We start from the raw sequence: 113,314 nt of genomic DNA, 5'->3' as shown, positions 1-113,314 counted from the left end.
CACCCCGCCGACATCACCCGGCTGCCCCATCTGCCGCTCCCGCGCGTCCAGTTCGCGCAGCAGCGACTCCTGCCCGGCGTCCTGAAGCCCCTGCCGCAGCGCGGCCAGCGGTCGCGGCGCCCCGTCCAGCAGCTGCCGGAGCTCCGGTACGGACGGAAAACGCCCGTGCACGGCACGGAACGGACCGAGCAGCTGGGCGAGCACGGTCGTGGAACGCCGACTGTCACTGCCCGGGTGCGGATCGGCGAGATCCCCCACCAGCGCCTCGGCGAGCACGGCCGCGGCCTCGTCCGGGTCGTCCGTCCCGCCGTACAGATCCAGGTCGTACTCCGACTCCTGGTTCCCGATCCGCACGACGACGTCATAGGCGTCGGCCGGCCCGAGCCCGGCCCCCGCCGCCCCGACCACGACCACGGCGGCCCGCCCGGCGAGAGCGTGCAGACACAGCGACTCGGCGAGCGGCCGCACGACGGCCCCGGTCTTTCCGGAGCCGGCGGGGCCGACGGCCACGAGCGAGGTGCCGAGCAGGTCGGGCCCGAGGCCCAGTCCCGCCCCGCGGTAGGTGTACGGGTTGCGGGAGTCCTCCACGGTCGTCCCCAGCCGTACCTGGCCGGTCATCAGGTCGTGCCGCGCGAGGCGGGCCGGCAGGTCGCGCTCCCCGGAGGGGTGGAGGCAGGCGGCGGCGCCGTCCCGCAGGACGGTGGAGCTGAAGGTGGCGAGGCTGTGCCGTCCGGTGCGCACGCCCTGCCAGGCACGGAGGATCCGGGCATGGTCGACGTCCCCCATGAGCCCGGAGCGGGCCTCGGCGGCGAGCCGCTCGGCGGCGTCGACGGCTCCGGCGGCGCGGAGCTCGTTCCACTGGGCCGGATCGTCCTGGGCGCTCGGCTGGGCTTCCTGGGACTCCGGTCGGCGCAGGCGCGGGGCGACGAAGCGGCGCCACACCTCGCCCCAGCGGCCGAGCCGGCTCACCCCGACCATGATCGCCAGGGCGACGAGCAGCTCGTACCCCCGGTACACGACGAAGGTGCCGGTCTCGCCGATGCCGCTGTCGGCGCCGCGCCAGGCGTCGGGAACGATCAGGTCGAACGGCACCCACCACCAGTTGCCGAGATAGCCGTTCTGGAGCAGCGACCAGATCAGCCATCCCACCAGGAAGGCGATCAACGCCCCGCTCAGCAGCTGCCTGGTGGGGATCTCCTCGGGCTGCTCCGCCGGCCGCGGCCGGTGCCCGAACCGCCACACGCCCGGCGGCGCCTCGGGCCGTGGCGTGCGCAGCCAGGTCAGGAAGGAGGAGCCGTCCGGCATCGGGGGCACCCCGGGCGCCCGGGCCGGCCGGGGTGGCACAGCGGACACGCCCGGCGCGGCGCCATGGCCGTTCGGCGGCGTGCCGTGGCCGTTCGGCGGCACCGCGGGCACCTCCGGCGGCCCCGCCGGACGCGGCACCGGGTTCGCATGCGTACCCCGCGCCTCCTGCGTCCCGTCGCTGTCCATCGCCCTTGCCCCCTGACCAGCTGCTCCGTCGACCGTCCGCGAGCCAATCTAACGCCCTCCCCTGGGGAGTTCACCGCTTACACGGCCGGGGCGTGGGCACCAGCCCACGAGACCGCCATGTCCACCCCGGACAAGCCGCCCCTCCGACAACGCCCACATGGAGCATGCCCACCCCCCTCCCCCCGCCCTAGCCTGCGAGAAAGGAAGCGAAGTGTCCGTACACCCCCGTCCGTATCCCCCCCGTCCGCACCACCCCAGGAGCCCCGCATGACCGCACTTCCGCAGGAGCGCCGCGTCGTCACCGCCATTCCCGGACCGAAGTCGCAGGAGTTGCAGGCCCGCCGTACCGCCGCGGTCGCGCAGGGTGTGGGGTCCGTGCTGCCCGTGTTCACGGCGCGGGCCGGTGGCGGAATCATCGAGGACGTCGACGGCAACCGGCTGATCGACTTCGGGTCGGGCATCGCCGTGACCTCCGTCGGCGCCTCCGCCGAGGCCGTCGTGCGCCGGGCCTCCGCGCAGCTCGCCGACTTCACCCACACCTGTTTCATGGTCACGCCGTACGAGGGGTACGTCGAGGTCGCCGAGGCCCTCGCCGAGCTGACGCCGGGTGACCACGCCAAGAAGAGCGCGCTGTTCAACTCCGGCGCCGAGGCCGTCGAGAACGCCGTGAAGATCGCGCGGTCGTACACGAAGCGGCAGGCCGTCGTGGTGTTCGACCACGGCTACCACGGGCGCACCAACCTGACCATGGCCCTGACGTCCAAGAACATGCCGTACAAGCACGGCTTCGGACCGTTCGCGCCCGAGGTGTACCGCGTGCCCGTGGCGTACGGCTACCGCTGGCCGACCGGTCCCGAGAACGCCGGTCCCGAGGCCGCCGCGCAGGCCATCGACCAGATCAGCAAGCAGGTCGGCGCGGAGAACGTCGCCGCGGTCATCATCGAGCCGGTGCTCGGCGAGGGCGGTTTCATCGAGCCGGCCAAGGGCTTCCTGCCGGCGATCCGCAAGTTCGCCTCCGACCACGGCATCGTCTTCGTCGCCGACGAGATCCAGTCCGGCTTCTGCCGTACGGGCCAGTGGTTCGCGTGCGAGGACGAGGGCGTCGTCCCGGATCTGATCACCACCGCCAAGGGCATCGCCGGTGGTCTGCCGCTCGCCGCCGTGACCGGGCGCGCGGAGATCATGGACGCCGCGCACGCCGGCGGTCTGGGCGGCACCTACGGCGGCAACCCGGTCGCCTGCGCGGGCGCCCTGGGCGCGATCGAGACCATGAAGGAGCTCGACCTCAACGCCAGGGCGAAGAGCATCGAGGCCGTGATGAAGGCGCGCCTGTCCGCCATGCAGGACAAGTTCGACGTCATCGGCGACGTCCGTGGCCGTGGCGCGATGATCGCCATCGAGCTGGTCAAGGACCGTACGACGAAGGAGCCCCACCCCGAGGCGACCGCCGCGCTCGCCAAGGCCTGCCACGCCGAGGGCCTGCTGGTCCTGACCTGTGGCACCTACGGCAACGTGCTCCGCTTCCTGCCCCCGCTGGTGATCGGCGAGGACCTGCTGAACGAGGGCCTCGACATCATCGAGCAGGCCTTCGCACGTATCTGACGTCGGCTTCTCGTCCGCCCCGGCGCCGGATCGCGCGCATCTGAGCCGGCCTCGGGGCAGGTGAGCCGCTCCGGTTCCGCTACCGGGGCGGCGAGCGGCAGAGCGTGTGAAGAAGGTGTGCGAGGTGGATGACAGGGGGCCCTACGGCCTGTCCTCCGCCCAGCCCCTGTCGTAGGTTCTACCCAGATGAGAGATACACCCCCGCCCACAGGGGACTGTGGGTGACATCAGGCCGGGGCCTCCCCAGCTTCGACCTGGTCGTGCCCTCGCGCACACAACCGGAGCCTGAGGCTCTGGATCTCCTCACCGATCGGACAGTCGCCCGCCCCAAACCCCCCGGGGCGCGCGACGTTCCGGTCCGGACGGCCGCCCCGGAACCACCCCCCCCTGTTCCGGGGCGGCCGACCTCCCTCTATGCCCCGCTGTGCGGCGACTTCCTGAGTACCTCGGTCAGCGCCGAGACGCTGTGCTCACCGTGGCCCGCCTCAGCCGCCCGGCGCACCAGATCGTGCAGGGGAGCCAGCCAGGCGGTGTCCACGTTCGTCTCCTCGCCCAGGTCGTCGTCATGGGCCGCGGCCGCGAGGAAGAGGTTCACCGAACTGGCGGCATCGCTGTAGTCACCGCTGTCGATCTCCGCGGCGTACACCGGCAGCAGCGCTTTGATCATGTCCAGCCACTTGCCGGCGAACCGCACCATCGAGTCCACTCGCAGTCCGCGTGCCTGGACGGCGGCAGCCCCCTGGAAGAAGCCTACGAGCGCGGGCAGCAGCATCGCGCCCACCGCCATCTCGTACAGCGCGGCGAGATCGGGTTCCTCCCCGAGATGGACGGTGTCGCCTCCCAGCACCCTCAGGGTCTCCCCGTACTCCTCGAAGACGGCCCGGTCGCCGCTGTAGTAGAGCAGCGTGTCCGGTGCACCCACCGCCGCCGGTACGTTCTTGACCGCGCCGGTGAGCAGACGGGCGCCGTGCGCGCCGGCCCACGCGGCCGTCTCACGGGCGCCTGCCGGGGAGCCGCTGTTCAGGGTGACGAGGGTTCGTCCCCGTAAGGCACGCGCGGCGGGCTCCAGCGCCGCGCGGGTGTCCTCGAAGGTGGTCAGACAGGTGACGACCAGTCCACTGGCCGCGACCGCGTCCGCGATGGACGCGGCGTGCAGCGCCCCCTGGTCCACCAGCGGCCCGGCCCGGCCCGGGGTGCGGTTCCAGACGGTCGTCGGATGTCCCGCCGCCACGAACGCCTCGGCCAGTGCCCGGCCCATCGAACCCAGTCCGACGACGGTGACCGATGTGCGGTTGTCCCCAGCCATGTTTTCTCTCCCTTGTTCTCCGTACGGGAGCGTTCTCCGTACGGGAATCCATGCTGGGTGGTCGCGTACATTCCCTCAAGTACCTACATTTTCCTCGGGTACTGACATTCTTGTTCGTGGGAGGGCCGAATGACGAAACGCACGTATACCTGTGGACTGGACGCCGCCATCGCCGTCATGGGCGGAAAGTGGAAGGGTCTGATTCTGTTTTCGCTCGGCGAAGGACCCTTACGCTTCGGGGAGTTGAGGCGGACCGTGGCCGGCATCAGCGAAAGGATGCTGATTCTTCAGCTCCGCGAGATGGAGCACAGCGGTCTCGTCCACCGCGAAGTGCATCATCAGGTGCCGCCGAAGGTGGAGTACTCGCTGACCGATTTCGGCCATTCCCTCAACGCGGCGATGGCGCCCCTCGGTGAATGGGGCGAGGAAAACCTGGAGCGGATCGAAGCCATTCCGTGAGCGGAATCATGCCGTTCCTTCGGCCGGCCGGGCCGGTTCCGGGCGGTGTATCCCTCGGGGGCGGTATCCCAGGGCGTCCGCGAGGCCGACGAGATCCGCGAGCAGCCAGACGATGGCGAGCCACATCTCCGTGCCCTGGAGCCCGGGTTCACGGCCCGGGCCGGTGCCGTCGGGGGTCGGGCCGAAGGGGAAGCCCCGGCCCGGGTGCCAGCGGCCCAGGGCGGCGGTGAGCTGGTTCGCCGCCCAGGAGCGGGCCTCCTCGGCGCGGTGGCCGGTCTGCCGGGCGCAGAGCCACAAGGGGTGGATCACGTCCAGGACGTTGCAGGCGTTCTCCCGGCCGGGCGCGAAGTGGCGGGGGTCGCGAGCGTGGTCGAGGACGGTGTCGATCACGCGCTCCGCGTACGGTACGGGCAGGCCGAACTGGGCGAAGGAGCCCCGGGTGAGCCGGTAGTAGCCGTTGACCATCTGGAGGCGCCCGGACTCGGGGGTGGGCGAGCCCCACATGCCCGTCCAGGGGTCGGCGTGAGTGTGCAGCCAGCCGAACAGCGCCTCCAGCGCCCCGGGGGCGGCCGCCCCCGTGCCGAGGCGCAGGTTCCAGTGCGCGGCGGTGGACCAGGAGTCGACCCACGCCCCGGCGTGCCAGGCACGGTCGCGCCAGGGCAGGTCGGCCAGGTGCCGGACCAGTCGGTCCGCCGTGGTGGTGCGCACCGTGTGGACCGGGTGCGCGAAGGAACTGCCGAGCAGGTCCAGCGCGTAGCCCACGCACAGCACGTGATAGGCCGAGGCCCCGTCCTCCGGCAGCCCGGCCGGACCGGGGACCGGCGGGGACGCGCCGTACTCGGGGACCAGTCCGGTGACGGGGTCCTGGAGCGCCCGCAGCCGTGCCGCGTGCTCGGCGGCGGGCAGATCGGGCGGCGCTTCCCCGAGCAGCAGCCCGGCGATCTCGACGGCGTCGCAGTGCGCCCGCACGGTCGGCTCGGCACCGGGCCGGTCGACGTACCGGCCGGTGCCGGGCTGCCGGCAGCGGTCGAGCAGGTCGGCGGCCTGCGCGCGGGCGGCGGCGGCGAACGCGGACAGGTCACCGGCGAGCGCCGACGGCTCCTGGACGGGGTGCTGTGCCTCACTGCCCGATGCCGCGACACCCGATGCCGCAACAGGCGCCACTCCGCCCGGCACCCCCGCGCGTTGCGCCGCCCCACGCGGCTCCCTGCGGTCGCGGATCGGTCGGGCCGGGTTGCCGGCCGCCACCGTCCACGCGGGCAGGTCCTTCGTGACGACCGCGCCGGCGCCGACGACGCAGTGGTCGCCGATCGTGACGCCGTCCACGACGACCACGTGGGAACCGATCCACACGTCGTCGCCGACCGTGATCCCCCGGCTCGTGACGGGCTGCTGATGGACCGGCAGGTCGGGCGAGGTCCCGTGGTTGAAGGCGAGCAGCGAGCTGTGGGCGCCGATGCGCACCCCGTCCCCGAGGGTGACGGTGCCGCGCACCACGGTGAAGGGGTTGATCGTGCAGTCGGCGCCGGTGCGTATGTCACCGGTGACGTAGGCGTGGGCCGCGATGTACGAGCGGTCGCCCAGGTGCAGGACGTCCGGGTACACCGCGGCCGTCTCCGCGACGAAGCAGTCCTCACCGAGCCGTACCGACCCCGCTGTCCCGAGCAGCCGCTTCCGCCGCCGCTCCTGTGCCGCCCGCTGCCGCTGGGATGCCTGCTCCGCGTAGAGCCACGGACAGTGGTCGAAGAGGCCGTCGTCGCTCTCCTGCTGGTTCACGTGATCCTCCACCGGGTCGCGCGGGCGGACAGGGGAATCTGTGCCCGTGCCAAGCTGGGTCCCATGCCGATCTCCGGGAACCAGGATCTCGACGAGCCCACCACCGCGCGGCACCCGCGCTTCCCGGCCCTCCTGCTCGGCCTCCCGGTGCTCCTCTTCGCCCTGATCACCTGGCAGGTGGTCGCGGACGGCCCGCTCGTCCGGCTCGACGAGCGCGTCAGCCGCGGCCTCGTTCACCCGGACGGTCTCTCCGAGTTCCTCTCCGACCTCGGCAACGTCCAGGTCGCGGTCCCGGTCCTCGCCGCCGTGCTCGGATACGTCGCCCTGCGAACCCGCCGTACGGACCGCTGGTGGCTGCCCGTCACCGCCGCGGCCCTCCTCATGGCCCTGGTCCCGGCACTGATCATCCCGCTCAAGGAACTCACGGACCGCCCGGGCACCCCGGCCGTCCCGCCCGCCACCGGCTACTACCCCTCGGGCCACACCGCCACGGCCGCCGTCGCCTACGGCTGCGCGACCCTGCTCCTGCTCCCCCGGCTCCGCACGCTCTACGCCCGCCGCACCCTGGTCACCGCCTGCCTCGTCCTCGTACTCGGCGCGAGCTACGGACTGGTCCGCCGCGGCTACCACTGGCCGCTGGACGTGGTGGCGAGCTGGTGTCTGTGCGCGGTGCTGCTGTCGTCGCTGTGGCTGCTCCTCAGGCGGCCGGCGCCGCCCGAGTGGCCCCGGTAGGGCCTAACCGTCGTTGTGCGTGGCCAGTCCCGCCGCCGCCTCGTGCATCGCCAGTTCCAGCAGGGCCGGGTCCGTGAGGGTGCCCGAGCCGTCCGGGGGGACCAGCCAGCGGACTCCACCCGGTGAGGAACGGCCCGGGTACGGCACGACGATCCAGGTGCCTGCGCCCGCCGTGCGGATGCCCGTGCCGAGCCAGCGGGCGGCGGTGCCCGGCGGCACGAAGAACCCCATGCGCGCGTCGCCGAAGTCGACGAGGACGGGGCCCGGCTGGTCGAGCACCCGGCTGAGCACGTCGAGCGTGGCGTAGCCGAGTTCGCCGGGCAGGATGAGCACGTCCCACGCGCTGCCGGCCGGCAGCAGCGCGACCCCGAGCGGGCTGTGCTCCCACTCCCAGCGGCAGGCCCCGGGATCGGGTGCGACGGATGAGAGCCACTCGGCCGCCGTCTTCGCACCGGTCATCAGGAAGACCTCCATCTCACTCGTGAATCTCGCGAACGCGCAGGGCGTTCCGAGGACGTCACGAGGGAGAGGGAGGTCTCCTTACGGTCGTTACGCGGCTTTCGGCCCCTCGTTGGAGTGAACCGTCTCACACCTCGCAGGGTCAGCTGTCGAAGCCCAGCCCCAGCCGGTCCATCGTGCGCAGCCACAGGTTGCGGCGCCCGCCCTGGGCGTCCGCACGGGCCAGGGACCACTTGGTGAGGGCGATGCCCGTCCAGGCGAAGGGTTCCGGCGGGAAGGGCAGGGGCTTCTTGCGGACCATGTGCAGTTCCGTGCGTTCCGTGCGCTCGCCGGACAGCAGGTCCAGCATCACCTCGGCGCCGAAGCGCGTCGCGCCGACGCCCAGGCCCGTGTAGCCGGCGGCGTAGGCGACCTTCTGCTGGTGGGCGGTGCCGAAGAACGCCGAGAAGCGGGAGCAGGTGTCGATGGCGCCGCCCCAGGCGTGGGTGAAGCGGACGCCCTCCAGTTGCGGGAAGCAGGTGAAGAAGTGCCCGGCGAGCTTGGCGTAGGTCTCCGGGCGGTCGTCGTACTCGGCGCGGACGCGGCCGCCGTAGGGGTAGACCGCGTCGTAGCCGCCCCAGAGGATCCGGTTGTCGGCCGACAGGCGGAAGTAGTGGAACTGGTTGGCGCTGTCGCCGAGGCCCTGGCGGTTCTTCCAGCCGATCGACACGAGTTGCCCGGGGGTGAGCGGCTCGGTCATCAGGGCGTAGTCGTAGACCGGGACGGTGTACGAGCGGACGCGTCTGACCAGGTTCGGGAAGACGTTGGTGCCGAGGGCCACCTGGCGGGCGCGGATCCGGCCGTAGGGGGTGCGTACGGCCATGCCGGCCCCGTACGGCTTCAGCGTCAGCGCGGGGGTGTGCTCGTAGACGCGGACTCCCAGCTCCACGCACGCCCGCTTCAGACCCCAGGCCAGTTTCGCCGGGTGCAGCATCGCCACGCCCCTGCGGTCCCACAGGCCCGCCTGGAAGGTCGGTGAGTTCACCTGCTCCCGGACCGCCTCGGTGTCCAGGAACTCGACGTCCTCGGCGAGGCCCCGGCGGGCCGTCTCCTCGTGCCAGTCACGCAGTTCCGCCGCCTGGTACGGCTCGGTGGCGACGTCGATCTCGCCGGTGCGTTCGAAGTCGCAGTCGATGGAGTGCCGGGCGACCGCCGCCTCGATGTCATCGAGGTTGCGGGCACCCAGCTCCTGGAGCTTGTGGATCTCCTCCGGCCAGCGGGCGAGGCCGTTGGGCAGGCCGTGGGTGAGGGAGGCGGCGCAGAATCCGCCGTTGCGGCCCGAGGCGGCCCAGCCCACCTCGCGTCCCTCCACCAGCACCACGTCCCGCAGCGGGTCGCGTTCCTTGGCGATCAGCGCCGTCCACAGTCCGCTGTAGCCACCGCCCACGACCAGCAGATCGCAGGTCTCGGAGGTGGTGAGGGCGGGTTCGGGGCGGGGCCGGCCGGGGTCGTCCAGCCAGTACGGGACCGGCTGGGCGTCGGAAAGCGAACGAATCCACTGGTACGGCTGATTCATGGCGCTCGGGGCCATGATTTCAACTCCCTACGGTTATGCCTTTTGTCTGTTGCGGCGATTACCGACGGCCATGGAGGCCAGGACGAACAGCACGGCGACGATGAACATGACCGTTCCGATCACATTGATCTGAACGGGCGTTCCGCGCTGCGCCGAGCCCCAGACGAACATGGGGAAGGTGACCGTCGAGCCGGCGTTGAAATTGGTGATGATGAAGTCGTCGAAGGAGAGGGCGAAGGCGAGCATGGCGCCCGCCGCGATGCCCGGCGCCGCTATCGGCAGGGTGACCCGGACGAAGGTCTGGAACGGGCCCGCGTACAGGTCCCGCGCCGCCTCCTCCAGTTTGGGATCCATCGACATCACGCGCGCCTTGACGGCCGTGACCACGAAACTCAGGCAGAACATGATGTGCGCGATGAGGATCGTCCAGAAGCCCAGCTGGGCGCCCATGTTGAGGAACAGGGTGAGCAGCGAGGCGGCCATGACGACCTCGGGCATCGCCATCGGCAGGAAGATCAGCGAGTTCACGGCGCCGCGTGCGCGGAAGCGGTAGCGGACCAGCGCGAAGGCGATCAGCGTGCCGAGGAGCGTGGCGCCGAGGGTCGCCCAGAACGCGATCTGGAGGCTGACCGACAGCGAGCCGCACAGATCGGAGACCCCGCACGGGTCCTTCCAGGCGTCCAGGGAGAACTGCTGCCACTCGTAGTTGAAGCGCCCCTTCGGTTTGTTGAAGGAGAACACCGTGACGATGACGTTCGGCAGCAGGAGATAGGCGAGCGTCAGCAGTCCCGCGATGACGACGAGATTTCTTTTCAGCCAGTTGACGAAGGGCATTTAGACCAGATCCTCCGTCCCGGACCTGCGGATGTAGAGGGTGACCATGAGGAGAATGGCCGCCATGAGGATGAAGGAGAGCGCCGCGGCGGTCGGATAGTCGAGCACTCTCAGGAACTGCGTCTGGATGACGTTTCCGACCATGCGGGTGTCCGTGGAGCCGAGCAGATCGGCGTTGACGTAGTCGCCGGTGGCCGGGATGAAGGTCAGCAGCGTGCCGGAGACGACACCCGGCATCGACAGCGGGAAGGTGACCTTGCGGAAGGTCGTCCAGGGGCGGGCGTACAGGTCACCGGCGGCCTCGTGGAGCCGGCCGTCGATGCGCTCCAGCGAGGTGTAGAGCGGCAGGATCATGAACGGCAGGAAGTTGTACGTCAGGCCGCAGACCACCGCGAGCGGCGTGGCGAGGACCCGGTCGCCGGCGGTCCAGCCGAGCCAGCTGGTCACGTCCAGGACGTGCAGCGTGTCGAGGGCGCCGACGAGCGGGCCGCCGTCCGCGAGGATCGTCTTCCAGGCCAGGGTGCGGATCAGGAAGCTGGTGAAGAACGGCGCGATCACCAGGATCATGATCAGGTTCCGCCAGCGGCCCGCGCGGAAGGCGATCAGGTACGCGAGCGGGTAGCCGAGCAGCAGGCACAGGATGGTCGCGGTGCCCGCGTAGAGCACGGACCGGACGAACTGCGGCCAGTACGCGGACAGCGCGTCCCAGTACGTGGCGAAGTGCCAGGTGACCTTGTAGCCCTCCTCCAGGGAGCCCGTCTGCACGGACGTGGAGGCCTGGTAGATCATCGGCAGCGCGAAGAAGACCAGCAGCCAGAGGATGCCGGGCAGCAGCAGCCAGTACGGGGTCCAGCGGCCCCTGCGCTTCGGGGCTTTCGGCTCGGGGGCTTGTGGTGCGAGCGGCGGTGGCGCCTCGGTGAGTGTCGACATCAGGCCGCCTCTTCCACTCCGGCGTCCGCGTCCTGGTCCGCGTCCAGGCCGAAGGTGTGGGCCGGGTTCCAGTGCAGGACGACCTCGGCGCCCGGCACGAGCCGCGGGTCGCGGTCGATGTTCTGGGCGTAGACCTCGAAGTCGGAGCAGACCGGGCTGTCGACGACGTACTGCGTCGAGACGCCGATGAAGCTGGAGTCGGCTATCCGGCCGGTGATGCGGTTGCGGCCGTCGGGTATCTCGCCGGCGTCGTCCGCGTGGGTGAGGGAGATCTTCTCCGGGCGGACGCCGACCAGCACCTTGCCGCCGGTGGCCGCAGGGGCCGAACATCGCGCCTCGGGCAGGACGAGCTTGCCGCCGCCCGCCTTCAGCACGATCTCCTCGCCGCTCTTGGAGTCGACCTCGGCCTCGATGAAGTTGGAGGTGCCGAGGAAGTTGGCGACGAAGGTGGTGCGCGGGTTCTCGTAGAGGTCGGCCGGTGAGCCGAGTTGCTCGACGCGGCCCGCGTTCATCACGGCGACCGTGTCGGCCATGGTCATGGCCTCCTCCTGGTCGTGCGTGACATGGATGAAGGTGATGCCGACCTCGGTCTGGATGCGCTTGAGCTCCAGCTGCATCTGGCGGCGCAGCTTCAGGTCGAGGGCGCCGAGCGGCTCGTCGAGCAGGAGCACCTTGGGGTGATTGATCAGCGCGCGGGCCACGGCGACGCGCTGCTGCTGGCCGCCGGAGAGCTGGTGCGGCTTCTTGCGGGCCTGCTCGCCGAGCTGGACCAGATCGAGCATCTCCCCGACCTGCTTCTTCACGGACTTGATGCCGCGCCGGCGCAGGCCGAAGGCGACGTTCTCGAAGATGTCGAGGTGCGGGAAGAGTGCGTAGGACTGGAAGACCGTGTTCACGGGCCGCTTGTACGGCGGGAGCGCGGTCACGTCCTGGCCGCCCAGCGAGACCGTGCCGGCGGAAGGTTCCTCCAGGCCGGCGATCATACGCAGGGTGGTGGTCTTGCCGCAGCCGGAGGCGCCGAGCAGGGCGAAGAAGGAGCCCTGCGGCACGGTCAGGTCGAGCGGATGGACGGCGGTGAAGGCGCCGTAGGTCTTGGATATGCCCGTCAGGCGGACGTCGCCGGTGGGGTCTGTCTTGTTCGTCATCTTGGGTCACGCCCCCGTCAGCTTCGCGAACTTCTCTTCGAACTCGGTCTCTTCCTTCGAGCTCAGCGAGCGGAAGGCGTGCGACTTGGCGGCCATGGCCTTGTCGGGGATGATCAGCGGGTTGTTCGCCGCGTCCTCGTCGATCTTCGCGAGCTCGGCCTTCACACCGTCGACGGGGCACACGTAGTTGATGTACGCGGCGAGTTCGGCGGCCGGCTTCGGCTCGTAGTAGAAGTCGATGAGCCGCTCGGCGTTCGTCTTGTGCCGGGCCTTGTTGGGGATGAGCAGGTTGTCGGTCGACGTCATGTATCCGCTGTCCGGGATGAGGAAGTCGATGTCGGGGCTGTCCGCCTTGAGCTGGACGACGTCACCGGCCCAGGCGACACAGGCCGCGAAGTCGCCGCTGGTCAGGTCCGAGGTGTAGTCGTTGCCGGTGAAGCGGCGGATCTGGCCCTTGTCGACGGCCTTCTGGAGCCGGGCGATGGCCGCGTCGTAGTCGTCGGCGGTGAAGTCCGCGGGGTCCTTGCCCATGTCGAGCAGCGTCATGCCGACGCTGTCGCGCATCTCCGACAGGAAGCCGACCCGCCCCTTGAGCTTGGGGTTGTCGAGCAGGTCCGATATCGACTTCACCTCGACGCCGTCGAGGGCCTTCTTGTTGTACGCGATGACGGTCGAGATGCCCTGCCAGACGTACGAGTAGGCGCGGCCCGGGTCCCAGTCGGGGCTGCGGAACTGGGCCGAAAGGTTGGCGTAGGCGTGCGGCAGGTTGGCGGGGTCGAGCTTCTGCACCCAGCCGAGGCGGATGAGGCGGCCGGCCAGCCAGTCGGTGAGGACGATGATGTCGCGGCCGGTGTCCTGGCCCGCGGCGAGCTGCGGCTTGATCTTGCCGAAGAACTCGTTGTTGTCGTTGATGTCCTCGGTGTACTTGACCTTGATGCCCGTGCGTTTCGTGAACTGCTCCAGCGTCGGGTGGTGCTTGCCGCTGTCGTCGACGTCCATGTACTCGGTCCAGTTGGAGAAGTTCACGGTCTTCTCCTTGGCCGAGCGGTCCTCCGCCGGGACGCCGCCCTGCGACTGGCCCGCCGCCGGGATGCCGCAGGCGCTCAGCGACCCGAGTCCGCCGGCCGCGAGCGCCCCGCCCGCGGAGGCGCGCAGCAGCGACCGCCGGGTGAGGGCGGCCCTGCCGTTCCTGAAACTGCGCCGCATGGCGGCCACTTGGGCCGGGGACAGGCGGTCGGGCTCGTACTGCTCCATGCGCGTGGTGCCCTTTCGAAAGGGTGGGCGGCCGTTGGTCAGGCGGCCTGCAGACGACTATCGGTCCCCGAAGACGGTGCGGTGCCAGTCCTTCGCGGCCACCGCGGTGTTGTCGAACATGACGTGCTTGATCTGGGTGTACTCCTCGAACGAGTACGCGGACATGTCCTTGCCGCAGCCGGAGGACTTGTAGCCGCCGTGCGGCATCTCGCTGATGATCGGGATGTGGTCGTTGACCCACACACAGCCCGCCTTGATCTCGCGCGTGGCCCGGTTCGCCCGGTACACGTCCCGGCTCCAGGCGGAGGCGGCGAGCCCGTACGGGGTGTCGTTGGCGAGTGCGATGCCCTCGTCGTCGCTGTCGAAGGGCAGCACGACCAGGACCGGGCCGAAGATCTCGGACTGGACGACCTCGCTGTCCTGGGCGGCGCCGGCGATGAGGGTGGGCCGGTAGTAGGCGCCCTTGGCGAGCTCGCCCTCGGGTGCTTCGCCTCCGGTCACCACGCGCGCGTAGGCCCGTGCCCGGTCCACGAACCCGGCCACCCGGTCCCGCTGCGCGTGCGAGATCAGCGGTCCGAGGTCGGTGCCGGCTGCGAAGGGGTCGCCGAGCCGGACGGTCTCCATGAGCGCCGCGGTCCGTTCCACGAAGGCGTCGTACAGCGGTCGCTGCACGTACGCGCGCGTGGCGGCCGTGCAGTCCTGCCCGGTGTTGATGAGCGCGCCGGCGACCGCGCCGTGGGCGGCGGCCTCCAGGTCGGCGTCGTCGAAGACCACGAAGGGCGCCTTGCCGCCGAGCTCCAGGTGGAGGCGTTTGACGGTGGCGGTGGCGATCTCCGCGACGCGCTTGCCGACGGCGGTGGAGCCGGTGAAGGAGGTCATGGCCACGTCGGGGTGGCCGACGAGGTGCTCACCGGCCTCCCTGCCGGTGCCGGTGACGATGTTGATCACACCGTCCGGGATCCCGGCGTCCGTGGCCGCCTGGGCGAAGAGCAGTGAGGTCAGCGGGGTGAGCTCGGCGGGCTTCAGGACGATCGTGTTGCCTGCCGCGATCGCCGGCAGGACCTTCCAGGCGGCCATCTGGAGGGGGTAGTTCCAGGGTGCGATGGAACCGACTACACCGATGGGCTCGCGCCGGATGTACGACGTGTGGTCCCCGGAGTACTCGCCGGCGGACTGGCCCTGGAGAAGCCGTGCGGCACCGGCGAAGAAGGCGGTGTTGTCGATCGTCCCCGGGACGTCGAACTCGCGGCTCAGCTTCAGCGGCTTGCCGCACTGGAGCGACTCGGCGCGGGCGAAGTCCTCGGCGCGGTCGGCCAGGACCGCGGCGAACCGGTGCAGGGCGTCGCAACGCTCGCCCGGCGTGGCCCCCGCCCAGCCCGGGAAGGCCTCGCGCGCGGCTGCGACGGCCCGGTCGACGTCGGCCGTGCCCGCCAGCTCGTAACGGAGCACCTCCTCGCCCGACGCCGGGTCGACGACCGCGTGCGTGCGGCCGGAGGTGCCCCTGGTCAGGCGGCCGGCGATGTACTGCGCGCCCTCCGCGAAGCGCTCCTCGGCCGGGAATCGGTCCGGGGTTGCGTTGCCCGGGTTGTGCATGTCGCTCTCCTCCGTGTCCCCGTGGTGGGGCCGGCGTGGCTCAGGCTCGATTTGAGTGCCGATCCTGACAGAGGGATGTCACTCCAACAAGGGATTCCGTTGTTGATTTTTGGTTACGCGACGGAATCTGTCGACCAGGTGTCGAGTCCGCCAGGAAAAGGCAGGACGCTGTGTCAGTGGTGCGTGCCAGACTCGCGTGCATGGAGGAGATCACGGGGGCGGTCGGCTCCCGGGACGCCCTGATCAGGGCCGTCCGCGCCGGCGCGAGGGTCAAGTATCTGCACTTCTGGGGGCACCGGCCGCGGCCGGACGGCCGCATCGGGGCGAGCTGCCTGAGCCAGTGGTGGCCGGCGCCGTTCACGGTGGACGGCGTGGAGTACGCGACGGCCGAGCACTGGATGATGGCGGGCAAGGCCCGGCTCTTCGAGGACGCGGCGGCGGAGCGTGCCGTGCTCGCCGCCGGGCATCCCGCCGAGGCGAAGAAGGCCGGGCGGCTGGTGCGCGGGTTCGACGAAGCGATATGGCGGCGGGAGCGGTTCCGGATCGTCGTGGAGGGCAGCGTCCACAAGTTCGGCGCGCATCCGGAGCTGCGGGGGTTTCTGCTGGGCACGGGCGGGAGAGTGCTGGTCGAGGCCAGTCCCGTGGACCGGGTGTGGGGCATCGGGCTGGCCGCGGACGACGAGGCGGCGATGGATCCGGAGCGGTGGCGGGGGCCGAACCTGCTGGGCTTCGCGCTGATGGAGGCGCGGGAGCGGCTGCGCGAGACGTAGGTGGCATGCGTCGGGGGCCGGCCCATGGGACCGGCCCCCGTGCGGCAGCAGCTTCAGGCAGCCGCGCCGAGCCCGCCCATGATGCTGGCGAAGAGCAGGAAGCCCAGCAGCGGCAGGATCACGGTGGCGATGATGCCGCAGACCAGTCCGGCGGTCGCCGCGCCCTTGTTGGTGGCCTCGCCCCGGGTGGCCTTGCCCCGGCCGATGGCTCCGAAGATGATCGCCAGGATGCCGAGGATCACGCCGAAGAACCACAGGATGAAGGTCACGCTGCACACCACGCCGATGATGCCCAGCACCAGCCCCGTGGTTCCCATGCCGTTGCTCGGCTGCGCGGGCATCGCGTAGCCGGGCGCCTGGGGGTAGCCCACCGGCGGTGCGGCCGGGTAGCCGGGGCCGCCCTGGGGGTAGCCGTAGCCGGGGCCGCCCTGCTGCGGATAGCCGTAGCCGGGGGCCGGCTGCTGCGGGGGCTGGGACGGCGGACCGAACCCACCGGGCGTGGGATTGGTGTTGGACATGACGATCTCCCCTCCGTTGTCAGACCAGGGAATCGTAGTGGCCAAGTCCGCCGCGCAGTACGGCTGTTTCAGTGGTGGGACGGGACGGTGGCGACCGGGGCGCGCGCGCCGTAGTACGGGTCGTCGTACGGCTCGTCGCTGTTGATCGCGGCCGTGATGCCGACGGCTATCAGGACGATCACCGCGATGCCGAGGATGATCCCGATGATGCCCATGATCAGGCCCGCCTGGGCCTGACCGTGGTTGGTGGCCACTCCGGCCTCGGCGCGCTTGCGGCCCTTGATGCCGAAGACGACGGCGAGGATGCCGGTGACCAGGGAGACCACGCCGTACAGACAGAAGAGGGTGCAGGAGATGATGCCCAGCACCATGGCGGCGACGCCCATGCCGTTCTGGGGGGCCGGCGGCATGCCGGGCCAGCCGTAGCCCGTCTGGGGATAGCCGGGGTAGCCGTAGCCGCCGGTTGCCGCCGGGCCGGTGGGGGCGGCGGGCGGGGGCGGGACGGCGCCGGTGCCCGAGGTGTCGAACTGCGGCGTGCCGGTGGGTGGCGTGAAACCCGCGCTCGGCATCGAGGTGACCGTGGCCTGGTCGTGCACGGAGGGCGGTCCTGCGGTGGGGGGCTGGTCCTTGTCGAGTGACGGCCGGTTCTCCGGGGGCGCCCACGGGTCGTGGCCGCCGCCTCCGCCGGGCTGCGTCGGGTCCGTCATGGTGCATCCCCCCTGGGTCGATCGTGCCGCCATGCTACGGGGCCGTTCGGTGCGGGCCACAGTGCGGGTTGCGTTGGGGCTGGTCGCGCCCCCGCGGCGGAGCCGCATACCGGTACTGCCCCGCGCCCCTGAGGGCGCTGCTCCAGCGCCTACGATGAGACCCGAGTCATCGATCAGCCGATCACCCGCGCCCCGCCCGCCACGCGCCGGCAGGGGCGCCGTTCCGGGGAGGAACCCTTGACCGAGCATCTCGTCGACCCCCGCGCCCCACGCGACCTGAAGGCCTTCGTCGCCGGTCTGCCCAAGGCCGAACTGCACGTGCACCACGTGGGCTCCGCCTCCCCCCGGATCGTGTCCGAACTGGCCGCCCGCCACCCCGACTCGAAGGTCCCGACCGATCCCGCTGCCCTGGTCGACTACTTCTCCTTCACCGACTTCGCCCACTTCATCGAGGTGTACCTGTCGGTCGTCGACCTCATCCGCACCCCGGAGGACGTCCGGCTGCTGACCTACGAGGTGGCCCGTGACCTGGCCCGCCAGCAGGTGCGGTACGCCGAGCTGACCATCACCCCGTTCTCCTCCACCCGCCGCGGCATCGACGAGCGCGCCTTCATGGACGCGATCGAGGACGCCCGCAAGTCCGCCGAGGCCGATTTCGGCACCGTGCTGCGCTGGTGCTTCGACATCCCCGGCGAGGCCGGGCTCGAAGCCGCCGAGGAGACGACCCGGCTCGCCACCGACGACCGGCTCCGCCCGGAGGGCCTGGTCTCCTTCGGTCTGGGCGGGCCCGAGGTCGGCGTGCCGCGTCCGCAGTTCAAGCCGTACTTCGACCGGGCGATCGCGGCCGGGCTGCACTCCGTACCGCACGCCGGTGAGACCACCGGCCCGGAGACGGTGTGGGACGCCCTCACGCATCTGCGGGCCGAGCGCATCGGCCACGGCACCAGCTCCGCGCAGGACCCGAAGCTCCTCGCGCACCTCGCCGAGCACCGGATCCCGCTGGAGGTGTGCCCGACCTCCAACATCGCCACGCGCGCGGTCCGCACGCTCGACGAGCACCCGATCAAGGAGTTCGCCGAGGCCGGGGTCGTCGTCACGATCAACTCCGACGACCCGCCGATGTTCGGCACCGACCTCGACAACGAGTACGCGGTGGCCGCCCGGCTGCTCGACCTCGACGAGCGGGGCCTGGCCGAGCTGGCGAAGAACGCCGTCGAGGCGTCCTTCCTGGACGCCGCGGGCAAGGCCCGGATCAACGAGGAGATCGACACGTACACCGCGGGGTGGCTCGACCGGTGACGCCCTCACCCGAGCGCCCCGGACGGCTCGTGACCGCCGTGGCCCACCGGGGCGACCCGTACCGCCACCGCGAGAACACCGTCGCCTCGCTGCGTTCCGCGCTCGAACGGGGCGCGGACGCGGTGGAGATCGACGTACGGCTGACCCGGGACGGCGTGCCGGTGCTGCTGCACGACGGGACGCTGAAGCGGCTCTGGGAGCAGGAGCGGCCGGTGCTCGCGCTGTCCTGGGAGGAGGTGCGCGGACTGACCGGCGGCGGGGTTCCGGCCCTGACGGAGGCGCTGGCCGCGACCGACGGCAACCGGGTGATGATCGACCTGCCCGGCTCACCGGACGTGCGGGCGGTGCGGCGGGTGATGGACGCCGTACGGGAGGCCGGGGCGGCGGACCGCGTCTACTACTGCGCGGGCGCCGACGCCATGCTCGCCGTGCGCGCGGCGGACCCGGCCGCGGAGATCGCCCTCACCTGGACGACACTGGCCCCGCCCCGGCCCGTCCTGCTGGAGGCGATCCGCCCGCGCTGGCTCAACTACCGCTTCTCGCTGGTGGACCGCCTCCTCGCCGACCGCGTCCACCGCGACGGCTACCTGCTGTCCGTCTGGACCCCCGACACGAGCCGCGCCATGCGACGGCTGCTGAAGGCGGGGGTGGACTCGATCACGACCAACCGCATCGACGTGCTGTGCGCTACACGCGCGAGCGCTGCGGGACGGTCGCCGGATCGTCCGGGGTCGAGCGCGTGACGTACTGCGGCACCGGCGCGCTGTCCGTGCCGGTGTCGCGGACGAGGCCGTAGCGGATCGCGCCCTGGGCGGGGCCCGTGTTGACGTCCTTGTCAACGGCCTCCCAGTCGGAGGGGAAGACGGCGATGCCGTAGTCGCAGCCGCGTTCGTTCTGGGTGAGGGTGACGGTGCCGTCGACGTAGAAGTACTCGTTCTGCCACATCTGCTGGGTGCCGGGCGGCAGCACCGCGTATCCGATGTCCGGGCCGCCCATGCCGGTGACGTAGCCGTTCGGGGCGCCGGGCAGTGGGTCGTCCATGCGGCGCGAGCCGCCGGAGGCCACGTGGAACAGCTTGCCCTTCAGGCCGGTCCAGGTCGGCATGACCACAGCGCCGGGCCGGGCGTGCGGCGAGATCTGCCAGCGGACCAGGACATAGCCCCGGCCGCTCAGCGTCACGCTGTCGCCGCGGTGCTGCATGACGGCCTTCGGGCCGCCGGTGCTGGTGATGCCGGACTCGGGGCGGCGGGGCAGGGTGGCGGGCCGGGCGTCCGGGTCGGGGGCGCGGTCGCCGGCGTCGACGACCGTGCCGTACAGGTCGGCCTTCCTCTTCGCCGACGGGGAGGGCGTGGGGCTGGGGCTGGGCGTGGCGGAGGGCGGCGGTTCGGACGTGGCCGTCGCCGTGGGGGTGACCGCGGCCCGGGGAGGCGGGGCGTCCGGCGGCTGCGTGACGACGTAGGCGCCGCCCGCGACCATCGTCGCGCCGGCGGTCATCACGACGGCCGGCTTGGTGAGCGCGCCCAGCAGCTTGGCGGACCACCCGGCGGAGGTGGCGGCCACCGCCGTCTTGCCGCCGAAGGCGAGCGACAGGGTGAACCCGACGGGCAGCGGGACGAGCGCGATACCGACCAGGAGGCGTTCCGCCGGTACGACCGTCTCGTGGGTGCCGCCGCAGTAGCCGCAGCCCCGGATGTGCCGGGCCAGCCGCTTGCGCCACACCGAGTCGGGCCGGCCGTTCCAGCGGCCGGTCAGCTCGCGCAGGTCGGGGCAGGCGCCGTCCAGGGCGCGGACGATGCCGCGCGAGGTCTCCAGGCGCTCCTTCATCCGCTGCACGCGCACGGCGGCGTGCTGCCGGGTGATGCCGACGGCGGCGGCCAGCTCGCGCCGGGTCAGTTCGCCCGCGACTTCCAGCCACCACAGCGACATCAGCTGCCGGTCCTCGTCGTCGAGCCACCGCGCGGCCTCGGCGACCTCGCGCCGCTGCCCCTCGAGCTGGAGCCGCAGCACGGTCAGTTCGGCGAAGTCGGCGGCCGGTGCCTCCTCCAGCCGGTCCGCCGTCCGGCGCCGGGCCCGGTCGCGTATCTGGCGCATGGCGATCGCCACCAGCCAGGACCGGAAGCTGTCCGGGTCGCGCAGCGAGCCGAGGTTGCCGACCGCGCGCAGCATGGTCTCCTGGACGACGTCGTCGACGTCGGCGTGCCCGTTCAGGGCCCGGCCCACGATGTTGTAGACCAGCGGCAGCCAGCCCGCGACCAGCTCGTCCAGCGCCTGCCGGTCGCCGGACTGCGCCGCCGTGATGGTGGCGCGCCAGTGCTGACTGTCCACGGTGGCCTCTCGCCGGCTGGGATCAGTACTTTTCCGCACGCACCCTCTCAGGCAGGACGGGGGTCTTGGCTATGTGGGGGATCACATGCGGGGAGACGGCGTGAAGGTTCTCGGGATAACACTTTTTCTCAGCCGCCGAGCGCCGGGGTGGCGGCCGCCGGCACGGTCAGGGCCTCCAGCCGCTTGATCCGCTGCCGTACGACGTACAGCGGGATCACCCCGAGCACTCCGAAGGCCATGTCGATCACCGACCACCAGAAGGGGATGTGGCGGATCGGTCCGCAGATGAGGGCAAGCGGGATGATCCCCGCGCAGGCGATCATCCCGAACTCGACGACCCAGATGTTGCGGACCGGGTCGCGGTAGGGCCCGTAGAAGGCGACCGCGATCACCAGGTGCGCGAAGGCCAGCCAGTCCGTGCCGTAGAGGAGGAAGGGGTACTCGGCGTCGGCCTCGTCGAGCCCGGCCCGGACCCGCTCGATCCAGTCGGTCAGACCCGGCAGGTACTCGCCCGCGGACAGCGCGTGCAGCAGATCCTCGGTCCAGCGCAATTCGTGGACCAGGGGAAAGGCCGTGGCGCCGCTGAGCACCAGGCAGACGACGAAGAAGACCAGCCACGCACGGATGCCCTTCACCAGGGCGGCTCTGTCGCTCATGGCGGCACTCTACGCCCGTATTGAACATGTTCAAAAATAGGTCTGCGCACACGCGAACGGCCCCGGGCGAGGTACACCCCGCCCGGGGCCGCGCAACGAGATCCGGCGCCTACGCGTCCAGCGACGTCATCACGTGCTTGATGCGCGTGTAGTCGTCGAAGCCGTACCCCGACAGGTCCTTGCCGTAGCCGGACTTCTTGAAGCCGCCGTGCGGCATCTCGGCGACCAGCGGGATGTGCGTGTTGATCCAGACGCAGCCGAAGTCGAGCTTCTTGGACATCCGCATGGCGCGGCCGTGGTCCTTGGTCCACACGGAGGAGGCGAGCGCGTACTCGACGCCGTTGGCCCACTCCACCGCCTGGTCCTCGTCGCGGAAGGACTGGACGGTGATGACCGGGCCGAAGACCTCCTTCTGGATGATCTCGTCGTCCTGCTTGAGGCCCGAGACGACGGTCGGCGCATAGAAGTAGCCCTTGTCGCCGACCCGCTTGCCGCCGGCCTCCACGCGCGCGTGCGCGGGCAGCCGCTCGATGAAGCCCTCGACCTGCTTGAGCTGGTTGGGGTTGTTGAGCGGACCGAACAGCACGTCCTCGTCGTCCGGCTGCCCGGTCTTCGTCTCGGCGGCGGCCTTCGACAGCGCGGAGACGAAATCGTCGTGGATGGACTCGTGGACCAGGACGCGCGTGGCGGCCGTGCAGTCCTGGCCGGCGTTGAAGTAGCCCGCGACCGAGATGTCCTCGACGGCCTTGGCGATGTCGGTGTCCTCGAAGACCACGACCGGCGCCTTGCCGCCCAGCTCCAGGTGGACGCGCTTGACGTCCTTGGCCGCGGACTCGGCGACCTGCATGCCGGCCCGTACGGAACCGGTGATGGAGGCCATCGCCGGGATCTCGTGCTCGACCATCATGCGGCCCGTCTCGCGGTCGCCGCAGATGACGTTGAAGACGCCCTTCGGCAGGATCCCGCCGAGGATCTCCGCGATCAGCACCGTGGACGCCGGGGTGGTGTCGGACGGCTTCAGCACGACCGTGTTGCCCGCCGCGATCGCCGGGGCGAACTTCCACACGGCCATCATCATCGGGTAGTTCCACGGCGCGACCTGCGCGCAGACCCCGACCGGCTCGCGGCGCACGATGGAGGTCAGGCCCTCCATGTACTCACCGGCCGAGCGGCCCTCGAGCATCCGCGCCGCGCCCGCGAAGAAGCGGATCTGGTCGACCATCGGCGGGATCTCCTCGGAGCGGGTCAGCCCGACCGGCTTGCCCGTGTTCTCCACCTCGGCCGCGATCAGCTCCTCGGCGCGCTCCTCGAAGGCGTCCGCGATCTTCAGCAGGGCCTTCTGGCGCTCGGCGGGCGTGGTGTCGCGCCAGCCGGGGAAGGCCTCGGCGGCCGCCGCCATCGCGGCGTCCACGTCCGCCTGCCCGGACAGCGGAGCGGTCGCGTACGCCTCGCCCGTCGCGGGATTGACCACCTCGGTGGTCCGTCCGTCGGCGGCGTCCCGGAACTCACCGCCGATGTAGTTGCGCAGACGACGCAGCTCGGTGCTCACTGCCGGCCCTCCAGTTCGGATGTCCAGTACTTGAGACACCCACCCTAGTCGGCCGACCCACGTTTTCAACACCCCCGCTCCCTTCGATCGTGCGGAATCCGCAGGAGTCGGCTACTGAAACAACGGATTTCATCGATCGAGGCTTGCGGAAGTGTCGAGACCTCGTGCACAGTGACCTCGTGGCCAGTCGAAGCGCAGACCAGAAGGGCTCGCGGGAGCACCGCGAGCCCTCCCGCGAGTCCAGGAACGGCAGCTCGCCGCAGCTGGACGCCGTCTCCCTCGCCATCATCGAGCAGCTCCAGGAGGACGGCCGCCGGCCGTACGCCGCCATCGGCAAGGCCGTCGGCCTGTCCGAGGCGGCCGTGCGCCAGCGCGTCCAGAAGCTGCTCGACCAGGGCGTGATGCAGATCGTCGCCGTCACGGACCCGCTCACCGTGGGCTACCGCAGACAGGCGATGGTCGGCGTAAACGTCGAGGGCGACGTGGAGTCGGTCGCGGACGCGCTGACGGCCATGTCCGAGTGCGAGTACGTGGTGATGACCGCGGGCTCCTTCGACCTGATGGTGGAGATCGTCTGCGAGGACGACGACCACCTCCTGGAGGTCATCAACAAACGCATCCGGGCCGTCCCCGGAGTGCGCTCCACCGAGAGCTTCGTCTACCTCAAGCTCAAGAAGCAGACCTACATGTGGGGAACCCGATAACCGTGAGGACCCGATAGCCGTGAGCAAGGACCTCTCCCAGACCGCGTACGACCACCTGTGGATGCACTTCACGCGCATGTCGTCGTACGAGAAGTCCCCCGTCCCCACCATCGTCCGGGGCGAGGGCACGTACATCTACGACGACCAGGGCAAGCGCTACCTCGACGGTCTCGCCGGCCTGTTCGTGGTGCAGGCCGGGCACGGCCGGGTCGAACTCGCCGAGACCGCCTCCAAGCAGGCGCAGGAGCTGGCGTTCTTCCCCATCTGGTCCTACGCCCACCCCAAGGCCGTCGAGCTGGCCGAGCGCCTCGCGCACCACGCCCCGGGCGACCTGAACAAGGTCTTCTTCACCACCGGCGGCGGTGAGGCGGTCGAGACCGCCTGGAAGCTCGCCAAGCAGTACTTCAAGCTGGTCGGCAAGCCCACCAAGCACAAGGTCATCTCCCGCGCGGTCGCCTACCACGGCACGCCGCAGGGTGCCCTGTCCATCACCGGTCTGCCCGCTCTGAAGGCGCCGTTCGAGCCCCTGGTGCCGGGCGCCCACAAGGTCCCGAACACCAACATCTACCGGGCGCCGATCCACGGTGACGACCCCGAGGCCTTCGGCCGCTGGGCCGCCGACCAGATCGAGCAGCAGATCCTCTTCGAGGGCCCGGACACGGTCGCCGCGGTCTTCCTCGAGCCGGTGCAGAACGCGGGCGGCTGCTTCCCGCCCCCGCCCGGCTACTTCCGGCGCGTGCGCGAGATCTGCGACCAGTACGACGTGCTGCTCGTGTCCGACGAGGTCATCTGCGCCTTCGGCCGCCTGGGCACGTACTTCGCCTGCGACAAGTTCGACTACGTCCCGGACATGATCACCTGCGCCAAGGGCATGACCTCCGGCTACTCCCCCATAGGCGCGTGCATCGTCTCCGACCGCCTCGCCGAGCCGTTCTACAAGGGCGACAACACCTTCCTGCACGGCTACACCTTCGGCGGCCACCCGGTCTCCGCGGCCGTGGGCCTGGCCAACCTCGACCTGTTCGAGCGCGAGAACCTCAACCAGCACGTCCTGGACAACGAGGGCAACTTCCGCGCCACCCTGGAGAAGCTCCACGACCTGCCGATCGTCGGCGACGTCCGCGGCAACGGCTTCTTCTACGGCATCGAGCTGGTCAAGGACAAGGCGACCAAGGAGTCCTTCGACGCGGACGAGACCGAGCGCGTCCTGTACGGCTTCCTCTCCAAGAAGCTGTACGACAACGGCCTGTACTGCCGCGCCGACGACCGCGGCGACCCGGTCGTCCAGCTCGCCCCGCCGCTGATCTCCGACCAGTCGACGTTCGACGAGATCGAGCAGATCCTGCGCGCCACCCTCTCGGAGGCGTGGACCAAGCTCTGACCGACCGTCGCTCCGATCGTCTGTTTGGATGATCAACACCGGCCCCGGTGCCCCCCGTTCGAGTGAGAAACGGCGCCCCGGGGCCGCGTGCTGTCCGGCGTCCCGCCGCGCTCTGCCTAGCGTGCCCAGTGACCGATCGGCCCTGCCTTCGTTCCCCCGCACGGGGGATGGCACGGGAACTACGGATCTGAACCGAGGTGTACGCCCATGGAGGCCCCGCCGGACAACGACGTGCTCTGGGCACGCGCCCTGCACTTCCAGCACGACGACGGCTCCCCCGCGCTCAGCGGTGTCTCGCTCGGCGTCCGGGAGAGCGAGATCCTCGCCGTCAGCGGCCCGCGCGGCAGCGGCAAGACGACCCTGCTGCGGTGCCTGTCCGGCCTGGTGCCCGTCCGGCGCGGCGAGGTCTGGTTCAACAGCATGCCCGTGCACACCATGGGCCACCTCACTCGCGAGCGGCTGCGCCGCGACCGCTTCGGCTGGATCGACCCGGCCCCCTCGCTGGTCCCGGAGCTCAACGCCTGGGAGAACGCCGCCCTGCCGCTGATGCTGCGCGGCACCAGCAGGCGCCGCGCCAAGAAGGCGGCCCTGGAGTGGCTGGAGCGCCTGGACATCGGCGACAGCGCCCGCAAACGTCCGCACCAGCTGGTGCAGGCCGAGCGACAGCGGGTGTGCATCGCCCGTGCCCTCGCCCCCGCGCCGTCGGTGCTGTTCGCCGACGAGCCCACGGCGCCCCTGCACCGCGCCGACCGCGCCCATGCGCTGCGCACCCTCACCACGGCGGCCCGCTCCCACGGCATCACGGTCGTCCTGGCCACGCACGACGCGGAGACGGCGGCGCTCGCCGACCGCACGGTGTCCCTGCTCGACGGGCGGCGCGTGCAGACGGTGCACCTGCCGCCGGTCGCCGGGCCCACCGAGACGGAAGGCCGGGCCGCGTGCTCGCTCTCCGTCTGACCCGCGGCTCCCACCCCGCCGTCCAGCTGCGCCGCCTCCTGGTCGCGGCGGCCTCGGCCGGGACGGGTTTCCTGTTGCTCTGCGCCCTGGGATACGCGCTGGGCCACCCCGGCGCCACCGGCGCCGCCCTGCTGCGCCTGGCCTGGTGCGTGGCTCCGCTGACGGCCACGGTGTACTTCGCGATCGCGGTGGCCCGCACCGACCCCGGTACGAAGCCCCGCCCCGGCCTCTCCGCGATCGGCCTCGGCCCGCTGCGCCTGATGGCCGTCTCGGCGACGACGACGGCCCTGTCCTGCACCCTGGGCTCGATGCTGGCCCTGCTGTTCTTCCTGCACCTGCGCGGCGACCTGACGGGCATGCCCTTCGACGGCGCGGCCGCCGAGTCCCTCGCGGCGGACCGGCCGCTGCCGCTGCCGGGAGCCCTGATGTTGCTCTCGATCGTGCCCGCAGCCGCGTCGGTGGCGGTGGCGCTGGCGCTGCGGCCGAGGGAGGCGGGGCCGGCCCCGTCCCGGGCGGCCGGGGCGTACGGCCGTTTCGGCGCGTACCGGAGCACGAGCACACACGAGACCTTCGGGGCGTACGGCCGATTCGGCCGCCAGATCGTCCGCCCCACGGACAGTCGTGCCACCGGGCCCGCCGAACCCAGCGAGCCGGCCGGGCACAACGGCGGGCCGCCGTCCGGGCGTACGGGCACGTCCGTCCCGGCGGCGGCCACGGGCTCGGCCGCCCGGGGCGCCGCGGGAACGGTGAGCACGGTCGAGGACCCCGCCGAGCCGTCCAACCCTCGGACGGCGGCACCGGACGCCATGAGCGTCGTGATCCCGGCCGGGAGCGCCGCGCACGCGGCCGGGGACACCGCGACACCCGACACCGCGGTGTCCGAAGCGGCCCTGCCGGACACCGCTCTGTCCGGCAACTCCCCCACCGCCGCCCCCTCCGGTCTCCCCTGGGGCATCACCGTCCTGGCCGCGGGCCTCGCCGTGGAGACCTACACGAGCCGCACCGCCCCCACGCCCCCCGACCTCACCTTCTCCGGCGCCTCCCCCGGCGTCCTGGCGGGCTGGGCGCTGGCCGCCGTCGGCCTGGCCATGGCCGGTCCGGGCCTGACCCATCTGTGCGGACGGCTGCTCCAGTCGGCCCGCCCCGGCGCCCTCCGGCTCCTGGCCGGCCGGATCCTCATGGCGGAGGCCGCCCGGATCGGCCACCCCCTGGGCGTGCTCTGCGCCGTGCTGGCGGCCGCGTACGCCATGGCGCTGCTGCACGCCCCGGACGGGCTGTCGCTCGGTCCGCTCACCACGCTCGGCGTGCTGCTGGTGACCGGCTGCACCGTGGGGACGCTCCTCATGGCCGCCGTCGAGGCCCGCCAGGCCCGCGCCGACACCACCGCCGCGCTGCTGCGCCTCGGCGCCCCCGCGACGATGCTGCGAAGCGCCGCCGCCCTCCGCGCGGGCGCGCTGCTCGCCCTGTTCGGCCCGCTCACCCTGACGGTCGCCGAGCTGGCGGCGCTGCCGCTGGCCCGCTGAAGCCCGCTGAAAAACTCGTACGAAAAAATCTCCGTACGGCGATGAGTTCCGCACAGGCCCCCGGTCTATCCCCACGTAACGGCACGGACTTGATGGGAGAGACCCCGCATGTACCAGCAGATGATCTTCGTGAACCTGTGTGTCAGCGACCTCGACGCCTCGAAGAAGTTCTTCACGGAGCTCGGCTACTCGATCAACGAGCAGTTCAGCGACGACAGCACCGCCTCGGTCGTGATCAGCGAGACCATCGTGGTCATGGTGCACACCAAGGAGAAGTACGCCCAGTTCACCAAGAAGGAGATCGCGGACGCGAAGAAGACCAGCGAGGTGCTGATCGCGCTGAGCTCCGAGAGCCGCGAGAAGGTCGACGAGCTGGTCGAGAAGGCGGTCGCGGCGGGCGGTTCCGTCTCCGGTGAGACCCAGGACCACGGGTTCATGTACGGCCGCGCCTTCGACGACCCGGACGGCCACACCTTCGAGGTCGTGTGGATGGACCCGTCGGCAGTCGAGGGCTGAGACATGGCTGTGCCAGCATGGGCGGGTGCAGACGATGCCCGCCCATGCGGCCCACCACGACGACCGTGAGATCGAGACGCTCGAGGAGTTCGACGCGACCGTCTCGGCGCGCGGCACGCTCGCCGGTCACCGCGTCCAGGCCGTCGACCTGACGGACCGTACGCGCGAACTGCTCACCACGGACACCGCGGGCGCGGTCTTCCTCGGCTGCGCGATGCGCGAGGAGGCCGCCGCGAAGGTCCGCGCGGACGGCGCCCTGGTCTTCCCGCCGGTCCCCGACCTGCCCTTCGACCCGTACCGCGGCCACGTCTACTCCCCGGACGAGCTCTTCGAGTCGCTGGCGGACGGCTACGAGGCCACACCCGACGCCCAGGCGTACGCCTGGTTCCAGCGCACGAAGGCGGACCGGGACATCTACGCCTCCATGCTGCGCGCGGTCCACGACGACTCGGTCTCGGACGCACTCGACGAACTCCTGTCCGGCGCCCGGGTCGTGGGCGTGATGGGCGGCCACGCGATGGCCCGTGGCACTCAGGAGTACGCGGGGGCGGCACGGCTCGGCCGGGAGCTGGCCCGCGCCGGTTTCACGGTCGCCACGGGCGGCGGCCCGGGCGCGATGGAGGCCGCGAACCTCGGCGCGTACGCCGCCCCGTTCGGCGAGGAGATGCTCACCGAGTCGCTCGAACTGCTCGCCAAGGCACCGCGCTTCACGCCGTCGATCACCCAATGGGCGACGGCCGCCTTCGAGATACGCACGCGCTGGCCGCAGGGCGGGCGTTCCGTCGGCATCCCGACCTGGTTCTACGGCCACGAGCCGCCGAACGCCTTCGCGTCGCACATCGCCAAGTACTTCGCCAACGCCACCCGCGAGGACGGCCTGCTGGCCCGGTCCGACGCGGGCGTGGTGTTCCTGCCCGGCGCCGCCGGCACCGTACAGGAGATCTTCGACAACGCGACGCCCAACTACTACGAGTCGCGGGGCGAGCCGACGCCCATGGTGCTCGTGAACCGGGCGCACTGGACCGAGAAGCTGCCGACGTGGCCGCTGCTCCGGTCGCTGGCCAGCGGCCGTTCGATGGAGGCGCGGATCGCCCTGGTGGAGCGGATCGAGGAGGCACCGGAGGCGTTGAAACGTCTCGGCGGTTAATAAGCTGGCAAAGCAAGTGCTTGCAACCTGCATATGCGTTGACACTACTTATGCGGCGCTTATAGACCTGTGAGCCTCACGGTAGTGCTGATGTCCAGTCAACACTGCCTCCACCCCCCGCATTTGCGCATCCTGTAAAGGACAAACGTGGCAGTTCTGTCCGTATCACGCCGTACGGCATCCCGCCGTACCGTCGCACGTTCCCTGCGGATCCTCGGTGTCGCCTCCGCATCGGCCGCGCTCGCGCTCGGTACCGCCGGCAACGCGCTCGCCTGCAACATCAACGAGTTCTCGGCCGAGGCGAAGTGCGATGGTGACAAGGGCGTCATCACCGTCACCGACGTGGACCCCGCCGGCATCCCGGCGACCGTCACCGTGTACCTCGAGAACAACGGCGCCGACCAGAAGAAGGTCGGCGAGCAGGTGGTCAAGGGCTCGCGCGAGGGCACCACCATCACCTTCACTGAGGACTGGAAGCCGAACGCGGAGTACCGCATCCACGTCAAGGCCACTCCGTACGTCGACGAGGACATCAAGCCGAACCTCGTCACCCCGGCCACGGCCTGCAAGAAGGAAGAGGAGAAGCCGCCGGCGACCGAGCCGGCCACGCCGACCCCGTCGGCCTCCCCGTCGAAGCCGGCCGAGGAGACCGACACCCCGGCCGACACCCCGGCTCCGGCGCCGTCGGAGAGCGAGAGCACGACGCCGGCGGGCAACGCGCCCGCGCCGGCGGCCGGTGACTCCAACCTCGCCGAGACCGGTGCCGACTCCAACACCGGCATCATCGCCGGCATCGCGGCGGCCCTGGTCGTCGTCGGTGGGGGCGCGGTGTTCTTCGGCATGCGCCGTCGTGGGGCGAGCAACAGCGACAGCTGACGCCCGCGCATCAACGCCCGGTGGTGGCCCCTCCCCTTCGCGGGGGCGGGCCATCGCCTGTTCCCGCCCTAGCCGAAGGTCGCCCGCTCCAGCCAGAACTCCAGCAGTTCCCGCTCGCCCAGCACCTCCACCTCAGGGGCGTCCAGCGGCAGCCGACGGTAGAAGGCGAGCAGGACGGGGGTGAGCGGACCGCGCAGGGCGACGGTGGCCTTCTCGTGGCCGCGGCGCCAGGCGACACCGTCCTCGGTGAGCTCGATGAGCCACTCGGCGTTCAGATGCGGCCCGGTGTCGGTGGCGTGCAGGTGGATGCTGCGGCCCGGACCACGCAGTTCCCGCGCCGCGTCGTGCGGTGCCGTCCGCTGGACGAACTCGACGATCTGGAGCCATTCGTCGATCGCGTCGGCTGCCACGTCGGGCGCGACCTCGTAGGGCAGTCCGGCGGCGAGCGTGGCGTCCGCGCGGTGCACGGTGATCTCGTGCGTCATCCGGCGGGCCCAGAACCCGGAGTTGAGGATCCCCGCCCAGCTCCACACCTTGGTGTCCGGCCCGGCCTCCCGCAGCGCTGCGACGACCTGCTCGCCGCTCTCCGCCAGCCATGCGTCCAGTACGGCGGCGTCACCCCGGCGCCCGGGTCCGGCGAGGCCCGGCACCCGCTCCTCGGGCACCTCCTCCTCGGCCCGGGTCCGCACGATGAACTCCACCCAGCGCAGGGCGCCGCCCGTGTGCCTGACCAGGTCCTCCAGCGACCAGTCCGGGCACGTCGGCACGGTGCCGGACAGATCGGCGCCGGACATCACCACGGACCTCAACAGAGCGACCTGGTGGGCGATTTCGTCGCAGTAGCGTTCGTGTGCGAGTAACGTCATGCCCCGCACCCTAGGCGGCAGCCGATCAGTCGAGCACCACGATTTCTCCCGCGTCGAACTCCACCCCGACCTCGTCCCCGGTCTCCGGTGCCGCCCGCAGCGCGCACGCCGCCTCCAGGCGCGGGGCGTCCTCCGGCTGGAGGTGGACGGCGACATGGGTGCCCTTGAAGGTGCGCGCGGTCACCGTGCAGCGCAGGCCCGTGCCGGCGGGCACCAGGCGCACACCGGCGGGCCGCACGAGCAGGGTCCGCGTGCCCTGCGGGGCGTCCTCCGGCACCGGCACCTTGCCCCACGGCGTGTCCGCGGCCTCCGCGCCGACCGTCGCCTCGACGACGTTCTCGAAGCCGAGGAAGCGGGCCACGAACGCGTCGGCCGGCCGCTGCCACACCTCAAGAGGCGTACCGGACTGGGCGATCCGCCCGTCCCGCATCACCACGACCCGGTCGGCCAGCGCGAAGGCCTCCCCCTGGTCGTGCGTCACGGCGAGCACGGTCGTGCCCAACCGGCCGAAGAGTTCCTTAAGTTCGACGACCAGGCGCTCCCTGAGCGACCGGTCGAGCTGCCCCAGAGGCTCGTCCAGCATCAGCAGCCGGGGGCTCGGCGCCAGGGCCCGGGCCAGCGCCACCCGCTGCTGCTCCCCGCCGGACAGCGCCGCGACGGCCCGGCGGGACGCGCCCGGCAGGCCGACCAGGTCCAGCAACTCCTGTACGCGCTCGGCCTGTTGCCGCTTCGACGCCCCGTGCATACGCAGTCCGAAGGCGACGTTGCCGCCCACGTCCCGCTGCGGGAACAGCTGATGGTCCTGGAACATCAGCCCGACTCCGCGTCGGTGCGCGGGCACGCCCGCCTGGTCGCGCCCGTCGAGCGACACCCGCCCGGAGTCGAGCGGTTGCAGCCCCGCCACCGCCCGCAGCAGCGTCGACTTGCCGCTGCCACTGGGCCCGAGCACGCACACGACCTCGTGCTCGGCGACCTCCAGATCGACGGCGTCCAGCACGGCACGCCCGCCGAAACGGACCGTCGCGCCTTCCAGAGCCAGCAGCATCAGAACTCCCCGGTCCGGTCGGTGCGAAGCCTCTCCAGCACCAGCAGGGCCACGGCGCACACCACCATCAGAATCGTCGAAAGGGCCATCGCCTGACCGTAGTTGAGCTCCCCGGGCCGCCCCAGCAGCCGCGCCACGGCCACCGGCAGCGTCGGGTTGTCGGGCCGCGCGATGAACACCGTCGCCCCGAACTCCCCGAGCGACACCGCGAAGGCGAACCCGGCCGCGATCAGCAGCGCCCGCCGCACCATCGGCAGGTCCACCTCACGCCACACCCGCCAGGGCGAGGCCCCCAGCACCGAGGCCGCCTCGCGCAGCCGCACGTCCACCGCCCGCAGCACGGGCAGCATCGTCCGCACGACGAACGGCACACCGACCAGCGCCTGCGCGAGCGGCACCAGGATCCATGACGACCTCAGATCCAGCGGCGGCTCGTCCAGAGCGATCAGGAAACCGAAGCCCACGGTCACCGCGGACACCCCGAGCGGCAGCATCAGCAGCGCGTCGAAGCCGCGCACGAACCGCCCGGCGTCCCGGCGGGTGAGCGCGACGGAGGCGAGGCCGCCGATCACCACGGCGATGAGGGTGGCGGCGACGGCGTACGACAGGGAGTTGCCGATCGCCTCGATCGGCGCCACCAGGAACACGCCGCCGTCGTCCCTGGTCAGGGCCCGGTAGTAGCCGAAGCCGGGCGCGTCCAGGGACCGCTCCACCAGCACCGCGAGCGGCAGCAGGAGCAGCACGACGACGGTGACGAGCACCCCGCCCAGCAGCGCCCACTGCCCGGTGCCGCGCGGCCGGCGCGCGGTCACGGACGGGTCCACCAGCCGCAGCGCGGTCTCCCGCCGCCGTACGGTCCAGGCGTGCAGGGCGAGGATCGCGCCCACCGCGACGAACTGGATCAACGTCAGCACGGCCGCCGTGGACAGGTCGAAGATCTCCGACGTCTGCCGGTAGATCTCCACCTCCAGGGTCGAGAAGGTGGGCCCGCCGAGGATCTGGACGACACCGAAGGAGGTGAAGGTGAACAGGAAGACCATGAGCGCGGCGGCGGCCACGGCGGGCGCGAGCGCGGGCAGTGTGACCTTCCGCCAGGCCCTCAGCGGCGACGCCCCGAGCATCCGCGCGGCCTCCTCCTGCCGCGGGTCGAGCTGCGCCCAGAGCCCGCCGACGGTCCGTACGACGACCGCGTAGTTGAAGAAGACGTGCGCGAGCAGGATCGCCCACACGGTGGTGTCCAGCCGCAGCCCCCACAGCTCGTCCAGCAGCCCGCCCCGCCCGACCAGCGCCAGGAACGCCGTACCGACGACGACCGTCGGCAGCACGAACGGCACGGTCACGACCGCCCGCAGGACCTGCTTGCCGCGGAAGTCGAAGCGCGCGAAGACATACGCGCCGGGCAGCGCGATCAGCAGGGTGAGCACCGTCGAGACGATCGCCTGCCAGGTGGTGAACCACAGGACGTGCCGGACGTCGGACTGCGCCAGCACCTCCCCGATCCGCCCGAACTGCCAGACCCCGTCGACCTCCAGACCGCGCGCGACGATCGCGGCGACGGGGTAGGCGAAGAAGACCGCGAAGAACGCGACGGGCACGGCCATGAGCCCGAGCCGCGCCGCGCTCCCGCGCCGGTCCCTGCGGACGGCTGCTCCGGTTGGTCCCGTTACTTCAGTACGAGCGAAGTCCACGACTTGACCCACTGGTCACGGCGGTCGGCGATCTTCGCCGGGTCCATGGTCTCCGGGTCCTTCGCCTGCGGCCCGTACTTCACGAACTCCGGCGGCACCTGGGCGCCCTCGCGCACCGGGTACACGTACATGTTGAGCGGCATGTCCTCCTGGAACCGCTCGCTGATCAGGAAGTCGAGGAACGCCTTGCCGCCCTTGGTGTTCTTCGCGTTGCTCAGCAGCCCGGCGTACTCGACCTGCCGGAAGCAGGTGCCCTGCGCGACCCCGGTCGGCGCCGCGGCGGGCTTCGGGTCGGTGTAGACGACCTCGACGGGCGGCGAGGAGGCGTACGACACGACGAGCGGCCGGTCCCCCTTGGCCTTCTTCCCGCCGGCCGAGCCGGAGAACTCCTCGTTGTAGGCCTGCTCCCAGCCGTCGACGACCTTCACGCCGTTGGCCTTGAGCTTCTTCCAGTACCCCTCCCAGCCCCCGTCGCCGTACTTAGCGGCGGTGCCGAGCAGGAAGCCCAGGCCGGGCGAGGAGGTGGAGGCGTTCTCGGTGACGAGGAGGTTCTTGTACTGGGGCTTGACCAGGTCGTCGAAGCTGCGCGGCGGGTCGATCTTGTGGTCGGCGAAGTACTTCTTGTCGTAGTTGACGCAGATGTCGCCGGTGTCGACGGGCGTGACCCGGTGCTTGTCCTGGTCGGCCCGGTACTCCGGCGCGATCCGGTCCGAGCCCTTCGCCTCGTACGGCTGGAACAGGCCGTTGTCGAGGGCGCGGGACAGCAGCGTGTTGTCGACGCCGAAGAAGACGTCGCCCTGCGGGTTGTCCTTGGTCAGGATGGCCTTGTTCACGGCCTGCCCGGCGTCGCCGTCCTCGAGGACGTTCACCTTGTAGCCGGACTGCTTCTCGAACGCCGCGATGACGCCCTTCGAGGCGGCCCACGAGTTGTGGCTGACGAGGGTCACGGTCTTGGAGTCGCCGGACCCCTGGCCGCCGTCGGACGACCCGCACGCGGCGAGCGTGCCGGCCATGCCGAACCCGACGGCCACCGCCGTCAGCCGCTTGATGTTGTTGCTCACTGGATTCCTCCTGGAGGACCAGGAGAAGACGCGGCCCTGCCCGGGATCCCTGGGATTCCCGGGCAGGGCGCAACAGCTCGAGTGATGACCGATCTCCCTACCCAGAATGACCTGGGCCAGGTTCGGAGGGTCTGCGGCCGTGTGCCGCACTCTCAGCGCTGTGGCGCTCCCCTGTCGGAATATGAAGGTGTCGGAAAATACGGTTGTGCCTACGCCGGTCAGACTACCGTTCGGTCGCCGCGAGCTGACCACACGCCCCGTCGATCTCCTGACCACGGGTGTCCCGGATCGTCACCGGCACACCGTGCGCGGCGATGGCCTCCACGAACGCCTTCTCGTCCTCCGGCCGGGAAGCCGTCCACTTCGACCCGGGCGTCGGATTGAGCGGGATCAGGTTCACGTGCACGGGCCTGCCCTTGAGCATCCGCCCGAGCCGGTCACCGCGCCAGGCCTGATCGTTGATGTCCCGGATCAGCGCGTACTCGATGGACAGCCGGCGTCCGGACTTGGCGCTGTACTCGAAGCCGGCGTCCAGCACCTCCCGGACCTTCCACCGCGTGTTCACGGGCACGAGGGTGTCGCGCAGCTCGTCGTCGGGGGCGTGCAGCGAGATCGCGAGGCGGCACTTGAGGCCCTCGTCGGCGAACCGGTGGATGGCCGGGACGAGACCGACCGTCGAGACGGTGATCCCGCGCTGCGACAGCCCCAGCCCGTCGGGCTCGGGGTCGGTGAGCCGCCGGATGGAGCCGAGGACCCGGTTGTAGTTGGCGAGCGGCTCGCCCATGCCCATGAACACGATGTTGCTGAGCCGCGCCGGCCCGCCCGGCACGTCACCGTCCCTGAGCGCCCGCATACCGTCCACGATCTGGTGCACGATCTCGGCGGTGGACAGATTCCGGTCGAGCCCCGCCTGCCCGGTCGCACAGAACGGGCAGTTCATCCCGCACCCGGCCTGCGAGCTGATGCACATGGTCACCCGGTCCGGGTAGCGCATCAGCACGGACTCGACGAGCGTCCCGTCGAACAGCCGCCACAGCGTCTTGCGCGTGGTGCCCTGGTCGGTCGACAGGTGCCGCACGACGGTCATCAGCTCGGGGAGCAACGCCTCCTGGAGCCGGCCGCGCGAGCCGGCCGGAATATCGGTCCACTGCTCCGGATCGTGCGCGTACCGCGCGAAGTAGTGCTGCGAGAGCTGCTTGGCACGAAACGGCTTCTCCCCGACAGCGACCACGGCCTCCTTGCGCTCGGCAGGAGTGAGGTCGGCGAGATGCCGCGGCGGCTTCTTGGCTCCGCGGGGGGCGACGAAAGTGAGTTCTCCGGGTGCAGGCATAACCCATCCAGTGTGGCAGATCAACTGCGGGAGCCCAGGCCGGAGCGGGGTGGGGGTGGTCACCCGTGAGTGCTCTCTGTCATCGTTGATCGGCCTTGCACGGCCCAGGGACGGCCCGAGGGCGCGTGCTCAGGAGATCGAGTGAGGGGCACCCCTTCTGCATGGGGTCTGTCTCACCTTGATCCGGCTGTGTCGCGTTGTTGATCAGTGCGTGTGGACCAGCTGTGGACCAGCTCTGGCCTGTGGGACAGCCCTGCTTGCAGGTAGTCCGCTCCTGACGCGGAACCATCACGTTGACGATTCAGACGGGGGCCATGCTCCATAGTTCTCTTGAGCAACCTGACGCCTGGCTGGTTATGCCGCGGTCTCGGTGATGAGGACGGCGGCGGTGACCGGGCCCGGCGTGTCAGTGGTGGCTGCGTCGGCTACGGCGACCCGGACGGCGCGAGCGACTTCCAGTGGATGGTGTCCGGGGGCGACCGCGAGCTGGACCTCGATGTGGCGGCTGGGCGGATCAACATCGTGCTTCACCCTGATCGGGCGGCTTCCCAGCACGTCTGTGAGGCGGGCGACTCCCGGAACGGCCGCCGCGACGTCGGCCAGTTTCCCGGTGAGGCCTGGCGTGGGTCCTGTTCCGGTCGCCGGAGGCGAGTTTCGCCCGGCTGCGGCTTCCGGCTGGGGCTTCATGGTCCTCCTTGCGGTCGGCGACCTGATGGCTGTCTCCGGGCCTTCATGGAGATCCGTGACACGCAAGTCGGTCGTCCCGACGGCCAGGCCGAGCCTTTCAGTGGCCGCGTTGAGCAGTGCGTTCCTCAGCTGTTCGGCGGTGTGAGGCAGTGGCTGCCTGAGGGAGGCCGTGAAGGCTGCCTCCATCCTGAGCGGGCCGGGCGGTAGCGCGCTGGCCGGCGGACGGACGGCCGGCTCGGACACGGGCTCGAACGGTGCCGACCCAATGCGCAAGGTCTCCACCCGGACACCGGGAATCTCAGCGGCCGCCCGCCCGAGGGCCCGGACGGCTGCTTGCTCGGTGATCCATGTCCCGTCGTCGGGCCCGCCGAGCGGGAGCAGTCGGCCCAGGTCGAGCTGGTGCCGTACTGGCGGCGTCCACGCCTCGATCACCGGCTTCTCACCCTCTCTCTTCCATGGCCGCGGTTCTCTTCCTGCCGCACTGCACCCGGAGTGTCCGCGAGGTCCCCGGGTGGGGACGCTCGGGCCACGTGTTGGGCCATCCGTCACGATCTACACTTAGGGCAAAAGGTACTAATGAAATATAATCAGAACAAACGGTGCCTGAGGGTTTCTTGAGGGAGGGATATCCCGATGACTGAGAACGCCGGCGTAAGGCACGGTGGTGCGCCCGGTTCCCGCGGCCGGACGGTCATCGCCGATGTGGTGGTGGAGAAGATCGCAGGAATGGCGGCACGGGACGTACGCGGCGTCTATGCCCTGGGCAGCGGATTCGCGCGCTCGATGGGCTCCGTGCGGGAGAGGATGCCCGGCGCCGGTAGTGGCAAGTCCGTCACACGCGGGGTCAGCGTCGAGGTCGGCGAGCTGCAGGCGGCCATCGATCTGGAGATCGTCGTCGACTACGGCGTCTCGATCACGGACGTGGCCGGTGCGGTGCGGGAGAACGTGATCTCTGCAGTGGAACGGCTGGCGGGCCGGGAAGTCGTGGAAGTCAACATCATGGTCAGCGACGTGAAGCTCCCCGACGAGGAGGACGAAGGGGAAGAGCGGCAGCGGATCCAGTAGCCGGGGCGGAGCAGCCCGCTTGAGTTAAGGAGCGCGTGATGAGCAGGGCAGTGGTGGGCTTGATTGCGGGAATGGCGCTGGGTTTCGCCGCCTATTTCGGTAACTTCTGGGCTTTCCTGCTGGTGCTCGGTCTGGGCGTCGTCGGTCTCGTGGTCGGGCGGTTGGTGGAAGGTGATCTCGAACCGGGCGACTTCGTCCGCCGCCGAGACCGGCAGGAACGGATCCGCGATGACCGGCGACGGGCTCGGGGAGACTGGCGGCAGTGACCGGTGAAGCCGACCGGCGCCCGGGTATCCCGCGCGGGGAGCGCGGTGCGATCGTCGTCGCCGACCGGGTCGTGGCGAAGATCGCTTCCCAGGTGGCGGGCGAAGTGCTGAGCCGGTTCACCGAGTCGGTCGGCCACGTACCGTCCGGCCACCGGACGCCACGCGTGAACACTTCCGTGCGGCGGGCACCAGAGCGGAATACCGCCGGAGGAGGCGACGAGTCCGCCGCCGGACAGCAGACGGTTATCGGCGAGGTACGGATGCGCATCACCGTCGAGCTCGGCTATCCCTCCGACATCGGGGCGCAGTGCGCCGCAGTACGCCGGGAGGTGACCGAACGGCTCGGGACATGGCTCGGCATGGACGTGTCCGACCTCGCGGTGTCGGTCGAGCGGCTGCACTCGGTGCATGCGCGGCACACGAACCAGGAGAGGGTGAGATGAGCGCGAACACCTGGCGGCAGCCGACCGGTGACAGCGACCTTTCCTCTGATCCCGGACAGGCGACTCCGTCCGCCGATGGCACCCCCGAGGCGGGCGCGGGCTCGACGGCAGCGCGCCGTTTCTGGTCCGCGCGGCGGCTCCCTGCGGCCTTGGTGGCCCTGCTGGCCGTCGGGGGAATCGGATTGCTCCTGTACGACGTGGTCTCGGTTCGGGCAGGCCGGTCTGCGATGAGCTGGCGGCGACGGCTCGCCGAGGAATTGGCGACACGGCCACTGGATGACACCTGGATGATCGTCGGGGCCGCCGTGGCGATGGCCCTCGGCCTGTGGCTCTTCCTGCTGGCGGTGACGCCGGGACTGCGCAGGCTGCTGCCCATGCGTCAGCCCACCGGTATCCCCGGGGCAGAGGAGGTCCACGGGGGGCTCGACCGCCGCGCGGTCGCCCTGGTTCTGCGCGACCGAGCCAGGCAGGTGGCCGGTGTCCAGTCGGCTCGGGTAGCTGTCGGCCGCCGGAAGGTCAAAGCCCGGGCGTGGGCACATTTCCGCGATCTCAAGGAGGTTCGCTCGGATCTGGACGCCACGCTGAGTGAAGCCGTGACGTCCTTGGGCCTCGTCCGGCAACCCACGCTGACCGTGCACGTCCGGCGGCCGAAGAAGGGCTGAGGTGACTCCGATGCTCAAGACAGTGAACCGGGTGCTGCTGGGACTGCTCGGCCTCGCAGTGTTCGCGCTGGGCGGCGGTGTGCTGCTGGGCGGGCTGGATCTGCACCGCCACTGGGGTTTCGGCATGCCGGGCTGGTGGCCCTTCCGCGGGCCGGACGATGTAGTGCTGGGCACCGAGGGACGAACCCGGTGGCGGGAAGAAGGGTGGTGGTGGCCGACCGTGATCGCGGTGCTCGCCGTGCTGCTGGCCCTGCTGCTGTGGTGGCTCCTCGCACAGCGCAGACACCGCCTGGGCGAGGTCCTCGTCGCCAGCGAAGACGGCGCGGCAGCCCGACTCAACGGCCGCACGCTGGAGGACGTGATCGAGGAAGAGGCACAGGCCCTGGACGGGGTCTCGCGGGCTCAGGTACGGCTGACGGGCCGACGTACTGCTCCGACAGCACGCGTGCGGCTGCTGTTGGAGCCTCACGCGGATCCAACGCGGACTCTGGAGCAGCTGAGCCGGGAAACGCTCGCACACGCACGAGACTCGGCCGGCCTGGACCGTCTCCCGTCGAAGGTCCGACTCCGCGAAGCCCGCCACCGCGCCGACCGTGTCGCCTGACTACGGGCCAAGGTCATTCACCGCGACCGAACGGCGTGCGGCGGCAGGACGCCGTCACGAAGGGACTCGGCGCAGAATCTCCGTCCGCCGAGCGGCGACGCGGTTCCGGCCCACGCCGGGGCAGCTGAACCACTGACACGATGGAATGGTGGAGGTTTCGTGTCTCATATCGGATCATGGCCTGCCTCCTGAGCTGTCGATCCGGGCCGGGGCGAAGCCGCCCTCTGCGGGCAGCCACAGTCTGCTGAACCTCATGGCCCGTTCCGAACGTGGTAGTCGGCAGGCATGCCGATGGAGGCTTCTGGTGCCGCTGACCGTTCATCCCGGTTCGGGCCGCTGCGCCGCGTGATCAGCCGTTCTCCAGTCGGGCGCGGATGGCGGCGGAGCAGGGCTGTCGAGCTATGGTCGCGTTCGCTGGGCTTCGCGGCACTGGGGTTCCTCACGCTCGTGCCGCTGCTGATCATCGTCTCCTCTGCCGATCCCGAGCACGGGCGGGGGTTCGCACAGTGGCTGGGAGAAGGGCTCGGTGTGTCGAGGGCCTCCAGGCGGCAGGTCGAGCAGTTGTTCACCCCGCCCGGCCAGGCCCTGCGCACCACGACTGTGTTCGGCATCGTCGCCCTTGCCGTGTTCGGCCTGACCTTCGGGGCGGCGGTGCAGACCGGCTACGAGAAGGTCTGGGGCCTGCCGCCAGCCCGCTGGTGGGCCAGGTGGCGGCATGTGGTGTGGCTCGGTGTCCTCACCGGATACCTCTACGTCGCCGCTAGCACCACGCTGCTGCGCGGACCTCTGGCAGGTGGGGCCGTCGCGTCGGTGAGTGCCGTCCTGTTCCTGTGGTGGTCCCAGCGCCTGCTGCTCGGTGGGAGGGTCCGCTGGCGTGCCCTGCTGCCCGGCGCCGTGGCCACCATGATCGGGCTGCTCGGCCTGAGGGGCTTCTCCAGGCTCGTCTTCTCGCCGTTGATCGCGTCCAACGCCGTCACCTACGGGCCCGTCGGAACCGTCCTGGTCATCCAGTCCTGGCTGGTCGGTGTGGGCGTCGTCGTCTTCGGCGGGGCACTGGTCGGCCGACTGCTGTACGAGGAACTGCCCCGCATGGCACACGCACTGAAACGGCGCAGGTGACACGTATCTGGGTCATACCCAAACAGGAGGGGCGCCCCACAAGGGACGCCCCTACGAGTCGATTTGCTGCCTACTCGTCGTCGTGCTCGCCGATCGCTTCGAGAGCCTGCTGGATCTGCTGGTTGGCCCGCGCTTGGTTGCGATGAATGGCCTTGGCGTAGAACCGGAACAGGACAGCGATGCTGTGACCCGCCCGCCGCGCGACCTCGGCCGGGGAGACGCCTGACTCAAGCCAGAGCGAGACGCCTGCGTGACGCAGGGAGTACGGCACGTCAGCCAGCGGCGAGGCTGCCTCGGAATTCGTCAGCACTGCCAGCCGGGCCGCCTTCCATATCTTCCGTACTCCTTAGACAGGAGTTGGCCGCCCTGGGCCGCGCGAAACAGTCGGCCGTCTTTGGCAGTGTCGAACTCATCGATGTGCTCGCGGATCAGGCGTACGAGAGCAGGCGGAATCGGCACCGGCCGGGTCGCCTTGCGGGCCCGCTTCTTCAGGCCGCGCGTATCGAATGACTCGCCCGTGTCGGTCCATCCGGAGCCGACTCGGGGCATGCTCGTGGAGAGCAGGACTTCACCCCAGCCCTCTTCGGGAAGGGTGAAGTCATCCACACGCAGACTGGCCGCCTCACCAGGACGGTTGGCCGCATAGTAGAGGCAGCCGAAGAACGCCTTCAGGTGTCGTCCGCGTTCACCCTGCTCGCCGACAGCGTCGATCTGCGCCTTCGCCAGCTTGGGGCCGGGGACGAACCGGAAGTCGATCTCGTCGTCGGTCTCAGGCGGGGTCCAGTCGACCTTGTCGAGAGGCAGGGACGTCAACAACTCCCGTTCCACCGCGAACCGCAGGCAGCTGCTGAAGACCGTCCGCTTGCGATTGACCGTGTTCTCGGCAGCGGCCGTGCCGTCCTGCTTCAGCTTCAGCGCGTCGAGTGCCGTGCGCACGACCGAGGGTGTGTTGAGGTCGGTGACGTCCACGGACTTCCGGCTGATCCAACCCAGTGCGGCCACGATGTCGGCGGGCGGTTCCTCGACGTCGAGGCGGGGCCTCAGCGTCCCGTCCTCGCCGAGAACGAACCGGTAGACCCACGAGTAGAGCGCGATCCGGAGAACCTTGGGAGGCGGAGCCCCACGGTTGTCCTTGACCAGCTTCGGCGTGATGGTGGCCAGCGTGTCAGCGATGCTTGCCCGGTGCTTGGCCGAGGCACCAGGCCACTTCATCTCGGCGTACGCGCGCGTGTGATCTTACCAGATGGTGGATTTGAGCGCCTGCACCTCCGAGGCGGGCAGACCGGTCTCCGTGTCGAACTGCTCGCGGTTGCGTAGGGCAGTCAGCAGTTCCGAACGGCGACCCATCGGCCTGAGCCTTCATCTTGTTGCTCTTGGAGAAACGGGGGACTTTGCCAGAGTCTTCCGCCTTATCCGCAATCATTGCAAAGGGGACGGGAAGGGGTCAGAGTCGGGAGGGGGCAGGAGGCAACCATGACCGTCCTCGCGATGCTTCTTCTCATCATTGGGGTGATGTTGGTCCTGATTGGGGCGATGTTGATCCTGGTCGGGACGGTCCTGATTGTCATTGGGGCGATGTTGATCGTCATGGGAATTGCTCTGATCGCGCTTGCAGCCTTCTTGCTCATCCGAAGAGTGCTGAGGCGGCGACGGTAGAAATGGCCAGGCTGAGGCGGTGACGGCCGGAACCAACTGCCCGGACCAGGGGTAGTGTCATTGCGGGCGGAAGTGTCCGGCCCTGTACGGGCGGTGTGGGTTGCCGGCTCGTGCGTACGTCGGCGGCTACAGGATGACGGCACGCACTGGCCGATGATCACCACCGTCAACGATCGAGGAGATGGGTTCCCGAGCGGCCCAGGGAACCGTCTTGAAAACCGTCGTGGCAGCGATGTCACCGTGGGTTCAAATCCCACCGCCTCCGCTTGGTGAGCAGTGAGAACGGCCCCCGACCTGGTAGTTGGTCGGGGGCCGTCGCCGTGTGCTCGTGCCTGTGACTGCCTCGTGTTCCCCGTGGCTTCCCGTCGTATCGGGCACGGAAGGGGCAGGGTCCTACCGCATCCCCGGCTGTCAGTGCTGCATGGCACTGTGCCGCCATGACGACAACGACAGAGCTCACCCTCTTCGCCGACTACTTCCAGATACACGTATCCGATGCGGATTCGGACGGTGATCTGAGCGACGCGTGGACCGACCAGGCCGTTGCCGATCACCTCGCGGTTGCACAGGATGCGCTGGGCATCGGCACGGCTGTCAATGTCAACGTATCCGTCACTGTTGTCGTGCTGCCTCAGGAGCCGAGTGATGACAGCTTGGAGTTCGATCACGTGGTTGAGGCCAGCCTCGATGTGTCGTTGGGTCGCCTGACCGTTCTGGGCTGCACGGATTACGCCCCCGATGCGGCTACGTTCGAGGTCCCGCCAGGCTGGAACCGCGTCCGCGTGGCCCGGAGCAACTTGGCTCGAGCAGCTCAGGCCGACATCGACTCTGCCGAGAGCCCCGAAACCACTGAGAAGATCCGTATCCAGGTGTGGCCAGCCCCGGAATCTCCCGCAAAGATCATCAAGCGCTGGTCGCAGCCCCGCGATGAGCTCGACGCATAGGTCGGCGGACTCTTCGATGCCTGGCTCGTGTTCCCGTCCTTCGAGCCGCACTTTCACCCCGTCCGCTACCCATCACCCTCCCCAGCTCCCATCCCGTCTGCCGTCGACCCACACACCGTGGAGCGGGCGTGGTCCCTGGCGTCCAGGTGGAGCGCGCCACTGTACGAACGACCTGGACGCCAGGGGCCGCGTCTGCTCGGCTCTGCCTGGGTCGATGGCAGGTGGGATGGGAGCTCCCCGCGCACGCCACTACTCCGGCCGGCACTCGCGAACGGCGCCCCCTCCATCTCGGAGCCTGAGCGCCCCCGCCGGAGGCATGCTTTGAGCGTTGCCGCGCTCGCGGATCTCGACTCATGGCCCGGCCTGTTTCACGTGGGCGCGCGTCGGCGCAGCCCGGGCGGAGCGGGCCGAAGGCAGGAGCGGCGCCCGGAGCGGAGCCGGGAAGCGCGCCCGGCGGAGCGGAGCGCAGCCGGGGCTTGATGAGGTAGAGAAACTCGATGAGGTAGAGAAACTCGTAACAGCTCGGGCGTGGCCGGTCGGGTAGGTTCCGGGGCCCAGGCCGGAGCGGGGTGGGGGCGGTCACCTGGGGGTGCCGTCTGTCAGCACATGTCATAGGCAGTCTGCTGGGCACAGTAATCTCGGGCCATGCCCGAGACATCGGTGGCGCACTTCTACGACGACCTGGCTGACGACTACCACCTGATCTATTCAGACTGGGACGCGAGCATCCGTCGGCAGGGGGGCGCCCTGGACGCCCTGATCGGTCAAGATCGTGCGGCGGTCCTCGACTGTTCCTGCGGCATCGGCACGCAGGCCATCGGTCTGGCGTTGCGCGGGCACCGGGTCACCGGGACCGACCTCAGCCCTCGCGCCGCCGCCCGCGCCGCGCGTGAGGCCGCCCGCCGGGGCCTGAGCCTGCGCACGGCCGCTGCCGACATGCGACGCCTCCCGTTTCCTGATGGCCGGTTCGACACAGTCGTCTGCGCCGACAACTCACTGCCGCACCTACTGACTGAGCAGGATGTGTACGCCGCCCTGGCAGAAATGCGCCGCGTGCTGCGTCCCGAGGGCCTGCTGCTGGTCAGCACACGCCACTACGACGACCTGCTGCGCGACCGCCCGGCTTCGACGCCTCCTCAAGTCCACAGGAACGTCGACTACGCCGAGGGCGAAGAACGGACCGTCACCTTCCAGCTCTGGCACTGGCACGACGACGGCGAGCACTACGACCTGGAGCACTTCCAACTTCTTCCGGAAGGCGGCGAATGGCGGGTCCAGGTCCGCCGTACCACCTACTGGGCACTCGGCGGGGACCGGCTGGCCGGCCTCGCAGCCGAGGCCGGGTTTGTCGATCCCGAGTGGCGGATGCCGCAGGTGACGGGCTTCTTCCAGCCGCTGCTCGTGGCCCGCGCCGGTGAGTGGGTGTCGTGAACTCTCTCAGAGGCCCTGCTCTCCCGTGTGCTCCAGCCGGTCCTTGAGGATCTGCTCGTTGCGCGGCAGTTCCTTGCGGACCTGGGGGCGTACGACGAGCGGGACGAGGACCTTGCCTACGCCGTGGCCCTCGAAGTCGACCTCGATCGTCACGTGGGAGCGCCGCCCCTCGTCGAACGGCTCGACCTCGCCGTGCACCCGTGCCCGGACGGGTCCGTCGACACCCCGCATGCCCCAGCTGTGCGGCGGGTCGTACTCCGTGACCTCCATGGTCATCGGCATGACCCGGCGGCCGATGTGCCGGGTGACCCGCATCCGGGAGCCGACGCCGACGGGCCCTTCGTCGAGGCGTTCCGCGGAGACGGCGCTCAGCTGCCACTCCGGCAGCCGCTGGGCGTCCGTGACGTAGTCGTAGACGTCCTCGGGACGCCGGTCGACATCGATGGTCTGTCGAATGCTGGACATGATGTCCCCCTTTGCGGCGTACACCTGAATCGTCCCACTTGGTGACGCCGCAGGCACGTCCGCACAACGACAGCGAGCCCCCGCCGGTCATCGGACGGGAGCTCGCCATACGAACCGTAAGAGCCGTGTCGCCTCAGCCGGACCCGACGAAGAGCACGAGCAACAGCCACACCACAGGGGCCGTGGGCAACAGCGAGTCCAGCCGGTCCATGATGCCGCCATGACCCGGCAACAGCGTGCCCATGTCCTTGATGCCGAGGTCCCGCTTGATCATGGACTCGCCGAGGTCGCCGAGCGTGGCGCTGACCGCGACCGCAAGGCCGAGCAGCAGCCCCTGCCACCAGGCACCGCCGTCGATGAGGAACTCCAGGCACAGCGCGCCCGCCACCATGGCGAAGGCGACCGCGCCGAGCAGACCCTCGCGGGTCTTGCCGGGACTGATGCGCGGGGCGAGCTTGTGACGGCCGAAGCGCCAGCCGACCGCGTAGGCACCGGTGTCGCTGACGACCGTGAGCAGCAGGAACGTGAGCACCCGCTGCGGCCCGTCGTCCGCCGTCAGCATCATCGCGACGAAGGTCGCCAGGAACGGCACGTAGAACACGGCGAAGACGCCCGCCGTGACGTCCCTGAGGTAGTTCTCGGGCGGCTCCGTCATGCGCCACACCAGCACGGCCAGTGCCGTGAGCGCCATGGCGACCCAGGCACCCTCGGCGCCCCGGACGTACCCGGCGACGACCATCGCGGCACCGCCGAGCGCGAGCGGCACGAGGGGCGCCCGGATGCCCTTGCGTTCATCCAGCCGCTTGGTCAGCTCCCAGAGGCCCACCACGACGGCGACCGCGATCACGCCGACGAACACGGCCTTGACGACGAACAGCGACGCGACGATCACCGCGCCCAGCCCGACCCCGACCCCTATCGCGGCACTCAGGTCGCGACCCGCGCTCTTCTTCTGCGGCTTGGGTGCCGGCTCTGCGGCGTCGGGCATGGGCTCCGGATTCGTCTCGTTCCGGACCGGGGGGCTGCTCGGCCGAGCAGCCCCCCGATCGTCATCCTGGTCCCCGCCGTATGCGGCTACGTCGGGCACGATGGGCATGGGGCGAGTCTGAGGCGCTTCATGCGCATCGTATGCGGGACCCGCCGGAGCGGCCCCCTGGGCGTACCCGTGGCCAGGGCTGTGGGCGTGCCCATGGCCAGGGCTGTGGGCGTGCCCATGGCCATGCCCTTGGTCGGTGGGCCCCCAGTACCCGGCCTGCGGCGGCGCCCCCCAGGAAGAGTCGTTCATCAGACCTCGAGCAGCTCCGCTTCCTTGTGCTTCAGGAGCTCGTCCACCTGCGCCACGTACTTGTGGGTGGTGTCGTCGAGCTCCTTCTCCGCACGGCGGCCCTCGTCCTCGCCGATCTCGCCGTCCTTGATCAGCTTGTCGATGGCGTCCTTGGCCTTGCGGCGCACGGAGCGGATGGAGACCTTGGCGTCCTCACCCTTGCTCTTGGCGACCTTGATGTACTCGCGGCGGCGTTCCTCGGTCAGCTCGGGGAACACCACCCGGATGATGTTGCCGTCGTTGCTCGGGTTGACGCCGAGGTCGGAGTCGCGGATCGCCTGCTCGATGTTGCGCAGCGCGCTCTTGTCGAACGGGGTCACCACGGCCATGCGCGGCTCGGGCACCGAGAACGAGGCCAGCTGGTTGATCGGGGTCGGCGCGCCGTAGTAGTCCGCCACGATCTTGTTGAACATCGCCGGGTGCGCACGGCCGGTGCGGATCGCGGCGAAGTCCTCCTTGGCGACCACGACGGCCTTCTCCATCTTCTCCTCGGCCTCGAGGAGGGTCTCTTCGATCACCACTTGCTCCTGCGTGTCTTGAGTAGGCCCGGCTGCGGTTCCATGTGGGGCGGCGGCCGGCTGCGTCGCGTCTTCTTCCTGCACGGTTCCCGACCGACAGGACATTGTCCATCCCCCGGCCCGGCTCCGTCCCGTCCGTCCCCCGGACGGGGTTGTTCTCGGGGACCTCAGTCCCGGCTGCCGGGGTCCCCCACCAGCGTGCCGATCTTCTCACCCTTGACGGCGCGCCCGATGTTGCCCTCGGCCAGCAGCTCGAAGACCACGATCGGGAGCTTGTTGTCGCGGCACAGCGTCACGGCCGTGGCGTCGGCGACCTTCAGATCGCGGGTGATGACCTCGCCGTAGCCGAGGTGGTCGAACTTCACGGCGTCCGGGTTGGTCTTCGGGTCGGAGTCGTAGACCCCGTCCACGCCGTTCTTGCCCATCAGCAGCGCCTCGGCGTCGATCTCCAGGGCGCGCTGGGCGGCGGTGGTGTCGGTGGAGAAGTACGGCATGCCCATACCGGCACCGAAGATGACCACACGGCCCTTCTCCAGGTGCCGTACGGCGCGCAGCGGGATGTACGGCTCGGCGACCTGGCCCATGGTGATGGCGGTCTGCACCCGGCAGTCCACCCCCACCTTCTCCAGGAAGTCCTGGAGGGCCAGGCAGTTCATGACGGTGCCGAGCATGCCCATGTAGTCGGAGCGGGCCCGGTCCATGCCGCGCTGCTGGAGCTCGGCACCGCGGAAGAAGTTGCCGCCGCCGATGACGACCGCGATCTGCGCACCGTCGCGCACGACGGCCGCGATCTCGCGGGCGATCTTGTGCACCACGTCGGGGTCGACGCCCAGGCCGCCACCGCCGGAGAAGGCCTCTCCGGACAGCTTCAGCAGAAACCGGCCGCGTACTTTGCCGTCGTCGCTCTTCTGGGCCTTGGTGGTCATGGGGGATCCCGCCTCTTTCACGTTTTGCACATACGAAGAAGGCCATTGCCGGTGGGGCGTGGTTCGCATCCCATACGGCAATGGCCTCCTCGTCAGATCTGCTGTCGTCCGCCACCCATGTGACGGCGTACACGGACGACTGCTGCCGACCCTATCGGGGTCGGGCGTCGATCGCGGTACGGACTCAGATGCCGACCTTGATGCGCGTGAAGCGCTTCAGGGTGACACCGGCCTCGTCCAGGACCTTCTGGACGGACTTCTTGTTGTCGAGCGCGTAGGGCTGGCCGAGCAGCGTGGCGTCCTTGAAGAAGCCGTTGAGGCGACCCTCGACGATCTTCGGCAGGGCGGCCTCGGGCTTGCCCTCGGCGCGGGTGGTCTCCTCGGCGACGCGGCGCTCGGACTCGACGACCTCGGCCGGGACGTCCTCCTTGGAGAGGTACTTCGGCGCGAAGGCGGCGATGTGCTGGGCGACGCCCTTGGCGATCTCGGCGTTCGGCTTGTCCAGCTCGACGAGGACACCGATCTGCGGGGGCAGGTCGGGCATCGTGCGGTGCATGTACGCCGTCACGTAGCCGTCGGCGAACTGCGCGAAGCGGTCCAGGACGATCTTCTCGCCCAGGTTGGCGTTGGCCTCGTCCACGAACGCCTGGACGGTCTTGCCGGCCTCGATCTCGGAGGCGAGCAGGGCCTCGAGGTCGGCCGGGGAGGTCTTGGCGACGTGCTCGGCGATGGCGGTGGCCACGCCCTGGAACTTGTCACCCTTGGCGACGAAGTCCGTCTCGCACTTGAGCTCGACGATGACACCGGAGGAGTTGTCGTCGGCGATGATCGAGACGACGGCACCGTTCTCGGCGGAACGGCCCTCGCGCTTGGCGACGCCCTTCTGGCCCTTGATGCGGAGCGCCTCGACGGCCTTCTCGACGTTGCCCTCGGCCTCGTCCAGCGCCTTCTTGCAGTCCATCATGCCGGCGCCCGTGAGCTCACGGAGCTTCTTGACGTCGGCGGCGGTGTAGTTCGCCATGAGTCTGTGAATCTCTCTCGAAGTCTGGAAGATCGAAGATCTGCGGATGCGCTCCATGGAGCAGGAGCGCACTGTCCTGCCGCTGACCTACGGGTGAACGGCGGGAGCGGACTTCACACCGCGCCGAAGCGCTGGTGATGCAGTACCGCTCCCGCCGTCACCTCGGACTGACGGGTCAGGCCTGCTCGGCCTCGGCGGCCTTCTCGCCCTCGGCGGGCTTCTCGGCCTCGGCCTCGGCGGGGGCGGCCTCAGCAGCCTCGGCGGCCGGAGCAGCCTCAGCAGCCGGGGCGGCCTCGGCGGCGGGGGCGGCCTCGTCGGCCTTCTTCTCGCCCTCGAGCAGGTCGCGCTCCCACTCGGCGAGCGGCTCGCCCGCGGCCTTCTCGCCCTTGCCCTCGGTGGCGACACCGCTGCGGGCGATGAGGCCCTCGGCGACGGCGTCCGCGATGACACGGGTGAGCAGGGTGACGGAGCGGATCGCGTCGTCGTTGCCCGGGATCTTGTAGTCGACCTCGTCGGGGTCGCAGTTGGTGTCGAGGATCGCGACGACCGGGATGTTCAGCTTCCGGGCCTCACCAACGGCGATGTGCTCCTTCTTGGTGTCCACGATCCAGACGGCGCTGGGCACCTTCTGCATCTCGCGGATACCACCGAGGGTCTTCTCCAGCTTGGCCTTCTCGCGCGAGAGCACGAGAAGCTCCTTCTTGGTCAGACCGGACGCGGCGACGTCCTCGAAGTCGATCTGCTCGAGCTCCTTGAGGCGCTGCAGACGCTTGTAGACGGTCGAGAAGTTGGTGAGCATGCCGCCCAGCCAGCGCTGGTTGACGTAGGGCATGCCGACGCGGGTGGCCTGCTCGGCGATGGCCTCCTGCGCCTGCTTCTTCGTGCCGACGAACATGACCGTGCCGCCGTGGGCGACGGTCTCCTTGACGAACTCGTAGGCGCGGTCGATGTACGACAGCGACTGGAGCAGGTCGATGATGTAGATGCCGTTGCGCTCCGTGAAGATGAAGCGCTTCATCTTCGGGTTCCAACGACGGGTCTGGTGACCGAAGTGGACGCCGCTCTCCAGCAGCTCCCGCATCGTGACGACGGCCATGGCCGTATCTCCTTGTGCTTCTCGGTTGTGCCGCGGATGCCGGACGGCTTCCGCGCCTGACGCCCGCTGCGCGCCGTGCCACGAGGGACCGAGGGGCGCTGATACGGCCCGTTGCCGGGGTGCGTATCGGGGCGTGCGAAGTCGACCCGGTGACCCGGATCGCCACCAGAAGTGTACGGGACCCGCGGGGCACCGGGTGACGCCGTTGTCCACAACCGGACGGCGGTCCACAGCCACGGCCGGTGACGGGCAACGGTCCGGGACGCTTTCGGCATGCGAGCGAAGCGATGTGTGCCTGTTTGTACGCGCCTGGTCCTGGTGCTGGTCATGGCGGCGGCCGTCCTGCTGGCCCCTCCACCGCCCCTGTTCGCGGCGGACACGCCCCCAGCGGACGCCACCGTGCCGACGGCCGGCCGCACCTGGCCCGTCGGCTCGCTCCCTCGGGTCCTCCGCGGCTGGGAACCTCCGGCGACGGCCTACGGCCCGGGCCACCGAGGCGTGGACCTGGCGGCAGCCCCGGGGACGCCGGTACGGGCGGTGGCGGCGGGCCGGGTGTCGTTCGCGGGCCGGGTGGCAGGCAAAGGGGTCGTCTCGGTGGAGCTGACAGGGACGGGCGAACCGCCGCTGCGCACGACCTACGAGCCGGTGACGGCGGCGGTGGAGGAGGGCGAGCAGGTGGAATCGGGCGAGGTGATCGGCACGGTGGACGCCACGGGCTCACACTGCACGGTCACGTGCGTGCACTGGGGCCTGCGCAGGGGTGACACCTACCTGAACCCGCTGTCGCTCCTGCCACCGTGGCTCCTGCACAGAGGCCCATCGCGGCTGCTGCCGGTCCACGGGACTGCTTGACTGCGGGCATGCGTGGCCGCGCACCCACCCGCCCCCGGCACCCACGCCGCTCAGCCCCGCACACCCCGCAGGGCCATGGACACCGCGGCATCGGCGATCGACCCGGGATCTTCAGCGGCCCCCAGCTCGATGCGCCGCACCGCCGCGTCCACGACCCCCTGCAACAACATCGCCGCCAGCCGAGGCTGCTCATGCCCCAGCTCGCCCAGCGCCTCGACGATCATCGCGACCAGCCCGCCATGGGCCGCCCGGATCTTCTCCCGGGCCCCGGCGTCCAGCTCACTCGCCGAGATCGCCACCACGGCCCGATGCCGCCGGTCCCCCACCAGCTCCAGCTGCTGCCGCACATACGCCTCGACCTTGGCCTCGGCCGTGTCCGCCCGCTCCATCGCCGCCGACACATCCGCCGCCCAGACGGGAAAGTCGACCTCGCACAGCTCCTCGACCACGGCCGCCCGTGACCGGAAGTACTCGTAGACGGACGAGCGCGCGAGCCCCGTCCGCTCGGCGAGGGCCGGGAAGGTCAGCGCCTCCGTACCGCCCTCGGACAACAAGGAACGAGCCGCGTCCAGCAGGGCGGCTCGCTGCATCGACCGGTGCTCGGCCACGGAGGCCGCTCGAATCCTTGGCACGTCAACCACTCTACGGACGCGCCAGGCCCGGCGGGAGAGGCTCCCGTCAGGCCGTCACCTTCCGGCCAGGTCAGCGGCCGAAGCTCGCCAGTTTCGCTCTCAGCTGGAGCACCGACTTGGTGTGGATCTGGCTGACCCGGCTCTCGGTCACGCCCAGCACGTTCCCGATCTCGGCCAGGGTGAGCCCTTCGTAGTAGTACAGCGTGACCACGGTCTTCTCCCGCTCGGGCAGCGTGTTGATCGCCCGCGCGAGGAACCTGCGGAGCTCCCGGTCCTCAACGACCTCCACGGGGTTGTCGGCGGCGGTGTCCTCCAGCGTGTCCATGACGCTCAGCCCGTCGCCGCCCTCGCCCCCGCCGTGCAGCAGCTCCTCCAGGGCCACCACGTTGGCCAGCGACAACTGGCTGAACACCGCGTGGAGTTCCTCCACCGCGATGCCCATCTCGCCGGCCACCTCGCCCTCGGTCGGCGTCCGCCGCAGCCGCGCCTCCAGCGTGGCGTAGGCGCGCTCCACGTTGCGCGCCTTCTGCCGGACCGACCGGGGGATCCAGTCCAGTGCCCGCAGTTCGTCGATCATCGCGCCGCGGATCCGGGTGATCGCGTACGTCTCGAACTTGATCTCGCGGTCGATGTCGAACTTCTCGATCGCGTCGATCAGCCCGAACACCCCGGACGAGACGAAGTCCGCCTGCTCGACGTTGGACGGCAGGCCCACGCTGACCCGGCCGGCGACGTACTTCACGAGCGGCGAGTAGTGGAGGATCAGCTGCTCCCGCAGCCGCTCGTCCCCCGTCGCTTTGTACGACCGCCACAGCTCGTCGAGTGTCGAGGGAGCGGGCGGCCGCACGCTGCCACCGTCACGGGCGGCTGGGGGGATCGCCGCCCGGTCGGACCCGGAGGTGTGCTGGGGCATTCGTCGCCTTGTGCCGTTCTGCTGCGGAGTGGTGCTGCTGGGGTGGGCTGTCTGTCTGATGTCGAGTTGCCTGTCCGTGTCGGGATCCTCGTGAGCGTAGCGTGACTGCGGTGTCGCGGTGCGCGAAGGACGGAGGTCAAGGCGAACGCGGATACATTCCGAACGGCGTCCCACCGGGTCGGCGAGCTCGCTCCGTGTGATCACCTGAGAACCCCAACTGGGCGAATTTCCAAGGGATGTCGGGGTTCCCCCGGACGGCCGAACGGGCGCGGTCAGCATGGTCCGGGACCACCGCGGACCGACATCACCGCCTGGCGTGTCAACTTCCAGCCGTCGCCGTGTCGTTCGACGTAACCGAGTGCTCGGAGTTCGTACAGCCGGGCGATCGCGTCGTCCTGTGTCGTCTGTGCGTGGCGCGCGATCTCGTCAGGACGGGCCACCCGGCCGCCCGGCAGCGCGGCGAGCACCTGCCGGGCGGCCGGTTCCAGCAGGTCCCGGGGCAGGACCGGGCCGCGCCGGTCGGGGGCCAGCTGTCCGATGTCGCCGACCAGTTCGACGACGTCCGCGGCGTCGGTGACCAGGGCCGCCTCTCCGCGCAGCAGCTCGTGCACCCCGGCGGACAGAGCGCTGGTGGCCGGGCCCGGTACGCCCATGGTGTGCCGACCGAGTCGCTGTGCCGCACGCGCCGTGACCAGGGAGCCGCTGCGGTGGGCGGCCTCGACGACCACGGTGCCGCGGGTGAGTGCCGCGATCACCCGGTTCCGCAGGATGAACCGGCTCGGTGTCGGGTGATCACCGGGCGGCAGCTCACCGATCACCAGTCCCTGCTCTGCGATTCTGCCGATCAGCCGGGTGTGCCCGCGCGGGTAGGGGCGGTCGACGCCGCAGGCGAGGACGGCGACGGTGGCGCCGCCCGCGCCTAGGGCGCCGCGGTGGGCGGCGCCGTCGACTCCGTAGGCACCGCCCGACACCACGACCCAGCCCTGCTCGGCCAGGCCGGCGGCGAGGGTGCCCGCCATGTGCGCCCCGTACTCGGTACAGGCGCGGGCGCCGACGACGGCCACCGATTTCAGCGCCCACATCCGCAGGCCGGCCCGCCCGCGCACCCACAGCCCCAGTGGCCGGGCATCCCCGAGATCGTCGAGCTGCCCCGGCCACTCCGAGTCCCCCGGCCCGACGAACCGCACCCCGGCCGCCCGGGCGACGGCGAGGTCCTCACGCGGCCGAGCCGTCTCGGCCCTGGCCAGCAGTCCCTTCCACCGCTTGCCGCTCACCCCGGCCAGGGGCGGCCCGCCCTCCGCCAGCCGCCGGGCCAGGCCCCGCACCCCGAGCTCCCGGACCCACCGGCCACCGATCTCGTCACCGGGCTCGATGACACGCGTGAGAAGGACCCGTGCGAGCAGCTCCTCGTCCGGCTCGTCGGCGACGCTCACGTCAGCGCTCCGAGGGCCATGGGGACGCCCCTGGGGACACCGGTGCGCAGCTGGAGCGCGAGTGCGACGTCCGAGGCGTCGGGCCGGTCGTGGCCGACGAGATCGGCGACGGTCCAGGCCACGCGCAGGACGCGATCGAGGCCGCGGGCGGTCAGGACGCCCCGCTCCAGGTTCCGCTCGGCCTCGTCCATCGCCCCGGGCGCGGCGTACCAGCGGCTGCGCAGCTCGCGCCCCGGTACCTCGCTGTTCGTGCGCCACGGAGTGCCGGCGAGGCGCTCCGTGGCCCGCTGCCGGGCCGCCCGTACCCGGTCGGCGACCGTCGCGGTGGACTCGCCCCGCGCTCCGGAGGCCGTCAGCTGGGCGCGGGTGACGCGGTCCACCTCGACGCGCAGGTCGACCCGGTCCAGCAGCGGGCCGGAGAGCCTGGCCTGGTAGCGGCGGATCGCCGAGGGCGGGCACTCGCACAGGTCGTCACGCTGCGAGAACCGGCCGCACGGGCAGGGGTTGGCCGCGAGCACCATCAGGAACTTCGCCGGGAAACGCACCACTCCCGCACTGCGCGCGATGACGACATGCCCCGCCTCCAGCGGCTGGCGCAGGGCGTCCAGGGCCTGGCTGTTGAACTCGGGCGTCTCGTCCAGGAAGAGGACTCCCCGGTGGGACAGCGACACCGCGCCGGGCCGCGCGATGCCCGGGCCGCCGCCGACGAGTGCCTGCATGGTGGCCGAGTGGTGCGGGGCGCAGTAGGGGGCGACGTCGATCAGAGGCTTGCCCGGGGGCAGCAGGCCCGCCACCGAGTGGACCGCGGTGACCTCCAGCGACTCCTGACGGCCGAGCCGGGGCAGGATGGCGGGCAGCCGCTCCGCGAGCATCGTCTTGCCGGCGCCGGGAGGCCCTTCCAGGAACAGGTGGTGTCCGCCCGCCGCGGCCACCTCCACCGCCGTGCGCGCCGAGGTCTGCCCGACGACGTCCGCCAGGTCGTGGCCGGGCTCGTGCTGGGCCGCGCCGACGCTGTGCATGCCCGTGGCGGCGCCCGTGCCCGGCATGCGCAGGCCGGCGAGGAGCGGGTCCGGGCGGCCCTGCTCGTCCGGATCCTCGTCGGGCACGGGTTCGTCGGCCAGGACGGCGATCAGCTGGCGCAGGCTCCGGACGCCCAGTACGGAGACCCCGGGCACCAGGGACGCCTCGGCGGCGGCACACTCCGGCACCACCACCTGCTCGTACCCGGCGTCCGCCGCCGCCAGCACCGCCGGCAGCACTCCCCGCACCGGCCGCACCCGCCCGTCCAGCCCCAGTTCCCCGATCATCACGATGTCGGCGAGGACCCGGGGATCGATGCGCTCCGACGCGCCGAGGACCGCGGCGGCGACGGCCAGGTCGAAGCCGCTGCCGCTCTTGGGGACGGAGGCAGGGCTCAGGCCGACCGTGAGCTTCTTCTGGGGCCAGGCCGCGCCCGAGTTGACGACCGCGGCGCGCACTCGGTCCCGGCTCTCCGTCAGGCTCTTGTCGGGCAGCCCCACCAGCGTGAACGCAGCGACACCCGGCTCCAGGTCGGCCTGGACCTCGACGACCACGCCCTCGACGCCCACCAGCGCCACCGAACACGTACGGGCGAATGCCATCAGGCCACCCCCCGCACGTGCTCCACCACGGCCGCGCCGCGGGCCGGCAGCAGCACCCCGACCACGTCGATGCGGACCCCGCCGGGCGGTGCGCCCCCGTGCGTCTGGATCCACCGCTCGGCGAGGTCCCGCAGCCGCTCCGCCTTCTGCGGGGTCACGGCGGCCATCGGATGCTCGAAGGGACCCTCCCTGCGGGTCTTCACCTCGCAGACGACCAGGACGTCCCCGTCCCTGGCCACGATGTCGATCTCACCGGTGCGGCCCGAGCGCCAGTTGCGCTCCAGGACCGTCAGTCCGGTCTCCGTCAGCCGCCGGGCCGCCAGGGTCTCTCCGTACCTGCCCATCGCACTGCGTGCGTTCATGTCGGCACCACCTCCGGCGCCAACGATCACGCAGCCGTCCCCACGAAGTGGATCTTGGTGGACAGCTCAGCGGCTGTGGAAAACCCCGTCACCCTCCCGGGTGAACGTCACCCGCTCGGCAGCTCGAGATCGCTCTTGTTCAGCTCCTCGATGTTCACATCCTTGAACGTGAGGACCCGGACCTGCTTCACGAAGCGCGCCGGCCGGTACATGTCCCACACCCAGGCATCCGCCATGGACACCTCGAAGAACACCTCACCCTGGACCGAGTGCACCTGCATCTCGTAGTCGTTGGTCAGGTAGAAGCGCCGCTCGGTCTCGATCACGTATTTGAACAGACCGACGACATCGCGGTACTCCCGGTAGAGCTTCAGCTCCATCTCGGTCTCGTACTTCTCGAGGTCCTCGGCGCTCATGGCATGTTCCCCTTCAGCCGTGCGATCCCACCATTGTGCGCCAGTCCCGTGCGCCCCTAGACGATTTCCGGGTCAAGGATCACGGGCCTGGCCGGGGGACCTTCGTCGAGCAGCGTGCGCAGCAGCCCGGCGAGTCTCGTCGGATACACCGTCTCATGTGCCCGGCAAAGTTCCGGACACGTCCACCAGCGCGCTCCGGCGACACTGCGCCGCTCCAGCTCGGTCAGCCCCGCGGCCTCGATCGCCGTACGGTCCGTACGAGCCAGGAAGTACCACTCGTCCTGGTCCCAGCGGCGGCCCGCGAACGGGAAGGAGCACATCCGCCGCCACAGCACCGGGCCGAGCTCGACCTCGGTGATGCCCGTCTCCTCGGCGAGTTCCCGCAAGGCGGCCTCTTCACGGGTCTCGCCGCCCTCCACACCGCCGCCGGGGGTGAACCACCAGTCGTCGGCCGGATCGTCCGGCTCGTGCCCGTGCAGCAGCAGGATGCGGTCCTGCGGGTCGAGCAGCACGACCCGGGCGACCTTGCGCAGCCCGCCCTCGTAGGTGTCCTGGCCCGCCCTCACGGCCTCAGCGGACACCTGCGGGCTCCGCGCTCGCCCGCCGGGCCCGGGCCGCGCCCGCGCGCTTGGCCACGGGGCCGTAGGCGCCCCCGCCCAGGACGAGCACGGCGCCGGCGATCACCAGGGCGGTGATCGTGCGCAGCGGACCGGGCGAGGACAGGGCGCCGAGGGCCTCGAAGCCGGTGGGGCGCTCCAGCATGCCGTTCATGGGCCAGACGACGGCGTCCACGCGCGAGTCCACGGCGCCGCGCGCCACCGTGCCGCTGGCGGCGTCGGTCAGGTGGGCGGTGGAGTCCAGGGAGTTGCCGCGCTCGTCGCCGAGCAGGAACAGGCGCCCCTTGGGGACGGTGACGGTCGGGAAGCCGGTGATCTCCGCCGGTGTGCCCTCGGCCAGGTACGGCTCGTCGATCTCCTTGCCGTTGACCTTCAGCTTGCCGTCCTGGCAGCAGGAGACCGTGTCGCCGCCGACGGCCACCACGCGCTTGACCATCGGCGCGTTGCCCCAGGTGGCGTCCTTGAACACGACGACATCACCGCGGCGCACATCAGCGCCGTCGACGCGCTGGGCCAGCACCCGGTCGCCGGCGTCGATCGTCGGCGTCATCGAGCTGGTGGGCACGGTGTACGGCAGGTAGACCACCGCTCCCCAGGCGAAACCCCCCAGGAACAGTACAAGGCCCAGTGCGACGGCCAGCCCGGACAACCGCTGTCCGGTCCGGCTGCCCACCGGGCCCGAGCCTGTGCCACCGCTGCGCGGGGCCGTGTGCGTCATGCTCTCGCCACCCATGGGTCCGCACCCTACCCGGGGGTACCGACCGGGGTCAGCCCACCGTCGGGATCACTGCTTCCGGCGGCGCCACAGCACCACCGGCACCACCCCCAGCAGCGCCAGTCCCTGCGGCGCCGCCGTCAGACCGGCCGCGGCCGACTGGGTGTTGAGACCGGCCTGGTCGAAGGTGTCGGGCACCGGCAGGTTGTCCCAGCGGTTGACCGGCCAGGCGATGACGATGGCCCGGCCGACGACGTCCTTCACCGGGACCATGCCGTTGTGCTTGTCCGACTGGTTGTAGCGGGAGTCCCGGGAGTTCTGCCGGTGGTCGCCCATGACCCAGATGGAGCCCTCGGGGACCTTCACCTTGAACTGACCGCCCTGGTCGTCGACGCTGCAGGGCGTGTTGCCGGCGTAGACGTACGACCGCTCGTCCAGCGCCTTGCCGTTGACCGTCAGCGGGCCCGTGCCCTTGCACTCGACCGTGTCGCCGCCGACGCCGACGACCCGCTTGATGAGGTCCTTCTCCTCCGCGGACGGCATGAGGCCGATCCAGCTGAGGAACGTCTGGAAGGCGTTCGGATCCGCCACCGGCTCGCCCGCCAGCCAGTTGTCGGGGTCGTGGAAGACGACGACCTCGCCACGCTCGGGCTCGGAGCCGAACCAGGGGGTCAGTTTGTCGACCAGGACGCGGTCGCCCTGCTGGAGGGTGTTCTGCATCGAGTCGGAGGGGATGGAGAACGCCTGCACCAGGAAGGTCTTGATCAGCAGCGCGAGCACCAGCGCGATGCCGATCAGGATGGGCAGCTCCTTCCAGAAGGAGCGTGGCTTCTTCGGCGTCCGGGCCGTGCCGCCCGGTCCCTCGCCCTCGGCTGTGCTGTACTCGCCTGTCACCCTGTCGTCCTCGGCTGCCCCGGAGTCACTCCCGGGGGTCACGGCGCTGTCCGCGGCCGGGACGGCGGATTCCGCGGGGCGTCCGCGGTGCTCCTCGCCGTCGTGTCCGGACCGTGCGCCAACCGCCACATCCCCCACGCCAACTCCTCACTCTGTGCCGCCGCCTGCCCCATACACGACGCAGGCCCACCACTCCCATAACGAGCGGGAGTTCCGCAGGGGTCGGGAGCTGGATCGTTCCGTTCGAATCGTAGGAGGCAACCCTATGCGACAGTTCGGGAGCAGCGGTCGACCCGGTGGCCGAGTCGGACACGGAGGCGTAGGTGTTCGGTTCCTCCAGAGTGGTCCAGTGCCCGAAGGGCCAGGCGATGACCATGGCGCGGCCCACGACCTCTTCCTCGGAGACCGTGCCGCCGTAGTCGGTGTCCTGGTGGGCGCGGGAGTCCGCGGAGTTGTTCCGGTGGTCGCCCATCACCCACAGCCGGCCCGGGGGAACGGTGATGTCGAACGGCGTGTCGGACGGGGCGTTGCCGGGGTACAGGTAGTCCTCGACCAGCGGGATGCCGTTGACGGTCACGCGTCCTTGCGCGTCGCAGCACTTGACGCGGTCTCCGCCCACGCCGACGACCCGCTTGATGAGGTCCTTCTCGTCGTCGGACGGCAGCAGGCCGATGAAGGTGAGCCCTTCCTTGACCTGCTTGATGACGATGGGGTCGTCCTTCGGAAGGGTGGTCTGCTCGTCCTGGAGCCAGCCGCCGGGGTCCTTGAACACGACGACGTCCCCGCGCTGCGGCTTGGAGCCGAACCACGGGGTGAGCTTGTCGACCAGGACGCGGTCGCCGATCTGGATCGTCTGCTCCATGGAGCCGGACGGGATGACGAAGGCCTGGACGAGGAAGGTCTTCAGCACGAGCGCTATGAGGACGGCGACGCCGACGAGGAGGGGTATCTCCTTGACGGCACCGCGCCTGCGGCGCCGCTTGACCTTCTTCTGGAGCTTGCGCCGCTCGGCGCGCGTACGGCCGCCGGAGGGGCTGGCGGCGCGCCGGGCGCCGGTGGGCAGCAGGTTGTCCGCGGGGCTGGCGGGGACGCCGCGCGGTTTGCCGCGGTTACCCATGGGCGCCCGCCCTTCCGGGGGCGGAGGCGGGCACGCGCGCGTAGGCGTCCGGGCGGTGCAGCCGGGTGGCGTGGCCGAAGGGCCAGACGATCCAGTCGGCGCGGCCGATCACCTCGTCGACCGGGACCATGCCGCCGCCCGGTGAGCCGAGGTGGTCCCGGGAGTCGCTGGAGTCGTCGCGGTGGTCACCGAGGACGAACAGGGTGCCGGCGGGGACGGCGACGTCGAAGGGCACCGTGGAGGGGCTGTCGCCGGGATGAAGGAAGCCCGACTCGTCGACCGGCCGGCCGTTCACCTGGATCCTCCCCTCCTTGTCGCAGCAGACGACGTGGTCTCCCCCCACGCCGACAACGCGTTTGATGTAGTCCGCGTGCCCGAAGTACCCGGTCCCGTCGAACACGACGATGTCTCCCCGCCGCGGCTCGGCACCGAAACGGTACGCCAACTTATTTACGAGAACCCGGTCCCCGATCCTCAATCCCTGTTCCATGGATCCGCTGGGGATCTGGAACGGCCGCAGCACGAAGGTGCTGAGCAGCAGCAGGAAGAGCAGGCAGGCGAGCAGTGTCAGAGTGATCCGGCCGCCCGGGACCCACTCGGTGACACGCGACAACGCGAAACGCGACCGTTCCTCCGGCCCTCCGGGATCCGAGGTGTCCTCGGAGTCGGAAGGGCGGGAGGAGCGGTCGCGCTCCGTCGGCTGAGCTTCGGTGTCCATCGGGGCCAGATGCTATCCGGCCCCGACGCGAACCCCGGAGAGCGCTCAGTTCTCGCGCTTCTCCTTGATCTTCGCGGCCTTGCCGCGCAGCTCGCGCAGGTAGTACAGCTTGGCGCGGCGGACGTCACCCTTGGTGACGAGCTCGATCTTCTCCACGATCGGGGTGTGCACCGGGAAGGTGCGCTCGACGCCGACGGAGAAGGAGACCTTGCGGACCGTGAAAGTCTCGCGCACGCCGGAGCCCTGGCGGCGGATCACGACGCCCTTGAACTGCTGCACACGGGAGCGGTTGCCCTCGATGACGCGGACGTGCACGTTGACCGTGTCGCCCGGGCGGAAGGCGGGGACGTCGCTGCGCAGCGACGCGGAGTCGACGGTGTCGAGCAGGTGAGACATTTCGTCTGCTTTCCTCGCTGATGCCACAGGTCATCAACGGAAACTAGGTGTTTCGGATTCAGGGCTGTGCGGGTCGGAGCGGGCGTCGTCTCCCCCTGTGGCAGGGGCGCGCGCCGGACGGACGCACAACAGCTCGCTATTCTTCCACGCCGTCGGTCCTGCGCCAAAATCGGCCGTACGGCTCCCCCGCCGGGTCCGGCGCCCAGCCCAGGATGGACAGCATCTCGCGGTCCTTCTTGTCGAAGGCCTTGGGGTCGCACCGCTCGATGAGGTCGGGCCGGTGGGCGGTGGTGCGCTTCAGGGCCTCGTCCCGCCGCCAGCGGGCGATCTTCCCGTGGTGGCCGCTGAGCAGCACGTCGGGGATGTCCCGGCCGCGCCACTCGGGCGGCTTGGTGTAGACGGGACCCTCCAGCAGGCTCGCCATGGCGCCGGGCGCGAAGGAGTCGTCCCGGTGGGACTCGGCGTTGCCCAGGACGCCGGGCAGCAGCCGCGCCACGGCCTCCGTGACGACGAGGACGGCCGCCTCGCCGCCGGCCAGGACGTAGTCGCCGATGGACACCTCGTACACCGGCATCCGCGTCGCGTACTCGTCGACGACCCGGCGGTCGATGCCCTCGTAGCGGGCCGGCGTGAAGATCAGCCAGGGGCGCTCGGAGAGGTGGACGGCGAGCTCCTGGGTGAAGGGGCGGCCGCTGGGCGTGGGCACGATGAGGGCCGGCGCGCGGGAGCCGGTCTCGTAGCCGTCGGCCAGGACGGAGTCCAGCGCCTCTCCCCAGGGCTCGGTCTTCATGACCATGCCGGGGCCGCCGCCGTAGGGCGAGTCGTCGACGGTGTTGTGGCGGTCGTAAGTCCAGGAACGCAGGTCGTGGACGTGTACGTTCAGCTGTCCACGCGCGCGTGCCTTGCCCACGAGGGAGACGTTCAGCGGTTCCAGGTACTCGGGGAAGATCGTGACGACATCGAGGCGCATTACGACTCTTCCCGGCTTGAGATGTCTTCGCGGCCGGAGGCGTCTTCCCGGCTGGAGGCGATCTCGGCGCGGTCGTCGATCAGGCCCGGCGGCGGGGTGATGACGGCCTTCTGCTCCTCGAGGTCGATCTCGGCGACGATCTCCTCCACGAAGGGGATCATCACCTCGCTGCCGTCGGGGCGCTCCACGATGAACAGGTCCTGGGTGGGCAGGTGCGAGATCTCCGTGATCCGGCCGACCTCCGTGCCGTCCGCGGTGACCACGTCGAGGTCGATGAGCTGGTGGTCGTAGTACTCGTCCTCGCCCTCGGGCAGTTCCTCCGGGTCGACGTCGGCGATCAGGAGGGTGTTGCGCAGGGCCTCGGCGCCGGTGCGGTCGCTGACGCCCTCGAAGCGCAGCAGGAGACGGCCGCTGTGGACGCGGCCCGTCTCGATGGTGAGCGGTCCCACGGAAGCGGGATCGGTGGTGAGTACGGCGCCGGGGGCGAGCCTCAGTTCCGGCTCGTCGGTCCGTACCTCGACGGTGACCTCGCCCTTGATGCCATGGGCACGGCCGATCCGTGCGACTACCAGCTGCACGTGTCCAGTCTCCTGTCATACGACTGCGGGCCGGGGACGGCCCTCAGGCCTTCCCCGGCCCGAGCCGGTTTGCGATAAGCGTCAGCGGACGTGGTCCACGTCGACGAGGTCGACGCGGACACCGCGACCGCCGATGGCGCCCACGACGGTACGCAGGGCGCGTGCGGTGCGGCCGTTGCGGCCGATCACCTTGCCGAGGTCGTCCGGGTGGACCCGGACCTCGAGCACTCGCCCGCGGCGCAGGTCGCGCGAGGCGACCTGCACATCGTCAGGGTTGTCGACGATGCCCTTCACGAGGTGCTCGAGAGCCTCCTCGAGCATGCTCAGGCCTCGGTCGAAGCGGACTCGGCGGAAGCCTCGTCCTTCTTCTCAGCCTTCTTCTTCTGGGTGATCGCCTCACCCTTGCCCTCGTCGTCACCGCCGAGAGCCTCGAACGACGGGCGCGCGGCCTTCTCGGGCGCCGTCAGCAGCGGAGCCGGGGCGGGCTCGCCCTTGAACTTCTGCCAGTCGCCGGTCTTCTTGAGGATGGCCATCACGGGCTCGGTCGGCTGCGCGCCGACACCGAGCCAGTACGCCACACGCTCGGCGTCGACCTCGATCACCGAGGGGTTGTACGTCGGGTGGTACTTGCCGATCTCCTCGATCGCACGACCGTCACGACGGGTACGGGAGTCGGCGACGACGATGCGGTAGTGAGGCGAACGGATCTTGCCCAGACGCTTCAGCTTGATCTTGACTGCCACGGGAGTGGGTTCTCCTGGATTTGACGTGGTTGGGCACGGCGAGATGGCCGCGTGGGGTTGCGGTACCCGAGTGCCCGATGGACGCGTCAGCCGGAGGCGAGAGGGTTCCTGTGCGGCTGTCGAGTACAGCTAGCCATTGTGCCATACCCTGCCGGGCGTCCTTGACCGAGGGGCTCGCTGCCGTGCGGGCATGCTGAGGGGGCACCCGGCGTGGAGGTGAGGTACGTCGGGTGCCCGGCCCGGCAGTGGCGAGTGCTGTCCCGACCGGCAGCCACGAGATGCCGGTGGTGGACGTCAGCCGGCCACCGCCCCCGCTCCCACGACGTCCGGGATCCGGAACGGCTTGCCGCAGCCGCCGCAGACGATCGGCGCCTGGGCGAGGACCGAGGGCACGACGCGTACGTTGCGGCCGCAGTCGCAGACCGCCTTGACGCGGACGCCGCCGCCGGAGGAGCCGTGCCGGGCGGCCGGGCCCCGGAAGGTGCGGGAGGTGTCGGATGAGGTCGCGGCCGTGTGGGCCTTCAGGGCGCGCTGGAGGCGCTCCATCGTCGGGCGGTAGCGGCGCTTCGCCTCGGGGTTGAGCGTGACCAGGGAGAAGCCGCTGCTGGGGTGCGGTTCCTCGGGGTGGTCCAGGCCCAGCTCCTCGGCGATCGCGAGGAATCTGCGGTTGTGGTAGCGGCCGGCACGGGAGGTGTCGCGGACGCCGCGGGCGGCGGCGATGCCATGGACTGCCTCATGGAGCAGTCGCTCGAAGGAGAGCTCGTGACCGCACGCGGACGACGACTCCCCGATCAGGGACTCTGGCGCGGCAAGGTCGGGCAGCTCGGGGTGGTACCGCTGAATATCGGCCCACGCCTGTGCCAGCTCTGCGGCGAGAACAGGTGGTGTCTGTGTCGTGCTCACGTAATGACAACGAGCCGGGGTGCCCCAGTGTTCCGATTCCGGGGCATCCCAAATAATTTGCACGTACCCGTCAGTTGCCTCTGATGCGTCCCGACGAGGGCGGGTGCGCTGATCTGGGGAGAAGCCTCACAGCTCACCACAAGGTGGTGCGTAGTCCCGCGTACGCCCCGGCGCGTAGATGACGTCTGCGCGCCGGGGACTTTGGGTTCCGCAGTTACGCAAGAGGCATTTCGGTCGCCTTGCGCCCCACTCAGTAAGCGCGTGCGACGACCGCGACGTTACCGGGTGCGTCGTCGGCGTCCGGCACCGACCCGTCCTCGGCGACCAGACACCGTACGGTCGCCGCGTGGTCGGCCAGCTTGGCTTCGCCCTCCTCGCCGAGCACCGCCCACGGGATGCGCGCCCAGCCGCCCGCGCCGGCCACCTCGACGGCCTCGTCGATCGTCGCGACCTCGGTGGTACGGGACTCGCGGCGCTCCCGGGACTGCTTCAGCAGCAGCGCCTGGTCTTCTTCGAGGACCTTCGGCAGCAGCGGCACCAGGGCGTCCAGGGAGACCGGCTCCTTGCCGCCCGGGATACGGCGGGCCAGCATCGCGGTGCCGTTCTCCAGGTCGCGCGGGCCGATCTCGATGCGGACCGGCACGCCCTTGAGCTCCCAGTCGACGGCACGGCGCCCGAACGGGGTGTCGGTGCGGTCGTCGACCTGGACACGGATCCCGGCCGCCTTCAGCCGGTCGCCGAGCTCGCGGACCTTGGCCAGAACCGCCTCGTCGCCCTTGATCGCGAGCACCACGGCCTGGGTCTGCGCCAGCCTCGGCGGGACGCGCAGGCCGTTGTCGTCGCCGTGCATCATCACCAGGGCGCCGATCATGCGGGTGGTGGAACCCCAGGAGGTCTGCCAGACCAGCTCCTGCCGGCCGTCCTTCGACAGGTACTGCGTGTTGAAGGCCTTCGCGAAGTTCTGGCCCAGCTCGTGGCTGGTGGCCATCTGCAGGGCCTTGCCGTCGCCCATCATGCCTTCGAGCGTGAGGGTGTTGATCGCACCGGCGAACCGCTCCTTGACGGTCTTGCGGCCGGGGACGACGTCCATCGCGAGGACGTTCACCATGAAGTCCTCGTAGACCCGCCGGTGGATGTGCGCGGCGAAATCGCGCGCCTCCTCGTACGTGGCGTGCGCGGTGTGGCCCTCCTGCCAGAGGAACTCGGTGGTCCGCAGGAAGAGGCGGGGCCGCAGCTCCCAGCGCACGACGTTGGCCCACTGGTTGATGAGCAGGGGCAGGTCGCGGTAGCTCTGCACCCACTTCGAGAAGTAGTCGTTGATGATCATTTCGGAGGTGGGCCGGACGACCGCCGGCTCCTCCAGCTCCTTGCCGCCGCCGTGCGTGACGACCGCGAGCTCCGGCGCGAAGCCCTCGACGTGGTCCGCCTCGCGGGTGAGGTACGACTGCGGGATCAGGAGCGGGAAGTACGCGTTCTGAGTGCCGGTCTCCTTGATGCGGGCGTCCATCTCGGCCTGCATCCGCTCCCACAACCCGTACCCGTACGGTCGGATGACCATGGTGCCGCGCACCGGTCCGTTGTCGGCGAGCTCCGCCTTGGTGATCAAGTCCTGGTACCAGCGCGGGAAATCGTCCGCCTGGGGGGTGAGTACGGGTGCCTTGGCCATGGCGAGATGGTACGGGCCCACGTTGCCGGAATGTGAAATCTCGCCATAGGCACATGACAACTCATATACCGGGCCGCATTCCACTGGACGACAGGTCGAGGGGGGAGTTTCCTGGCATACGGGGGTAGTGCGAGCGCACTGTCACGGGGGCCATGGAATCGGGCAAGAGGCAACTCTCGGCGGATTGGGGCGCTTACTTATGACACCTACGCTCGTGCGGCAGCACCTGCCTCACGCGGGGGCCGCACCCCGCGTGGACCTGCGTGCACGCGCGCGTGACTGGTCCGAGATCCAGGAGCGGATGCTCGTACCGCTCTACGAGGCCGTCTACGAGCGACTGGACGTGGGTCCCACGACGCGGCTGCTCGGCCTCGGCTGCGGTTCCGGACTCGCCCTGCTGATGGCCGCCGCCCGGGGAGCGGCGGTCACCGGTGTCGACGCATCCCCGGAAAGAATGGCCCTCGCGCGGCAGCGCTTGCTGCCCGAGGCGGGGGCCACGCGCGCGCGGGCGGGCGCCCGGCTGGTCGACGGCTCGCCCCGGGACACCGAGGAGCCGGGCGCTCCCGCGTACACCCTGGTGACCGCCTTCGAGCCGATCGGGTGCCTCGCGGGCGACTCGGAGGGGCTGGGCGGGCTGCTCGCGGAGGCGACGCCGCTGGCGGGGCGCGGAGCGGCCGTGGTGCTGGCCGGCTGGGGCCCGCCGGAGCGGTGCGCCACGACGTCCGTGCTGCGGGTCGCCACCAAGCTGGCGGAGCCGCTGCGCAGCACGGGCAGCTGGCGCCCCGCCCTCCGTGACGACCTGGAGGACGTCGCCCAGCGGGCCGGTCTCAAGCCGGACGGGTCCGGGCGGGTGGCGTGCCCCTTCGGGTACGCCGATGTGGACAGCGCGGTGCGCGGGCTCAAGTCGACGGGGTTGTTCGACGCGGCGATCACGGCGACGGACCAGGTGCAGGTGGACAAGGAGCTGACCGAGGCTCTGCATCCGCACCAGCGGCAGGACGGGACGGTGTGGATGCCGAACGTGTTCCGGTATCTGATCGCCCGGACACGGTGACGAACAGTTTTTCAGTGCGGGTGTGAATGGTGTGAAGAAAGCACCATGGGGTCCTTTGGGTTTCACCAGGTGGATCATGAACGCTTAATGTGATCCACCGCTCGGGGGACCTACACATCTGCATACAGGAGCTGTTGTGCCGCACCACAAGACCGCGCTGCGTCTCGTCGCGCCCGTCGCCGTTCTCGCTCTGGCCCTCACCGCCTGCGGTGGCGGCGACAAGGCCGACGCGAAGAGCCCGGACACCGAGAAGGCCAAGGTCTTCCCGTCGCCGGAGCCGGCGTCCGGTGGCGAGCTGGGGACCGGCGAGAGCGCCACGGGCGAGGTCGCGGAGGACCCGGGCAAGGTCACCTACGACGTCGTGGCGCAGAAGGTCGAGGTGGGCACCGAGGCGGAGGCGGCCAAGGCCGTGTCGGAGCCGGACAAGGTCAAGGGCATGGTGCTGGCCGTCGCCCACGTGAAGTACACGCACAAGAGCGGGCCCGCCCTCACCGACGGTTCCGACGTGCACGACGGCACCACGGTCTTCGCCGACGGGCGGCGCGGCAGCGTCCTCATCGGCGCGTCCGAGGACACGGCGGGCTGCGAGGACCCGTACGACGTCGAGAGCTGGAAGCAGGGCGAGAGCCACGTCTTCTGCGAGACGTACGTGATCCCGGCGAACGCCAAGAGCGTCGAGGTCCACTGGTCCGAGGAGGACGGCGAGCCTTACATCTGGAAGTTCCCGAACGCCTGACCGGCGCGCCGGCGACGAACCACTGAGGGCGCCCCCCTTTCGAAGGGGGGCGCCCTCAGTGCCGTTCAGGAACCCGTGTCGTACGGGAACGGGCGGTCAGCCGCCGGACTTCTTGAATCAGCCCATGAACTTCTTGAACTCGTCGGGGAGTTCGAAGTCCTTGCCGCCCTGCTGCGGCAGCCCGAAGGCGTTGCCGCCCTCGGCGGCGGCCGCGCGGCGGGCGGCCTCCTCCTGCTCCTGCTGCTTGCGCTTCATCGGGTTGCCGGAGCGCTGCTTGCCCTTGGCCTGCTTCTGCTTCTTCTTCGCCCGGCCGGGACCGCCACCCATGCCCGGCATGCCGGGCATCCCGGGCATGCCGCCGCCCTGGGCCATGCGGGACATCATCTTGCGGGCCTCGAAGAACCGCTCGACCAGGTTCTTCACCGCGCTGACCTCGACGCCGGAGCCCTTGGCGATACGGGCGCGGCGCGAGCCGTTGATGATCGTCGGCTCCTGGCGCTCGGCCGGGGTCATCGACTTGATGATCGCGGCCGTGCGGTCGACGTCCCGCTCGTCGAGGTTGTTGATCTGGTCCTTCATCTGGCCCATGCCCGGGAGCATGCCGAGCAGCTTGGAGATGGAGCCCATCTTCCTGACCTGCTCCATCTGGGCCAGGAAGTCGTCGAGGGTGAAGTCCTGGCCCTTCTTGGAGGCCAGCTTCTCGGCCATCTTCTGGGCTTCGGCCTGGTCGAAGGTCTTCTCCGCCTGCTCGATCAGGGTGAGCAGGTCACCCATGTCGAGGATGCGGGAGGCCATCCGGTCCGGGTGGAAGGCGTCGAAGTCGTCGAGCTTCTCGCCGTTCGACGCGAACATGATCGGCTTGCCGGTGATCTGCCGGATCGACAGGGCCGCACCACCGCGGGCGTCACCGTCGAGCTTGGAGAGCACCACGCCGTCGAAGCCGACGCCGTCGCGGAAGGCCTCGGCGGTGTTGACGGCGTCCTGACCGATCATCGCGTCGACGACGAACAGGATCTCGTCGGGGCTGACCGCGTCCCGGATGTCCGCGGCCTGCTGCATCATCTCCTGGTCGATGCCCAGGCGGCCGGCGGTGTCCACGATGACGATGTCGTGGACCTTGGACTTGGCGTGCTCGATGGAGTCCTTGGCGACCTTGACCGGGTCGCCGACGCCGTTGCCCGGCTCGGGCGCGTAGACGGCGACACCGGCGCGCTCGGCGACGACGCTGAGCTGGTTCACGGCGTTCGGGCGCTGGAGGTCACAGGCCACCAGCAGCGGCGAGTGGCCCTGCTCCTTCAGCCAGCGGCCGAGCTTGCCCGCGAGGGTGGTCTTACCGGCACCCTGCAGACCGGCCAGCATGATCACGGTGGGCGGCTGCTTGGCGAAGCGCAGGCGCCGGGTCTCACCGCCGAGGATGGTGACCAGTTCGTCGTTGACGATCTTGAGGACCTGCTGGGCCGGGTTCAGCGCCTTGGAGACCTCGACGCCGAGGGCGCGCTCCTTGACGTTCTTGATGAACGTCCGGACGACCGGAAGCGCCACGTCCGCCTCAAGCAGCGCGATCCGGATCTCGCGCGCCGTGGCGTCGATGTCCGCCTCGGAGAGCCGTCCCTTGCCGCGCAGGTTCTTGAAGGTCGCTGAGAGGCGATCGGAAAGAGTATCGAACACGGCGCTCGCGGTCCTCGGGGTCGGAGACAGACTGGGGAATCGCCCTCCAGGGTATCCCGGCGTGACAAGTCGCCGGGTCGCCCTCACCCACGCAGGGTCTCCTCCAGCTTCCGGGCCACCGACTCGGCCTCGTCGCCGGGCAGCGGCGCGCCCTCGGGGCCGGTGACGTAGAAGGCGTCCACGGCGTTGGCGCCGAGCGTCGAGACGTGCGCACTGCGCATCTGCACGCTCGCGTCGTCCAGGGCGCGGCCGATGCGGAACAGCAGGCCCGGGGCGTCCTGGGAGCGGACCTCGATGACGGTGGCCAGCCGGGAGGCGGCCGGGTGGACCGACACCCGGGGCGGCGGGGCCACCACGCCCCGGCGGCGCGGGTAGGCCGCGTCCCGTTCGGCGAGGCGGCCGGCGATGTCCAGGGAGCCGTCCAGCGCCCGCACGAGGTCGGCGCGCAGGCGGGCGGCCTGCGGCAGGGAGCCGTACTCGGCGGCGACCCGCCAGTCCAGCAGCAGGACGGTGCCGTCGACACCGTCCGGGAGGGTCAGGGACCGCAGCTCCGCCGTTCGCACGGTCAGCCGGTGCATGGCGAGGACACCCGCCACCGCGGGCAGCACACCCGGCTGCTCGGGCACGGCGATGAGCAGTTCCACGCCGAGCGGCTCGGGGTCGCCGGAGGGCTCCTGCCCGGCGGGCGGCTCGGTCTGCGCGCGCAGGGAGAGGACCGGGCTGCCCGTCGCGACCGCCTCGATGGCGAGCCGCTCCTGCTCGGCGGTCGGCGCGGCATCCTCGGGGTCGGCCGGGACGTCCCCGGCGAGCACCGCCGAGACCCGCTCGACCAGGTCGGCGACGAGCGAACCCCGCCAGGACGACCAGGCGGCCGGGCCGGTGGCCAGGGCGTCGGCCTCGGTGAGCGCGTGCAGCAGTTCCAGGGTGCCCTGGGAGCCGACGGCCTCGGCGACCGAGCGCACGGTGGCCGGGTCCTCCAGGTCACGCCGGGTGGCGGTCTCGACGAGCAGCAGGTGGTGGCGTACGAGGGTGGCGACGACGGCCACGTCGTGGCGGTCGAAGCCGATGCGGGCGGCCACGTCCTTGGCGATGATCTCGCCGGCCACCGAGTGGTCGCCTGGCCAGCCCTTGCCGATGTCGTGCAGCAGCGCGGCGACCAGGAGCAGGTCGGGGCGGCTGACGCGGCGGGTGAACTCGGAGGCGCGCACGGCGGTCTCGATGAGATGCCGGTCGACGGTCCAGATGTGCACGGCGTTGCGCTGCGGGCGGCAGCGCACCCGCTCCCAGTCGGGCAGCAGCCGCGTGATCAGCCCCTCGGCCTCCAGCGCCTCCCAGACCTCGATGGTCGGGCGGCCGGAGCCGAGGAGGGTGACGAGCTGCTCGCGTGCCTCGGCGGGCCAGGGCGTGGGCAGCGGGCGCACGGTGGCCGCCATGCGCCGTACGGCGTGCAGGGAGAGCGGGAGTCCGGCCTGAGCGGCGGCGGCCGCGGCGCGCAGCGGCAGTACGGGGTCGCGCTCGGGGCGTGCGGCACGGGCGAGCACCACCTCGCCGTCCTGCTCCACGACGCCTTCGGCCAGCGGAGAACGCTCGGCGGTCGGTTTCCCGCCGCCCAGCATGGCGCGCAGCCTGGGCCGCACGGCGCGCGATCGCAGCACGCGCCCCACCTCGCGCCAGGTGACGTCACTGGCGTACGAGACCAGCCGCGCCGCCTCGTACACCTGCCGCAGCAGCGTGTCCGCGTCGAGCAGACCGAGCTCGGCGGCCACCTGGTCCTGCTCCTGGAGGGCGAGGCGGTCGGTCGCCCTCCCGGTGGCCAGGTGCAGTGCGTCCCGTACGTCGAGGAGCCGGCGCCGGGCGTCGGCGAGGCCCTCGCGCGGGGCGTCGGCGAGCCAGGAGGCGGCGACGGCGCGCAGGGCGGTGGCGTCGCGCAGCCCGCCGCGGGCCTCCTTCAGATCGGGTTCCAGGAGGTACTGCAACTCGCCCTGGCGCTCGGCGCGTTCCGCGCACAGCTCCTGGAGTTCGGGGAGGCGTTTGGGCGCCTGGTTGCGCCAGTCGGCCAGCACGGCCGTACGCAGCCCGGCCGTGAGGCCGAGGTCACCGGCGAGGTGCCGGGCGTCCAGCAGGCCGAGCTGCACCTTGAGGTCCTCGCCGGAGGTCTTGCGGGCCTCGGCGGGCGTGCGGACGGAGTGGTCGAGGGCCAGGCCCAGGTCCCACACGGGGTACCAGAGCCGGTCGGCCAGGGCGGCGACCGCCTTGGGGTCGCTGCCGTCGTGCAGCAGGAGCAGGTCGAGGTCGCTGCGCGGGGAGAGTTCGCCGCGTCCGTAGCCGCCGACGGCGACCAGGGAGACCCCGCGCAGCCCTTCCGCGCCCGCGGCGAACAGGCCGGTGAGCCAGTCGTCGGTCAGTTCGGCCAGGGCCGCACGGCGCGGCGGCCCGGACCGCGCCTCCTCGTTGAGGAGACGCAGCCGGGCCGCCGCGTAGCCGCTGGGTCCCGAGTCCTCTGCTTCCTTCTGCACGTCCGTACCCGTCACCCAGCGACTCCTGTTCTGTTTGCCTGCCTCAGAGCGCGTCGGGGCCGCGCTCGCCGGTCCGGACCCGTACGGCCGTGTCGACCGGGATGGACCAGACCTTGCCGTCACCGATCTTGCCGGTGCGGGCCGCCTTGACCACGACGTCGATCAGCTGCTCGGCGTCGTCGTCCTCGACGAGGACCTCGATGCGGATCTTCGGGACCAGGTCGACGGTGTACTCGGCACCGCGGTAGACCTCGGTGTGGCCCCGCTGCCGACCGTAGCCGCTGGCCTCGGTGACCGTCAGGCCGTGCACGCCGAAGGCCTGGAGGGCTTCCTTGATCTCGTCGAGCCGGTGCGGCTTCACGACGGCGGTGATGAGCTTCATGCGTCCACCTTCTTGCTCTCGGCTCCGGCCACGGCGGCCGCGACGGCGGCGGTCTTGGCGGCACCGCCACCGGCGCCGCTGAAGTCGTATGCGGTCTCGGCGTGCTCGGCCTGGTCGATGCCGGCGACCTCATCGTCCTCGGTGACCCGCATACCCATGGTCTTGTCGAGGATGAAGGCGAGGAGCGCGGAGACGATCAGCGAGTAGGCGAGCACCGCGAAGACACCGGCGCACTGCTTCCAGAACTGGGTCAGGCCGCCGCCGTAGAAGAGGCCCTCGACCTCGGACTGGCCCTTGCCGCTGGCGAAGAAGCCGATCAGCAGGGAGCCGACGACACCGCCGACCAGGTGGACACCGACGACGTCGAGAGAGTCGTCGTAGCCGAACTTGTACTTCAGGCCGACGGCCATGGCGCACAGGACACCGGCGATGACGCCGACGGCGATCGCGCCGAGCGGGGTGACCGCGCCGCCGGCCGGGGTGATGGCGACCAGGCCCGCGACCGCGCCGGAGGCGGCGCCCAGCGTGGTGAACGCGCCGTGGCGGATCTTCTCGTAGGCGAGCCAGGCCAGCATGGCGGCGGCGGTGGCGACCTGCGTGTTGACGAACATCAGCGCGCCGACACCGTCGTCGTTGCCGAGCCACGAGCCGGCGTTGAAGCCGAACCAGCCGAACCACAGCAGACCGGCGCCGAGCATGACCAGCGGCAGGCTGTGCGGGCGCATCGGGTCCCTCTTGAAGCCGACGCGCTTGCCGATGACCAGGATCACGCCGAGCGCGGCGGCACCGGCGTTGATGTGGACCGCCGTACCACCGGCGAAGTCGATGACACCCAGCTCGAAGGCCCAGCCGCCGGTGCCCCAGACCCAGTGCGCGACCGGGAAGTAGACGACCGTGGCCCACAGGGCGACGAACAGCGCCCACGCGCTGAACTTCACGCGGTCGGCGAGGGCACCGCTGATCAGGGCGGGTGTGATGATCGCGAACATCAGCTGGAAGACCAGGAACACGAACACCGGGATGGTGTAGCCGGGCCACAGCTCGGTCAGGCCGATGTTGCCGAGGCCGACCCAGTCGGAGTTCCAGCCGATGAGGCTGCCGGAGTCGGTGCCGAACGCCATCGAGAAGCCGTACAGCACCCACAGGATGGTGACGATCCCGAGGCTGATGAAGCTCATCATCAGCATGTTCAGGGTGCTCTTGACGCGGACCATGCCTCCGTAGAAGAAGGCCAGGCCCGGGGTCATGAGCATCACCAGGGCGGAACAGATGAGCATGAACCCTGTGTTGGCGGCAGACAGCTTGGGTGCTTCTGCGGCAAGGGTGATGGCTGGTGCCATCGGCGTCTCCTCGTCGTTGGTACGGCCCCGTGCGGGCGAAGCCTTGAGCGGAATGAGGGGTGGGCCGGTTATGCGCCACGAGATTGGCGCAGCGCGGTTTCGGTGGAAGCCCCTCGTTGTTTCGCCGCCGTGACGAAGGCGCTCTCTGTGTTACGCCTCGATGAACTGCCGGATTGTCGGCGCGTCGATCGTTATCGTGACGCAATCTTCCGCGCGGAAGCGGGTCCGGCCGCGGTCGGCCTTCCGATGACCTGGCATGGGGGAGCCGAGTCGGGCAGTTCGGGAGGGCCGGCCGCGGCCGGGGTTCAGGGGGCGGGCAGATGCCCGGAGAGCCGGGCTCAGACCGCCTCTGCCGTCTCGGGCAACTCGGCGGCCAGCCGCTCGGTGAGGTCGACGACCTCGCCGAGGTCACCGAAGTCGCGCGCGGCCGTGTCGACCGTCTTTCGGATACGAGTGTTGACCCGCTCGGAGCGGACCTTCTTGGCGACCTGCATGGCCTGGGAGGCGAAGAGCGTGCACTGCTCGGGCTCGCGCTGGAGGAGGTTCACCGTGGCCATGCCGATCAGGTTCAGCGCGTACGACCGCTGGTGCTCGCCGTCCTCGGCGAAGAGCTCCACGGCCCGCTTCATCAGGGGCTCGGCCAGCGAGGCGTACGTCGGGCTGCGGCCGGCGACATAGGCCAGGTCGCGGTACGAGTGCGAGTTCTCCCCGTACAGCTCGGCCTCGGAGAAGAAGCGGATCCAGTCGGGGTCGGGCTCGTCCCACTCGTCGGCCTCGGCGAAGGTGTCCTCGGCCATCCGGACCGCCCGCTTGCACTTGCCGGGCTGGCCCATGTTGGCGTAGGCGCGGGCCTCCATCGCATACAGCATCGACTGGGTGCGCGGGCTCGCGCAGTCCCGGCTGCCGTACTGCGCGAGGTGGATCAGCTCCAGCGCGTCGTCGGGCCGGCCGAGGTGGATCATCTGCCGGCTCATGCTGGACAGCACGTACGAACCGAGGGGCCGGTCGCCGGCCTCCTTCGCCGCGTGCAGCGCGAGGACGAAGTACTTCTGCGCGGTCGGCTGGAGCCCGATGTCGTACGACATCCAGCCGGCCAGCTCGGCGAGCTCGGCGGCGACCTTGAACAGGCGCCGGGTCGTGGCCTCGGGCTGGGGCTCCTGGAGCAGGTCCGTCACCTCGTGCAGCTGGCCGACGACCGCCTTGCGGCGCAGGCCGCCGCCGCACTGGGCGTCCCACTGCCGGAACATCACGGTCGTGGACTCCAGCAGGTCCAGCTCCGGCGCGGAGAGCCGGCCGCGAGCCCGCCCGGAGGGGCCGGCCTCGGGCTCGGGCTCCGAGCGCGGAGCCGGGGGCGAGGGGACGAGCCAGCGCTGCATGGGCTCGATGAGGGCCGGGCCCGCAGACAGGACCAGCGAGCTCCCGAGGAAGCCGCGCCGCGCCAGCATCAGGTCGCTGCGCGAGAACTCGCTGAGCAGGGCCACGGTCTGCGGGCCCGTCCAGGGCAGGTCGACGCCGGTCGCGGAGGGGGACTGGCGCGCGGTGCGCAGCCCCAGGTCCTCGACGGAGACGACGACGCCGAAGCGCTCCGAGAACAGCTCGGACAGGATCCTGGGGATCGGCTCGCGGGGGTTCTCGCCGTCGAGCCAGCGGCGCACGCGCGAGGTGTCCGTGGAGATGTGGTTGGCGCCGAGCTGGCGTGCCCTGCGGTTGACCTGGCGGGCCAGCTCGCCCTTGGACCAGCCACTGCGTACGAACCAGGAGGTGAGCAGCTCGTTCGGGCGCTTGTCAGTGTGCGTCGCGTTTTCAGCGTTCGCCCCGCTTCCGCCGTTGCCGCTCACTGGAACGCCCCCATCCCTGAGACCACTTGTCGCCGAGTGCGCCAAGGCCTATCAGCATGCCGGTTCGTACGGCCGTCCGTCCGGCCCTTGTCACCCTTCGAACGGAATACCGACTTGCCTCCGGCATACCCACGAGTGCATGTGCCCCCAGGACTCGTGCACACAAAGTAATCCTACGATCACCCGTCCAGCCACGGCTCACACGGAAACGCCACCATTCGCCACCCCAACGAATGAACTCCCCCACGCGTCACCGCGATTCACTTGACACAGGACACCCAGGAGCGGGTGCAGCGATGTACTCGGGGGCGCGCGTCGCCCAGCGCACCACCCTGGGCACTTCCGGGCGCCGAGTGAACCGTTCGCCGCCGGGAAGCCGGAAACAGAGAGTCACGTCTCGCGTCCGCTGCGTAACTAGCGCTGGGTCGGACCCGTTGGAGGGGGCATGGGCTTCACGATCGGCATCAGCCGGGGCATGCGCGACATCCGGTCCGGCTCACGCCGCCGCGGCCGCTCGTCGGACGGCACCGCCGTGGCCGAGTACACCGGCCTGTGGGGCTGGGACGTGGTGCCGGGCGCCCGGGCCGCGGCGGGCGTCTGCTCCTGCGGCCGCCGTGACTGCCCGGCGCCGGGCGCGCATCCGCTGGACTTCGCGCCGGTGATCCCCGCCGGGGCGACGCTGGACGAGGTGACCGAGACCTGGGGCGAGTTCCCCGGCGCCTCGGTGATGCTGCCGGTCGGCCGGGCGTTCGACGTCATCGAGGTGGCGGAACCCGCCGGCTGCCGCGCTCTGGCCCGGCTGGAGCGCATGGGCCTGCCCGTCGGCCCCGTCGCGGTGACCCCGGACGGCCGCGCCCAGTTCTTCGTCGCCCCCGGCGCCGCCGCCGACCTGCCCGGCCTCCTCTACCGCATGGGCTGGGACGACCCGGCCGCCCTCGACCTGCGCGGCCTCGGCCCCGGCGCGCACATCACGGCACCGCCCTCGGACCACGGCGGTCTCGGCCCGGTGCGCTGGCTGCGCTCCCCCGCCCTGGATTCGGCATCCAGGCCACCGGAGGCCCGCCTGGTCCTGGGCACGCTGGCGTATGTGGCGCACCGGTCACGGGCCTAAGTTCCCAGCGCAGCGCCCTACACAGCGAAGCGCCCGACCCCGACTGCACCTCGGGGGCGGGCGCTTCCCTGCTGTATACGGACGTCAGGAGCCCACGCTCCGATGCTGTCCGCAGCTCATTCTCCGATAAGGGCGTCAACGAACGCCTCCGGCTCGAACGGCGCCAGGTCGTCCGCGCCCTCGCCGAGCCCGACCAGCTTGACCGGGACGCCCAGCTCACGCTGGACCGCGACCACGATGCCGCCCTTGGCCGTGCCGTCCAGCTTGGTGAGGACGATGCCGGTGATGTCGACGACCTCGGCGAAGACCCGGGCCTGGACCAGGCCGTTCTGGCCGGTGGTGGCGTCGAGCACGAGCAGCACCTCGTCCACGGGGGCCTGCTTCTCCACGACCCGCTTGACCTTGCCGAGCTCGTCCATCAGGCCGGTCTTGGTGTGCAGGCGGCCGGCGGTGTCGATGAGCACGACGTTCGCGCCCATCTCCTTGCCCTCCTTGACCGCGTCGAAGGCGACGGAGGCCGGGTCGCCGCCCTCCGGTCCGCGCACGGTGTAGGCGCCGACGCGCTCGCCCCAGGTCTGGAGCTGGTCGGCGGCGGCGGCCCGGAAGGTGTCGGCGGCGCCGAGGACGACGCTCTGGCCGTCGGCCACCAGGACACGGGCGAGCTTGCCGGTGGTGGTGGTCTTGCCGGTGCCGTTGACGCCGACGACCAGCACGATGCCCGGCTTGCGGTCCTCCGGCTCGGTCTTGACCGTGCGGTCCATGTCGCGGCCGACCAGCGTGATCATTTCCTCACGCAGCAGGGTGCGCAGTTCCTCGGGGGTGCGGGTGCCCAGGACCTTCACCCGCTCGCGCAGGCGCTCGACCAGTTCCTGGGTGGGCTGCACGCCGACGTCGGCGGTGAGCAGGGTGTCCTCGATCTCCTCCCAGGTGTCCTCGTCGAGGTGCTCGCGCGACAGCAGGGTCAGCAGGCCCTGGCCGAGAGCGTTCTGGGAGCGGGAGAGCCGGGCCCGCAGCCGGACCAGGCGGCCGGCGGTGGGCTCCGGTACCTCGATCTCGGGAGCCTCGGTGGGCGGCTCCTCGACGACGACCGGAGCCGAGCCGTCCGGGAGATCCACCTCCTCTATCGTGCGCCGCGGTTCCTCCCGCGGCGTCTCGGCCTCGTCGCCGACGTGCGGCTCGGCCGGTGGGGCGGTGATGTCGGGCGCTGCGGGCGGGGGCGGGGGCAGCTGCTTCTTGCGCCGGCTGCCGACGATGAGCCCGCCGAGCGCGCCGAGCACGACCACGGCGATGACTACAGCAAGGATGACGATGTCCATAACGCGTCCAGTATCAGTCATGGGGCCCCGGGTCACGCTGCTCGCACCGCCCTCCCGGGACAGGGGCCGCCGGATCTCCACACCTCTGGATGTCTGACGCGCCGTCAGCTAACGTCCTCCGGACACCCGCCCGGTGAAGGGAGACGTCCCATGCCCGTCTCGGTCGTACGCTTCAACCTCGTAGCTCCCGGGGCCTGTCCCGCCGAGCTCGGCGCCCGTTACCGGGCGGCCCTGGAGATGGCCTCGTACGCCGACGACCGGGGCGTGACCACCGTGCAGACGGAGGAGCACCACGGGGCCGACAACAACTGGCTGCCGTCGCCGTTCGCCTTCGCGGGGGCGGTCTTCGGCGCGACCCGGCGTGTCGCCGTCACCGTCTCGGCGGTCATCGGCCCGCTGCACGACCCGCTGCGGCTCGCCGAGGAGATCGCCGTACTGGATCTGCTGAGCGGCGGCCGGCTGGTGACGGTCGCCGGGATCGGGTACCGGCCCGAGGAGTACGACCTGTTCGGTGTGGACTTCGCCCGGCGCGGGCGGCTCCAGGACGAGCTGCTGGAGACGCTGCTCGCGGCCTGGACGGGCGAGCCCTTCGCCTACCGGGGCCGCACGGTCCGCATCACCCCGCGCCCGTGCACCGAGCCCCACCCGCTGCTCCTGGTCGGCGGCTCCTCCCAGGCCGCCGCCCGCCGGGCCGCCCGGCTCGGCCTGCCCTTCTTCCCCAGCGCGCACCTGCCGGAGCTGGAGGCGTACTACAAGGAACGGCTCGTCGAGTACGGCACCGAGGGCTGGGTGATGATGCCCGCCGCCGAGACACCGCTGCTGCACGTGGCCGAGGATCCGGACCGGGCCTGGGCACAGTACGGGGAGCACTTCCTGCACGAGGCGCGGACGTACGCCTCCTGGCAGTCGGGCGGCGTGCGCTCGGCGGTGAAATCGACGGCGACGACGGTCGAGGACCTGCGCGCGGAGGGCGTGTACCGGATCCTCACGCCGGAGCAGTGTGCGGGGCTGGGGCTGGACTCCTTCGTCCTGCATCCGCTGGCGGGCGGGATGCCGGTGGAGGAGGGGTGGCGGAGTCTGCAACTGTTCGCGGAGCGGGTGATGCCGGAGCTGGCGGGCTGACCCTCCCGATATCCGGTGGAACGTCTGCGCCCCCGGTGATGCACTGCGCGCTTGGCGGTGGATGTGTTCGTGCGGGACGCGGACGGCGAGTGGCGGTCCTGGACGCCCCCGAGGGGGGCGACGACTCGGCCGGTTGTATCTGCTCGTCGAGGCCCCGGAGGTGCCGGATTTCCTGCGGAAGGTGGCACTGCTGCGGGCGAACCTCGATCTGATCGCACCACCGAGCGCCCGCGCGTATCACGGAGCGCCGGACCAGCTGGAGTCACGGCTGCGCACCGTCGAGGTGACGGCCCTGCGCGTCCTGGAAAGCGGCGCCGACTTCCGATCCGGTGAGACAGCAGACCGCCGCCCCGGCTCGGGCAGTGGCCGAACCGGGGCGACGGCGGGTTACGGGGAGAGGGGCAGCGGGGACTTTGGCCCTTCTCCCCGAGTGTGCGGGACGGGCTCAGCCCATCTCCTCCAGCGCCTTGCCCTTCGTCTCCTTGACGAACTTCAGAACGAACGGGATGGAGAGCGCGGCGAACGCGGTGTAGATCACGTAGGTCGCGGACAGGTTCCAGTCGGCCAGCGACGGGAAGCTCGCGGTGATGGCCCAGTTGGCGATCCACTGCGCGGCGGCGGCCACGCCCAGGGCGGCGGCGCGGAGCCGGTTCGGGAACATCTCGCCGAGGAAGACCCAGACCACCACACCCCAGCTCAGGGCGAAGAAGAGCACGAACATGTGCGCGGCGATCAGGGCGACCCAGCCCTGAGTGGCGGGCAGCTGGCCGTCGACCAGGTCGTAGGAGAACGCCCAGGCCTCCAGCGCGAGACCGATCACCATGCCGACCGAGCCAATGAGGGCCAGCGGCTTGCGGCCGACGCGGTCGACGAAGATCATCGCGATCACGGTGCCGACGATGTTGATGATCGACGTGGTGAAGGAGTAGAAGAACGAGTCCGTCGGGTCGACGCCGACCGACTGCCACAGCGTCGAGGAGTAGTAGAACGCGACGTTGATGCCGACGAACTGCTGGAAGACCGACAGGCCGATGCCGATCCAGACGATCGGCTTGAAGAAGAAGCTGCCGCCGAGCAGGTCCTTGAAGCTGGACTTGTGCTCGCTCTTCATGGCGTGCTCGATCTCGGTGACACGGGCGTCCAGGTCGACGTCCTTGCCCTCGACCTCGGTGAGGATCTCCCGGGCGCGCTCGTGCTTGCCGACGGAGATGAGGAAGCGCGGGGACTCGGGGATGACGAAGGAGAGCAGCCCGTAGAGGACGGCCGGGACGACCATGACGCCGAGCATGACCTGCCAGGCCTCCAGGCCCATCAGCTTGCCGCGCTGGTCGCCGTCGGCGGCGTTCAGTACACCCCAGTTGACCAGCTGCGACACGGCGATGCCGATGACGATCGCGGCCTGCTGGAAGGAGCCGAGCCGGCCGCGGTAGGCGGGCGGGGCGACTTCGGCGATGTAGGCCGGGCCGATCACGGAGGCCATGCCGATGGCGAAGCCGCCGACGACGCGCCAGAAGGCGAGGTCCCACAGCGCGAACGGCAGCGCGGAGCCGACGGCGCTGACGGTGAAGAGGACGGCGGCGATCTGCATGCACCGGATGCGGCCGATGCGGTCGGCGATACGGCCGGCGGTCGCGGCGCCTATGGCGCAGCCGATGAGGGCGATGGCGATGACCTGGGCCAGGGCTGCGGAGCCGACGTCGTAGCGGTCGCGGATGGCCTCGACGGCGCCGTTGATCACGGAACTGTCGTAGCCGAAGAGGAAACCGCCCATCGCGGCCGCCGCCGCGATGAAGATGACGTGCCCGAGATGATCGGGATGAGCCGTCCTGGCTCCTGACCTGGATGCCTGCGCTGTGCTGGTCACGTGTACTCCTCGGGCCACCGGCAACGCTGCCGGAGCGAATCAGCCTTCGAGGTGCCACCTGAAGGTACCTGAAGGTAAAAGGAACGTTGCCGAGACTATGCCTTCAAGTTTCGAAGTCAATAGGTCAGTAGCTGTGAATCTGGAGCAGGAGTGTGTCGGTGATGTGTTCAAGTATTGAAGTCACCGAGAGCCGCAGGTGAGACCGGTGTAAAGCACACTCATCTAGCGGAGGCGCTGGCTGATGACCTTTGACACACCGTCGCCCTGCATGGAGACGCCGTAGAGCGCGTCGGCGACCTCCATCGTGCGCTTCTGGTGGGTGATCACGATCAGCTGGGAGGCTTTCTGGAGCTCCTGCATGATCCGGATGAGCCGCTGGAGGTTGGTGTCGTCGAGTGCGGCCTCGACCTCGTCCATGACGTAGAACGGGCTGGGCCGGGCCTTGAAGATCGACACGAGCAGTGCCACGGCGGTCAGCGACCGCTCCCCGCCGGAGAGCAGCGACAGCCGCTTGACCTTCTTGCCCGGCGGCCGGGCCTCGACGTCCACGCCCGTGGTGAGCATGTTGTCGGGGTCGGTCAGGATCAGCCGCCCCTCACCACCCGGGAACAGCCGGCTGAAGACGCCCTCGAACTCCCGGGCCGTGTCCCGGTAGGCCTCCGTGAAGACCTGCTCGACGCGCTCGTCGACCTCCTTCACCACCTGAAGGAGATCCGCCCGCGTCTTCTTGAGGTCCTCGAGCTGCTCGCTGAGGAACTGGTGGCGTTCCTCCAGCGCCGCGAACTCCTCCAGGGCGAGCGGGTTCACCTTGCCGAGCTGCTGGTAGGCACGCTCGGCGGCCTTCAGGCGCTTCTCCTGCTCGGCCCGGACGAACGGCCTGGGCCGGTTGCGCGGGTGCTCCGGATCCTCCGGCAGCTCCTCGCCCTCGGCGGGGGGCGAGGGCGGCACGAGCTGGTGCGGTCCGTACTCCGCCACCAGCCCCGCCGGTTCGACACCCAGCTCCTCCAGCGCCTTGGTCTCCAGCTGCTCGATCCGCAGCCGCTTCTCGGCGCCGAGTACCTCGCCGCGGTGGACCGAATCCGTCAACTTGTCGAGTTCGGCCTTGAGATCGCGCCCCTCGGTGCGGGCGCGGGCGAGTTCCTGTTCACGGCGGGCCTTGGCGGCCTCGGCGGCGGTGCGTTCCTCGTCCGCGCGGGCGAGGGAGACCTCGACGTGGGCGAGCAGCTGCCGGGCACCCGAGCCGACGGCCTCGGCGACGGCCGCCTCGTGGCGCAGCCGGGCCCGCCGCTGCTCGGCACGCGCGCGTGCCTCGCGCTCCGCGCGGGCGGCCCGGTCCAGGGAGTCGGCCCGCCCGGCCAGACCCTTCACCCGTTCCTCGTGCGTACGGACCTGGAGGCGGGCCTCCATCTCCGTCTGGCGGGCGTTGGCCCCGTCGGCGGCGAGCCGGTCCCGTACGGAGGTATCGGGCTCCTCCTCGATCGGCATCTCCTCGGCGACGGCGAGCCGCTCGGCGAGTTCCTCGACCTCCGCGAGTGCCCGGTCGAGGGCCTCCTGTGCCCGGGCCGCGGCGGCGGCGGACCGCTCGGCCTCCCCCGCGGCTCCCCGGGCCTGCCCGGCCAGCCGGCCGAGCTGCTGGGCGACGGCGGACTTCTCCCGGTCGGCGGCCCGGCGCCGCTCCCCCAGCTCCTCGACGAGCGCCGCGCACTCCTTGCGCCGTTCGACGGCCTCATGCTGGACCTCGGCCAGCTCCTCGCAGCGCACGGCCAGCTCTTCCAGCTCGGCGGCGGCCTCGTCGACGGACGCCTGTACTTCGAGGAGGCTGGGGGCGCCTGCGGAGCCGCCGTGGGCGAAGTGGGCGCCGAGGAGGTCGCCTTCGGTCGTGACGGCGGTGAGATCGGGGTGGGCGTAGACGAGGTCTTCGGCGTCTTCGAGGGTGCTGACGACGACGATGCCGTGGAGCAGCCGCCGGACGGCAGGCATGAGGTCGGCGGGGCCGCGGACCAGGTCGGCGGCGAAGGGGTGTCGTGCGTCTGCGGGATCGTCATGGCCGGTCGCGCCGTTCCCCGCGCCCCCAGGGTGAGCGTCTCCTGCCAGGAGCAGAGTCGCCCGGCCTCCGTCCTGTTTACGCAGGAGTCTGATCGCGTCTGCTGCCGAGGACGGACTGGTCACCGCGATCGCGTCCGCCGCGGCTCCGAAGGCAGCCGCGAGGGCGACTTCGTGCCCCGGGGTCACCGTCAGGAGTTCCGCCGCCGGGCCGAGGATGCCGGAGAGACGGTCCTTCGCCGCGAGCAGTATCCCGGTGCCGTCCTTGCGGCGCAGCCCGAGCGCCAGGGCCTCATGGCGGGCCTGGGTCGCGGCGCGGCCGCGTTCCGCCGCCGTGGTCGCCTCGCGGGCTGCCGTGAGGGCGGCCTCGGCCTCGGCGAGCTGCTGCTTCGCGGCCTCGTGCTGCTCGGCGAGTTCAGCGTCTGAGGCGTCGAGGCCGTCGACCTCGGCCTTGAGTGCCTCGTACTCCTCCTGCGCGGCGACGGCACGTTCCTGCGCCTCGTCGCGGGCGGCGGCCAGGCGTTCGATCTCGGCCTGGGCGGAGGCGGCGCGGGAGCGGGCGGCGTTGACCTGGCCGCTGAGCCGGGCCAGTCCCTCGCGCCGGTCGGCGATGGCGCGGGCGGCGTCCCTGAGGCGCCGTTCCTCCTGGGTCAGGGCGCGTTCCAGCTCGGCGCGGTGGGCGACCGTGTCCTCCAGGGCACGTTCGGCCGCCTCCAGGGCCGCCTCCAGCTCGGCCTCCTGCTCGCGGATGCGGGCGGCCTCGCGCTCCATGTCCTCCGGGTCGCGGCCGCGCCGTTCCTCGGGGGGCGCGGAGGTGGCGCTCTTCACGCGGGCGTCGGCCAGCGAGATCGTGCCGCGCACCCGCTCGGCGAGCTGGGAGAGCTCGTACCAGGTCTGCTGGGCGCGCTGGAGGCGCGGCGTGAGCTGCCGTACCTCGTCCTCCAGGAGCGCCTCCCGCTGGAGCGCCTTGCGCAGCTCCTGCTCGGCGGCCTCCTTGCGTTCCTTCAGCGCGGCCTCGTCGGCGACCTCTGCCTTGAGGGCTTCCCGGAGCCGTACGAGGTCGTCGGCCAGCAGGCGCAGCCGGGCGTCGCGCAGGTCGGCCTGGATGACGGCGGCCCGGCGCGCGACAGCGGCCTGGCGGCCGAGGGGCTTGAGCTGCCGTCTGAGTTCGTCGGTGAGGTCCTGCACGCGCGCGAGGTTGGCCTGCATCGCGTCCAGCTTGCGCAGCGCCTTCTCTTTGCGCTTGCGGTGCTTGAGGACGCCGGCGGCCTCCTCGATGAAGGCGCGGCGGCCCATCGGGTCGGCGTGCAGCACGGAGTCGAGCTGGCCCTGTCCGACGATGACGTGCATCTCGCGGCCGATGCCGGAGTCGGAGAGCAGTTCCTGGATGTCGAGGAGGCGGCAGGTGTCGCCGTTGATCTGGTACTCGCTGCCGCCGTTGCGGAACATGATCCGCGTGATGGTGACCTCGGCGTACTCGATGGGCAGGGCCCCGTCGGAGTTGTCGATGGTCAGGGACACCTCGGCGCGGCCCAGCGGCGGGCGGCCGGTGGTGCCGGCGAAGATGACGTCCTCCATCTTGCCGCCGCGCAGCGACTTGGCTCCCTGCTCGCCCATGACCCAGCTGAGCGCGTCGACGACGTTGGACTTGCCCGAGCCGTTCGGTCCGACGACGCACGTGATTCCCGGCTCGAACCGGAGTGTGGTCGCCGAGGCGAACGACTTGAACCCGCGGAGGGTCAGGGCCTTGAGGTGCACGCCGCCGGACTCTACCGTTCGGGTTCGTCTCACTCCATGAACCCACGGTTTCGCCACTGAACGCACAGGGCAGACCAGACGTTAAAGACGGTGAAAGGATGCGGGGGCAAGAAAGAAGGGACGCCTACGGCGTCCCTTGCACTTCTGACAACTCAGCGGTTATGACGGGCGGGCCCAACCACTGCGGTGCTGTTGTGGAGCGGTGCAGTGATCAGGTGAGCGCAGGCTCCGCCTGGTGTGCGTCAACGCTCTCCATGATCCTGTCGTGAGAAGCGGCAGCCGTCAGCGCCTCGTTCTCAGTCTGGATCCGTACGAGCTCGGATTCCAGGTCCTGGACGCGCTGCTGGAGCCGTCGCATCTCGGCGAGGAGTCGAGGGTCGGAGCCGCCGACGTAACCGAGAAGCGCCTTTGCCATGATGGATGGTCCTCCACAATGCGTGACCGACCGATGCGGTGTGGGTCGTGAGGGATTCGCACCCGCGATGCTTGGCAGGGCCTGGAGTTGTACTGCCGTTCAGCCATGCCAAACAGCTAGGTGCGCGGGGTGCTTTCAGCGTCTCACCAAAAAGTTTGACGGTCAACACGATCACGCCCCGTATTGGCGGACGACCCGGGCGCACACGGCCTGGAACGGCGGTGCTGCGGCTTCTGCGGGGCCCTCGGGGCGTGACGATCATCCTTGCGTGTGCGGTTGGCCAAGGCAAGTGATTCTTGCAATCACCAGCAAGTTTCCGTCCTGGGCGGCCTTCGGCGACCGGTCCGCGGGCGGCCCCCAGGGCCGCCGACGGTGTGGGATCAGCGGATGGCGAAGCCTTCGTAGCCGCCACGCGGTGTGTCCCAGATCTCGGTGACGCCGTCCACGCGGCCGGGCGTGTCGTCACTCCGGAGCCACTCCAGCAGGCCTTCACAGCCCTCTCGCGCGCCCTCCGCGACCACTTGGACGCGTCCGTCGCCCAAATTGAGAGCAAAACCACTCAGGCCGCCGATCTCCAGGGCCTTGGCCCGTGTGAACCAGCGGAAACCCACACCTTGGACGCGTCCACGCACCCAGGCGACCAGTCGCACATCCTCGCTCATGACCGCAACCTAACCGCCCGATCTTCCCTCCGGGCACTTCCTCCACTTGCGCCATGCGGTACCGTCCCCACCCAACGAATCTCATATGAAACTCACACGATCGCGTGAGTTTGGTGTTGATCTCGAGGACGAGTCGACCGCCAGGACGAGGAAGGCCAGGACATGGGACGCCACCGACGCTCCGCCGCCGGCCGCGCCGCCACGGGTCGCGCCGACGGCTTCGCGGAGGGCCACGACCCGCTGCACCCCACCGCGGGAGACGGCCCGACGATGGGCATCGCGCCCTACCTGAACCCCGAGGCGTACGCCGACACCTACGCGAAGAGCGAGGCTTACCTGTTCGCCACGGGCGCCTCCGAGCGGGGTGGCGGCCATGACGCCCGGACCGCCGAGACGGCCGGCTTCGCCGACGGCGGCTTCACGCCCGACGGCGGCGCCCGGCGCCCGGGCTCGCACCGCCGCCGGAAGAAGGCCGCGCGGCCGATGCGCACCGGGCTGCTCGGTGTGTCCGCGGCGGTCGCCCTCGGCACGGTCGCGGTCGCCACGGGCGCGGTGCCCGGCCTCGAGAACTACAAGCTCGGCGGGGACAACGGCGGCGCCGACAAGGTGCAGGCCGGGGACACACCGACGAACACCCCGACCGAGCAGGGCGGCACCACCGGCAGCGCCGACGGCCGGGACGGCGCGCCCACGAGCCGGGACGCCGAGCGCTCCCTGTCGCCGTCGCCGTCCGCCTCGAAGTCGTCGGCCGCGCCGACGAAGACGCCGGAGAAGACCCCGGAGAAGACCCCGGAAAAGACCCCGGAGAAGAAGAAGCCGGCGGTCACCCCCCGCGAGAAGCCGGACAACACCCCCTCCCGTACGGCCACGAAGGCGCCGCAGAAGCCCAGCGCGCCCGCCGCCCTCTCCGAGGAGTCCGCCGCCGCGGCCCAGGTGCTCAAGCTCGTGAACGAGGAGCGGGCACAGGTGGGCTGCAGCCCGGTCGCCGCGAACAGCGCGCTGACCGAGCTGGCGCAGAACTACAGCGAGGACATGGCCGCCCGGGGGTTCTTCGACCACACCGACCCGGACGGCAGGACGCCGTGGGACCGGGCCGAGAAGGCCGGGATATCCAACCTCGGCGGGGAGAACATAGCCCGTGGCCAGGCCGACGCCGCGGCCGTGATGGACGCCTGGATGAACAGCCCCGGCCACCGCGCCAACATCCTGAACTGCGACTTCAAGACGCTGGGCGTGGGTGTCGAGCTCGGGTCGGGTGGCCCGTGGTGGACCCAGAACTTCGGCTACTAGGCTCTCGCACTAACCAAAAGTTAGCGCAACCTGTTGGTCAGCGCTGCGCTGGCGTAGGCTGGGCATATGACCACCACCCAGGAGCTCACGGCGGGGCTGGGCGACCTCCCGTACAACGTGTTCGCCAGAGTCTGCCCCTCGCGCGGCACGCTGGAGCACGTCACGGGCCGCTGGGGCGCACTGACGCTGGGCGCCCTGTACGAGGGCTCGCTCCGCTTCAACGAGCTGCGTCGCCGCGTCGACGGCGTCAGCGAGAAGATGCTGTCCCAGACGCTGCACGCGCTGGAGCGCGACGGCCTGGTGCACCGCGAGGCACAGCCGACCAACCCGCCCCGCGTGGACTACGAACTGACACCGCTGGGACACGGCGTGGCCGAGCGGCTGCTCGCCCTGATCCACTTCGTGGAGGGCAGCATGGACGACGTACTGGCCGCGCGGGAGCGGTACGACGCGGCTAGGGCCTGATCCGCGGGGGCCGCTGGCACTTCGGGCAGTAGTAGCTCGACCGGTTCATCCAGGGCCGTCGGCGCATCGGGGTGCCGCAGCGCCGGCAGGGCAGGCCCTCGCGGCCGTACGCGTCGAGGGACCGGTCGAAGTAGCCCGACTCGCCGTTGACGTTGACGTACAGGCTGTCGAAGCTGGTGCCGCCCACCGCGAGGGCCGCGTTCATGACGTCCCGCACATGGCCGAGGAGCAGCAGGGTGCGCGGGCGCGTGAAGGTCGCGGTCGGGCGCTCGTAGTGGATGCGGGCGCGCCACAGGGCCTCGTCCGCGTAGATGTTGCCGACGCCGCTGATCAGCGACTGGTCGAGCAGGGCCCGCTTGATCGTGGACCGCTTGCGGCGCAGCGCCCGGTGGAAGGCCTCGTCGTCGAAGAGCGGGTCGAGCGGGTCGCGGGCGATGTGGGCGATGACGTCGGGCAGGCCGTCGGGGGTGTTGTCGTGCAGTGACAGACCGCCGAAGGTGCGCTGGTCGACGAAGCGGAGCTCGGTGTCCAGGGCGTCGGTGAAGCGGACGCGGATGCGCAGGTGTTTCTCGTCCGGGGCCGTCTGCGGCTGGACCAGCAGCTGTCCGCTCATGCCGAGGTGGGCCAGGATCGACTGGTCCGTGTCCTCCAGGGGCAGCCACAGGTACTTGCCGCGGCGGCTCGGGACGCCGATGCGGTGGCCCTTCAGGCGGTGCGCGAAGTCGTCGGCGCCCGCGAGGTGGCGGCGCACCGCACGCGGGTGCAGCACCTCGGCCTCGGCGACGGTCCGGTGGGCGACCCACCGCTCCAGACCGCGCCGTACGACCTCGACCTCGGGCAACTCGGGCATGGGGTCCCCCGTCACGTACCTGCGGATGACCCGAGCGCCCGCCCCGGGCAGGGGCGGGCGCTCGGGTGCGCTGTGCTGTGCCACCGCCCGGCTGGGGTGCCGGGGGGGCGGCGGCTGTCAGCCGTCGACGCTGCCGTCGACGGCCGTGTGGGCGGCCTGAGCCGCCGCCGTCTGCGTCGCCTCGGCGGCCTTGGCCGCCTTGGCGCGCTCGTCCGCCGCGGCCCGGATGGACCGCCAGGCGGACTCGGCGGCCTGCTGCTCCGCCTCCTTCTTGCTGCGGCCGGTGCCGGTGCCGTACGAGACGCCTCCGACGCGGGCGGCAGCAGTGAAGGTTTTCTCGTGGTCGGGGCCGGTCTCCGTGACCAGGTACTCGGGCACGCCGAGCCCTTCGGTCGCGGTGAGCTCCTGGAGACTGGTCTTCCAGTCCAGGCCGGCTCCGAGGTTCGAGGATTTCTCGATCAGCGGGTCGAACAGGCGGTGCACCAGCTCCGCCGCCGAGTCCAGCCCTTGGTCGAGGTAGACCGCGCCGATCACCGCTTCGAGGGTGTCGGCGAGGATGGACGCCTTGTCCCGGCCGCCCGTGCCCTCTTCACCCCGGCCGAGCCGGATGAAGGAGCCCAGGTCGAGCCCGCGCCCCACCTCCGCAAGCGCACGCGAGTTCACCACCGCGGCCCGCAGTTTGGCCAGCTGGCCTTCAGGCAGGTCGGGGTGGGTGCGGTACAGCGTGTCCGTGACGACCAGGCCGAGCACGGAGTCCCCGAGGAACTCCAGACGCTCGTTGGTCGGCAGACCGCCGTTCTCGTATGCGTACGACCGGTGGGTCAGTGCTCGCACCAGAAGGGCGGACTCGACCTTGTAGCCGAGCCGCCCTTCCAGAAGCGTGTGGGACGAGGCCTGGTTGTCCGCCGTTGCGCTCCCGCTCACGCGGGAAGACTTGTTCTTAGGCGTGGACACAGTGCCTCTCACCAGCCGCTCAGACCTCGAGGACCTGGCGCTTGTTGTAAGTGCCGCACGAGGGGCACGCGATGTGCTGCTGCTTGGGCTCGTGGCAGCGCTCGCACGCAACCAGGGTGGGGACCGCAGCCTTCCACTGCGACCGGCGGTGGCGCGTGTTGCTGCGCGACATCTTCCGCTTCGGAACAGCCACGGCTACTTCTCCTGCTTCTCGTCGACGCCCGGTTCGGCGCCGCTCATCTCGTCCTTCTCGCCGTCCGACATGGTGTCGGCGAGTCCCTGCAATGCCGCCCAACGGATGTCGACGGCGTCATGGTGGTGGTCCGGGTCGTCCGCCAGCCGTGCGCCGCACTCGGCACACAGACCAGGGCAGTCTTCCTGGCACACCGGCTGCATCGGCAGTGCGAGCACCACCGCATCACGCAGCACTGGCTCGAGGTCGAACAGGCCGTCCTCGAGGAAGAGCCTGTCCTCGTCGTCCTCGGCGTCGTCGCCCGGTTCCGCGATCACGCGGCCCCGGTCGTCGGCGTCAGGGTACGAGAACATCTCCTGGAACTCCGCTTCGACGTCGAGCTGAAGCGGCTCCAGACACCTTACGCACTCCCCCTCGGCGGCGGCACGGGCGGTGCCTGTGACGAGCACCCCTTCCATGACCGACTCCAGACGGAGTTGGAGCTCCACCGGGGCGCCTTCCGGCACTCCGATGACTTCCTTGAGGCCGAAGTCCTTGGGAGCGTCGACCGTGCGGGTCAGACGCTGAAGCGCACCGGGCCGCCGACCCAGCTCGTGCGTGTCGAACACGAGGGGGTTGCGGTGGTCGAGGCGGGCGTTCAGAGCCATTCCTGCTTTCGATCTGCCGAGCTGAGGGGGACGCCGCCCTTCGGTGTTCCCGGGCAGCGTTGATCGCGGACGTACGCGCGACCGAACAGCCAGGATACTGGACCTTTGCCTGTCGGCCCAATCCGGTGCTCAGCCGTTGCCGCGGCCCTGCTCGTAGGCCCGGAGCTGCTCGGCGCTGATCATGCCGGTGTCGAAGAGGCTGGTCTCGTCCAGGGCGTATCCCTGGTCGTTCTGGGAGCTCTGCTGCCCCTGCTGGGCCTGCTGGGCCTGGTTCGGGTCGTACGCGGCCTGCTGCGGGTCGTAGCCCTGGTAGGCGTAGGGATCGGCCTGCTGGTAGCCGTACGGGTCCTGCTGGGCGGCGTACGCCTGCTGCTGCGGGTAGCCGCCGTAGGGGTCGGGCTGCTGTTGGTAGGCGTAGGCAGGCTGAGGCTGTCCGTAGTCCTGCTGCTGGGCGGGCTGCTCGGCCGGGGGCTTCTCCTCCGGGAGGGCGGCCAGGCCGGCGAGGTAGTCGGCGTCGCTGGTGTGCTGGACGGTGCCGGTGTCGTCGGCGAGGGCGCCGAGGTCGTCGGTGGCGATCCGGCCGTGCAGCTTCTGCCGGCCGCGGCCGACGGCCTCCAGGGTCTTGGCGAGGACCGCCTCGAAGGCGCCGAGCTTGACGTCGACGTACTCGTCGGCGCTGCGGCGCTGGGTCTCCGGGTCGTGGCTGCGCTCGGGAGCGTCCTCGTCCTCGTAGCCCTGCTCGTCGGTGCCGGGGCCGGTGCCGAGGAGCTTCTCGCGGCCGCGGCCGACCGAGCCCAGGGTCTTGGTGAGGACGACCTCGAAGTTGGCGAGCTTGGAGTCGACGTAGTCGTCGGCCTCGGCGCGGATCTCCTCGGCCTCCCGGCGGGCCTCGGCGAGGATCCGGTCGGCCTCGGCCTGGGAACGGCGGGCGACCTCGGTGTCGGAGATCAGGGAGCCGCGCTCGGCGTGCGCGCTCTGGATGATCCGCTCGGCCTCCTGGCGGGCCTGTTCGACCATCTGCTCGCGGTCGCCGATCAGCTCCTGCGCCTGGGCGAGGGAGCCGGGCAGCGCCGCGCGCACCTCTTCCAGCATGGAGAGCAGTTCGGCGCGGTTGACCACGCACGAGGCCGACATGGGCATGGACCGGGCGCCGGAGACCGCGGCGACGATCTCGTCGAGCTTCTTCTGCACGTCCACCGTGTGCTCGCCACTCTCTACAGATGCGTTGGAGACGGACGGGACGACTGTACGGCCACGGGGTCCCCGGGGAACACCGGGTGACGGGGCGTCAGGGTCCCGTGGGGCGCCCGGGGCGTGTTCAGTCCTTCCGCAGGCGCTCGCCGAGGACCTGGAGGACCTCCGCGGGGACCAGGTGGGAGACGTCCCCGCCCCAGGTCGCGACCTCCTTGACCAGGGAGGACGACAGGAAGCTGTAGGTGGGGTTGGTGGGTATGAAGAGGGTCTCCACGCCCGAGAGGCCGTTGTTCATCTGGGCCATCTGGAGCTCGTAGTCGAAGTCGCTGACCGCGCGCAGACCCTTGACGATGGCGGGGATCTCGCGCTGCTTGCAGAAGTCGACGAGCAGGCCGTGGAAGGCCTCGACGCGGACGTTGCCGTACTCGGCGGTGACCCGGCGGATCAGGTCGATCCGTTCGTCGATCTCGAACAGGCCCTTCTTCGACTGGTTGATCATCACCGCGACGTAGACCTCGTCGTACAGCCTGGAGGCGCGGGAGATGATGTCGAGGTGTCCGTTGGTGATCGGGTCGAACGACCCGGGACATACGGCGCGGCGCACTTGTGATCCCTCGCTCTCCGGTCCGGTCATCGTGCGTCTTCGCACGTAGAGGCGGCGCGACCGTACCAAAACGTTCCCTCGCCGTACCGACGGGCCCGGAGGGCTTCGAAACCCTCGGGCCATCGGAATGCACCGCCTCTGGTGCTGCGCTCCACGGTGACGAGGGCTTCTTCGGCGAGCCAGCCTTCCGAGCGGAGTGTGAGCAGGATCTCGCGAAGATCGTCGTCCGTGACGGCGTACGGCGGGTCGAGGAAGACGAGGTCGTACGGGTCGCCGGGGGGTGTCGTGCGGATGATCTGTTCCGCTTTGCCTGATCTGACCTCGGCGCCGGGGAGTCCGAGGGACTTCACGTTGTCGCGGACCGTGCGGGCCGCTCGCGCGTCGGCCTCGACGAGGAGGGCGTGGCCCGCGCCCCGGGAGAGGGCCTCCAGGCCCACGGCTCCTGATCCCGCGTAGAGGTCGAGGACGCGTTCGCCTTCCAGGGGGCCGCCGAGGAGGGACTGCCAGGTGGAGAAGAGACCTTCGCGTGCGCGGTCGGAGGTGGGGCGGGTACCGGTGCCTGGGGGTACGGCCAGGCGACGTCCGCCGGCTGTGCCGGCGATCACGCGGGTCATCTTCGATCCTTGGTTGTGGGCGGCTTCACGTATCAGTGTGGCTGGTCGTGCCCGCGCGGCGGTAGCCGCATATGGACTACAGCCCCGCGCCCCTCGGGTCGGCTTCACTCACCCCTTTTCCAGATATTGCTCCCTCTCCTCGTCCAGAAGGGCGTCCAACGCCGTCCGCAGCGCCGGGAGGCTGGTCAGCTCCGGGTCCTTCGCCACGACAGCCGCCGCCTCCTCCCGGGCCTCGGCGATGATCTCCTCGTCCTCGATGACCGCGAGCATCCGCAGGCTGGTGCGGGCGCCCGACTGGGCCTGGCCGAGGACGTCGCCCTCCCGGCGTTGTTCCAGGTCGATGCGGGAGAGTTCGAAGCCGTCGAGCGTGGAGGCGACCGCGTTCAGGCGCTGGCGGGCGGGGCTCGCCTCGGGCATCTCGCTGACCAGGAGGCACAGGCCGGGGGCCGAGCCACGGCCGACGCGGCCGCGCAGCTGGTGGAGTTGGGAGACGCCGAAGCGGTCGGCGTCCATGATCACCATGACCGTGGCGTTGGGGACGTTGACGCCGACCTCGATGACCGTGGTGGCGACCAGGACGTCCGTGTCGCCGGCGGCGAAGCGGCGCATGACCGCGTCCTTGTCGTCGGGGTGCATACGGCCGTGCAGCACCTCGACGCGGAGGCCCTTCAGGGGGCCCTTGGAGAGCTGTTCGGCGACGTCGAGGACGGCGAGGGGCGGGCGCTTCTCGGCGGCGTCCTCGGGGGACGCCGCGGCCTCCGGGGACTTCTTCTTGCCGGTCTTCTTCGGGTCGTCCTCCTCGTCGCCGATGCGGGGGCAGACCACGTACGCCTGATGGCCGTTGCCCGCTTCCTCGCGGACCCGTTCCCAGGCGCGGGACAGGAAGTGCGGCTTGTCGGCGGCCGGGACGACATGGCTGGCGATCGGCGAGCGGCCGGCCGGGAGCTGGTCGAGGACGGAGGTCTCCAGGTCGCCGAAGACCGTCATGGCGACCGTGCGCGGAATCGGCGTGGCCGTCATGACCAGGAGGTGCGGGGGCTGCTTGCCCTTGCCGCGCAGGGCGTCGCGCTGCTCGACGCCGAAGCGGTGCTGTTCGTCGACCACGACCAGGCCCAGATCGTGGAACTGCACCTTGTCCTCGATCAGCGCGTGCGTGCCGATGACGATGCCGGCCTCGCCGGTCGTGAGGTCGAGCAGGGCCTGGCGGCGGGCGGCCGCGCCCATGGATCCGGTGAGCAGCACCACCTTGGTGCCCTGCTCGGACCCGCCCAGCATGCCGCCCTCGGCCAGTTCGCCCATCATCTCGACGATCGACCGGTGGTGCTGCTGGGCGAGCACTTCGGTGGGCGCGAGCATGGCGGCCTGGCCGCCGGCGTCGACCACGGCGAGCATGGCGCGCAGGGCGACCATGGTGTTGTGGGTGACGGTGAAGTTGTCGGTGACGTATGCATGGCTCGGGTGGGCGACGCTGATGCACTGGACGGGCTTCCGCCCCACGTACTCGACCGCCCGGATGCCGCGTCGGAACGTGTTGTACTTCGGCCTCGGACTCACGCGTGCTGCTTTGCGGGTGAGCCGGAACGGGGCGTAAGCGTCCGGCAGGGACACCTGCACGTTGTACGCGGCTTTCTTCGGCAGCACTCGCGCCCGGCCGCCCAGAGAACGTACGAGCCATGCGACGTCCTCCGCGAGTCGGCGCGAAGCCGAGCAGAGGGAGATGTTCATGCCGTCGGCGTGGACAGTGCCGTCCGTGTCCAGAAGCCCCTGCAACACCGCGAGACGGTCCTTGATCGGAGCGTTCTTGAAATCCCGGGGGACGAACTTGTCGTGGGACGTCGTTCCCCAGAGGCCCAACTCGCGCAGGACCTGGATCACCGGGTTGCGCACTCCCCCGGCACGCTGCTTGAGCTGGATCGTGTAGTCACCGTGCGATCCCTTCACCGGTACCAGTCGGCATTCGGGCGCTACTGCCGCCGCTACCGCGTCACGGATCTCGTCGTCGATGGTGGAAAGACGGAGATTGTGCTGGAACGAACCGTCCCCCAGCAGCAGTCCGATCAGGTACGGGTCGAGGGGCAGCCCGGCGTCGCCGCCGAGATCGACCGGCTTTGCCGGCGGGATGTACCACTTCGACGACCCGTTGGCCTTGAACGTGTCGAGACGGATCTCCCGGGTCGTCATGATCTTGGGAGCCTGACCACGGTGCCAACCGCAGCTCGTGCCGACGATCCAGAGATGCTCGTCGTCGCACTCGACGGAACTCCCGTCGGACAGGACCAAGCGCCACACATCGCGCTCTCCCTGAGGAAAGACGCCGTCGATCAGCGCGATGTCCCCGTCCGGCACCACCACCTCGTCGCCCACCCGCAGATCCCCCATGGGGCGGAAGCCCATGGGTGTGAGCACCAGCGAGTCGAGCGGCTGGGCCTTGCCCGATCCGACCTCTCCCTGGAGCAGGCGGTGCATCGGATGCTCGGTCGCCAAATCCTCGAAGATCTCCCGGGAGACACGCTGCTGGCCCTCGGTGAGGGTGAACGGGAGGCGGGCGTCGAAGGCCGTGAGGAGGCCGTCGGGGCTGGGTTTGCGGGGGACCGCCGGGAGCTGGGCGTCCGCGTGGCGGCGGCGGGCCAGGGCGACCTGGAGGACGAAGGCCTCGTCCCATTTGAGGCGGGCGCGGGCGTCCTCGATGTCCGCCTTGGTGTGCGGGCGGTGGATCTTCAGGAGGGCCTCGGGGAGGGGGACCAGACCGCGGCCCCGGCGCAGGGATTCCGGCAGCGGGTCGACGGCCTCCTGGGCGGTGGGCAGGACCGTCTGGAGCGCCTTGCCGATCTTCCAGGACTCCAGCTTGGCGGTGGCCGGGTAGATCGGGATCAGGGCGCCGGCCCATGTCTCGACGGACTCCTCAGGATCGCCCCGCAGCAACTCGTAGGCCGGGTGGGCCAGTTGGAGGCGGCGGTTGAAGACGGAGACCTTGCCCGCGAACATCGCGCGGGTGCCCGGCAGGAGCTCCTTGTGGGGCTTGTGAACGCCGTTGCCGAAGAAGACCAGTTGGAGGCGGCCGCTGCCGTCCGTGATCGTGACCTCCAGGCGCTGGCCCTTGCCGCGCGGGGCCCTGGCGGAGGCGAAGGTGTGCAGGCGGGCGTCGGCGACCTGGGCGACCACCGTGACGTGCTCGTCCATGGGGAGGTCGGCGAGGTGCGTGAGCTGGCCGCGCTCCTCGTATCTGCGCGGGTAGTGGTGGAGGAGATCGCCGACGGTGAGCAGGCCGAGGTGCTCGGCCATCACCTTCGCGGTGGCGGGGCCGAGCACCGACTTCAGTGGTTGTCGCAGCGGTTCGTGAAGTGCGGGCACGAGATCCATTGCACACCACGCCACTGACAATGCCGTAGAGGCCGTGGCGCAGGTCGCCGTATACGTCCCGGAAATCCCTGGTCAGGCGGCTGGTTCGGGCCTTAGGATGACGCGCTCCCGGCCCTCTTTCGCGGTCACCGCCCCACCGGGACCGCCCGACCCCGCGCCGTCGCGAGTCCCCCACCGGCGCCGTGAAGATGGACTCCCAGACCTCACAGGCATCCCAGCCATCCCATTCGCCCCAGTCACCTCATACGTTCCAGGTCGACCTGCGTGGTCTGGTGGACCTGCTCTCCCACCACCTCTACTCCAGTCCCAAGGTGTACCTGCGGGAACTGCTGCAGAACGCCGTGGACGCCATCACCGCCAGACGCACGACCGAACCCGAGGCTCCGGCCCGGGTGCGGCTGTCCGCGGAGGGCGGCGCCCTGCGTGTCGAGGACACCGGCGTCGGGCTCACCGAGGCGGACGTGCACGACCTGCTCGCCACGATCGGGCGCAGTTCCAAGCGTGCCGAGGGCCTTCAGGAGGCGCGTTCCGAGTTCCTCGGGCAGTTCGGCATCGGCCTGCTGGCCTGTTTCGTCGTCGCCGAGCGGATCCGGGTGGTCAGCCGGAGCGCCCGTACGCCCGGGGCGCCGCCGGTGGAGTGGACGGCGTCCGACGACGGCTCGTACACCGTGCGGACGCTGCCGGACGCCGAGCGTCCCGAACCGGGCACCACCGTGCATCTGGTGGCGCGGGCCGGGGCCGCGGAGTGGCTCACGCCCGAGCGGGTCGAGGCGCTGGCCCGGGACTTCGGGTCGCTGCTGCCGTACGACGTCCGGGTGGGCGACGAGCCGGTCACCGACCTGCCGGCGCCCTGGGACCGGTCGTATCCGAGCCCGGCCACCCGCCGTGTCGCCCTCGCCCGGCACTGCCACGGGCTGTTCGGCTTCACCCCGCTGGACACGATCGACCTGTCCGTGCCGCTGGCCGGCGTCCGCGGGGTGGCGTACGTGCTGCCGTCGGCGGTCAGCCCGGCCCAGCGCGCGGGACACCGCGTGCACCTCAAGGGCATGCTGCTGACCGAGCGGGCCGAACAGCTGCTGCCCGACTGGGCGTTCTTCGTGCGCTGCGTCCTGGACACGGACAGTCTGCGGCCGACGGCCTCGCGCGAGGCGCTGTACGAGGACGAGACGCTGGCCGCCGTACGGGAGGCACTGGGCGAGCGGATCCGGGCCTGGCTGACCGGTCTGGCCGCCGGTGATCCGGAGCGGCTGGCCGCGTTCCTCGCGGTGCACCACCTGGGCGTGAAGTCCCTGGCCCGGCACGACCGGGAGATGCTGCGCACGATGCTGCCGTGGCTGCCCTTCGAGACGACCGACGGGCGGCTGTCCCTGGAGGAGTTCGCGCAGCGGCACCCGGTGGTGCACTTCACGCGGACCGTCGAGGAGTACCGGCAGGTCGCGCCGATCGCGTCCGCGCAGGGCATCGGCGTGATCAACGGCGGCTACACGTACGACAGCGAGCTGGTGGAGGCGCTGCCCTCGGTGCGGCCGGGGACCGCGGTCGCCGAGCTGGACGCGGAGACGGTGACCGCGCACCTGGACGCGGTCGATCCGGCCGAGGAGCTGGCCCTGTCCGGCTTCCTGGCGGCGGCGCGGGCCCGGCTGGACCCGCTGGGCTGTGACGTCGTGCTGCGGGCCTTCCACCCGCTCTCCCTGCCCGCCCTGCACCTCGACGACCGGGACGCCCGGCACGAACAGGCCCGGGCCGACGCCGAGGCACAGGCCGACGACCTGTGGGCGGGCATCCTCGGCTCCCTGCGCGGCAGCGCCCCACGCGCGCGTCTGGTGCTCAACCACCTCAACCCGCTCGTCCGGCGGATCAGCTCGCTGCACGACCCGGAGCTGATCGGCACCGCCACGGAGTCGCTGTACGGGCAGGCGCTGCTGATGGCGCAGCGGCCGCTCAGGCCCGCCGACTCGGCGCTGCTCAACCGCGCGTTCATCGGCCTCCTGGAGTGGGCCACGCACAGCGAGGACGGTCAGGCATGAGCGAGATCACCGACTTCGACGCGCTGCGCCGGGCGATGGCGGAGAACTCCGGGCAGCCGGAGGGCCCGGCCCGCAACGCGCGTGCCGAGGAACTGCTGGCCGCCGCCGAGAAGCTGAACGTCCCGCTCGCCGTGATCGAGGCGCTCGGACACCAGCTCAAGGTCTACAACTACAGCTCCGAGAAGGGGAAGATGTTCGTCCCCTTCGCGCGCCTGCTGCGCATGTGGGACGAACGGCCCGAGAACTTCGACGAGTACGAGACCCACACGCTGCACTGGGTCTTCAAGTGGGTGTCGTCCGGCATGCTGGACCAGCCGCACATCCCGCTCGCGTCGATCGAGAAGTGGCTCGGCGAGATGGAGCACCGCTACCGGCTCGCCGGATACTCCGAGCGGGCCGTGCGCAGCGCCGAGCACAGCGTGGCCGCGCATGTGGGGGACCTGGCGCGGGCCGAGCGGGCGTACGCCGCGTGGCTGGCCGCCGACCGGGACCGCATGTCCGACTGCCACGCCTGCGAACTGCACGGGCAGGGCTGGTGGCAGGCGGAGCGGGGCCGGGACGCGCAGGCGCTGGAGCTGTGGCGGCCGGTGCTGGAGGGCGAGTACGCCTGCGCCCATGAACCGCACGCGGCCCTGGCCTCCTCCCTGGTGCCGCTGCTGCGGCTGGGCCGCCTGGACGAGGCCCGTGGGAACCACCTGCGGGGCCTGCGGCTCGTGCGCGCCATGGAGAGCATGCGCGGCGCCTACGCGGAGCACGTGGAGTTCTGTGCGCTCACCGGCAACGAGGCGCGCGGGCTCGAACTGCTCGCGGAGCGGCCGGCGTACTTCACCGACGACGGGCAGCCGCAGAGCAGGCTGGACTTCATGAGCGTGGTGGCCCTGCTCATGGACCGTCTGACCGGGCTGGGGCTGGGTGACCGGCAGGTGCCCGGCCCGGCCGGCCGCGAGTGGACCGCCCGTGAACTGGCCACGCACGCGCGTGCGGAGGCCCTCGCCCTGGCGGCCCGCTTCGACGAGCGCAACGGCACGACGTACGTCAGCGAGCGGGCACGCGCGCGTATGGAGCAGCGCCCGCTGGTGGAGCGGCTGCCGCTGGGAGTGCGGTCGGTACGGCCGGTGCCGCCACCCGCTCCCCCGGTGGTCACCGCCGCCGCGACCGGGCAGCCGGATCTGCCCGCCCTGCTGGCCGAGGCACGGCGGCTGTCGGACAACCTGCGGCCGAACGCCGTGGAGGCGTGGGCGGCGGTCGCCGAAGCCGCGGAGGGCGTGGAGCTGGACCCGCGCGACCGGGCCGAACTGGCCGACCACGAGGCGATGGGCCTCGGCCCGGAGGGCGCCGCCCTCTTCGAACGGGCCGCGGAGCTGTACGCGGCGGCGGGCGACCCCGGTGAGGCCCTGGCGGCACGCGCGCGTGCGGCGTACGTCCGTGCTCTCGGGGGTGACGTCGACGCGGCACTCGCGGCGGTGTCCGGTCCCCGCGACGAGATCCTCGCGCTGTACGCCGCCGGCGACACCGGGATACGGCAGACGGCGTCCGTCCTGATGGGCCGGGCCCGGATCCTGATGCGCCGGGCGCACGAGGCCGGGGAAGGTCTCGCAGAGGGGGACGCCGAGCGCGACGGCCCGGAGGCGGTTCTCGGCGAGGCCGAAGCCGCTGTCCGGGAGGTCCTGGCACTGGTCGACGGGCGGGCCGGGGAGGACGTGCGGCTGGCCGCGCGGGCCGCCGAGGCGCAGGCGATGCTCGCCGAGCTGGCCGGACTGCGCGGGGATCTGAAGACGGCCGCGGGATTGTTCGCGCGGGGCGCGGCGGCGTTCGTCGCGGCGGGACTGCCGTGGTTCGCCGTGGAGTACGAGGCCCGGCTGGCCTCCCTGGCCCACCACCTCGGCGACATGGCCGAGGCGGAACGGGCGCTGCGGGCGGCCCTGGAGCACGGCGGGACCCAGCTGGAGGCGCCCGGACGGGCCCAGCTGCACCTCCAGCTCGCCGAGCTGGTCGGCGGCCGGGGCGATGCCGTGGAGGCCGCCCAGCATGCCCTGGAGGCCGCGCACTGGGCCGACGAGGCGGGCGAGAGCGCGACCCTGGGCGCCTGGGCCCGGCAGCAGCTCGGCGGATTCCTGCTCCGGCAGATGCGGTGGGCCGAGGCCGCGGAGGTGCTGGAGTCGGCGCTGCCCGACCTGACCGCCGACACGCACGGCGACGGGGCGATCGTGCAGACGCAGTGGTGGCTCGGCGACTGTCTGAGCGAACTCGGCGAGCACCACGCCGCCGCCGAACGGCGTCTCCAGGCCGCCGAGATCGCCCGGCACTGGCCCGAACAGCACGACCACGCGACCCTGGCCCACCTGGCCGGGGAGTCCCTGGGGCAGGCCGGGCTGGCCGAGGAGGCGGACCGGGCCTACGCACGCGCGGGCGGCCTGTGGCGCGAACTCGGCAACGTCCACGGGCTGATCCGCTCCCTGCGCGCCCGCGCCTGGCTGGCGTTGCGCGCGCAGGACGGCCTCGAGGAGGCACGCGCCCTGATGGCGGAGGCGGTCCGGGAGGGCGAGGCGGCACGGGACGCGGCGTCCGACGCGGAGTCCCGGCAGCAGCTCGTCGCCGAACTCGGCCATACACACGGGCAGTTCGGCGACCTGCTGGCCCGTTCCGTCTCCGACGACGCCGACGACGCCTCGGCCCGGGCCGTGTTCGAGGAGGCCCTGTCCCAAGTGCTGCGGTCGGCCGAGGTGTTCGCCTCCCTCGGGGACGCCGCCCTGCACAGCCGCACCGGCGCCGAGCTCGCCGCGGGCCGGCTGGAGGCCGAACTGGGCCGCCCGGACGACGCGGCGGCACGCGCGCGTGCGGTGCTGGCGGCCTACGACGGACGCGACACGTCGGAGACCGACGACGGGGACGGCGACGGCGAGGCGGTGCGGGCCCGGCGGGCGGAGGCGGAGCAGCTGCTCCGGCTCGTCGAGTAGGCGTACGAGCAGGAGTGGCTCCGCCTACTCCACGCCGATGAGCAGCACGGCCCCCTGCCGCCCGCCCCGGTACACGACCGTGTCCACGGCGAGGTACCCCTCGCGGACCCGGCCCTCCAGGTGCTCGGCGATGGTGCCGGGAGCCTCGTCGCCGAGCACCAGGGTGACCATCTCGCCCCCGGCCGCGAGCATGCGGTCCAGGACGGTTTCGGCGGTGGCCGTGACGTCCGAGCCGATCACGGCCACGTCGCCGTCGATCAGCCCGAGTACGTCGCCGGCCTGGCAGATGCCGGCCATCGTCCAGGCCTGGCGTTCGGCGACGGTGACCTCGGCGTAGCGGGTCGCGCCGGCCGCCGAGGTCATCGACACCACGTCCTCGTCGAAGCGGCGTTCCGGCTCGTGCACGGCCAGCGCCGCGATGCCCTGGACCGCCGAGCGGGTCGGGATGAGGGCCACGCGGATGCCCTCGGTACGGGCCTGCTCGGCCGCCGCGGCGGCGGTGTGGCGCAGCTCGGCGTCGTTGGGCAGCAGCACGACCTCGCGCGCGTGGGCCCGCCGCACGGCGTGCACGAGCTCGCCGCTCGCCGGTGGCTCCCCGGGGCGTGCGAGCACGGTGGTCGCGCCGGCCTCGGTGTACAGCCCGGCCAGGCCCTCGCCGGGCACCACGGCCACGACGGCACGCTGGGCGCGCTCGCGGGGAGGCCGCTCGGCGCCGGTGGTGTGCACGTCCCCTGCGCCGAAGTGGGTGATCCGGATCCGGTAGGGCCGCCCGGCCTCGATACCGGCCTCGACGGCGGCGCCCGCGTCGTCGACATGGACATGGACGTTCCACAGCCCGTCGCCGCCGACCACGACGAGCGAGTCCCCGAGCGCGTCGAGCCGCTCACGCAGCCGCTCCACGGCCGTGTCCTCGGCCTCCAGCAGGTAGATCACCTCGAAGGCGGGGCCGTCCACGTCGGCCGCTGCGGCACCGTCGGCACACTCCCCGCGCGGGGCGCCGACGGCCGGAGCGAGCTCTTCGGCGGCTTCCACGCGCGCGTGCGGGCCCCGCTCGTCCGTGTACAAGCCCTGCGCGTCCCCGGCCGGCCCTGCGGGCACACCCGACGCCGAACCGTCCGCTTGACCGGGCACCACGCGCGCGTGCGGTCCCCCAGGGCCCCCAGCGCTCCCAGCCGCCAGGGCTCCGGGCCCCCCGGTCTCGGACACCACCGCGCTCCTCGACCCCGCGCCCACCCGCAGCGCACCCGCCGTCACCGTCGCGGCCGCCTCCCGCGGCCGCTCCCCCGTGAACGTCTCCACCAGCGCCCCGAGCACCGCCACCAGCCCCCGTCCGCCGGCGTCGACCACCCCGGCGCGCTCCAGGACGGGCAGCTGGCACGGCGTCGCGGCCAGCGCCGCGCGCGCTCCCTCATAGGCCGCCCAGGCCACCGTCCCGCAGTCGCCCTCGGCACCGCAGGCCGCGTCGGCAGCGGCCGAGGCGACCGTGAGGACCGTGCCCTCGACGGGGTGGGCCACGGCCTGCCGGGCGGAGTCGGCCGCGTGCCGCAGGGCCAGCCGCAGGCCCCGGCCGTCGGCGTGCGCGCTCTCGCCGCCGGCCTGCGCGGTGCCGCCCTCGGCCAGCACCTGGGACATGCCGCGCAATAGCTGGGCGAGGATCGTCCCGGAGTTCCCACGGGCCCCGATGAGCGCCCCGTGCGCCATCGCCCGGGCGGTGTCGGCCAGCGTCGGCCCCTCGGGGCCCGACCGCGCCGCATGCCCCGCGAACACGGCCTCGACCGCCGCCACGGCTGACTCCACGGTCAGATACAGATTCGTGCCGGTGTCCCCGTCCGCGACGGGATAGACGTTGATCGCGTCGATCTCCTCACGCGCCCGCCCCAGCGTCTCGAGTGCGAGACCGCACCAGGTGCGCACCGCGAGAGCATCGAGGAATGTCTGCGGCACCTGCGCCACTGCGCCTCCTTGAGCTGCTGGACGTGGCACGCAGCGTAGACCGCGGGGCGGTGTCCACCGGAAGTGGGCCGGGAGAGGTCCCCGGCCGACCATGGTAGTTTCATTGCACGGGCGCAGTCGTTGTATGCTGCTCCGGTTGCCCGATCCGAATCGGGCCATTCCCCTGGCAGCGCCACTCAGATCCTCTGAACCGGATCCCGGCATGCCGGGATCAACCGTAAGTGCATCTGAAGTCTTTGGAGTGACCCGTGGCTGCCAACTGCGACGTCTGCGGCAAGGGGCCGGGCTTCGGCAACAACATCTCGCACTCGCACCGCCGTACGCCCCGTCGCTGGAACCCGAACATCCAGCGTGTGCGTACCGTGGTGGGCGGGACGCCGAAGCGCGTGAACGCTTGCACCTCGTGCATCAAGGCCGGCAAGGTCTCGCGCTGACGCTCAGCTAGCGCGCGGCCACTGCTGGTTCGCTCAGAGAGCCGGTCCACCTCAGGTGGACCGGCTCTTTGCCATGTCCTGAGACTGTCCTGATGCTCAGGAACCGGCCCCGATGCTCAGGAACCGTCCCGGAACCGCCAGCCGTGATCAACCGGCCCGATCCCCCCGCCGAGCGCGAACCCGGCCGCGATCGCCCCGGTGACGTACTCCTTGGCCGCCGCCACCGCCTCCGGCACCGAGTGCCCCTTGGCCAGCTGTGACGCGATCGCGGAGGCGAGGGTGCAGCCCGTGCCGTGGGTGTGCCGGTTGTCGTGGCGAGGCGCCCGCAGCCAGTGCTCCTCGGAGCCGTCGGTGAGCAGGTCCATGGCGTCCCCGGACAGGTGGCCGCCCTTGATCAGCACCCACCGCGGCCCGTACCCGAGCACGGCCGCCGCGGCCCGCCGCAGCTGCTCCTCCGACTCGACGCGCACGCCCGTCAGCTGGGCCACCTCGTCGAGGTTCGGGGTGGCGACCGTCGCCACCGGCAGCAGCTTGGTACGGACCGAGTCCAGGGCCGAGGCGGCGAGCAGGGAGTCGCCGTGCTTGGAGACGCCCACCGGGTCGACGACCGCCGGGGCGTCCGTGGCCGCGATCAACTCGGCCACCGCCTCCACGAGTTCGGCGGAGGCCAGCATCCCGGTCTTGACCGCCTGGACGCCGATGTCGTCGACGACACTGCGGTACTGGGCCCGTACCGCCTCCACCGGCAGCTCCCAAGCCCCCTGCACGCCGAGGGAGTTCTGCGCGGTCACCGCCGTGAGGACGCTCATGCCGTGCACGCCGAGCGCGAGCATCGTCTTCAGGTCGGCCTGGATGCCGGCGCCGCCGCCCGAGTCGGAGCCCGCCACCGTGAGGACGTTGGGAATCATGAGTCCATGTCCCCGAAGTGGTCCCAGCCGCCCTTGCTGGTCCACGGCGCCCCGTCGACCGTCACCTGGGGCAGCGCCGACGGGTTGAGGACCTCGCCGATGACCTTCCAGCGGGCGGGCAGCTTCACGTCCGGCGGGAAGGTCGCCACGATCGCGTGGTCCTCTCCCCCGGTCAGCACCCATTGCATGGGGTCGACGCCGACGGCCTGCCCGATGTCGTTCATCTGGGAGGGGATGTCGATCGCCCCGGAGCGGATGTCGATGCGGACCTTGCTGGCCTCGGCGATGTGCCCGAGGTCGGCGATCAGCCCGTCGCTCACGTCGCACATCGCGGTCGCCCCGAGCCCGGCGGCGGCCGGACCCGCGTGGTACGGCGGCTCGGGCCGCCGGTGGGCCTCCACGAAGGCGCGCGGCGACCGGAACCCGCGCGACAGCACCGCGTACCCGGCCGCCGACCAGCCCAGCCAGCCGGTCACCGCGACGAGGTCGCCGGGCTGCGCGCCCGCCCGCGTCACCGGCTCCTGGTTGCGCAGATCGCCGAGCGCGGTGATCGACACCATGATCGAGTCGCCGCGTACGACGTCACCGCCGACCACGGCGGCACCGGCCACCTGGCATTCGTCGCGCAGGCCGTCCATCAGCTCGCTCGCCCACGTCACCGGCAGCTCGGCCGGGACGACCAGGCCGAGCAGCAGCGCGGTCGGTACGGCGCCCATGGCGGCGATGTCGGCGAGGTTCTGCGCCGCCGCCTTGCGGCCCACGTCGTAGGCCGTCGACCAGTCCCGGCGGAAGTGCCGGCCCTCCACCAGGATGTCCGTGCTCGCCACCACCCTGCGGTCGGGCGCGGCCACCACGGCGGCGTCGTCGCCGGGGCCGACCCGGACCGCCGGGGTGGTGGTCAGACGGGAGGTGAGCTCCCTGATGAGCCCGAACTCACCGAGCTCACCAACAGTGCCCTTCATTGCCCTTTCTCCCCTTCTGTCCCTGTCCGTGCCCGGTCGCGAGGCCTCTCGGTCCTCGCTACGGTCGAAGTGACCGTCAAGTTCTGCCGGACCTGCACCCCGGCGCGCAAGACCCGGTCCCCGCAGGTCTCCCCGCGGCGAGCGGCGACGCGATACCGTGGCGTTCCTTTTCCCCACATGATCCTCGTGGCCGCCCTGGAGGTTCCGTGGTACAGGCGTACATCCTGATCCAGACGGAGGTCGGCAAGGCGTCGACCGTCGCCGAGACGATCAGCAAGATTCCTGGAGTCATCCAGGCCGAGGACGTCACAGGACCCTACGACGTGATCGTGCGGGCCCAGGCCGACACCGTCGACGACCTCGGACGCATGGTGGTCGCCAAAGTCCAGCAAGTGGACGGCATCACCCGCACCCTGACCTGCCCGGTCGTCCATCTGTAGCCCCCGTCTACCCTGTGCCGGTGAACTCTTTCCGTCACCGGCACCGCTCTGTGTTCCGCGTTTTCCTCCGCCTGCCCGCTATCGCGCTGTTGATCACTGCTGCGGGCTGCTCCTCAGCAGACGACAGCGCGTCGGCGGCGGTTCCCAGTCCGGACGCGAAGGTCGCGGAACTGTGCCGGAACCTGGACAAGGTACTGCCCGCGAAGGTGGATGGAGAGCGTCGCGAGGATCCCGAGCCCGCGTCGGCGCTGACGGCGGGCTGGGGCAGCCCGGCGATCATACTTCGCTGCGGTGTGCCTCAGCCGCCGAAGATGGTCGATCCGAAGGTGGCCGACGGGCATGATCCGGATGCGGTCGCCGGGGGTGTGAACGGGGTCGACTGGCTGATGGAGAAGCAGGACGACGGGGCGTACCGGTTCACCACCGCCAACCGGGAGGCGTATGTCGAGGTAGGGGTGCCGGAAGGGCTGGACAGCTCCGGTGTCCTGATCGATCTGGCCTCGGCCGTGAAGAAGGCGATCCCCGAGGGGATCGCCTCCTGAACTCCGTCATGTGACTGCCGTGCTGTGAACGCCGTCCTGAGACTGTTCCTAGCGAAGGCCTGTTGAACGGCGCAGCGCCGCCTGCACCAGCCGGTCCACCAGCTCCGGGTAGCTCACTCCGCTCGCCTGCCACATCTGCGGATACATCGAGATGGGCGTGAAGCCGGGCATCGTGTTGATCTCGTTGATCACGAACTCGCCGTCCTCGGTGAGGAAGAAGTCCGCGCGGACCAGGCCCTCGCAGGAGGCCGCCTCGAAGGCGTCGACCGCCAGGCGCTGGACCTCGGCCGTCTCCTCGGGCGTCAGGGGCGCCGGCACGATCCCCGGCGTGGAGTCGATGTACTTGGCCTCGAAGTCGTAGTACGCGTGCGCATCCGGCGAGGGGATCTCGGCGGGGGCGGAGGCCCGGGGGCCGTCCTCGAACTCCAGGACGCCGCACTCGATCTCGCGGCCGCGCAGCGCGGCCTCCACGAGGATCTTCGGGTCGTGCCGCTGGGCCTCGGCGATCGCCTCGTCGAGGCCGGAGAGGCCGTCGACCTTGGTGATGCCGATCGACGAACCGGCGCGCGCGGGCTTCACGAACAGGGGCCAGCCGTGCTCCCCGGCGAAGTCGACGATCTTCTTGCGGGCGGCCGGCTCGTCCTGCTGCCACTCACGGGGCCGGATCACCAGGTACGGGCCCACCTTCAGCCCGAACGAGGTGAACACCCGCTTCATGTACTCCTTGTCCTGGCCCACGGCCGAGGCGAGCACGCCCGAGCCCACGTACGGGACGCCGGAGAGCTCCAGGAGGCCCTGGAGTGTGCCGTCCTCGCCGTAGGGGCCGTGCAGCACCGGGAAGACCACGTCGACCTCGCCGAGCGCCTTGGGGACCGATCCCGGCTCGCTGTAGACGACTTCGCGGCTGGCGGGGTCGACCGGGAGGATCACTCCGCCCTCGCCGGACTCGGCGAGCAGGTCGACGCTCGGCTGGCGCCGGTCGATGATCGCCATCCGCTCCGGTTCGTCCGCCGTGAGCGCCCAGCGGCCGTCCTGGGTGATGCCGATCGGCAGGACGTCGTACTTCGTCCGGTCGATGGCCTTGAGGACGGCGCCGGCGGTGACCACGGAGATCCCGTGTTCGGAGCTGCGCCCGCCGAACACGACGGCCACACGCGGCTTACGAGACGGCTGCTCGGGGCTCTGGGGGAGGTTCTCGGTGCTCATATCGCGTTGAGAGTACCCGTTGGTAAGGCCGGGATACAGCGCCCCCGGACCCGCGTCGCTCAGCGTCGTTCCGGCTTCGCGCTGCGCGACATCAGCTCCTTGAGAGCCACCACCGGAGGCTTGCCCTCGTGCACGATGCCGACGACCGTCTCCGTGATGGGCATGTCGACGCCGTGCCGGCGGGCCAGATCCAGCACCGATTCGCAGGACTTGACGCCCTCGGCGGTCTGCTTGGTGACCGCGATGGTCTCCTGGAGCGTCATGCCCTTGCCGAGGTTGGTGCCGAAGGTGTGGTTGCGGGACAGCGGCGAGGAACAGGTCGCCACCAGGTCGCCCAGGCCCGCGAGTCCGGAGAAGGTCAGCGGGTCGGCGCCGAGGGCGATGCCGAGCCGGGTGGTCTCGGCGAGGCCGCGGGTGATGAGCGAGCCCTTGGCGTTGTCGCCGAGCCCCATGCCGTCCGCGATGCCGACGGCCAGGCCGATGACGTTCTTGACCGCGCCGCCGAGTTCACAGCCGACGACGTCGGTGTTGGTGTACGGGCGGAAGTACGGCGTGTGGCAGGCGACCTGGAGCCGCTGGGCGACGGCCTCGTCGGTGCAGGCGACCACGGCGGCGGCCGGCATCCGCGCGGCGATCTCGCGGGCCAGGTTGGGTCCGGTGACCACGGCGATGCGGTCCGGGCCGACCTTGGCGACGTCGTCGATGACCTCGCTCATGCGCATCGCGGAGCCGAGTTCGACGCCCTTCATCAGCGACACGAGGACCGTGCCGGGGGCCAGCAGCGGGGCCCAGTCGGCGAGGTTGCCGCGCAGGGTCTGCGAGGGGACCGAGAGGACCGTGAAGTCCGCGTCCGCGGCCGCTTCCGCGGGATCCGTGGTGGCCCGCACGTTCTCCGGGAGCTCGACGCCCGGGAAGTAGTCGGGATTGGTGCGGGTGGAGTTGATCGCCTCCACGACCTGAGGGCGGCGCCCCCACAGGGTGACCTCGCACCCGGCGTCGGCGAGCACCATGCCGAAGGCCGTGCCCCACGAACCGGCGCTCAGGACCGCCGCCTTGACCGGCTTGCTCACTTGCCCAGCCCCTCTTCCTGTGCCGACTGTGCCGGCTGTGCCGACTGCACCTGCGATGCCGCCTGCTGTGTGCCCCGCTGTGTCTGCGCCTGGGTGCGGCGCCGCTGTTCGATCCGCTCCCGGCGCGGGTCGTAGGGCATCTCGGGCGCCTTCTCGCCGCGGATCTCCTCAAGCTGCCGGGTGATGGCGGCCATGATGACCTCGGTGGCCTCCTTCAGGAGCTCCGTGGTCATCTCCTGGTCGTAGAACCGCGTGAGGTCCACCGGCGGTCCGGCGAGCACGCGGTGCGTCTTGCGCGGCAGAAGGTGCGGCTTCTTCTCGTACGGCGGCAGGAGTTCGTTGCAGCCCCACTGGGCGACGGGGATCACCGGGCACTTGGTCTGGAGGGCGACGCGGGCGGCCCCGGTCTTGCCGGTCATGGGCCAGCCCGCCGGGTCGCGGGTGAGGGTGCCCTCGGGATAGAAGGCGACGCATTCCCCGCGGTCCACGGCTTCGATCGCGGCCCGGAAGGCACTCAGCGCGTCCGTGCTCTCGCGGTAGACGGGAATCTGCCCGGTGCCGCGCATCGCGGCGCCGACGAATCCCTTGTTGAAAAGCCCGCTCTTCGCGAGGAATCGCGGGACGCGCCCGGTGTTGTACTGAAAGTGCGCGTAAGCGAAGGGGTCGATATGCGAATTATGGTTCACCGCGGTGATAAATCCGCCCTCGGCCGGAATGTGCTCCATTCCTCGCCAGTCCCGCCTGAGCAGAACCACCAGCGGCGGTTTGCAGATCACCGCGGCGAAGCGGTACCAGAAGCCGATTCTGCGGCGGGGCACGCGGACACCTTCCTCTTGGGCCTGATCGGGGGCCACGGGGGGCCGCACAAGTGTCGCCCCAGGCCGCCGGTCTGTCGAGAACACCGTACGCCCCGACACGCCGGGCGCCGTCGGCCCCGGGTGACAATGACCGCGACAAGAGAGGGACGGAACATCTGTGCAGTGGACCTTGGTCGTACCCCTGAAGCCCCTGGCCCAGGCCAAGAGCAGGCTTGCGGACACCGCTGACGACGGGCTGCGGCCGGACCTGGCGCTCGCCTTCGCGCAGGACACGGTGGCGGCCGCGCTGGCGTGCCCGGCGGTACGGGATGTGGCAGTCGTCACGGACGACGCCCGGGCCGGCCGCGAGCTGGCCGCACTGGGCGCCGCGATCATCCCCGACGAGCCGCGAAGCGGCCTCAACGCCGCCCTCGCACACGCGGCGGGAGCCGTACGGTCCGCACGTCCCGAAAGCCCGGTGGCCGCGCTCAACGCCGACCTGCCGGCGCTGCGCCCGCCGGAATTGGCCCGGGTACTCGACGGCGCCGCTCAATTCCCGCGCGCTTTTCTCCCGGACGCGGCCGCAATCGGTACGACTCTGCTGGCCGCCGCCCCGGGCCGGCAATTGTCCCCGGCTTTCGGTATCGATTCCCGGGCCCGGCACCGAGCGTCCGGGGCCGTGGAACTGTCGCTCACCGCCGTGGATTCCGTACGCCAGGACGTGGACACCGGCGACGACCTGCGCACCGCGCTGGCCCTGGGAGTCGGCCCTCATACGGCCGCGGCCGCCGCGCGGTTGCTGATACCCGGGCAGTAGGCTGCGGCCATGCAGGCGACCGCGTACACGTACGACCCCGAAAGCCGCAGCGGGCAGGTGCTCCTGGACGACGGCACCCCGGTGCCCTTCGACGCGGCGGCGTTCGACGCGGGCGGCTTGAGGCTGCTGCGCCCGGGACAGCGGGTGCGGATCGAGGTGGAAGGCCCGGAGGAGGACTTCCGGATCACTCTGGTGACCCTCCAGACCCTCTGACCACTCCCTGAACACACCGCGGGCCGGACTCCGTACGGAGTCCGGCCCGGCGCGTGAGTGCCCCAGCGCCCCTACTTCTTGCGGGCGGTGGTCTTCTTCGCGGTGGTCTTGCGCGCCGTCGACTTCTTGGCGGGCGCCTTCTTGGCGGTCGCCTTCTTCGCCGGTGCCTTCTTGGCGGTGGTCTTCTTCGCGGCGGTGGTCTTGGCCGTCGTGGTCTTGGCCGGAGCCTTCTTGGCCGTGGTCTTCTTCGCGGCCGCCGTCTTGGTGGTGGCCTTCTTCGCCGGAGCCTTCTTGGCCGTTGTCTTCTTCGCGGCGGCCGTCTTGGCGGTCGCCTTCTTAGCGGCGGCCTTCTTGACCGTCGCGCCGGCGCCGCCGGTCAGGCTGCCCTTCGGAGCCTTCTTGACGGAGACCTCGCCGCCGCGCGGCAGCTTCTTCGAGCCGCTGACCAGGTCCTTGAAGCCCTGGCCCGCGCGGAAGCGCGGAACGGAGGTCTTCTTGACCCGAACCCGCTCGCCCGTCTGGGGGTTACGGGCGTAGCGGGCCGGACGGTCGACCTTTTCGAAGGAACCGAAGCCGGTGACGGAGACCCTCTCACCAGCGACGACCGCGCGGACGATGGCGTCCAGTACATGGTCGACAGCATCGGCGGCCTGCTGTCGGCCGCCCATCTTGTCGGCAATCGCTTCTACGAGCTGCGCCTTGTTCACGTCTTCCCCTTCGGAGACATCGCCAGAACGAAAGTGTTCAAGCTTTTTCGCACGTTAGGCAGATATATACCGCAAATCAAACACGAAACGGGCTTATCACCCTTGTGCCGCAACGAACTCGGCGGTGTCGTCCGGTTCAGCGTTCCTCGTCGGGGAGACGTCCCTCGTCGAGGTCCGCGGTGAACCGATCCAGCCGCCTTGCCGCGTCGGCGAGATCGTGCTTGGCCGCGGCCGTAATGACCAGCAGCTTCCGGGTCAGCGCCATCCGTACGCCCTCCGGGACTTGCAGTGCGCGCACCCTTGCGTGCGCTTCCTTGAGTTGGCCCGCGACTGCCGTATAGAGCTCGAGTTGGCCGTCGTGTTCCATGCACAGATTGTGCCATCTGGGGCGAGTTGTCGCCTGCGCAGGGGACAACTGCCGCCTCAAACGGTCTTCCGGGCGCACACGGAAGTCACGGCTGTACATCTCGCGTACCCCAACAACCACCGGCTTAACGTGGGAAGTTGACTGCCGGGTTCAGGGTGGGCAGGGCCGTTCGGGTGCAGAAAAGGCTGTACCCCCGATCGGGCTGATCAGGGGTACAGAGGGGTGTTGCGGTGGCCGAAAGTCGCCTTGTTCAGGGGCGGCGGGTCGTGCTCCGGATCAGACCGGCAGCGTCCGCGGCTTGAACGACGGGCGCTTCGCCTCGTACGCGGCGATGTCCGCCTCGTTCTGGAGGGTGATCGAGATGTCGTCGAGGCCGTTCAGCAGCCGCCAGCGGGCGTTCTCGTCCAGCTCGAAGGAGGCGGTGATGCCCTCGGCGCGGACCTCGCGGGCGACCAGGTCGACGGTGATCTCGGCCTGCGGGTCCTTCTCGGTGAGCTCCCACAGCGCGTCCACGATCTTCTGCTCCAGAACGACCGTGAGCAGGCCGTTCTTGAGCGAGTTGCCCCGGAAGATGTCGGCGAAGCGGGAGGAGATCACGGCCTTGAAGCCGAAGTTCTGAAGCGCCCAGACGGCGTGCTCGCGGGACGAGCCGGTGCCGAAGTCGGGGCCGGCGACCAGGACGGTCGCGCCCTGCCGCTCGGGCTGGTTGAGCACGAACGACGCGTCCTTGCGCCAGGCCTCGAACAGCCCGTCCTCGAACCCGTCCCGCGTGACCTTCTTGAGCCAGTGGGCGGGGATGATCTGGTCGGTGTCGACGTTGCTGCGGCGCAGCGGAACGGCCCGGCCGGTGTGGGTGGTGAAGGCTTCCATGATTCTCAGACTCCAGCGGGCGTACGGGTGTCGGCGTCGGCCAGGTCGGCCGGGGAGGCCAGGTGGCCAAGGACGGCGGTGGCGGCCGCGACCTGCGGCGACACCAGGTGCGTACGACCGCCCTTGCCCTGCCGGCCCTCGAAGTTGCGGTTGGAGGTGGACGCGGAGCGCTCCCCCGGGGCGAGCTGGTCGGGGTTCATGCCCAGACACATCGAGCAGCCCGCGTGCCGCCACTCGGCGCCGGCGTCCTTGAAGACGACGTCCAGCCCCTCGGAGACGGCCTGGAGACCCACCCGCGCGGAGCCCGGGACGACCAGCATCCGTACGCCGTCGGCGACTTTGCGGCCCTTGATCAGCTCGGCGGCGGCGCGCAGGTCCTCGATGCGGCCGTTGGTGCAGGAGCCTACGAAGACGGTGTCCACCTTGATGGAGCGCAGCGGCTGGCCGGCCTCCAACCCCATGTATTCCAGGGCCTTTTCGGCGGCGTAGCGCTCCGATGCGTCTTCGTACGAAGCGGGGTCGGGGACGGACGCCGAAAGCGGTGCGCCCTGGCCGGGGTTGGTGCCCCAGGTGACGAACGGCGACAGTTCGGCGGCGTCGATGACGACCTCGGCGTCGAACTCGGCGTCCTCGTCCGTCCTGAGCGTCTTCCAGTACTCGACGGCCGCGTCCCACTCCGCGCCCTCGGGGGCGTGCGGACGGCCCTTGAGGTACGCGAAGGTGGTCTCGTCCGGGGCGATCATGCCCGCGCGGGCGCCGGCCTCGATCGACATGTTGCAGATGGTCATGCGCGCTTCCATCGACAGCTTCTCGATGGCCTCGCCGCGGTACTCCAGGACGTAGCCCTGGCCGCCGCCGGTGCCGATCCGGGCGATGATCGCCAGGATCAGGTCCTTGGCCGTGACACCCTCGGGCAGTTCGCCGTCGACGGTGATCGCCATGGTCTTCGGGCGGGACATCGGCAGCGTCTGGGTGGCCAGCACGTGCTCCACCTGGGAGGTGCCGATGCCGAACGCCAGAGCGCCGAAGGCACCGTGCGTGGAGGTGTGGGAGTCGCCGCAGACGACGGTGGTGCCCGGCTGGGTCAGGCCCAGCTGCGGGCCGACGACGTGCACGACGCCCTGCTCGACGTCGCCCAGCGGGTGCAGCCGCACGCCGAAGTCGGCGGCGTTCTTGCGCAGCGTCTCCAGCTGGATCCGGGAGACCGGGTCCGCGATCGG

General features: G+C 70.7%; 111 protein-coding genes, 1 tRNA gene and 1 riboswitch (2 of these 113 running past the window's edge). Of the genes, 37 read left to right on the top strand and 75 right to left on the bottom strand.

Annotation, left to right across the window (positions count from 1 at the left end; genetic code table 11):
• A protein-coding gene (locus CP976_RS31250) for an ATP-binding protein (RefSeq protein ID WP_150483314.1) crosses the window boundary here: on the bottom strand, positions 1–1,491 show its 5' portion. The gene continues 705 nt to the left of window position 1, outside the view; only the first 1,491 of its 2,196 coding nucleotides appear in the window; the start codon lies at positions 1,489–1,491; the stop codon falls past the left edge of the window.
• Between the two features lie 267 nt (positions 1,492–1,758).
• Here CP976_RS31250 and gabT point away from each other — a divergent pair, with 267 nt between their 5' ends.
• The gene (gene gabT, locus CP976_RS31245; protein ID WP_150483313.1) at positions 1,759–3,093 is read left to right on the top strand and encodes a 4-aminobutyrate--2-oxoglutarate transaminase; all 1,335 of its coding nucleotides are present in this window, start codon (positions 1,759–1,761) and stop codon (positions 3,091–3,093) included.
• A gap of 412 nt (positions 3,094–3,505) precedes the next feature.
• On the opposite strand, the gene CP976_RS31235 is transcribed toward gabT, so the two are convergent.
• A complete protein-coding gene (locus tag CP976_RS31235; protein ID WP_150483312.1) occupies positions 3,506–4,399 on the bottom strand; it encodes an NAD(P)-dependent oxidoreductase in 894 nt (297 codons plus the stop codon).
• A 129-nt stretch (positions 4,400–4,528) separates the two neighbouring features.
• Between CP976_RS31235 and CP976_RS31230 the strand changes: the two genes are divergently transcribed.
• Positions 4,529–4,858 carry a winged helix-turn-helix transcriptional regulator gene (locus CP976_RS31230; RefSeq protein ID WP_150483311.1) on the top strand — a complete coding sequence of 110 codons (330 nt, stop codon included), beginning with the start codon at positions 4,529–4,531 and terminating at the stop codon, positions 4,856–4,858.
• A 6-nt stretch (positions 4,859–4,864) separates the two neighbouring features.
• Here the strand turns inward: CP976_RS31230 and CP976_RS31225 are convergent, their stop codons facing one another.
• Positions 4,865–6,634, bottom strand: coding sequence for an acyltransferase (locus CP976_RS31225; protein WP_150483310.1), 1,770 nt, complete (start codon positions 6,632–6,634; stop codon positions 4,865–4,867).
• Between the two features lie 63 nt (positions 6,635–6,697).
• On the opposite strand from CP976_RS31225, the gene CP976_RS31220 reads away from it, so the two are divergent.
• Positions 6,698–7,366, top strand: coding sequence for a phosphatase PAP2 family protein (locus CP976_RS31220; protein WP_150483309.1), 669 nt, complete (start codon positions 6,698–6,700; stop codon positions 7,364–7,366).
• Positions 7,367–7,369: 3 nt separating this feature from the next.
• Here CP976_RS31220 and CP976_RS31215 read toward each other — a convergent pair whose 3' ends face one another.
• The 7 genes from CP976_RS31215 to CP976_RS31185 form a co-directional block, all read right to left on the bottom strand.
• Positions 7,370–7,825 (bottom strand): hypothetical protein, encoded by a 456-nt coding sequence (locus tag CP976_RS31215; RefSeq protein ID WP_150483308.1) that lies wholly within the window; start codon positions 7,823–7,825, stop codon positions 7,370–7,372.
• 142 nt (positions 7,826–7,967) lie between these two features.
• Positions 7,968–9,395, bottom strand: a complete 1,428-nt coding sequence (locus CP976_RS31210) for an NAD(P)/FAD-dependent oxidoreductase (protein ID WP_150483307.1) — start codon at positions 9,393–9,395, stop codon at positions 7,968–7,970.
• 18 nt (positions 9,396–9,413) lie between these two features.
• Positions 9,414–10,214 (bottom strand): ABC transporter permease, encoded by an 801-nt coding sequence (locus tag CP976_RS31205; RefSeq protein ID WP_150483306.1) that lies wholly within the window; start codon positions 10,212–10,214, stop codon positions 9,414–9,416.
• Positions 10,215–11,144: an ABC transporter permease gene (locus CP976_RS31200; protein ID WP_150483305.1), complete on the bottom strand. Its 930-nt coding sequence runs from the start codon at positions 11,142–11,144 to the stop codon at positions 10,215–10,217.
• The gene (locus CP976_RS31195; RefSeq protein WP_150483304.1) at positions 11,144–12,289 is read right to left on the bottom strand and encodes an ABC transporter ATP-binding protein; all 1,146 of its coding nucleotides are present in this window, start codon (positions 12,287–12,289) and stop codon (positions 11,144–11,146) included. The genes CP976_RS31200 and CP976_RS31195 overlap by 1 nt, the downstream gene beginning before the upstream one ends.
• A gap of 6 nt (positions 12,290–12,295) precedes the next feature.
• Positions 12,296–13,543: a polyamine ABC transporter substrate-binding protein gene (locus CP976_RS31190; protein ID WP_150483303.1), complete on the bottom strand. Its 1,248-nt coding sequence runs from the start codon at positions 13,541–13,543 to the stop codon at positions 12,296–12,298.
• 57 nt (positions 13,544–13,600) lie between these two features.
• The gene (locus CP976_RS31185) at positions 13,601–15,136 is read right to left on the bottom strand and encodes a gamma-aminobutyraldehyde dehydrogenase (RefSeq protein ID WP_150483302.1); all 1,536 of its coding nucleotides are present in this window, start codon (positions 15,134–15,136) and stop codon (positions 13,601–13,603) included.
• A gap of 200 nt (positions 15,137–15,336) precedes the next feature.
• Between CP976_RS31185 and CP976_RS31180 the strand changes: the two genes are divergently transcribed.
• Entirely contained in the window at positions 15,337–15,906 is a 570-nt protein-coding gene (locus tag CP976_RS31180) for an NADAR family protein (protein WP_150483301.1), read from the top strand.
• A gap of 53 nt (positions 15,907–15,959) precedes the next feature.
• Here the strand turns inward: CP976_RS31180 and CP976_RS31175 are convergent, their stop codons facing one another.
• Positions 15,960–16,424 (bottom strand): DUF4190 domain-containing protein, encoded by a 465-nt coding sequence (locus CP976_RS31175; protein ID WP_150483300.1) that lies wholly within the window; start codon positions 16,422–16,424, stop codon positions 15,960–15,962.
• A gap of 68 nt (positions 16,425–16,492) precedes the next feature.
• On the bottom strand, positions 16,493–17,131 hold the full coding sequence (locus tag CP976_RS31170) for a DUF4190 domain-containing protein (protein ID WP_150483299.1): 639 nt from the start codon (positions 17,129–17,131) through the stop codon (positions 16,493–16,495).
• A gap of 180 nt (positions 17,132–17,311) precedes the next feature.
• On the opposite strand from CP976_RS31170, the gene CP976_RS31165 reads away from it, so the two are divergent.
• Both CP976_RS31165 and CP976_RS31160 read left to right on the top strand, forming a co-directional pair.
• Positions 17,312–18,430, top strand: coding sequence for an adenosine deaminase (locus CP976_RS31165; RefSeq protein WP_150483298.1), 1,119 nt, complete (start codon positions 17,312–17,314; stop codon positions 18,428–18,430).
• The gene (locus CP976_RS31160; protein WP_150483297.1) at positions 18,427–19,173 is read left to right on the top strand and encodes a glycerophosphodiester phosphodiesterase; all 747 of its coding nucleotides are present in this window, start codon (positions 18,427–18,429) and stop codon (positions 19,171–19,173) included. Before CP976_RS31165 ends, CP976_RS31160 begins: the two co-directional genes overlap by 4 nt.
• Here the strand turns inward: CP976_RS31160 and CP976_RS31155 are convergent.
• The 3 genes from CP976_RS31155 to CP976_RS31145 form a co-directional block, all read right to left on the bottom strand.
• The gene (locus tag CP976_RS31155) at positions 19,118–20,755 is read right to left on the bottom strand and encodes an RNA polymerase sigma factor (RefSeq protein WP_150483296.1); all 1,638 of its coding nucleotides are present in this window, start codon (positions 20,753–20,755) and stop codon (positions 19,118–19,120) included. The two genes, CP976_RS31160 and CP976_RS31155, sit on opposite strands and share 56 nt — an antisense overlap.
• 128 nt (positions 20,756–20,883) lie before the next feature.
• On the bottom strand, positions 20,884–21,411 hold the full coding sequence (locus CP976_RS31150; protein ID WP_150483295.1) for a hypothetical protein: 528 nt from the start codon (positions 21,409–21,411) through the stop codon (positions 20,884–20,886).
• Between the two features lie 109 nt (positions 21,412–21,520).
• Positions 21,521–22,960, bottom strand: a complete 1,440-nt coding sequence (locus CP976_RS31145; RefSeq protein ID WP_086854000.1) for a gamma-aminobutyraldehyde dehydrogenase — start codon at positions 22,958–22,960, stop codon at positions 21,521–21,523.
• Positions 22,961–23,124: 164 nt separating this feature from the next.
• On the opposite strand from CP976_RS31145, the gene CP976_RS31140 reads away from it, so the two are divergent.
• The 7 genes from CP976_RS31140 (at position 23,125) to CP976_RS31110 (ending at position 30,064) form a co-directional block, all read left to right on the top strand.
• Entirely contained in the window at positions 23,125–23,664 is a 540-nt protein-coding gene (locus CP976_RS31140) for an Lrp/AsnC family transcriptional regulator (protein WP_150483294.1), read from the top strand.
• 19 nt (positions 23,665–23,683) lie between these two features.
• On the top strand, positions 23,684–25,045 hold the full coding sequence (locus CP976_RS31135) for an aspartate aminotransferase family protein (protein ID WP_268250155.1): 1,362 nt from the start codon (positions 23,684–23,686) through the stop codon (positions 25,043–25,045).
• 207 nt (positions 25,046–25,252) lie between these two features.
• Entirely contained in the window at positions 25,253–26,002 is a 750-nt protein-coding gene (locus CP976_RS31130; protein WP_150483292.1) for an ABC transporter ATP-binding protein, read from the top strand.
• Positions 25,984–27,525 carry a hypothetical protein gene (locus CP976_RS31125; RefSeq protein WP_150483291.1) on the top strand — a complete coding sequence of 514 codons (1,542 nt, stop codon included), beginning with the start codon at positions 25,984–25,986 and terminating at the stop codon, positions 27,523–27,525. Before CP976_RS31130 ends, CP976_RS31125 begins: the two co-directional genes overlap by 19 nt.
• 108 nt (positions 27,526–27,633) lie before the next feature.
• The gene (locus CP976_RS31120) at positions 27,634–28,041 is read left to right on the top strand and encodes a VOC family protein (RefSeq protein ID WP_086843153.1); all 408 of its coding nucleotides are present in this window, start codon (positions 27,634–27,636) and stop codon (positions 28,039–28,041) included.
• 25 nt (positions 28,042–28,066) lie between these two features.
• Positions 28,067–29,188: an LOG family protein gene (locus tag CP976_RS31115; RefSeq protein ID WP_150483290.1), complete on the top strand. Its 1,122-nt coding sequence runs from the start codon at positions 28,067–28,069 to the stop codon at positions 29,186–29,188.
• A 147-nt stretch (positions 29,189–29,335) separates the two neighbouring features.
• Positions 29,336–30,064, top strand: a complete 729-nt coding sequence (locus tag CP976_RS31110) for an LAETG motif-containing sortase-dependent surface protein (protein ID WP_150483289.1) — start codon at positions 29,336–29,338, stop codon at positions 30,062–30,064.
• Between the two features lie 68 nt (positions 30,065–30,132).
• On the opposite strand, the gene CP976_RS31105 is transcribed toward CP976_RS31110, so the two are convergent.
• From CP976_RS31105 to CP976_RS31080, 6 genes are all read right to left on the bottom strand, one after another.
• Positions 30,133–30,930: a maleylpyruvate isomerase family mycothiol-dependent enzyme gene (locus tag CP976_RS31105; RefSeq protein WP_150483288.1), complete on the bottom strand. Its 798-nt coding sequence runs from the start codon at positions 30,928–30,930 to the stop codon at positions 30,133–30,135.
• Between the two features lie 25 nt (positions 30,931–30,955).
• Positions 30,956–31,975 carry an ABC transporter ATP-binding protein gene (locus CP976_RS31100; protein ID WP_150483287.1) on the bottom strand — a complete coding sequence of 340 codons (1,020 nt, stop codon included), beginning with the start codon at positions 31,973–31,975 and terminating at the stop codon, positions 30,956–30,958.
• A complete protein-coding gene (locus CP976_RS31095) occupies positions 31,975–33,663 on the bottom strand; it encodes an ABC transporter permease (RefSeq protein ID WP_167537455.1) in 1,689 nt (562 codons plus the stop codon). Before CP976_RS31095 ends, CP976_RS31100 begins: the two co-directional genes overlap by 1 nt.
• A complete protein-coding gene (locus CP976_RS31090; RefSeq protein ID WP_167537586.1) occupies positions 33,639–34,676 on the bottom strand; it encodes a thiamine ABC transporter substrate-binding protein in 1,038 nt (345 codons plus the stop codon). Before CP976_RS31090 ends, CP976_RS31095 begins: the two co-directional genes overlap by 25 nt.
• A gap of 124 nt (positions 34,677–34,800) precedes the next feature.
• A riboswitch (TPP riboswitch) is annotated at positions 34,801–34,907 on the bottom strand.
• 40 nt (positions 34,908–34,947) lie between these two features.
• On the bottom strand, positions 34,948–36,054 hold the full coding sequence (gene rlmN / locus CP976_RS31085) for a dual-specificity RNA methyltransferase RlmN (protein ID WP_150483284.1): 1,107 nt from the start codon (positions 36,052–36,054) through the stop codon (positions 34,948–34,950).
• Positions 36,055–36,408: 354 nt separating this feature from the next.
• Positions 36,409–37,173 (bottom strand): hypothetical protein, encoded by a 765-nt coding sequence (locus CP976_RS31080; RefSeq protein ID WP_150483283.1) that lies wholly within the window; start codon positions 37,171–37,173, stop codon positions 36,409–36,411.
• A 201-nt stretch (positions 37,174–37,374) separates the two neighbouring features.
• Between CP976_RS31080 and CP976_RS31075 the strand changes: the two genes are divergently transcribed.
• The 6 genes from CP976_RS31075 to CP976_RS31050 all read left to right on the top strand — a co-directional run bounded on the left by CP976_RS31075 (position 37,375) and on the right by CP976_RS31050 (position 40,900).
• Positions 37,375–37,806: an Asp23/Gls24 family envelope stress response protein gene (locus tag CP976_RS31075; protein ID WP_150483282.1), complete on the top strand. Its 432-nt coding sequence runs from the start codon at positions 37,375–37,377 to the stop codon at positions 37,804–37,806.
• 38 nt (positions 37,807–37,844) lie between these two features.
• The gene (locus CP976_RS31070; protein WP_150483281.1) at positions 37,845–38,072 is read left to right on the top strand and encodes a hypothetical protein; all 228 of its coding nucleotides are present in this window, start codon (positions 37,845–37,847) and stop codon (positions 38,070–38,072) included.
• A complete protein-coding gene (locus CP976_RS31065; protein ID WP_150483280.1) occupies positions 38,069–38,515 on the top strand; it encodes an Asp23/Gls24 family envelope stress response protein in 447 nt (148 codons plus the stop codon). The genes CP976_RS31070 and CP976_RS31065 overlap by 4 nt, the downstream gene beginning before the upstream one ends.
• Positions 38,512–39,177 carry a DUF6286 domain-containing protein gene (locus tag CP976_RS31060; protein ID WP_150483279.1) on the top strand — a complete coding sequence of 222 codons (666 nt, stop codon included), beginning with the start codon at positions 38,512–38,514 and terminating at the stop codon, positions 39,175–39,177. Before CP976_RS31065 ends, CP976_RS31060 begins: the two co-directional genes overlap by 4 nt.
• A 10-nt stretch (positions 39,178–39,187) precedes the next feature.
• Positions 39,188–39,781 carry an alkaline shock response membrane anchor protein AmaP gene (gene amaP / locus CP976_RS31055; RefSeq protein WP_150483278.1) on the top strand — a complete coding sequence of 198 codons (594 nt, stop codon included), beginning with the start codon at positions 39,188–39,190 and terminating at the stop codon, positions 39,779–39,781.
• Between the two features lie 285 nt (positions 39,782–40,066).
• Positions 40,067–40,900, top strand: coding sequence for a YhjD/YihY/BrkB family envelope integrity protein (locus CP976_RS31050; protein ID WP_150483277.1), 834 nt, complete (start codon positions 40,067–40,069; stop codon positions 40,898–40,900).
• A 70-nt stretch (positions 40,901–40,970) separates the two neighbouring features.
• Here the strand turns inward: CP976_RS31050 and CP976_RS43900 are convergent, their stop codons facing one another.
• Positions 40,971–41,210, bottom strand: a complete 240-nt coding sequence (locus CP976_RS43900; protein ID WP_229876150.1) for a site-specific integrase — start codon at positions 41,208–41,210, stop codon at positions 40,971–40,973.
• Positions 41,204–41,869, bottom strand: coding sequence for a site-specific integrase (locus tag CP976_RS43895; RefSeq protein ID WP_229876152.1), 666 nt, complete (start codon positions 41,867–41,869; stop codon positions 41,204–41,206). Before CP976_RS43895 ends, CP976_RS43900 begins: the two co-directional genes overlap by 7 nt.
• A 504-nt stretch (positions 41,870–42,373) precedes the next feature.
• Between CP976_RS43895 and CP976_RS31040 the strand changes: the two genes are divergently transcribed.
• The 4 genes from CP976_RS31040 (at position 42,374) to CP976_RS31025 (ending at position 44,931) form a co-directional block, all read left to right on the top strand.
• Complete coding sequence (locus tag CP976_RS31040) at positions 42,374–42,556, top strand: hypothetical protein (RefSeq protein WP_150483276.1); 183 nt, start codon at positions 42,374–42,376, stop codon at positions 42,554–42,556.
• A gap of 177 nt (positions 42,557–42,733) precedes the next feature.
• Positions 42,734–42,821, top strand: a tRNA-Ser gene (locus CP976_RS31035).
• A gap of 172 nt (positions 42,822–42,993) precedes the next feature.
• Positions 42,994–43,500: a hypothetical protein gene (locus CP976_RS31030; RefSeq protein WP_150483275.1), complete on the top strand. Its 507-nt coding sequence runs from the start codon at positions 42,994–42,996 to the stop codon at positions 43,498–43,500.
• A 645-nt stretch (positions 43,501–44,145) separates the two neighbouring features.
• Positions 44,146–44,931: a class I SAM-dependent methyltransferase gene (locus CP976_RS31025; RefSeq protein WP_150483274.1), complete on the top strand. Its 786-nt coding sequence runs from the start codon at positions 44,146–44,148 to the stop codon at positions 44,929–44,931.
• 6 nt (positions 44,932–44,937) lie between these two features.
• Here CP976_RS31025 and CP976_RS31020 read toward each other — a convergent pair whose 3' ends face one another.
• From CP976_RS31020 to rpsB, 6 genes are all read right to left on the bottom strand, one after another.
• Entirely contained in the window at positions 44,938–45,396 is a 459-nt protein-coding gene (locus tag CP976_RS31020; protein WP_150483273.1) for an SRPBCC family protein, read from the bottom strand.
• 133 nt (positions 45,397–45,529) lie between these two features.
• Positions 45,530–46,681: a phosphatidate cytidylyltransferase gene (locus tag CP976_RS31015; protein WP_150483272.1), complete on the bottom strand. Its 1,152-nt coding sequence runs from the start codon at positions 46,679–46,681 to the stop codon at positions 45,530–45,532.
• Positions 46,681–47,238: a ribosome recycling factor gene (gene frr / locus CP976_RS31010; RefSeq protein ID WP_059422066.1), complete on the bottom strand. Its 558-nt coding sequence runs from the start codon at positions 47,236–47,238 to the stop codon at positions 46,681–46,683. The genes CP976_RS31015 and frr overlap by 1 nt, the downstream gene beginning before the upstream one ends.
• A gap of 167 nt (positions 47,239–47,405) precedes the next feature.
• Positions 47,406–48,164 (bottom strand): UMP kinase, encoded by a 759-nt coding sequence (pyrH, locus tag CP976_RS31005; protein ID WP_010044452.1) that lies wholly within the window; start codon positions 48,162–48,164, stop codon positions 47,406–47,408.
• 184 nt (positions 48,165–48,348) lie between these two features.
• On the bottom strand, positions 48,349–49,185 hold the full coding sequence (tsf, locus tag CP976_RS31000; protein ID WP_150483271.1) for a translation elongation factor Ts: 837 nt from the start codon (positions 49,183–49,185) through the stop codon (positions 48,349–48,351).
• Between the two features lie 175 nt (positions 49,186–49,360).
• Positions 49,361–50,281 (bottom strand): 30S ribosomal protein S2, encoded by a 921-nt coding sequence (gene rpsB, locus CP976_RS30995; RefSeq protein WP_150483270.1) that lies wholly within the window; start codon positions 50,279–50,281, stop codon positions 49,361–49,363.
• A gap of 273 nt (positions 50,282–50,554) precedes the next feature.
• Here rpsB and CP976_RS30990 point away from each other — a divergent pair, with 273 nt between their 5' ends.
• Positions 50,555–51,133, top strand: a complete 579-nt coding sequence (locus tag CP976_RS30990) for a murein hydrolase activator EnvC family protein (RefSeq protein WP_150483269.1) — start codon at positions 50,555–50,557, stop codon at positions 51,131–51,133.
• Positions 51,134–51,183: 50 nt separating this feature from the next.
• On the opposite strand, the gene CP976_RS30985 is transcribed toward CP976_RS30990, so the two are convergent.
• The 18 genes from CP976_RS30985 to proS all read right to left on the bottom strand — a co-directional run bounded on the left by CP976_RS30985 (position 51,184) and on the right by proS (position 65,828).
• Positions 51,184–51,741: a TetR/AcrR family transcriptional regulator gene (locus CP976_RS30985; RefSeq protein ID WP_150485576.1), complete on the bottom strand. Its 558-nt coding sequence runs from the start codon at positions 51,739–51,741 to the stop codon at positions 51,184–51,186.
• A gap of 94 nt (positions 51,742–51,835) precedes the next feature.
• On the bottom strand, positions 51,836–52,678 hold the full coding sequence (whiG, locus tag CP976_RS30980; protein WP_150483268.1) for an RNA polymerase sigma factor WhiG: 843 nt from the start codon (positions 52,676–52,678) through the stop codon (positions 51,836–51,838).
• Positions 52,679–52,950: 272 nt separating this feature from the next.
• Complete coding sequence (dprA, locus tag CP976_RS30975) at positions 52,951–54,111, bottom strand: DNA-processing protein DprA (protein ID WP_150483267.1); 1,161 nt, start codon at positions 54,109–54,111, stop codon at positions 52,951–52,953.
• Positions 54,108–55,733 carry a YifB family Mg chelatase-like AAA ATPase gene (locus tag CP976_RS30970; RefSeq protein ID WP_150483266.1) on the bottom strand — a complete coding sequence of 542 codons (1,626 nt, stop codon included), beginning with the start codon at positions 55,731–55,733 and terminating at the stop codon, positions 54,108–54,110. The genes dprA and CP976_RS30970 overlap by 4 nt, the downstream gene beginning before the upstream one ends.
• The gene (locus tag CP976_RS30965) at positions 55,733–56,095 is read right to left on the bottom strand and encodes a YraN family protein (RefSeq protein ID WP_167537454.1); all 363 of its coding nucleotides are present in this window, start codon (positions 56,093–56,095) and stop codon (positions 55,733–55,735) included. The genes CP976_RS30970 and CP976_RS30965 overlap by 1 nt, the downstream gene beginning before the upstream one ends.
• 107 nt (positions 56,096–56,202) lie before the next feature.
• Positions 56,203–56,511 carry a DUF2469 domain-containing protein gene (locus tag CP976_RS30960; protein ID WP_003993268.1) on the bottom strand — a complete coding sequence of 103 codons (309 nt, stop codon included), beginning with the start codon at positions 56,509–56,511 and terminating at the stop codon, positions 56,203–56,205.
• Between the two features lie 56 nt (positions 56,512–56,567).
• Complete coding sequence (locus tag CP976_RS30955) at positions 56,568–57,092, bottom strand: NUDIX hydrolase (protein ID WP_150483264.1); 525 nt, start codon at positions 57,090–57,092, stop codon at positions 56,568–56,570.
• Positions 57,082–57,861 (bottom strand): signal peptidase I, encoded by a 780-nt coding sequence (gene lepB, locus CP976_RS30950; RefSeq protein WP_150483263.1) that lies wholly within the window; start codon positions 57,859–57,861, stop codon positions 57,082–57,084. The genes CP976_RS30955 and lepB (CP976_RS30950) overlap by 11 nt, the downstream gene beginning before the upstream one ends.
• 51 nt (positions 57,862–57,912) lie before the next feature.
• Entirely contained in the window at positions 57,913–58,875 is a 963-nt protein-coding gene (lepB, locus tag CP976_RS30945) for a signal peptidase I (protein WP_150483262.1), read from the bottom strand.
• On the bottom strand, positions 58,763–59,854 hold the full coding sequence (gene lepB / locus CP976_RS30940) for a signal peptidase I (protein ID WP_150483261.1): 1,092 nt from the start codon (positions 59,852–59,854) through the stop codon (positions 58,763–58,765). The genes lepB (CP976_RS30945) and lepB (CP976_RS30940) overlap by 113 nt, the downstream gene beginning before the upstream one ends.
• Entirely contained in the window at positions 59,847–60,572 is a 726-nt protein-coding gene (gene lepB, locus CP976_RS30935; protein ID WP_150483260.1) for a signal peptidase I, read from the bottom strand. The genes lepB (CP976_RS30940) and lepB (CP976_RS30935) overlap by 8 nt, the downstream gene beginning before the upstream one ends.
• A gap of 45 nt (positions 60,573–60,617) precedes the next feature.
• Positions 60,618–60,968 carry a 50S ribosomal protein L19 gene (gene rplS / locus CP976_RS30930; RefSeq protein WP_030852073.1) on the bottom strand — a complete coding sequence of 117 codons (351 nt, stop codon included), beginning with the start codon at positions 60,966–60,968 and terminating at the stop codon, positions 60,618–60,620.
• Between the two features lie 136 nt (positions 60,969–61,104).
• Positions 61,105–61,938 carry a tRNA (guanosine(37)-N1)-methyltransferase TrmD gene (gene trmD, locus CP976_RS30925; RefSeq protein WP_150483259.1) on the bottom strand — a complete coding sequence of 278 codons (834 nt, stop codon included), beginning with the start codon at positions 61,936–61,938 and terminating at the stop codon, positions 61,105–61,107.
• Positions 61,938–62,516 (bottom strand): ribosome maturation factor RimM, encoded by a 579-nt coding sequence (gene rimM / locus CP976_RS30920; RefSeq protein WP_150483258.1) that lies wholly within the window; start codon positions 62,514–62,516, stop codon positions 61,938–61,940. Before rimM ends, trmD begins: the two co-directional genes overlap by 1 nt.
• Before the next feature lie 81 nt (positions 62,517–62,597).
• Positions 62,598–62,837: an RNA-binding protein gene (locus CP976_RS30915; protein WP_005479813.1), complete on the bottom strand. Its 240-nt coding sequence runs from the start codon at positions 62,835–62,837 to the stop codon at positions 62,598–62,600.
• A 2-nt stretch (positions 62,838–62,839) separates the two neighbouring features.
• Positions 62,840–63,259 carry a 30S ribosomal protein S16 gene (gene rpsP, locus CP976_RS30910; RefSeq protein WP_150483257.1) on the bottom strand — a complete coding sequence of 140 codons (420 nt, stop codon included), beginning with the start codon at positions 63,257–63,259 and terminating at the stop codon, positions 62,840–62,842.
• Positions 63,260–63,553: 294 nt separating this feature from the next.
• Positions 63,554–64,162, bottom strand: coding sequence for a hypothetical protein (locus tag CP976_RS30905; protein WP_086843206.1), 609 nt, complete (start codon positions 64,160–64,162; stop codon positions 63,554–63,556).
• Between the two features lie 250 nt (positions 64,163–64,412).
• Positions 64,413–65,828 (bottom strand): proline--tRNA ligase, encoded by a 1,416-nt coding sequence (gene proS / locus CP976_RS30900; protein ID WP_150483256.1) that lies wholly within the window; start codon positions 65,826–65,828, stop codon positions 64,413–64,415.
• 199 nt (positions 65,829–66,027) lie between these two features.
• Here proS and CP976_RS30895 point away from each other — a divergent pair, with 199 nt between their 5' ends.
• A complete protein-coding gene (locus tag CP976_RS30895) occupies positions 66,028–66,882 on the top strand; it encodes a methyltransferase domain-containing protein (RefSeq protein ID WP_150483255.1) in 855 nt (284 codons plus the stop codon).
• A gap of 136 nt (positions 66,883–67,018) precedes the next feature.
• Positions 67,019–67,618 (top strand): hypothetical protein, encoded by a 600-nt coding sequence (locus tag CP976_RS30890; protein WP_150483254.1) that lies wholly within the window; start codon positions 67,019–67,021, stop codon positions 67,616–67,618.
• Positions 67,619–67,735: 117 nt separating this feature from the next.
• Here CP976_RS30890 and ffh read toward each other — a convergent pair whose 3' ends face one another.
• From ffh to nsdA, 5 genes are all read right to left on the bottom strand, one after another.
• Entirely contained in the window at positions 67,736–69,286 is a 1,551-nt protein-coding gene (gene ffh, locus CP976_RS30885) for a signal recognition particle protein (RefSeq protein WP_150483253.1), read from the bottom strand.
• Positions 69,287–69,369: 83 nt separating this feature from the next.
• Complete coding sequence (locus CP976_RS30880) at positions 69,370–71,817, bottom strand: [protein-PII] uridylyltransferase (protein WP_150483252.1); 2,448 nt, start codon at positions 71,815–71,817, stop codon at positions 69,370–69,372.
• Between the two features lie 28 nt (positions 71,818–71,845).
• Complete coding sequence (locus tag CP976_RS30875; RefSeq protein ID WP_003993253.1) at positions 71,846–72,184, bottom strand: P-II family nitrogen regulator; 339 nt, start codon at positions 72,182–72,184, stop codon at positions 71,846–71,848.
• A complete protein-coding gene (locus CP976_RS30870; RefSeq protein ID WP_150483251.1) occupies positions 72,181–73,524 on the bottom strand; it encodes an ammonium transporter in 1,344 nt (447 codons plus the stop codon). The genes CP976_RS30875 and CP976_RS30870 overlap by 4 nt, the downstream gene beginning before the upstream one ends.
• A 338-nt stretch (positions 73,525–73,862) precedes the next feature.
• Positions 73,863–75,362 carry a transcriptional repressor NsdA gene (nsdA, locus tag CP976_RS30865; RefSeq protein ID WP_150483250.1) on the bottom strand — a complete coding sequence of 500 codons (1,500 nt, stop codon included), beginning with the start codon at positions 75,360–75,362 and terminating at the stop codon, positions 73,863–73,865.
• Between the two features lie 445 nt (positions 75,363–75,807).
• Between nsdA and CP976_RS30860 the strand changes: the two genes are divergently transcribed.
• Positions 75,808–76,473, top strand: a complete 666-nt coding sequence (locus CP976_RS30860) for a bifunctional DNA primase/polymerase (protein ID WP_150483249.1) — start codon at positions 75,808–75,810, stop codon at positions 76,471–76,473.
• Between the two features lie 116 nt (positions 76,474–76,589).
• On the opposite strand, the gene ftsY is transcribed toward CP976_RS30860, so the two are convergent.
• Positions 76,590–77,789, bottom strand: coding sequence for a signal recognition particle-docking protein FtsY (gene ftsY / locus CP976_RS30855; protein ID WP_150483248.1), 1,200 nt, complete (start codon positions 77,787–77,789; stop codon positions 76,590–76,592).
• A gap of 150 nt (positions 77,790–77,939) precedes the next feature.
• Between ftsY and CP976_RS30850 the strand changes: the two genes are divergently transcribed.
• Positions 77,940–78,911, top strand: coding sequence for an LLM class flavin-dependent oxidoreductase (locus CP976_RS30850; protein WP_150483247.1), 972 nt, complete (start codon positions 77,940–77,942; stop codon positions 78,909–78,911).
• A 445-nt stretch (positions 78,912–79,356) separates the two neighbouring features.
• Here CP976_RS30850 and CP976_RS30840 read toward each other — a convergent pair whose 3' ends face one another.
• The 4 genes from CP976_RS30840 to CP976_RS30825 form a co-directional block, all read right to left on the bottom strand.
• Positions 79,357–80,775: a sugar porter family MFS transporter gene (locus CP976_RS30840; protein WP_086840421.1), complete on the bottom strand. Its 1,419-nt coding sequence runs from the start codon at positions 80,773–80,775 to the stop codon at positions 79,357–79,359.
• A 222-nt stretch (positions 80,776–80,997) separates the two neighbouring features.
• A complete protein-coding gene (gene smc / locus CP976_RS30835; protein ID WP_150483246.1) occupies positions 80,998–84,576 on the bottom strand; it encodes a chromosome segregation protein SMC in 3,579 nt (1,192 codons plus the stop codon).
• A 211-nt stretch (positions 84,577–84,787) separates the two neighbouring features.
• Positions 84,788–84,991 carry a hypothetical protein gene (locus CP976_RS30830; RefSeq protein ID WP_150483245.1) on the bottom strand — a complete coding sequence of 68 codons (204 nt, stop codon included), beginning with the start codon at positions 84,989–84,991 and terminating at the stop codon, positions 84,788–84,790.
• A gap of 380 nt (positions 84,992–85,371) precedes the next feature.
• Positions 85,372–85,653: an acylphosphatase gene (locus CP976_RS30825; protein ID WP_059421923.1), complete on the bottom strand. Its 282-nt coding sequence runs from the start codon at positions 85,651–85,653 to the stop codon at positions 85,372–85,374.
• A 162-nt stretch (positions 85,654–85,815) separates the two neighbouring features.
• Between CP976_RS30825 and CP976_RS30820 the strand changes: the two genes are divergently transcribed.
• Positions 85,816–86,943: a CAP domain-containing protein gene (locus CP976_RS30820; protein WP_150483244.1), complete on the top strand. Its 1,128-nt coding sequence runs from the start codon at positions 85,816–85,818 to the stop codon at positions 86,941–86,943.
• A 66-nt stretch (positions 86,944–87,009) separates the two neighbouring features.
• Positions 87,010–87,408: a winged helix-turn-helix transcriptional regulator gene (locus tag CP976_RS30815; RefSeq protein ID WP_150483243.1), complete on the top strand. Its 399-nt coding sequence runs from the start codon at positions 87,010–87,012 to the stop codon at positions 87,406–87,408.
• On the opposite strand, the gene mutM is transcribed toward CP976_RS30815, so the two are convergent.
• The 8 genes from mutM to CP976_RS30775 form a co-directional block, all read right to left on the bottom strand.
• Positions 87,398–88,258 carry a bifunctional DNA-formamidopyrimidine glycosylase/DNA-(apurinic or apyrimidinic site) lyase gene (gene mutM / locus CP976_RS30810; protein WP_150483242.1) on the bottom strand — a complete coding sequence of 287 codons (861 nt, stop codon included), beginning with the start codon at positions 88,256–88,258 and terminating at the stop codon, positions 87,398–87,400. The two genes, CP976_RS30815 and mutM, sit on opposite strands and share 11 nt — an antisense overlap.
• Before the next feature lie 117 nt (positions 88,259–88,375).
• Positions 88,376–89,212, bottom strand: a complete 837-nt coding sequence (gene rnc / locus CP976_RS30805; RefSeq protein WP_373304907.1) for a ribonuclease III — start codon at positions 89,210–89,212, stop codon at positions 88,376–88,378.
• Between the two features lie 19 nt (positions 89,213–89,231).
• Entirely contained in the window at positions 89,232–89,405 is a 174-nt protein-coding gene (rpmF, locus tag CP976_RS30800) for a 50S ribosomal protein L32 (RefSeq protein WP_003951102.1), read from the bottom strand.
• Positions 89,406–89,407: 2 nt separating this feature from the next.
• Positions 89,408–90,052, bottom strand: coding sequence for a YceD family protein (locus tag CP976_RS30795; RefSeq protein ID WP_150483241.1), 645 nt, complete (start codon positions 90,050–90,052; stop codon positions 89,408–89,410).
• Positions 90,053–90,181: 129 nt separating this feature from the next.
• The gene (locus tag CP976_RS30790) at positions 90,182–91,249 is read right to left on the bottom strand and encodes an ATP synthase F0 subunit B (protein ID WP_150483240.1); all 1,068 of its coding nucleotides are present in this window, start codon (positions 91,247–91,249) and stop codon (positions 90,182–90,184) included.
• Positions 91,250–91,370: 121 nt separating this feature from the next.
• Positions 91,371–91,850: a pantetheine-phosphate adenylyltransferase gene (gene coaD, locus CP976_RS30785; protein WP_086840401.1), complete on the bottom strand. Its 480-nt coding sequence runs from the start codon at positions 91,848–91,850 to the stop codon at positions 91,371–91,373.
• 26 nt (positions 91,851–91,876) lie between these two features.
• Entirely contained in the window at positions 91,877–92,497 is a 621-nt protein-coding gene (gene rsmD / locus CP976_RS30780) for a 16S rRNA (guanine(966)-N(2))-methyltransferase RsmD (protein WP_268250156.1), read from the bottom strand.
• Positions 92,498–92,572: 75 nt separating this feature from the next.
• On the bottom strand, positions 92,573–95,824 hold the full coding sequence (locus CP976_RS30775) for a helicase-related protein (protein ID WP_150483238.1): 3,252 nt from the start codon (positions 95,822–95,824) through the stop codon (positions 92,573–92,575).
• Positions 95,825–96,012: 188 nt separating this feature from the next.
• On the opposite strand from CP976_RS30775, the gene CP976_RS30770 reads away from it, so the two are divergent.
• Together CP976_RS30770 and CP976_RS30765 are read left to right on the top strand one after the other, a co-directional pair.
• The gene (locus CP976_RS30770) at positions 96,013–97,851 is read left to right on the top strand and encodes an HSP90 family protein (protein ID WP_150485575.1); all 1,839 of its coding nucleotides are present in this window, start codon (positions 96,013–96,015) and stop codon (positions 97,849–97,851) included.
• On the top strand, positions 97,848–100,808 hold the full coding sequence (locus CP976_RS30765; protein WP_150483237.1) for a tetratricopeptide repeat protein: 2,961 nt from the start codon (positions 97,848–97,850) through the stop codon (positions 100,806–100,808). Before CP976_RS30770 ends, CP976_RS30765 begins: the two co-directional genes overlap by 4 nt.
• Positions 100,809–100,832: 24 nt before the next feature.
• On the opposite strand, the gene CP976_RS30760 is transcribed toward CP976_RS30765, so the two are convergent.
• A complete protein-coding gene (locus CP976_RS30760) occupies positions 100,833–102,761 on the bottom strand; it encodes a DAK2 domain-containing protein (RefSeq protein WP_150483236.1) in 1,929 nt (642 codons plus the stop codon).
• A gap of 248 nt (positions 102,762–103,009) precedes the next feature.
• Here CP976_RS30760 and rpmB point away from each other — a divergent pair, with 248 nt between their 5' ends.
• Complete coding sequence (rpmB, locus tag CP976_RS30755; protein ID WP_004924906.1) at positions 103,010–103,195, top strand: 50S ribosomal protein L28; 186 nt, start codon at positions 103,010–103,012, stop codon at positions 103,193–103,195.
• Positions 103,196–103,311: 116 nt separating this feature from the next.
• Here the strand turns inward: rpmB and thiD are convergent, their stop codons facing one another.
• Positions 103,312–104,103, bottom strand: a complete 792-nt coding sequence (gene thiD, locus CP976_RS30750; RefSeq protein WP_150483235.1) for a bifunctional hydroxymethylpyrimidine kinase/phosphomethylpyrimidine kinase — start codon at positions 104,101–104,103, stop codon at positions 103,312–103,314.
• Positions 104,100–105,065 (bottom strand): thiamine-phosphate kinase, encoded by a 966-nt coding sequence (locus tag CP976_RS30745; RefSeq protein WP_020270061.1) that lies wholly within the window; start codon positions 105,063–105,065, stop codon positions 104,100–104,102. The genes thiD and CP976_RS30745 overlap by 4 nt, the downstream gene beginning before the upstream one ends.
• 206 nt (positions 105,066–105,271) lie before the next feature.
• On the opposite strand from CP976_RS30745, the gene CP976_RS30740 reads away from it, so the two are divergent.
• Together CP976_RS30740 and CP976_RS30735 are read left to right on the top strand one after the other, a co-directional pair.
• Complete coding sequence (locus tag CP976_RS30740; RefSeq protein WP_003997603.1) at positions 105,272–105,505, top strand: Lrp/AsnC family transcriptional regulator; 234 nt, start codon at positions 105,272–105,274, stop codon at positions 105,503–105,505.
• Positions 105,506–105,525: 20 nt separating this feature from the next.
• Positions 105,526–106,047: a DUF3515 domain-containing protein gene (locus CP976_RS30735; RefSeq protein ID WP_373304910.1), complete on the top strand. Its 522-nt coding sequence runs from the start codon at positions 105,526–105,528 to the stop codon at positions 106,045–106,047.
• 48 nt (positions 106,048–106,095) lie between these two features.
• Here the strand turns inward: CP976_RS30735 and CP976_RS30730 are convergent, their stop codons facing one another.
• Genes CP976_RS30730 through CP976_RS30720 form a run of 3 tightly spaced genes read right to left on the bottom strand, consistent with a single transcriptional unit; the run spans position 106,096 to position 109,141 of the window.
• Positions 106,096–107,253, bottom strand: a complete 1,158-nt coding sequence (locus tag CP976_RS30730; protein WP_150483234.1) for a D-alanine--D-alanine ligase family protein — start codon at positions 107,251–107,253, stop codon at positions 106,096–106,098.
• Between the two features lie 59 nt (positions 107,254–107,312).
• Positions 107,313–108,323, bottom strand: a complete 1,011-nt coding sequence (locus tag CP976_RS30725) for an NAD(P)H-dependent glycerol-3-phosphate dehydrogenase (protein ID WP_150483233.1) — start codon at positions 108,321–108,323, stop codon at positions 107,313–107,315.
• Positions 108,320–109,141, bottom strand: coding sequence for a lysophospholipid acyltransferase family protein (locus CP976_RS30720; protein ID WP_150483232.1), 822 nt, complete (start codon positions 109,139–109,141; stop codon positions 108,320–108,322). Before CP976_RS30720 ends, CP976_RS30725 begins: the two co-directional genes overlap by 4 nt.
• Before the next feature lie 157 nt (positions 109,142–109,298).
• Between CP976_RS30720 and cofC the strand changes: the two genes are divergently transcribed.
• Together cofC and CP976_RS30710 are read left to right on the top strand one after the other, a co-directional pair.
• Positions 109,299–109,937 (top strand): 2-phospho-L-lactate guanylyltransferase, encoded by a 639-nt coding sequence (gene cofC / locus CP976_RS30715; RefSeq protein WP_150483231.1) that lies wholly within the window; start codon positions 109,299–109,301, stop codon positions 109,935–109,937.
• 9 nt (positions 109,938–109,946) lie between these two features.
• Positions 109,947–110,150 (top strand): hypothetical protein, encoded by a 204-nt coding sequence (locus tag CP976_RS30710; protein WP_150483230.1) that lies wholly within the window; start codon positions 109,947–109,949, stop codon positions 110,148–110,150.
• Between the two features lie 71 nt (positions 110,151–110,221).
• On the opposite strand, the gene CP976_RS30705 is transcribed toward CP976_RS30710, so the two are convergent.
• From CP976_RS30705 to leuC, 4 genes are all read right to left on the bottom strand, one after another.
• A complete protein-coding gene (locus CP976_RS30705; RefSeq protein WP_150483229.1) occupies positions 110,222–110,857 on the bottom strand; it encodes an HU family DNA-binding protein in 636 nt (211 codons plus the stop codon).
• A gap of 136 nt (positions 110,858–110,993) precedes the next feature.
• A complete protein-coding gene (locus CP976_RS30700) occupies positions 110,994–111,224 on the bottom strand; it encodes an SCO5555 family protein (protein WP_020270054.1) in 231 nt (76 codons plus the stop codon).
• A gap of 276 nt (positions 111,225–111,500) precedes the next feature.
• Positions 111,501–112,094, bottom strand: coding sequence for a 3-isopropylmalate dehydratase small subunit (gene leuD / locus CP976_RS30695; protein ID WP_059421950.1), 594 nt, complete (start codon positions 112,092–112,094; stop codon positions 111,501–111,503).
• A 5-nt stretch (positions 112,095–112,099) separates the two neighbouring features.
• Positions 112,100–113,314, bottom strand: the 3' portion of a protein-coding gene (gene leuC, locus CP976_RS30690) for a 3-isopropylmalate dehydratase large subunit (protein ID WP_150483228.1). It continues 216 nt past the right edge of the window; 1,215 of the gene's 1,431 nt are visible here — the last part of the coding sequence; its start codon lies off the right edge, out of view; its stop codon occupies positions 112,100–112,102.

The organism is Streptomyces coeruleorubidus (genome assembly GCF_008705135.1).
Taxonomy (GTDB): Bacteria; Actinomycetota; Actinomycetes; order Streptomycetales; family Streptomycetaceae; genus Streptomyces; species Streptomyces coeruleofuscus.
The sequence above is the reverse complement of the archived record's forward strand: the minus strand, read 5'-3'. Positions and strand labels throughout refer to the sequence as shown.

Bases quoted from the DNA above. Each gene is read 5' to 3' on its own strand.
- gabT (WP_150483313.1), top strand. From the start codon at position 1,759: ATGACCGCACTTCCGCAGGAGCGCCGCGTCGTCACCGCCATTCCCGGA.
- CP976_RS31235 (WP_150483312.1), bottom strand. From the start codon at position 4,399: ATGGCTGGGGACAACCGCACATCGGTCACCGTCGTCGGACTGGGTTCG.
- CP976_RS31230 (WP_150483311.1), top strand. From the start codon at position 4,529: ATGACGAAACGCACGTATACCTGTGGACTGGACGCCGCCATCGCCGTC.
- CP976_RS31220 (WP_150483309.1), top strand. From the start codon at position 6,698: ATGCCGATCTCCGGGAACCAGGATCTCGACGAGCCCACCACCGCGCGG.
- CP976_RS31215 (WP_150483308.1), bottom strand. From the start codon at position 7,825: ATGACCGGTGCGAAGACGGCGGCCGAGTGGCTCTCATCCGTCGCACCC.
- CP976_RS31210 (WP_150483307.1), bottom strand. From the start codon at position 9,395: ATGGCCCCGAGCGCCATGAATCAGCCGTACCAGTGGATTCGTTCGCTT.
- CP976_RS31205 (WP_150483306.1), bottom strand. From the start codon at position 10,214: ATGCCCTTCGTCAACTGGCTGAAAAGAAATCTCGTCGTCATCGCGGGA.
- CP976_RS31200 (WP_150483305.1), bottom strand. From the start codon at position 11,144: ATGTCGACACTCACCGAGGCGCCACCGCCGCTCGCACCACAAGCCCCC.
- CP976_RS31195 (WP_150483304.1), bottom strand. From the start codon at position 12,289: ATGACGAACAAGACAGACCCCACCGGCGACGTCCGCCTGACGGGCATA.
- CP976_RS31190 (WP_150483303.1), bottom strand. From the start codon at position 13,543: ATGGAGCAGTACGAGCCCGACCGCCTGTCCCCGGCCCAAGTGGCCGCC.
- CP976_RS31185 (WP_150483302.1), bottom strand. From the start codon at position 15,136: ATGCACAACCCGGGCAACGCAACCCCGGACCGATTCCCGGCCGAGGAG.
- CP976_RS31180 (WP_150483301.1), top strand. From the start codon at position 15,337: ATGGAGGAGATCACGGGGGCGGTCGGCTCCCGGGACGCCCTGATCAGG.
- CP976_RS31175 (WP_150483300.1), bottom strand. From the start codon at position 16,424: ATGTCCAACACCAATCCCACGCCCGGTGGGTTCGGTCCGCCGTCCCAG.
- CP976_RS31170 (WP_150483299.1), bottom strand. From the start codon at position 17,131: ATGACGGACCCGACGCAGCCCGGCGGAGGCGGCGGCCACGACCCGTGG.
- CP976_RS31150 (WP_150483295.1), bottom strand. From the start codon at position 21,411: ATGAGCGACAGAGCCGCCCTGGTGAAGGGCATCCGTGCGTGGCTGGTC.
- CP976_RS31130 (WP_150483292.1), top strand. From the start codon at position 25,253: ATGGAGGCCCCGCCGGACAACGACGTGCTCTGGGCACGCGCCCTGCAC.
- CP976_RS31120 (WP_086843153.1), top strand. From the start codon at position 27,634: ATGTACCAGCAGATGATCTTCGTGAACCTGTGTGTCAGCGACCTCGAC.
- CP976_RS31105 (WP_150483288.1), bottom strand. From the start codon at position 30,930: ATGACGTTACTCGCACACGAACGCTACTGCGACGAAATCGCCCACCAG.
- CP976_RS31100 (WP_150483287.1), bottom strand. From the start codon at position 31,975: ATGCTGCTGGCTCTGGAAGGCGCGACGGTCCGTTTCGGCGGGCGTGCC.
- CP976_RS31090 (WP_167537586.1), bottom strand. From the start codon at position 34,676: ATGGCCGGCACGCTCGCCGCGTGCGGGTCGTCCGACGGCGGCCAGGGG.
- rlmN (WP_150483284.1), bottom strand. From the start codon at position 36,054: ATGCCTGCACCCGGAGAACTCACTTTCGTCGCCCCCCGCGGAGCCAAG.
- CP976_RS31075 (WP_150483282.1), top strand. From the start codon at position 37,375: ATGACTGAGAACGCCGGCGTAAGGCACGGTGGTGCGCCCGGTTCCCGC.
- CP976_RS31070 (WP_150483281.1), top strand. From the start codon at position 37,845: ATGAGCAGGGCAGTGGTGGGCTTGATTGCGGGAATGGCGCTGGGTTTC.
- CP976_RS31060 (WP_150483279.1), top strand. From the start codon at position 38,512: ATGAGCGCGAACACCTGGCGGCAGCCGACCGGTGACAGCGACCTTTCC.
- amaP (WP_150483278.1), top strand. From the start codon at position 39,188: ATGCTCAAGACAGTGAACCGGGTGCTGCTGGGACTGCTCGGCCTCGCA.
- CP976_RS31050 (WP_150483277.1), top strand. From the start codon at position 40,067: ATGCCGATGGAGGCTTCTGGTGCCGCTGACCGTTCATCCCGGTTCGGG.
- CP976_RS31040 (WP_150483276.1), top strand. From the start codon at position 42,374: ATGACCGTCCTCGCGATGCTTCTTCTCATCATTGGGGTGATGTTGGTC.
- CP976_RS31030 (WP_150483275.1), top strand. From the start codon at position 42,994: ATGACGACAACGACAGAGCTCACCCTCTTCGCCGACTACTTCCAGATA.
- CP976_RS31025 (WP_150483274.1), top strand. From the start codon at position 44,146: ATGCCCGAGACATCGGTGGCGCACTTCTACGACGACCTGGCTGACGAC.
- CP976_RS31020 (WP_150483273.1), bottom strand. From the start codon at position 45,396: ATGTCCAGCATTCGACAGACCATCGATGTCGACCGGCGTCCCGAGGAC.
- CP976_RS31015 (WP_150483272.1), bottom strand. From the start codon at position 46,681: ATGAACGACTCTTCCTGGGGGGCGCCGCCGCAGGCCGGGTACTGGGGG.
- pyrH (WP_010044452.1), bottom strand. From the start codon at position 48,164: ATGACCACCAAGGCCCAGAAGAGCGACGACGGCAAAGTACGCGGCCGG.
- tsf (WP_150483271.1), bottom strand. From the start codon at position 49,185: ATGGCGAACTACACCGCCGCCGACGTCAAGAAGCTCCGTGAGCTCACG.
- rpsB (WP_150483270.1), bottom strand. From the start codon at position 50,281: ATGGCCGTCGTCACGATGCGGGAGCTGCTGGAGAGCGGCGTCCACTTC.
- CP976_RS30990 (WP_150483269.1), top strand. From the start codon at position 50,555: ATGCGAGCGAAGCGATGTGTGCCTGTTTGTACGCGCCTGGTCCTGGTG.
- whiG (WP_150483268.1), bottom strand. From the start codon at position 52,678: ATGCCCCAGCACACCTCCGGGTCCGACCGGGCGGCGATCCCCCCAGCC.
- CP976_RS30970 (WP_150483266.1), bottom strand. From the start codon at position 55,733: ATGGCATTCGCCCGTACGTGTTCGGTGGCGCTGGTGGGCGTCGAGGGC.
- CP976_RS30965 (WP_167537454.1), bottom strand. From the start codon at position 56,095: ATGAACGCACGCAGTGCGATGGGCAGGTACGGAGAGACCCTGGCGGCC.
- CP976_RS30960 (WP_003993268.1), bottom strand. From the start codon at position 56,511: ATGAGCGCCGAGGACCTCGAGAAGTACGAGACCGAGATGGAGCTGAAG.
- lepB (WP_150483263.1), bottom strand. From the start codon at position 57,861: ATGGGTGGCGAGAGCATGACGCACACGGCCCCGCGCAGCGGTGGCACA.
- lepB (WP_150483261.1), bottom strand. From the start codon at position 59,854: ATGGGTAACCGCGGCAAACCGCGCGGCGTCCCCGCCAGCCCCGCGGAC.
- lepB (WP_150483260.1), bottom strand. From the start codon at position 60,572: ATGGACACCGAAGCTCAGCCGACGGAGCGCGACCGCTCCTCCCGCCCT.
- rplS (WP_030852073.1), bottom strand. From the start codon at position 60,968: ATGTCTCACCTGCTCGACACCGTCGACTCCGCGTCGCTGCGCAGCGAC.
- trmD (WP_150483259.1), bottom strand. From the start codon at position 61,938: ATGCGCCTCGATGTCGTCACGATCTTCCCCGAGTACCTGGAACCGCTG.
- CP976_RS30915 (WP_005479813.1), bottom strand. From the start codon at position 62,837: ATGCTCGAGGAGGCTCTCGAGCACCTCGTGAAGGGCATCGTCGACAAC.
- proS (WP_150483256.1), bottom strand. From the start codon at position 65,828: ATGGCCAAGGCACCCGTACTCACCCCCCAGGCGGACGATTTCCCGCGC.
- CP976_RS30895 (WP_150483255.1), top strand. From the start codon at position 66,028: ATGACACCTACGCTCGTGCGGCAGCACCTGCCTCACGCGGGGGCCGCA.
- CP976_RS30875 (WP_003993253.1), bottom strand. From the start codon at position 72,184: ATGAAGCTCATCACCGCCGTCGTGAAGCCGCACCGGCTCGACGAGATC.
- CP976_RS30870 (WP_150483251.1), bottom strand. From the start codon at position 73,524: ATGGCACCAGCCATCACCCTTGCCGCAGAAGCACCCAAGCTGTCTGCC.
- CP976_RS30860 (WP_150483249.1), top strand. From the start codon at position 75,808: ATGGGCTTCACGATCGGCATCAGCCGGGGCATGCGCGACATCCGGTCC.
- ftsY (WP_150483248.1), bottom strand. From the start codon at position 77,789: ATGGACATCGTCATCCTTGCTGTAGTCATCGCCGTGGTCGTGCTCGGC.
- CP976_RS30850 (WP_150483247.1), top strand. From the start codon at position 77,940: ATGCCCGTCTCGGTCGTACGCTTCAACCTCGTAGCTCCCGGGGCCTGT.
- CP976_RS30830 (WP_150483245.1), bottom strand. From the start codon at position 84,991: ATGGCAAAGGCGCTTCTCGGTTACGTCGGCGGCTCCGACCCTCGACTC.
- CP976_RS30825 (WP_059421923.1), bottom strand. From the start codon at position 85,653: ATGAGCGAGGATGTGCGACTGGTCGCCTGGGTGCGTGGACGCGTCCAA.
- CP976_RS30820 (WP_150483244.1), top strand. From the start codon at position 85,816: ATGGGACGCCACCGACGCTCCGCCGCCGGCCGCGCCGCCACGGGTCGC.
- CP976_RS30815 (WP_150483243.1), top strand. From the start codon at position 87,010: ATGACCACCACCCAGGAGCTCACGGCGGGGCTGGGCGACCTCCCGTAC.
- mutM (WP_150483242.1), bottom strand. From the start codon at position 88,258: ATGCCCGAGTTGCCCGAGGTCGAGGTCGTACGGCGCGGTCTGGAGCGG.
- CP976_RS30795 (WP_150483241.1), bottom strand. From the start codon at position 90,052: ATGGCTCTGAACGCCCGCCTCGACCACCGCAACCCCCTCGTGTTCGAC.
- CP976_RS30775 (WP_150483238.1), bottom strand. From the start codon at position 95,824: ATGGATCTCGTGCCCGCACTTCACGAACCGCTGCGACAACCACTGAAG.
- CP976_RS30770 (WP_150485575.1), top strand. From the start codon at position 96,013: ATGGACTCCCAGACCTCACAGGCATCCCAGCCATCCCATTCGCCCCAG.
- CP976_RS30765 (WP_150483237.1), top strand. From the start codon at position 97,848: ATGAGCGAGATCACCGACTTCGACGCGCTGCGCCGGGCGATGGCGGAG.
- thiD (WP_150483235.1), bottom strand. From the start codon at position 104,103: ATGATTCCCAACGTCCTCACGGTGGCGGGCTCCGACTCGGGCGGCGGC.
- CP976_RS30745 (WP_020270061.1), bottom strand. From the start codon at position 105,065: ATGAAGGGCACTGTTGGTGAGCTCGGTGAGTTCGGGCTCATCAGGGAG.
- CP976_RS30730 (WP_150483234.1), bottom strand. From the start codon at position 107,253: ATGAGCACCGAGAACCTCCCCCAGAGCCCCGAGCAGCCGTCTCGTAAG.
- CP976_RS30710 (WP_150483230.1), top strand. From the start codon at position 109,947: ATGCAGGCGACCGCGTACACGTACGACCCCGAAAGCCGCAGCGGGCAG.
- CP976_RS30700 (WP_020270054.1), bottom strand. From the start codon at position 111,224: ATGGAACACGACGGCCAACTCGAGCTCTATACGGCAGTCGCGGGCCAA.
- leuD (WP_059421950.1), bottom strand. From the start codon at position 112,094: ATGGAAGCCTTCACCACCCACACCGGCCGGGCCGTTCCGCTGCGCCGC.